A 110,337-nucleotide genomic window follows, 5' to 3' on the forward strand; every position below is an offset into this window, starting at 1 on the left:
CGCCTCGGTGTGGCAGTTAGACCGTGGTGATGCTATCGCAGGCAAGCCAGCTCCCACACAAGCCAGGTTCCACAGGTGATCTTCAATGCGGGGGTTAGAAGGGTACGTCGCCCAGGATGGTCGCCCGGTGCATCACCCGCCGCTGTGGCCGGTAGTCATCCACCGCGTAGTGCTGGGTCACGCGGTTGTCCCAGAACGCCACGTCATTTTCCTGCCAGCGCCAGCGAATGGTGAATTCCGGACGGATCGCGTGGGCGAACAACAGTTTCAGGATTGCCTCGCTTTCGGCCGGTTCCAGTTCGTTGATCTTGGTGGTGAACCCATCACTGACAAACAGCGACTTGCGCCCACTCACCGGATGCGTGCGCACCACCGGGTGCGACAGCGGCGGGTTCTTCTTGCGGGTTTCTTCCCAGCGCGCCAGGTCTTCGGCGGTGTTGCCAAAGCGCTCCAGCGGGAAGGACTTGGTGAAGTCATGGGTAGCGGTCAGCCCGTCGAGCAAACGCTTCAACGGCTCCGACAACGCCTCATACGCCGCAATGCCACTGGCCCACAACGTGTCGCCACCAAACGCGGGCAGCAGCTTGGCGCTCAGCACTGCACCGAGTGCGGGCGTTGGCAGGAAGGTCACGTCGGTGTGCCACACGGCGTTGTCACGCACGTCGGTGACGGCGGTGTCGAGGATCAGCACTTCGGGCTGTTCCGGCACGTTGGGGTAGATCGGGTGGATGTGCAAATCACCAAAATTCGCCGCGAACCGCGCCTGCTGTTGGGGGGGGATTGCCTGGCCACGGAAGAACAGCACCGAGTGGGTGAGCAACGCCTGTTCGATGGCGTCGCGTTGTTCGATATTCAGTGGCTGGGTGATGTCGACGCCGCTGATCAGGGCGCCCAAAGCGGTGCTGATGGGGGTAACGGTCAGGCTGCTCATGCTGTTCTCACTCAATGTGCCTGGCCATGCCACGGCACTAATTTACGCTGCAGGGCACGCAGGCCCATTTCCATGGCGAAGGCGATCAGGGCGATGACGAGGATGCCCAACACCACCACGTCGGTGACCAGGAACTGCGCCGCCGACTGCACCATGAAGCCCAGGCCACTGGTGGCGGCGATCAATTCGGCGGCGACCAGTGTCGACCAACCCACACCCAGGCCGATGCGCACGCCAGTCAGGATGTCGGGCAGGGCGCTCGGCAAGATCACGTGGCGGATCAACTGGGCACGGGTGGCGCCTAACGACTGCGCCGCGCGCAGCTTGGCCGGGTCGACGGTGCGCACGCCGGTCGCGGTGGCGATGGCGATGGGCGCAAAGATCGCCAGGTAAATCAGCAGCACCTTGGACAGTTCGCCAATGCCGCACCAGATCACGATCAGCGGCAGATAGGCCAAGGGCGGAATCGGACGGTAAAACTCGATCAGCGGGTCGAGAATGCCCCGGGCAATACGGTTGGAACCGATGGCGATCCCTACCGGCACGGCGGTCAGCACGGCAAAGCCCAGGCCCAGGCCGATACGGCTGAGGCTGGCGCCCAAATGCTGCCACAAGGTGGAGTCCATGTAGCCGGTAGTTGCCAGTAGCCAGCCTTTTTGCAGCACGGCCGACGGTGGCGGCAGGAACAGCGGTTCAATCAACCCGGTGGCGGTCACGGCCCACCAGAGGGCCAGCAGCGCGACCAGGGTCAGTACGCTGATCCAGCGCGTGCTCAGGCTGCGACGCACCGGAATCACCGCGTGTACCACCGGCTTGGCGACGGCGGCGGGGAGTTCGTAGCTGCTCATGCGGACACCTGCCGTTGGGAGAACACTTTGCCCAGCACGTGTTCGCGGGTTTCGATAAAGCGCGGGTCGGACTTGATTGCCCGTGCCGATTCACCAGCCGCATACCGCTGGCCGAAGTCCAGGCTCAGGCGTTCGACGATCTGGCCCGGGTTGGGCGCCAGCAGGATCAAATCAGTGGCGAGGAATACCGCTTCTTCAATGTCGTGGGTAATCAGGAACACCGGCTTGGCCGTGCGTCGCCATACCTGCAGCAGCAACTCTTGCATCTGCTCGCGGGTGAAGGCGTCGAGGGCGCCGAAGGGTTCGTCCATCAGCAATACGCGAGGGTCGGCAGCCAAGGCACGGGCCAGGCCGACGCGCTGCTTCTGGCCGCCGGAGAGTTGCCAGATGCGGCGGTTGTCGAAACCGGCCAGGTCGACCAGGGCCAACATTTCCCGGGCACGCACTTCACGTTGCGCCTTGGGTACGCCGGCCAGTTCGAGGCCGAAGGCGACGTTGGCCAGCACGTCCTGCCAGGGCAGCAGGGCGTCGTCCTGGAACACCACGCCGCGTTCGGCGCTGGGGCCCTTGACCGGTACGCCGTCGAGGGTAATGCGCCCGGCGGACGGTTCGACAAAGCCGGCAATCAGGTTCAACAGCGAAGTCTTGCCACTGCCGGACGGGCCGAGGGCCACCAGCAATTGCTGGGGCCCCAGGTCGATTGAGATGTCAGACAGTACCGGTTCTGTGGCGCCTGGGTACTGTGCGCTGATGCGCTCCAGTTGTAGCAAGGCCATCGCGATGAACTCCTGATCAGTTGGTAATGAACTTGGCGCTGACGTACGGGGCGTAGTCCGGCAGTACCGCGTCGACCTTGCCTTGTTCCTTGAGGAACGCGGCGGTGTCGGTCACGGCCTTGGTGGTCGGCGCGCCCAGCAGGGTCACTTGGTCAGCAGCCAGCGGGTAGACGTTGCCTTGCAGCAGCAATGGGATGTCGCTGGCCTTGGCGCCGGACAGCTTCACCAGCTTGTCGACGTTGCCTTTGTCAGCGAGCCAGGCTTGTGGGTCTTTGCGGTAGGCGGCGTAGGCATCCAGGGTGACTTTGGCGAAGGCCGTGACGATTTCCGGGTGCTTCTCGGCAAAGTCCTTACGCACGATCCACGCGTCGAAGGTCGGCGCACCGAACTTGGCCAGCTCGCCGGAGGTGATCAGCACTTTGCCGTTTTCCTTGGCCACGCCCAGGGCCGGATCCCACACGTAGGTCGCGTCGATGTCACCGCGCTTCCAGGCGGCGATGATGGCCGGTGGTGCGAGGTTGAGGATGGTGACTTTCGACGGGTCGATGTTCCAGTGCTTCAGTGCGGCTAGCAGGCTGTAGTGGCCGGTGGACACGAACGGCACGGCGACTTTCTTGCCAACCAGGTCCTGTGGGCTATTGATACCCGAACCGTTACGCGCCACCAGGGCTTCGGCTCCGCCGATCTGGGTGGCAACAAGGAAGGTTTCTACCGGCACTTTGCGAGTGACGGCGGCGGTCAGCGGGCTGGAACCGAGGTAGCCGATCTGCACGTCGCCGGAAGCGATGGCGGCGATGATGTCGGCGCCATTATCGAATTTGCGCCAGTTGATCTTGGCATTGGTGGCTTTTTCATAGGCGCCATCGGCCTGGGCGACTTTGGCCGGGTCCACGGTGGTCTGGTAAGCGATGGTCACATCCGCCGCCTGGGCAAACAGGCTGGCACCGGCCAGGGACAATGCGGCCAAAAGGCGCAGAGGGGTTAACAGTTTCAAGGGGAAGCTCCTCAATCAGGCGGCCGAGGATCGGCGTGTGAGGAGACTAAATGATCTAAGAATCCGAAAATAAATAACATTTTCGAATTAGCTTATGAGAGGAAACGCTGTCGGATTAAAACGAATAACCCCGTAGGAGCCCGGCTTGCTGGCGATGGCGTATTCAAAAATCGCTATCGCCGGCAAGCCGGGCTCCTACAAGGGTGGTGAGGCCATGGAAATGCTAGTTGCTGATGGCGAGGATGCTCGCCTGGTACGACCCGACAAACACATCAAAATCGCCCACTTCGTTCTGCTCCAGCTCCGCCTGTTGCGCCAGCGACGTGCGTGCCAGCTCTTCGAAGCGTGCCTGCTCTTCGGCCGGCAGCGGTTCCTTGCGGAAGTGCTCGGCGTGCAGTTGGCTCTGGTGCAGGGAGAACTGCGCAAAACTCTCTTTACGCTCAGCCATCGCCGCCAACACCTGGGCCGACGGGGTCAGGGACGGGTCCTTGACCTTCGCCAGCTGGGCGTCCAGCGCCTGGCTGTGTTCGGTGATGCCGTGGCTTTCATCGAGCAGGGCAGCCAGCGGTGCGATTTTTTCCAACAGTTCGGCGGCCCATTCCTTCATGTCCACTGGCTGGCCATCGCGCTGCAATTGCAGGCCTGGGCGGCGACCTTCCTTGACCACGCTGAGGAAGTTGGAGGTGGCATTGCCGCACTCGTTGTTGGCGAACAGCGGGCTGTCGTTCAACGCGCAATACAGCAGGAAGGCGTCGAGGAAACGCGACTCCGGCAGGTCGATGCCCATCGGCAGGAACGGGTTGATGTCCAGGCAGCGCACTTCGATGTACTGGATGCCGCGAGCCATCAGCGCCTGGATCGGGCGCTCGCCGGTGTAGGTCACACGCTTGGGGCGAATGTTGGAGTAGTACTCGTTTTCGATCTGCAGGATGTTGGTGTTGAGCTGTACCCACTCACCATCCTTGTGGGTGCCGACTTCGACGTACGGCGCGTAGGGCGTTGCCACCGCTTCACGCAGGCTGTCGGTGTAGCTGTTCAAATCGTTGTAGCACGGCGTGAGGCCGGCCTGGGCGTTGCTCTGGTAGCCCAGGTCGCTCATGCGCAGGCTGGTGGCGTACGGCAGGTACAGGGTGTCGGCGTCCAGTACTTCAAGCTGGTGCGAGCGACCCCGTAGGAAACCGGCGTCCAGGGCCGGCGAGGCACCGAACAGGTACATCAGCAGCCAGCTGTAGCGGCGGAAATTACGGATCAGCGCGATATAGGCGGTGGACTGGTAGTCGCGGTCGGTGCCGACAAACCCTTCGGTTTCCTTGAGCAGTGGCCACAGCTCTTCAGGTAACGAAAAGTTGTAATGGATCCCGGCGATGCACTGCATGGTCTTGCCGTAACGCAGGGCCAGGCCTTTGCGATACACGTACTTGAGCTGTCCGATATTGGACGTACCGTAGTAGGCAATCGGAATGTCTTCCTCGGCCGGCAACGGGCACGGCATCGAGGGGCTCCACAGGTATTCGCTGCCCAGCTTGGTGTAGGCAAAGCGGTGGATCTTGTCCAGGCTGCTCAGGGTATCGGCCGGGTTCGGCAGGGCGGGAGTGATGAACTCCAGCAGCGATTCCGAGTAGTCGGTGGTGATCTGTTCGTGGGTCAACGCGGCGCCCAGGGCTTCAGGGTGCGGTGTTTGCGCCAGGCGGCCTTCACCGGTAACGCGTAGGCATTCGCGCTCGATGCCGTGCAAGCACTGCTCTAGCAGGGAGAGGTGTTCGCGCTTGCCGAGCAGAGCCAGGCGGCGGTTGAGAAGTTCGCTCAAGTTGGATTCCTTCACGCGTCAGTCGCCCCAATATGGGGGTGGGCAGGACGGTCTACAAGGGTGAAGTTGAAACTGGCGTTATCGCCTGGTTTTCGAGCCGATTTAACTGGCCCTGAAAGTGCCGACTTCAGTCCCTGAATCTGGCTATAGCGCAGGAAGAAACTTCCGACGCCGCTTTCGCAGCGCCGAAATTAACTCAAATCGAGGGCAGGGAGCTATAGGACAGCGAAGGTGCCTTGTGCTTTTGCGACCAGTTTTTCGTCCTGGTACACATCCGCTTCCACCACCAACGTGCGGCGGCCGGCATGAATCACGCGGCTGGTGCACAGCACGTCACCGTCTTCGACGGCGCGGATGTAGTTGATTTTGCATTCGATTGTCGCGCTCTGCTGGTCAAAGCCATGGGAGCTGGAACAGGCCAGCCCCATCGTGATGTCCACCAGGCTGAAAATCGCCCCGCCGTGGAGCTTGCCTGCGCGGTTGCGCAGGTGCGGCTCCAGGGTCAGGGCCACCTCGGCAACGCCTTGTTCGAGGCGTTGCAGGCGGCAGCCGATCAGTTCGCTGAACGCGCTCTGGGTCAAACCGGCAGGGATTTCCATCAGCGTTTCTTCAACTGTTTGGCGTTGGCGAACAGCGAGGCCATGGCATTGTTGCTGGGCGCTGCGGCGGTGGTTTCCTTGCGCGGCGCAGTGTTCTGCGACTGACGCGGTGTGGAACCGGGGCGTGCGCCACGGGCACCGTCGATTTTCTCACCCGGGGTGTCGCTCATGCGCATCGACAGGCCGACACGTTTGCGCGGGATGTCGACTTCCATGACCTTGACCTTGACCACGTCACCGGCCTTCACCGCTTCGCGCGGGTCTTTGATGAATTTCTCCGAAAGCGCAGAGATATGCACCAAACCGTCCTGATGCACGCCGATGTCCACAAAGGCGCCGAAGTTGGTCACGTTGGTCACCACGCCTTCGAGGATCATGCCAAGTTGCAGGTCCTTGAGGTCTTCGACGCCGTCCTGGAACTCGGCGGTCTTGAACTCGGGACGCGGGTCGCGGCCAGGTTTTTCCAGCTCTTGCAGAATGTCGGTGATGGTCGGTACGCCGAAGGTTTCGTCGGTGTACTTCTTTGGGTCCAGGCGCTTGAGGAACGCGGCGTCGCCGATCAGCGAGCGGATGTCGCGGTCGGTCTCGGCAGCGATGCGTTGCACCAGCGGGTAGGCTTCCGGGTGGACTGCCGAGGCGTCCAGCGGGTTGTCGCCGTTCATCACGCGCAGGAAACCGGCAGCTTGCTCGAAGGTTTTTTCGCCCAGGCGTGCGACCTTTTTCAGCGCGGCGCGGGTTTTGAACGCACCGTTTTCATCGCGGTGGGTGACGATGTTCTGCGCCAGGGTGGTGTTGAGGCCGGAAATGCGTGCCAGCAGCGCCACGGAGGCGGTGTTTACGTCCACGCCGACTTTGTTCACACAGTCTTCCACCACGGCGTCCAGGCCGCGCGCCAGTTTCAGCTGCGACACGTCGTGCTGGTACTGGCCGACGCCGATGGATTTCGGGTCGATTTTCACCAGCTCGGCCAGCGGGTCCTGCAGGCGGCGGGCGATGGACACTGCGCCACGGATCGACACGTCCAGGTCCGGGAATTCCTTGGAGGCCAGTTCCGACGCCGAGTACACCGAAGCGCCAGCTTCGGAGACCATGACTTTGGTCATCTTCATGGCTGGATATTTTTTGATCAGTTCGGCGGCCAGCTTGTCGGTCTCGCGGCTGGCGGTGCCGTTGCCGATGGCGATCAGGTCCACGGCGTGCTTGGCGCACAGGGCGGCCAGGATGGCGAGGGTCTGGTCCCATTTGTTGTGCGGCACGTGCGGGTACACGGTGGCGTGGTCCAGCAGCTTGCCGGTGGAGTCGACCACCGCGACCTTGCAACCGGTACGCAGGCCCGGGTCGAGGCCCAGGGTGGCGCGCGGGCCGGCCGGTGCGGCCAGCAGCAAGTCGTGCAGGTTGTGGGCGAACACGTTGATCGCCTCGGTTTCGGCGCCGTCGCGCAGCTCGCCCAGCAGGTCGGTTTCGAGGTGGGTGTAGAGCTTGACCTTCCAGGTCCAGCGCACGACTTCGCCGAGCCACTTGTCCGCAGGACGATTCTGATTCTGGATGCCGAATTGTTGACCGATCATGCCTTCGCACGGGTGCATGGTGCCCGGCAGCTCGTCGCCGACTTTGAGTGCGGAGCTGAGAATGCCTTCGTTGCGGCCGCGGAAAATGGCGAGTGCACGGTGGGAAGGCATGCTTTTCAGCGGTTCGTCGTGTTCGAAATAGTCGCGGAACTTGGCGCCTTCTTCCTCTTTGCCGGCGATGACGCGGGCGCTGAGGGTGGCCTCCTGCTTGAGGTAGGTGCGCAGTTTTTCCAGCAGGCTGGCGTCTTCGGCGAAGCGCTCCATGAGGATGTACTTGGCGCCCTCGAGGGCGGCCTTGACGTCGGCGACGCCTTTTTCGGCATCGATGAAGCGAGCGGCTTCGGTGTCCGGGCTTAGCGATGGGTCGTTGAACAGGCCGTCGGCCAGCTCGCCCAGGCCGGCTTCCAGGGCGATCTGGCCCTTGGTGCGGCGCTTCTGTTTGTAGGGCAGGTAGAGGTCTTCGAGGCGGGTCTTGGTGTCGGCGAGCTTGATGTCGCGCTCAAGTTGTGGGGTCAACTTGCCCTGTTCCTCGATGCTGGCGAGGATGCTGATGCGCCGTTCGTCGAGTTCTCGCAGGTAGCGCAGGCGCTCTTCCAGGTGACGCAGTTGGGTGTCGTCGAGGCTGCCGGTCACTTCTTTACGGTAACGGGCGATGAAAGGCACCGTGGAGCCTTCATCCAGTAGAGCGACGGCCGCTTCGACCTGTTGTGGGCGTACACCGAGTTCCTCGGCGATGCGGCTGTTGATGCTGTCCATAAAACCACCTGAAATTCTGAAAAGCAGCTCGCAGGCCCGGAAAACAAGGCCTTGGGAGGCTGGTTGAGCGGCCCGACTGGCGCCGCTGCCTGGGTCAAGAGGCAGCCTATTGACCCTCGAAATCGAAAAAATCACGACAAGCGGGTGAAAAAAAGCCCGGCAGTAAACGGTAACGATCTGACGTTGCCCTGCACGAAGGCGCCGCATTATAACCAGCGTTCTGCTCTTGGGGGGTACTGCGCCAGAGGTTGTAGGGCGCGGGTTCGCTGGCGGTGGAGGAAAAATCTGCTAACAATGCACACGGTGCGTATAACGGCAGCTACGCCATAATGCGCGCCGAGATAAGAGGAGCATCTAATGAGCAGCACTGCACAAACTGCTGAAGGCGAAAAAATTCTCATCGTTGATGACGATCCGGGGCTGAGCAGCCTGCTGGAGCGTTTCTTCAACTCCAAGGGCTACCGTGCCCGCGCGGTGCCGAACACCGAGCAGATGGACCGCCTGTTGGGCCGTGAGGTGTTCAACCTGGTCGTGCTCGACCTGATGCTGCCCGGCGAAGACGGCCTTACCGCCTGCAAACGCTTACGTGGCGCGAACAACCAGATTCCGATCATCATGCTCACCGCCAAGGGCGATGAGCTGAGCCGCATCAAGGGCCTCGAACTGGGCGCCGATGACTACCTGGCCAAGCCGTTCAACCCTGACGAGTTGATGGCACGGGTCAAGGCGGTATTGCGTCGCCAGGCTCCGCCTGTACCAGGCGCACCGGGCAGCGAAGACGAGAGCGTCACCTTTGGCGACTACGAACTGTCGCTGGCCACCCGTGAGCTCAAGCGTGGCGATGAAGTGCACATGCTGACCACCGGCGAATTCGCGGTGCTCAAGGCACTGGTGATGAACGCTCGCCAGCCGCTGACCCGTGACAAGCTGATGAACCTGGCCCGTGGCCGTGAGTGGGACGCGCTGGAACGCTCCATCGACGTGCAGATCTCCCGTCTGCGCCGGATGATCGAGCCGGACCCGTCCAAACCGCGGTATATCCAGACGGTGTGGGGCGTGGGTTATGTGTTTGTGCCGGATGGCACTGCGACCAAGTGACCCATGATTTGCGGCGGCAGGCATCCCGGTGTTCAGTTTCTTGAATATCGACAGGGTGCCCGGCCTCCGCAATTCTGCGAGCGCCGCTCGTTCCTGCAAGGTGTCTAGCTGTCTCCTATGAAAACCCCGTTGTGGTTCCCACAAAGTTTCTTCTCGCGCACCCTTTGGCTGGTGCTGATCGTCGTTCTGTTTTCCAAGGCACTGACGCTGGTTTATCTGTTGATGAACGAAGACGTGCTGGTGGACCGACAATACAGCCACGGTGTGGCCCTGACCCTGCGCGCCTACTGGGCCGCCGACCCCGAGAACCGCGAGAAGATCGCCAAGGCCGCCACGCTCGTGCGCGTGGCGGGCGCTGGCGTGCCGGAGGGCGAGCAGCACTGGCCCTACAGTGAGATCTACCAGCGTCAGATGCAGGCCGAACTGGGTGAGGACACCGAGGTGCGGCTGCGCATGCACGTGTCCCCGGCCCTGTGGGTTCGGGCGCCGAGCCTGGGCCAGGATTGGTTGAAAGTACCGTTGTACCCGCATCCGCTGCGGGGGCAGAAGATCTGGAACGTGTTGGGCTGGTTCCTGGCGATCGGGTTGCTTTCAACCGCATCCGCGTGGATTTTCGTGCGTCAGCTCAACCAGCCACTCAAGCGCCTGGTGTTTGCCGCCCGCCAGTTGGGGCAGGGGCGAAGCGTGCGATTGCCGGTCAGCGATACGCCCAGCGAGATGACCGAGGTGTACAGCGCCTTCAACCAGATGGCGGAGGACGTCGAACAGGCCGGGCGTGAGCGCGAGCTGATGCTTGCGGGGGTGTCCCATGACCTGCGCACGCCGCTGACGCGTCTGCGGCTTTCACTTGAGCTGATGGGCAACCACAACGACCTGACGGATGACATGGTGCGTGATATCGAGGACATGGACGCGATTCTCGACCAATTCCTGGCGTTTATCCGTGATGGCCGTGACGAGGTAGTCGAGGAAGTCGACCTGACGGACCTGGTGCGCGAGGTGGTCGCGCCTTACAACCAGAATGGCGAGCAGGTGCGTATGCGCCTGGAGCCTATCCAGCCGTTCGCCTTGCGCCGTGTATCGATGAAGCGTCTGCTGAACAACCTGATCGGTAACGCCCTGCATCATGCCGGTTCGGACGTGGAGGTGGCGGCCTACGTGTCCGGCGACAGTACGGCACCTTACGTGGTGCTCAGCGTGATGGACCGTGGCGCGGGTATCGACCCGGCTGAGCTGGAGGGCATCTTCAACCCGTTCACCCGTGGTGATCGTGCCCGGGGTGGCAAGGGCACCGGCTTGGGGTTGGCGATTGTGCGGCGAATTGCTTCGATGCACGGTGGCAACGTTGAGCTGCGCAACCGTGAAGAGGGCGGCCTGGAGGCGCGGGTGCGCTTGCCGCTAGGGCTGATGTTGCCCCGCGACGCGGTCTAGGCAACAACATAATCCGAATGTGGGAACGAGCTTGTATGGGAGCTGGCTTGCCTGCGATGGCATCACCGAGGTGTGCCTGACACACCGAGGTGTCTGCATCGCGGGCAAGCCCGGCTCCCACACAAGCCGGCTCCCACATTGGTTTTGCAGTGTTTCAAAAGCTGTGTTTTATCAGCCCTTGCCTTTGGTCCGGGTCATGTTCGGCCCACCATTCTTCTCAAGATGCTGAATGATGATCCCCGCCACATCCTTGCCGGTGGTGGTCTCGATCCCTTCCAGGCCTGGTGATGAGTTCACTTCCATCACCAGCGGCCCATGGTTGGAACGCAAGATATCCACACCCGCCACGCTCAGCCCCATCACCTTGGCCGCACGCAATGCGGTCATGCGCTCTTCCGGGGTGATCTTGATCAGGCTGGCGCTGCCGCCTCGATGCAGGTTGGAGCGGAACTCACCGGGTTTGGCCTGGCGCTTCATCGCAGCAATGACCTTGTCACCCACCACGAAGCAGCGAATGTCGGCACCACCGGCCTCTTTTATGTATTCCTGCACCATGATGTTCTGCTTGAGGCCCATGAAGGCCTCGATCACCGACTCTGCGGCGGTGGCGGTTTCGCAGAGCACCACGCCGATACCCTGGGTGCCTTCCAGCACCTTGATCACCAGCGGCGCGCCGTTGACCATTTCGATCAGGTCGGGAATATCGTCCGGGGAGTGGGCAAAGCCGGTGACCGGCAGGCCGATACCCCGGCGTGACAGCAGTTGCAGCGAACGCAGCTTGTCCCGCGAGCGCGCAATGGCCACCGATTCATTGAGGGGGAACACCCCCATCATTTCAAACTGGCGCAGCACCGCGCAGCCGTAGAACGTCACCGATGCGCCGATGCGCGGGATCACCGCATCGAAGCCTTCCAGCGGTTTGCCCCGGTAGTGGATCTGCGGCTTGTGGCTGGCAATGTTCATATAGGCACGCAACGTGTCGATCACCACCATTTCGTGGCCACGTTCGGTGCCGGCCTCAACCAGGCGGCGGGTGGAATACAGACGCGGGTTTCGCGACAGCACAGCAATCTTCATGCAGCACCTGGGGCAGAAAGTGTAGAGACCGGGAACACCGGCTTGTCTTGAACGTACTTGACGCCGGGGTTGACCACCAACTGGCCGTCAATCAACGCCTTGGAGCCCAGCAACAGGCGGTAGCGCATGGCCTTGCGGCAGGCCAGGGTGAACTCCACCCGCCAGACCCGATCGCCCAACGCCAGGGTGGTGCTGATCACGTAGCGCACCTGCGCGTGACCGTTGGAACTCTTGATGGTTTTCATCGTCACCAGCGGCGCTTCGCAGCGGCGGTGACGCAGTTGCACCACGCTGCCCAGGTGCGCGGTAAAGCGCACCCACTTTTCACCCTCGCGCTCAAACGGCTCGATGTCGGTGGCATGCAGGCTGGAAGTGCTGGCGCCGGTGTCGATCTTCGCGCGCAGGCCCGCCACTCCCAAATCGGGGAGTGCCACCCACTCACGCAGACCCACAACGGTCAAATGGTCAAATGTCTTCAAAATGGGTAACCGGCAATTCAGAAATGTTTCGTAGTCGTCGAGGACAGTAACGTCCAACTGCGCATGGATTGTGACAATCCCCAAACCTTATCGAGGGTTTGGCGCCGATTTCGCGGTATTCACGCAGAATATTCGGCAAATGGCGACAGATATCTCTCAGGCTGCAGTAATCAGTAGCTGTTAGGGAAAGGCACGCAAAAATCGCGTTCCTTGGCGTATCTTAGGTGAGCCTTGAGGTTTATGCGTCGAAGGGTTCCAACGGTAAAGTTGCGACATTTTTCAGAGCGAGGAATTCAAGTGGCTCAAAAGCAGGAAGAGGAAGAAAAGGTCCGGCTGGACAAGTGGTTGTGGGCAGCGCGCTTCTATAAGACCCGTGCCCTCGCCAAGGCCGCCATCGAGAGCGGCAAGGTGCACCATCGTGGCGAGCGCTGCAAGCCGGGCAAGGAACCGCGCGTCGGCGACGAGTTCCAGATTCGTACCGGTTTTGATGAAAAGACCATCGTGGTTCAAGCGCTTTCCATCGTCCGGCGTGGCGCGCCTGAAGCGCAGGTCTTGTATGCCGAGACCGAAGCCAGCATTGCCAAGCGCGAGAATGCGGCGGCTATGCGCAAGGCCGGCGCCATGGGCTTGAGCACCGACGGCAAGCCGAGCAAGAAACAACGCCGCGATCTGTTCAAGTTCCGTGGCAGCGGCAACGACGATTGAGGGCGCCGGCAATCGCCTGGCGCGTCACTTGGCTTGGAACAAACCCGGATTGTTCATAAACTGCGTCATCTTCGCGTCACTATTATTCAACTCAGATACCCAGACCTATGACTGATCTACCGGATACCGACTTCACCCAACGCTTCATCTTCGACGAGACCGACGCCCGTGGCGAACTGGTGTCGCTGGAGCGCAGCTATGCCGAAGTCCTCGCCAAGCACCCCTATCCGGAGCCGGTCGCGCAACTGCTCGGTGAGCTGATGGCGGCAGCGGCGCTGCTGGTGGGCACCATGAAATTCGATGGTTTGCTGATCCTGCAGGCACGCTCCGAAGGCCCGGTGCCGATGCTGATGATCGAGTGCTCCAGCGAGCGCGAAATCCGCGGCCTCGCCCGTTACGAAGCTGATCAGATTGCCCCGGACGCCACCCTGTCGGACCTGATGGCCAACGGCGTGCTGGCGATCACCGTCGACCCGACCGAAGGCCAGCGCTACCAGGGCATCGTCGACCTGGACGGTGAAACCCTGTCAGACTGCTTCACCAACTATTTCGTGATGTCCCAGCAGGTCGGCACCAAGTTCTGGCTCAACGCCGACGGCAAGCGTGCGCGTGGCCTGCTGTTGCAGCAATTGCCTGCAGACCGCATCAAGGATGACGACGAGCGCACCGACAGCTGGCGCAAGCTGACTGCCCTGGCCGGCACCCTGACCGCTGAAGAGCTGTTGGGCCTGGACAACGAAACCATCCTGCATCGCCTGTACCACGAAGAGGCTGTGCGACTGTTTGACGCACAGAGCTTGCGCTTCCATTGCAGCTGCTCCCGCGAGCGTTCGGCCAATGCCCTGGTGAGCCTGGGCCTGGAAGATGCGCAGAATCTGGTGGTGGAACACGGTGGCAATATCGAGATCGACTGCCAGTTCTGCAACCAGCGCTACCTGTTCGATGCGGCTGATGTAGCCCAATTGTTCGCCGGAGCCGGCATCGACACCCCTTCCGACACCCGCCACTAAAACGTTTAAGCACAGGTAAATCACCTGACAAACGCCGGATTAGCGCAGTTCTGACGGGAGGGCCCTACTCTTTTTGGGCTTTTCTGGCATAATCCGGCCCACTTTTTTCGCGGTAGTAGTGCGCAACTTTCTACTACAAAACGTTTGGAGCACTCGGCCATAGGCCGACGGGGAACCTCATGACGCAAGCCAATAACGCCGTATACACCGATCTGAGTGTTGACGATCTGGTCAAAGAAGCCCTGCAGCGCGGTGAAGGCGTGCTTGCCGATACTGGCGCGCTGGTCGTAGAAACCGGTCACCGTACCGGTCGTTCGCCAGTCGACCGTTTCATCGTTGAAGAGCCTACTACCCAGGACGCTATCGCCTGGGGCCCGATCAACCGCAAGTTCCCGGCCGACAAGTTCGATGCCCTGTGGGCTCGTGTCGAGGCCTTCAACAACGCGCAAGAGCATTTCGTTTCCCACGTTCACGTTGGTGCTGCGCACGACCACTACCTGGCCGTGAAAATGACCACCCAGACTGCCTGGCAGAACCTGTTCGGTCGTTGCCTGTTCATCAACCCGGCCCAGTACAACCCGGCCGGTCGTGAAGAGTGGCAAGTGCTCAACGTGGCCAACTTCGAGTGCGTGCCAGAGCGTGACGGCACCAACTCCGACGGTTGCGTGATCCTCAACTTCGCACAGAAGAAAGTGCTGATCGCCGGCATGCGTTACGCCGGTGAGATGAAAAAAGCCATGTTCTCGGTGCAGAACTTCCTGCTGCCGGCTTCCGACGTGCTGCCAATGCACTGCGCCGCCAACATCGGCGAAGCAGGCGACGTGACCCTGTTCTTCGGTCTGTCGGGCACCGGTAAAACCACCCTGTCGGCCGACGAAAGCCGTTACCTGATCGGTGACGACGAACACGGCTGGGGCGAAGGCGTAGTGTTCAACATCGAAGGCGGTTGCTATGCCAAGTGCATCGACCTGTCCGAGAAGAACGAGCCGGTGATCTGGAAAGCCATCAAGCACGGCGCCGTGTTGGAAAACGTGGTGATCGACGATGCCAAGCACGCCGACTACACCAACGTCAGCCTGACCCAGAACAGCCGCGCCGCCTACCCGCTGGAGCACGTGGCCAAGCGTTCCGAGAAGAACCTGGGCGGCGAGCCAAACGCGGTGATCTTCCTGACTTGCGACCTGACTGGCGTACTGCCACCGGTGTCCATCCTCAGCGAAGAACAAGCGGCCTACCACTTCCTGTCCGGCTATACCGCGCTGGTGGGCTCGACCGAAATGGGTTCCGGCGGCGGCATCAAGTCGACCTTCTCCACCTGCTTCGGCGCACCGTTTTTCCCGCGCCCGGCTGGCGAATACGCTGAGCTGCTGATCAAGCGCATCCGTGGCTTCGGCTCCAAGGTCTACCTGGTCAACACCGGCTGGACCGGCGGCGGCTACGGCGTCGGCAAGCGCTTCAACATCCCGACCACTCGCGGCGTGATCGCAGCGATCCAGAGCGGCGCGTTGGTGGGTGCTGAAACCGAACACCTCGACACCATCAACCTCGACGTGCCATTGGCCGTACCGGGCGTTGAGACTGGCCTGTTGAACCCACGTAACACCTGGGCTGACAAGGCTGCCTACGACGAAGCGGCGAAGGCACTGGCTGGCTTGTTCATCGAGAACTTCAAGAAGTTTGAAGTAAGCGATGCGATCAAGGCTGCGGGTCCTAAGTTGTAAGATTCGAGCGTTGTGAAAAAGCCGCCCTCAGGGGCGGCTTTTTTGTGCGCGATAGGTCAGTCGACCCTGTGCAAAACAACGGCACCGACCAGTACCAGTGCAACGCCTAGCACCTGTACAGCCGACAACCGCTCCTTGAAAAACACGAACCCCAGAATCGCCGCAATCCCGCCCGACAACGTACTGATCACCGTCACCACCGACACCGACCCTGCCATCGCCCCCCAGGAAAACGCCGAGAAGCCGCCGAGGTTCATCACGCTCGCCCCGGTCAGTGTTGCGCAGTTTTTCAGCGGCGGGATTTTCAACCCGTCCTTGATCTTCAGTACCATCAACACCAATACGCATAACCCCACCAAATACCCGAGCCACAGCATGGTAATCGGCCCCAGCGCCGGCAGTGTGTAGCGGCCTTGCAGCCAGAAACTGGTGCCATACAGCACAACGGCAAGCATGGCGTAAGCGATGGACAGGCGGGGGTTGTTGTGGGGAACGCCGTTGTCTTTGTGGATGCTGGAGAGGAACACGCCGATCACGCACACGGCGATGCAACCCAGCTGCGTCAGGCTGATGTGCTCGCCGCTGGCCCAGGACAGCAGGGTGGTGACCACGCCGTAGGAGGTCACCAGCGGTGCGACGATGGCGGCTTTACCGAGTGCAAAAGCCTTGGATAACGCGAGGGCGCCGGAAACGGTGAGCAGGGCGGCGGCGATGCCCAGAAGCCAGACGCTCAGCGGCGCGTCGAGGGATTTGAGCAGGAAGGTCGGGAGAATGGCCAGCAGCAGGGTCATGATCAGAAAGCCCAAGGCTTGGCCGAAATACACCGCGCGTTTTACGCCGACAGCGCGGGCATTGAGGCCCACGAGAAAATCCGTACCGCCCCAGAGCAGGGCGGCCAGCAGGCCCATTGTTACGTCCATGTAAGGTCCTTTCCGAAGGCGCAATTTCCTGTAGGAGCCCGGCTTGCCGGCGATGAGGCCCTCGGGACCGCCATCGCCGGCAAGCCGGCTCCTACCGTTAACTCAGGTTTTCGAGAGTTTGCGTGTCCCAGCTGTGGGTCTTGATGGCCAGGTAGAGCATGCCGATGGTCAGCGGCACTTTTTCGCCGCGCCCTTTGGCCCGACGTTTGAGAAACACATCAAACACCGGCGGGTTGAAGTAACGATAAGTGTCGAAGTCGCCCAGGTCGAGTACAAATTCCTGCTCCAGCGTATCCATCAATTGCTTGGCCTCACTGCCATCACAACCCAGGTCGACGTTGATCGAGGTTTGCAGGCTGATGGTCTTGTGTTTTGGCAGGCCGATTTCTTCGTGCAGCAGTTGCAGGAGTTGCTGCATGGCGGCGTCTTCGGGGAAGTTAGGCGCGAGGTTCATGGTGGGGGCACGCAGGAGTGGGTGAGGGGGATGGTTGCGGTGGCGGCGATATTTGTTTTGGCTGGCTAGCAACACGATACCCGTTACAAGAGCAATGGCAGGCAAGCTGTCCATCGCCGATCCCTTTAACCATAGGGTGTCGCAGAATAAGAGTGTCGGACCGGTTACCACAAGGACCAGCCCAAACCATTTTCTGAGTGGAGGCCGTTTGATTGTTTTTTCGATCGACGCGGCAACGGCCAAGAGCAGTATCAGGCCGATCCAGTAGATGGATTCGGTCATCGCATCAGCCACCCAAGATTTGCCAATGCATGTGGATTGCTAAGCAAGATGATCAGGCGCCGCTCTGTGAAGGTGACGCCGTTGTGGCTGATAGGTTGCGTCCTTTCGATGTTCACAGATTCTTGTCGGCGTTGTTGAAAGGCCGCTAGTTTCGGTCAGGCGAAGGTGAGTTTTGTAGAGGGCGTGCAGGGCGTTTTAAGCAGTTTGGGAAACGTACGGCGCAGTACTGAGTGGTTTCTTACGGATGCTTCCGATTTTTGGTTATGACGGAGGTTCTTTGGGGGCAAGTGGTCGTTTTTACTCAGAACCTGAGGAGCCAGAAGTTGCTGTTGGAGGTGATAAAAACTACGTCACACTTTGTACAAAAAATCCGCCAGAGGCCTGATTTCAGCGTATGTTTCACCGCAAAATCTTGTAGGGCGATTCCGCCCACTACTTAAAGGGAGTTAAGCATGGGTTTGCTTCGTGTCGCCTCGGCGATGTCATTGTGCGCAGTGGCGTTTTCCATCCAGGCCGAACAGTTGCCGATTGAGGTCCTGAGTGCGGTGGTCAAGGACCAGAAAATCGCCGATGCCGAAGTGCTGCTGCAACGCAACGGTGCGCAGAACGTGGTGGGGCGCACCAACGCCCAGGGCCAGGTCACATTGACCAGCGAAGCCGCTGACGACTCCACCAACCTGCTGATCATCAAGAAGCCCGGCTACTCCAACCTGGTGGTGAAATGCCCGTGCAAGGGCATGACTTACGCCATCAGCCCGGTGATGGAGAACCTCGACGGCCTGCGCGTGGTACTGACCTGGGGCAAGACCCCGGAAGACCTCGACTCCCACATGATCTTCCCGGGCAACAACATCTACTTCGAAAACAAAAACGGCACCGATGCCGAACTGGATGTGGATGACACCGACAGCTACGGCCCGGAAACCATCACCCTGCAGAAAAAACACTATGGCGAAAGCTACGTGTACGCCGTGCATGACTACACCAACGGTGGTAATCCAAGCTCGCGTCAGCTCTCCAATAGTGAAGCCAAAGTGTTCGTGTACATGGGCCAGTCGCTGGTGCGTACCTACTATGTACCGCAGAACCGTAGCGGCAACCTGTGGACCGTGTTCCGCATGACCGGCAGCGGTGACTTCCAAGACATCAACACCTTCAGCGGTGTGACAGTGGATGCCAAGGACGTACTCAACGAAGTGAAACCGTTGCTGGATGACAGCGTCGCGGTCACGGCCGTAGCCGTCAGCTCTTCTGCACAAACCGATGCGAAACGTCTGAACGTACAAGGTGAAGCGGCCTACCAAGCGGGTAACCTCGACCAGGCCATCGACCTGTTCCGCCAGGCCATCGACCTGGACAATGGCTTCGGCAAGGCCTACGGCAATCTGGGCCTGGCGTACCAGAAGGCTGGCAACACTGCCGAGTCGATCTGGGCCAACCGCAAGGCCATTGCCCTGGCGACCGGTGCGAATGCCGCGACCGTGCGTGCAGGGTCTTACTACAACATTGCGCGGATCTATGAGGCTGCGGGGCAGTTCCAGGATGCGTTGCGTCACTACCAGCTGGCTAAAGAGCAGAAGGCCAACCCGGTGTATGACACGGCGATTGAGCGCGTGAAAAACCGATGATTCAGCCCTGATACAAAAATAAAAATGTGGGAGGGGGCTTGCCCCCGATAGCGATCTGTCAGGCCAAGATTTATTGGCTGACACACTGCAATCGGGGGCAAGCCCCCTCCCACATTTGGATTTGTATCTTTTCTGCTCCTACCTCGGATTATTCCCACTTCGGCCCTAGGCCACCCCTCACCCTGTGTATCATCCTGTCTCTTTTTTCCATGCGACCTTTCTCGATTCGCTGAGATTCCCGGGCTATGTTTTTGAGCCAACTCAGCGGTCAATGGAGTGACAGCCTATGCACGACACCCTCCAGCAGGTCTTTGGTTATCCACAGTTTCGTTTGGGCCAGGAAGAAACCGTCAGCGCGGTACTGGCCGGTCGTTCGGCAGCTGCGATTTTCCCAACCGGGTCAGGTAAATCTTTGTGTTACCAGCTGTCGGCGGTGTTGCTGCCACACCTGACATTGGTGGTTTCACCCCTGTTGGCGTTGATGCAGGACCAGCTTGGTTTCTTGCAGCGCCACGGCATTTCGGCGGGCAGTATTGATTCGGCCCAGAGCCGCGATGAGGCCAATGACGTGATGGCCCGTGCGCGTTCAGGCGAGCTGAAAATCCTGATGATTTCCGTAGAACGCTTGAAGAACGAGCGCTTCCGTAACTTCCTGCAAAGCGTGCAGATCTCGTTACTGGTGGTGGACGAGGCGCACTGTATTTCCGAGTGGGGCCACAACTTCCGGCCGGACTATTTGAAGCTGCCGGACTACCAGCGCCAGTTCAATATCCCACAAGCCCTGCTGCTGACGGCTACGGCCACGCCTAAGGTGATTGCCGACATGCAGGCGAAGTTCGCCATTGCACCGGGCGATGTGGTCACTACGGGTTTCTACCGGCCCAACCTCAACCTGTTGGTGGAGCCGGTCAGCGGCGCGGACAAGCGTCGTCGCTTGGTGCAGTGGATGAGTGAGCGCGCTGACCAGCCAAGCATCGTCTATGTCACCTTGCAAAAAACCGCCGAGCAGATTGCCGAGCACCTGAACCGCAACGGCATCCAGGCCGAGGCGTATCACGCCGGCTTGCCCCACGATAAACGCGAGGGTATCCAGCAGCGCTTCATGGGCGGACGTTCCAATTGCATTGTCGCCACCATCGCGTTTGGCATGGGCATCGACAAAAGTGACATCCGCAATGTGGTGCACTTCGACCTGCCTAAATCCATCGAGAACTACAGCCAGGAGATCGGCCGTGCCGGGCGTGATGGGCAGCCGTCCGACTGCCTGGTGCTGGCCAACCGCGACAGCCTCAACGTGCTGGAAAACTTCGTGTACGGCGACACGCCAGAGCAGGAGGGGATCCGGCGGGTATTGGATGAGCTTCAGGCTGCACGGAGCGAGGGGCAATGGGAATTTCTGCTCAGGTCCTTGTCGGATCACAGCAACATCCGCGAGCTGCCGTTGAAGACACTGCTGGTGCAGTTGGAGCTCAAGGGGGTGATCGCACCACGCTACGCGTTCTACGCCGAATACCGCTTCAAGTACCTGATCGAGCCCGACGCCCTGCTGGCGCGGTTTTCCGGCGAGCGACAGCAGTTTGTCGCAGCGATTATCCAGGTGTGCAAGCGGGCGAGAACCTGGGCTACAGTGGATTTCGACGCGCTGTACCAACAGCACAACGCCGAGCGTGGCCGGGTGGTGAAAGCCCTGGATTACTTCCAGGAGCAGGGCCTGATCGAGCTGGAAAGCAAGCAGATGACCGAGGTCTACAGCCTGCTGGATACCGATTTTGATCCAGAGGTGTTGAGCGCCGAGTTATACACAGGCTTCAAGCAACATGAGGTGGGCGAGGTGGCGCGGATTCACGCCATGCTCGATCTGTTCGCCACCGAACATTGCCTGGGGAAACGACTGGCTCAGTATTTTGGCGATGAAAATGCGCCCCAGCGTTGTGGGCATTGCTCTGTGTGCCACGGCCATGTTGCACACCTGCCGCCACCGCCCGGTTTGCCGCCGCTTGTGGATAAAAACTTCATGGGGCTGTGCGGTGATTTTATCCACAGGCATCATGAGCACACGGGGCAATTGCCGGGCGCGGAACGTTTGACGCGGTTCCTTGGCGGTATCAGCGTGCCGCTATTCACCAAGCTGAAAGCGCGGGGCATTCCGGGTTTTGCTGCACTTGAAGACTACCCCTACGCCGAGGTGCGCGAGTGGGCCGAAGCCCATTTGAACGACCTTTGAACCCACCTTCACGAGATGCGCCCATGCCTGACTCCGTACCCCAACGTGCCGATTACCCTCACTTCCAGCCGATCATCACGCGCTGGCACGACAACGATGTGTATGGCCATGTGAATAACGTGACCTACTACAGCTTCTTCGACACGGCGGTGAACACCTACCTGATCGAACAGGGTGGGTTGGATATTCATGACGGTGAAGTGGTGGGGTTTGTGGTGAGTTCAGCGTGCGATTACTTCGCGTCGATTGCCTTTCCCGAGCGCATCGAAATCGGCCTGCGGGTGAGCAAGTTGGGCAACAGCTCAGTGCAGTACGAATTGGCGGTGTTCAAACAAGGTGAGGACGAGGCCTGTGCGGCGGGGCGCTTTGTGCACGTGTTCGTGGATCGGGGGACGAACCAGCCGGTGACGATTCCGGGAATGTTGCGCGAGGCGTTGCAGCGCTTGGTGATTCTTTGAACACAAATACCCACTGTAGGAGCTGGCTTGCCAGCGATCGCGATGGGTCAGGTCAATAAGTATTGCCTGACACTCTGCTATCGCCGGCAAGCCGGCTCCTACAAGGGATTGATCGTGTTCTTCAGCTCTTACCGGTGACGGTAGTGATGCTTGTTCTTGCGATGGCCATAGGCATGCCCGCGGCCACGGTGATCGTCGCGGTCATAGCGGCGGTTGTCGCGCCCACGGTAGCGACGGTCGTCGTCATCGCTCTTGTTGCCCATGTAGTTACCCAGCGCGCCACCTGCACCGCCGCCAGCGGCTGCGCCGATCAGGCTGCCAGTGTTGCCGCCCATGCTGCGGCCAACCACGTTGCCACCGGCTGCGCCCAGCGCACCACCAATGGCCGCTTCACCACGGCTGCGCTTGTCAGCGCCGACCGCACTGCCGCCCGCGCCACCCAGGGCTGCGCCGATGGCCGAACCTGTATTGCCGCCGATCTGCTGGCCGACAACGGAACCTAAAACCCCGCCCAATGCGCCGCCCACACCGGCTTCGGTGGTGCCACCGGCCATGGCTGCGCCACTGACCAGGCCAAGGGACAACAAGAGAATCGAGGAGAACTTCATAGAGAGACCTCAAGAGGATGACGGCGCGATCCTGAGGTTGTATCGAGACGCTGACAATCGAAATCCGACCGGTGGCAGCAGTTGTATACAATTTGCTAAGTTACTGTTTTGTATGGGGAACTTAAGTGATTTTTACAGGTCTTTAACTACTTCGGAACGGCCGCTTTTATGCAAAAGCGGCCTTTTTTGTGCCCGGAATTTGACCCGGCATCGTCCCCGCTGCCTGCATGGGAACACTCACTGTAGGAGCCGGCTTGCCGGCGATGGCGTCGGCACAATCAGCGCAAGGCTTAAGGGCCGCATCGCCGGCAAGCCGGCTCCTACAGAGGGCGGGGTTGTCAGGCCGAGCGGGCCATGATCAAGCCGTTATCGCTTGCCGCTTCCAGGCGAATCGCCACGAACTTCGATGTTGGCGTGTGGCTGCCATCGCCCGTGCTTTCCAGGGGCACCAGAGGGTTCACTTCCGGGTAATAAGCCGCCGCCTGCCCCGCAGGAATATCAAACGCAAGCAAGGTAAAGCCTTTCACACGACGCTCGCGGCCGTCCTCCCACAACGACACGATGTCGGCCTTCTGCCCCGGCTTGAAGCCCAGGCGGATGATGTCGGCTTCGTTGACGAACAGCACGTCACGCTGGCCTTTCACGCCACGGTAGCGGTCGTCCAAGCCATAGATGGTGGTGTTGTACTGATCGTGGGAGCGCATCGACTGCATGATCAGGTCCGGCACACGGCCAGTGGCGTGAGTGCGCTCGTGGATCAAGTCCTTGGGCAGGATATTCGGGCGGAAGTTGGCGCGGCCCGACGGCGTGTTCCAGCGGCGGGCGCCAGCTGCGTTGCCCAGGTAGAAGCCGCCTGGGTTTTTGATCTTCTCGTTGAAGTCCTTGAAGCCTGGGATGGTGTCGGCAATCAGGTCGCGAATACGCCCGTAGTCGGCTACCAGCCAATTCCAATCCACGGGCTTGCTGCCCAAGGTCGCCGCCGCGATGCCAGCCAGGATGGCAGGCTCCGACTTCATGAATTTCGACAGCGGCTGCAGTTGGCCGTTGGAGCCGTGAACCATGCTGAACGAGTCCTCTACCGTCACCGCTTGCGGGCCGTCGGCCTGGATGTCGATGTCGGTGCGGCCCAGGCATGGCAGGATCAGCGCGTCTTTGCCGTGCATCAGGTGGCTGCGGTTGAGCTTGGTGCTGATCTGCACGGTCAGGTCGCAATTGCGCAGGGCCTCGAAGGTGCGCGGGCTGTCGGGCGTGGCTTGGGCGAAGTTGCCGCCCAGGCCGATGAACACTTTGGAGCGGCCTTCGAGCATGGCGTGGATCGCTTCGACCACGTTGTGCCCATTTTCACGCGGTACCTGGAACTGGAAGCGACGCTCCAGAGAATCGAGGAACGCCACTGGAGGGCGCTCGTTGATGCCCATGGTGCGGTCGCCCTGCACGTTGCTGTGGCCACGCACGGGGCACAGGCCCGCGCCGGGGCGGCCGATGTTGCCGCGCAGCAGCATCAGGTTGGCGATTTCCTGGATGGTCGGCACCGAGTGGCGATGCTGAGTGATGCCCATGGCCCAGCACATGATCACGTTCTTGCCTTTGGCGTACATGCGCGCCGCTTGCTCGATCTCCACCAGCGTCAGGCCGGACTGCTCGACGATTTCATCCCAGGAGGTGTCGTCGATCTTGCCCAGGTAATCCAGCACGTTGGCGGTGTGTTCGTTGAGGAAGTCGTGGTCGAACACGGCTTCCTTGCCTTCGGCCTGGGCCTGGCGCTCCCACAGCAGCAGGAACTTGGCCATGCCGCGCAGGATGGCCATGTCGCCGCCGAGTGCCGGGCGGAAGTAGGCGGTGTTGGTCGGCTTGTCGCCGTTGGTGAGCATTTCCAGCGGGTGCTGCGGGTGCTGGAAGCGTTCCAGGCCGCGCTCTTTCAACGGGTTGATGCACACCACCTGAGCGCCGCGTTTCACCGCTTCGCGCAGCGGTTCGAGCATGCGCGGGTGGTTGGTGCCAGGGTTCTGGCCCCACACGAAGATCGCATCGGCATGTTCGAAGTCATCAAAGGTCACGGTGCCTTTGCCGACGCCCACGCTTTGCGCCAGGGCCACACCGCTGGCTTCGTGGCACATGTTCGAGCAATCCGGGAAGTTGTTGGTGCCATACGCGCGCACGAACAGCTGATACAGGTACGCCGCCTCGTTGCTGGCGCGGCCCGAGGTGTAGAACTCGGCCATGTCCGGGCTGGGCAGGGCGTTGAGGTGCTTGCCTATCAGGTCGAACGCGGCTTCCCAGCTGATGGGCCGGTAGCGGTCGGTTTCGGCGTCGTAGCGCATCGGCTCGGTCAGGCGGCCCTGGTATTCCAGCCAGTAGTCGCTTTGCTCCAACAGCGCGGTGACGCTGTGCTTGGCGAAGAACGCCGCGTCGACGCGACGCTTGGTGGCTTCCCAGTTCACGGCCTTGGCGCCGTTCTCGCAGAACTTGACCATGCCGCTTTCCGGCGAGTCGCCCCACGCACAGCCCGGGCAGTCGAAACCGCCGTTCTGGTTGGTCTTGAGCATCATGCGCAGGTTTTTCAGCGCGTTGTCGCTGGTCAACCAGGCCTGCGCCACGCTGATCAGTGCGCCCCAGCCACCGGCTGGGCCTTTATAGGGCTTGTAGCGCGGGGTTGGGGTTTGGTCGGCTTGGTGATGCATGCTCATGGTTGGTACTCCATCGCTGGGCTATAGACCCGCGGCGCGCTTTTCTGCGGCAGGTGGATGAGGTTGAGGTTGTGCCGGCGGGCCCATTGCAGGGCCAGGCCGGTAGGCGATGACAGGCTGACCAGGGTCTGGATGCCCGCGCGCAGGACTTTCTGGATCAACTCCAGGCTGCAACGGCTGGTGACGATTGCCAGGCCACCTTCGGTCGGAATCTTTTGGCGGATCAGTGCGCCGATCAATTTATCCAGGGCGTTATGCCGGCCGATGTCTTCACGGCCCAGCAGCAATTCGCCGTGGCCGTTCATGAACACCGCCGCGTGTACCGCGCCGCTGTATTGGCCCAAGGGTTGAAAGGCGCTGATGCGTTGGCGCAGGCCGTCGAGCCATTCGGCGGGCGGCAAGGGCGCGCCGGGCAGCACCTGAAGGTCCGGTAGCGCCTGTTCAACCGCTTCCACGCCGCACAGGCCACAGCCGCTGGTGCCGGCCAGTTGTCGGCGCTGCTGCTTGAGGTTCCAGAAAGCGCGGCTGGAGATTTGAACCTGGGCGTACTGGGCTGAACCCGATCCGCTGAGTTTCAGGTCATAAATGTCGCTAACGTCGGCGATAATGCCGCTGCCAATGCTGAAGCCGACGATGAAGTCTTCAAGGTCGGTCGGGGTGACCAGCATCACGGCCTGGCTGATGTCGTTGTAGGCAATCGCCAAGGCCACTTCTTCCGCCAATGCAGTGCTGGCGACTTCTGTGTGCTCGAGATTGCAATACTGATAGCTCTGGCTGGCAGCAGGCGCGGGCGTTTCAGAGGCAGGCGCCGCGCAGACGGGGCGCTTGGCGTTCATGGGGCAGTACCACCGACGGATTGGTCAGTGTTTAGACTAGGCGCGACAAAGCGTTGCGTCTAATTGCCAGTACTGATCTGCCGATAGATGACGTCGATCAAGACTCGTTTTGCGATTTCTGAAACAGCGCAAAACAGGCTTCGGCCAGTGCTGATCGAGGGGCGCTGCGGCGCATGATCAATCCCAGGCGGGCCAGGGTGTGGGCGTCTTCAATCGGTTGCAGGCGCAAGTGTTCGGTGAGTGCATCCAGGCCTCCCTCCAGCGGCATCACTGCGCAACACAGCCCGCCGTGCACAGCCTGTAACAACTGATGGACGGCATCGGTTTGCAGCAGCGGTTGTGGGTTGAGCCCCCGGCTGTGGAAGTTGTGGTCGATGGACTGGCGAAAGTGCATGCCGCTGGTGAGCATGCCCAGCGGCAGCTCGATCAGCGCCTCCCAGCTCAACGGCGTGTCACCGAAGCTGAAGAAGCGCTGGTCATACAGCAGGCCCATGCGGGTTTCGCCCAACGCCAGCGAGTCGAAACGTTCATTGTCCAAGCGTTCCAGGTAGGACACGCCCAGGTCCAGTCGATTGCTGGCCAGTTGTTCAAGGATTTGCTCGGAGCTCAGTGCCGACAGCTCGAAACGCAGGCTGGGGTGTTCCTTGTGCAACTGCTGCATCAAGGCCAGGGGGTCGAAGCTCGACAGCGGCACCACCCCTAATCGCAATGTGCCCACCAGGTTGCCACGGCAGGCTGCGGCTTCGGCCTGCAAACCGTCATAGGCCGCCAGCACCGTGCGGGCCCACGCCAGCACCCGCTCGCCCGGCGCGGTAAACCCTTCGAAGCGCTGGCCCCGGTTGACCAGAGGAAGGTCCAGTTCCTCTTCCAGGTTGCGCAAGCGCATCGACAGCGTCGGCTGGGTGATATGGCAACGCGCTGCCGCCTGGCCGAAGTGACGGGTTTCGTCGAGGGCGATGAGGAATTTCAGCTGTTTGATGTCCATCTTCGCTCCGTGGGCTTGCTCCAATAGCGAGGGGATTCTAACGCGTGTAGGAGTCGTCTGGTCATTGGTCGGGCTGGAACCAGGTTCTGTAGGACTGGTCTAGTCTTTGGCATCTGGAACCTAAACCCCAAGGAGAGCAAACATGAGTATTTTCAGCTTTGTGAAAGAGGCTGGCGAAAAGCTGGTCAAGCTGTTGACGCCAGGCAACGCCGATGCCAGCGAAGACCTTAAAAAGCACATTGAGGATGTGGGGCTGGGCAACCCGAACGTGCATGCCACCGTCGACGGTGACAAGGTGACGATCAGCGGTGTAGTGGCCAGCCAGGAAGAGAAAGAAAAAATCATCCTGGCGGCAGGCAATATTGCCGGGGTGGCCAGTGTCGAGGACCAGATCACCGTATCCGGTCCGGCGGTTGCCGCCGCCCGTTTCGTCGTGGTGAAAAAGGGCGACACCCTGAGCGCAATTTCGCTGGCGGTGTATGGCAACGCCAACCAGTACAACAAGATCTTCGAGGCTAACAAGCCGTTGCTGTCCCACCCGGACAAGATTTACCCAGGGCAGACACTGCGTATTCCTGAGTAATACACGCTACGAAATGTGGGAGTTGCTTTCTGTGGGAGCCGGGCTTGCCCGCGATAGCATCGCTGCGGTGTCACTGATACACCGAGGCGTCTGCATCGCGGGCAAGCCCGGCTCCCACAGAGGTCTTCTCCCACATTTGATTCAGAGGCCGGCAATGAGGTCTCGGTAGTCCTCGACGGCTGCAAACTCCGCCGTGTCCTTTGGCCCTTTCTTGCTGTCCGGCTCTTTCACCGCCAGTAGATGCCCCACGCCAAACACCTGGGCACTGCGCAGGATCGGCAAGGTGTCATCAATAAACAGGCTACGCGTCGGGTCGAAGCCGATATCGGCCTGCAGCGCGTCCCAAAACTGCGGGTTTTCCTTGGCGAAACCGTAGTCGTGGGAGCTGATCAACCTTTCGAAATACGGCGCCAATTCGATGCGTTCCAACTTCAATGACAGCGAATCGCGATGAGCGTTGGTGATCAGGATCACCCGCTTGCCAGCCTGCTTGATCGCCGCCAGGAAGGTATCGGCGTCCGGGCGCAGGGCAATGAGGTGTGCGGTTTCCAGCTTCAGTTCGCGCACCGGAATCTTCAATTCGCGGGTCCAGAAGTCCAGGCAATACCATTGCAACTGTCCGGCGTTACGCTCGAACAGCGGCTGCAACTCCATCTCGGCCATCGTACGGCTCACGCCATGCAACTCGGCGTAGCGTTGTGGCAGGTGTTCCATCCAGAAGTGGTTGTCGAAGTGCAGGTCGAGCAGGGTGCCGTCCATGTCCAGCAGGACGGTGTCGATGGCGTGCCAGGGCAGAGAGGGCATGGGCGGTTCTCATGTAAGTAAAGATATCCGACACAGACAATCGGAAAAGCCACGGTATAGTAACCCGATCACGCCAAGGAGCCGCTTATGCGCCAGAAACCCACCGTCCTCGCCCGCGAAATAGTCGCCAGTAGCCGTTTGTTCCGCGTGGAGGAAGTGCAATTGCGCTTTTCCAATGGCGTTGAACGAACCTACGAACGCCTGGTGGGCCGCGGTGCCGGTTATGGCGCAGTGATGATCGTGGCAATGATCGACGCCGATCACGCGTTGCTGGTGGAAGAATACTGCGGCGGTACGGATGAATATGAGTTGTCCCTGCCCAAGGGCCTGATCGAGCCCGGCGAGGATGTGCTGGCGGCGGCGAACCGTGAGCTCAAGGAAGAGGCAGGCTACGGCGCACGTCAGCTGGAACACCTCACCGAGCTTTCGCTGTCACCTGGCTACATGAGCCAGAAAATCCAGGTGGTGCTGGCCACCGACCTCTATGAAGAACGCCTTGAAGGTGACGAGCCCGAGCCGATGCGGGTCGACCGCGTCAACCTGCGGGAGCTGTCGCAACTGGCGCAAAACGAGCAATTCAGCGAAGGCCGCGCCCTGGCCGCGCTGTATCTGGTACGAGACCTGTTGACCCAGCGTGGAGCGTTTATCGCATGAGCGAACTGTTTTTAGGCCACCCTTTTATTGCCCCTGTGATCGAGCTGGCGCGTCAGGCGGGTGAAGCGATCCTGCCCTATTGGCGGGCCGACGTGGCCGTCACGTCCAAGTCTGATGACTCGCCGGTGACGGCAGCAGACCTGGCCGCTCACCACTTGATCCTCGCTGGGCTCACCGCGCTGGACCCGAGCATTCCCGTACTGTCTGAAGAAGACGCCGATATCGACCAAAGCGTGCGCGCCGGTTGGCAGCGCTGGTGGTTGGTGGACCCGCTGGATGGCACCAAGGAATTCATTTCCGGCAGCGAAGAGTTCACCGTCAACGTCGCCCTGATCGAGCAAGGCCGCGTGGTATTTGGCGTGGTGTCGATGCCCACCAGCGGCCGCTGCTACTTTGGCGGTGCGGGCCTTGGGGCATGGCGTTCCGATGTAAATGAGGCGCCCAAGCAGATTCAGGTGCGCCAGACGCCAGCCGCCGGAGAGGCATTTACCGTGGTTGCCAGTCGTCGGCACACCAGCCCTGAGCAGGAGCGTTTGCTGGATGGTTTGAGCGAAGGCCTGGGTGAGCTGAAACTGGCGAATATCGGCAGCTCGCTGAAATTCTGCCTGCTGGCCGAAGGCAGTGCCGATTGCTACCCACGGTTGGCGCCAACGTCGCAGTGGGACACCGCAGCAGCCCAGGGCGTGCTGGAAGGGGCGGGCGGCGAAGTGCTGGAGTTGAGTGGCGAGCCATTCAGCTACCCGGCGCGGGAGTCGTTGTTGAACCCGTTCTTTTTGGCATTGCCGGCGAAGGCGGCTTGGCGGGAGCGGTTGCTGACCCTGGCCCGTTCGTAGACCCCTGTAGGAGCCCGGCTTGCCGGCGATGGCGCCGGCAAGATCGCTGCATGACTTGAATGCCTCATCGCCGGCAAGCCGGCTCCTACAATGGATTGTGTTGTGGCGCTTAGCGGTGCAGGACGTACTGGCCGGTAAACGCTACGGCATGCTCCTCGCTGCCCTCATTCACAATCCACGTCTCCAGCGTCAGCCGTGCACGGCCATAGCGCTTGTAGGTCGCCACAAAGCGTTTCCACACCTTCTCCTCTGGCGCCTGGCACACCACCGTCGCGTCCCGGGTCACGGGCAGCGGATAGCTGATCTGCCCTTCCTGAATCACGATATGCCCGTCTTCAACCCCTTCCTCCCGCAATTGCAGGTGCAACCAACCCCACCCCGCCAGCACGGCACCGCAATAGAGGCTGCCGCCAAACATGGTGCTCTTGTGGTTGATGTTGGCTTGCAAGGGCAGGTGCAGCTGCAATTGGCCGTGTTGCCAGTCGAGCACCTTGAGGCCCATTTCCCGGGTAAGGGGAATGTCGTGGTGAAGGATGGATTCCAGGTAACGGCTGTCGCGGCTCATGGGGGCCTCGTGGCGAGTGGGGTGAGTCATTCGTCGTCGGCGCCATGGTTGGCACTGTCGGCGAAATTAAGGCCGTGCTTGCGCAGTTTGTCGTGCAGGGTCTTGCGTGGCATGCCCAACGCTTCGGCAAGGCTGCGCATGGAGCTGTGAGGGCGGGTCAGTTCGGCGGCGATCAGGCTTTTTTCGAACTGCTCGACTTGCTCGCTAAGGCCACCTTTGGTGGAGGTCAGTACGCCAGCGGACGGGTTGTCCGGTGTCGCATCCAGGGCCAGCTCCAGGCCGAGGGCAAACCGTTCGGCGGCGTTTTGCAGTTCCCGCACATTACCCGGCCAGCTGTGGCGCAGCAGCAGTGCACGCTGGCCCGGCTGCAACTCGTGCAGCGGCAGGCCGTGGCGGCTGCTGGCTTCGTCGGCAAAGTGCTGGAACAGCATCAACGCATCTTCGCCCCGCTCGCGCAGCGGCGGAATGCGCAGCGGCGCAACGTTGAGACGGTAATACAAGTCGGCCCGAAAGCGCCCCTGGTCGGCAGACTGGCGCAGGTCTTCCTTGGTGGCGGCGATGATGCGGATATCCAGCGGGATCAGCTGGTTGCCGCCCAGGCGCTCCACTACGCGTTCCTGCAACAGGCGCAGCAACTTGACCTGCACATCCAGGCTCATGCTTTCGATTTCATCGAGAAACAACGTGCCGCCGTTGGCAAACTCGAACTTGCCGATACGGCGCTTTTGCGCACCGGTAAAGGCGCCAGGCTCGTGACCGAACAGCTCGCTTTCCACCACGGACTCGGCCAGGGCACCGGCGTTGATCGCCACAAACGGCCCGCTGCGCCGGCTCGACAGGTCGTGCAGTGCACGCGCCACTACCTCTTTGCCTGCGCCGGTTTCGCCAAGGATCAATACATCGGCCTTGGTCGCCGCCAGCGCGCCGATCTGCTCGCGCAGGCGCAGCATTTGCGGGGAATGCCCAACCAGGCGCGTGCTCAGTTGCTGACGGTCGCTGAGGGCCAGGCGCAGACTGCGGTTATCCAGCACCAGGCGGCGCAGGGCCAGGGCGCGGCGCACGCTGTCGAGCAAGGCATCGCTGGCGAAGGGTTTTTCCAGGAAGTCATACGCGCCGGCGCGCATGGCCTGTACCGCCAGCGGCACATCACCGTGGCCGGTAATCAGCAGCACCGGCAGCTCCGGGTCCTGGCCGTGCAGTTCGGCCAGCAGCTCCAGGCCGTCCATGCCGGGCATACGGATGTCGCTGACCACCACGCCCGGCCAATCGCGGGACAGGCGCGCGGTGAGGCCGCTGGCTTCGCCCAGGGTCAGGACTTTCAGCCCAGCCAGGTCCAGGGTCTGGCACAGGGCCTGACGCAGGTGTGGATCGTCGTCGATCAACACCACCTGGATCCCGTTATCGATACTCATACACTGCGGTCCTCGGACGGTTGCAGACTGACGCCCGGCGAACCGGCACGCAATTTCAAGGTTAACAGCGCGCCGCCTTCCTTGTGGTTGGCGAACAACAGCTCGCCGCCGAAGGCGCGCATCAACGTGTCACAGATCGCCAGGCCCAACCCCAGGCCCTGGGTGCGGGTCTTGGTGGTGTAGAACGGCTCGCTGGCACGCCCTAAGGCTTCCATGCAAAAGCCCGGGCCATTGTCGCGAATGTACAGGTTGACGCCCTGTTCGGTGGTTTGGGCACTCAACCAGAGTTTACGCGGCGGGCCTTTTTCGGTGAGGGCGTCGAGGGCGTTGGCCAGCAGGTTGCCCAGTACCTGGCGCAAACGGGTTTCACCGGCCTGTACCCACAGGGTTGCTTCCGGCAGGTCACGGATCAGCTCGACTTCCATTGACCGCCGCCGCTTGGCCAACAGTGCCAGCGCATCGTCCAGCGCCGGTTGCAGGGCCACACTCTCGGGCGCATGGCGGTCACGGCGGGCGAAGGCGCGCAGGTGGGCGATGATCGAGGCCATACGCCCGGTCAGTTCGCTGATCAGTTTGAGATTGCCTCGGGCATCGCTGGTGCGTTCGTGGTCGAGCAGGATTTCGGCGTTTTCCGCATAGCTGCGGATCGCCGCCAGGGGCTGGTTGAGCTCATGGCTGATACTCGCCGACATGGTGCCCAGCGCCGACAGCTTGCCGGCCTGCACCAGGTCGTCCTGGGCGCGCACCAGTTCCTGCTGGGCGTGTTCGCGCTCCAGCACTTCCTGTTTGAGGCGCCGGTTGAGGCCCTCCAAGTCGCTGGTACGCTCGACCACACGCATTTCCAGCTCGCGGCGCGCCTTGGCTTCAAAGGCGATGCGTTCCAGGTAGTGCCGACGGCGCTGCATCATCAAGCCCAGCAGCAACATCAGCACCAGCAGGGTGGCGCCGCCGACGGCAACCACCGTGCGCACCGGGCGGCTGATCAGCGAACGAGGGGCGAGGATTTCGACGTTCCAGCCGGTTTCCGCGATGGCCGTGGACTGGCGCAACCAGGCGGTGTTGCTCAGGGCCAGTGGTTGCGGATCACGGGTAGGGTAGGGCTGGATCGCGATGATGGCCTGGCGCTCTTCGGTGGTCAGCGGCCGGGTGGCGCGGAATCGCCATTGAGGGCGCGACGTGAGGATCACCACGCCGTTGTGGTCGGTCACCAGCAGTTGTTCCGGCGTATTGCCCCACAGGCTTTCGGTGTGATCCAGGTCAACCTTGACCACCAGCACGCCGATGATCGTGTCGCCGTCGCGCACGGCGGCGGCGAAGAAGTAACCGCGCTTGGCCGAGGTGGTACCCAGGCCGAAAAACCGCCCCAGGCGGCCGGCCATGGCTTCGCTGAAGTAGGGCCGGAACGAGAAGTTGCGCCCGACAAAGCTGTCCTGTTTGTCCCAGTTGGAGGCGGCAAGGGTCTTGCCGGTGGTGTCCATCAGGTACATCACTTCCACCCCGGCCTGGGCGGCGACGTCCTTGAGCAGCAGGTTGGCGTTGACCAGGTTGGTGCTCACCTGAGGCGCATCCAGCGCAGTGCGCAGGGCGGGCAGGTCGCCGAGGATCTGCGGCAGCACTTCATAGCGGTGCAGGGTACCGAGCAGGTTGGCGACGTACAGGTCGAGGGTCTGGCGGTTCTGCCCGGCCAGTTCGTTGCGGTAATACCGCTCGGCCAGGTGCTCCAGCGGCCACAGCAGCGGCGCCAGGCACAGCGCCAACAGGGCGAGGCTGCGCCAGCGGGGTCTACGTGGAAGGGATGGAGTCATGAGTCATGCGCCTGTGGGTACAGGCGCATTATGCCTAGTGCTGCTGTGCAAGACACTCGCGTAATGCGTCTTGCCACTGCGGTTGGCTGACCTGCCACTGCTGTTGCAGGCGGCTGCAATCGAGGCGTGAGTTTAGCGGGCGCTTGGCCGGCGTCGGGTAGGCGCTGGACGGAATGGCTTCCAGTTCGGCGCAGGCTTTGCCTTGGGCTTTCAGATGCTCGCCGATGGCTTGGGCAAAGCCAAACCAGGAGGTCTCACCCTGGGCCGTCAAATGGTAGATGCCCCAGTCGCCGGGTTGGCCGGCCTGCCAGCGTTCAATCAATGCGCGGGTGCTGTCAGCGATACTCCCGGCCCAGGTCGGCGCACCGATCTGGTCAGCCACGATGCGCATCTGCGGTTTCTCTTGCAGCAGACGTTGCATGGTCAGCAGGAAGTTCTTGCCGTGGCTGGAGTACACCCAGCTGGTGCGCAGGATCAGGTATTCGCCGCCCACCGCAGCAATCGCCTGCTCGCCCGCCAGCTTGCTCTGGCCGTAGACACCCAAGGGGTTGGGCGTGTCGGCTTCGGTGTAGGGCGCCGGTTTGCTGCCGTCGAACACGTAGTCGGTGGAGTAGTGGATCAACGGAATGCCCAGGGCCTTGGCCTCTTCGGCCAAAACACACGGCGCGATGGCGTTGATGGCGAACGCGGCATCTGGTTCGCTCTCGGCCAGGTCCACGGCGGTGTGTGCTGCCGCGTTGATGATCAGGCCAGGGCGTTGGGCGCGTACGTGCTGGCGGATCTGCTCGGCGTCTGCCAGGTCCAACTGGTCGCGCCCCAGCACGATGAGTTCACCGAGGCCCTGGAGCCGCTGTTGCAGCTCGCGGGAAACTTGGCCGTGCTGGCCGGTGATGAGAATTCTCATGGGAACAGGTCGGCGTCTTTCAGGCTTTTACCGTTCTGGTCCTTGGCGGACAAGGTCGGTGTGCCGTTCAGTTGCCAATCGATATTGAGGTCGGGGTCGTCCCAACGAATGCAGCGTTCGGCCGTCGGGGTGTAGTAGTCGGTGGTTTTGTAGAGGAATTCAGCGTAGTCGCTAAGCACCACAAAGCCATGGGCAAACCCCGGTGGAATCCACAGTTGCCGATTGTTCTCGGCAGACAACCGCACGCTGGCCCATTGGCCAAAGTGAGGTGAACTGCGGCGAATATCCACTGCTACGTCCAAAACTTCACCCGCTGTTACACGCACCAGTTTCCCCTGGGCGTGTTCAACCTGGTAGTGCAGGCCACGCAGCACACCCTTTTGTGAGCGTGAATGGTTGTCCTGCACGAATTGCTGCTGCAGCCCTGTGGCTTGGGCGAACGCCCGGGCGTTAAAACTCTCGTAGAAAAAGCCGCGTTCATCGCCAAAAACCTTCGGCTCGATGATCAATACACCGGGCAACTCAGTGGCGGTCACATTCATATGGTTTCCCCTGCGAGTGTGAACAGGTATTGACCATAGCCGGTTTTGCCAAAGTACTTGGCACGCTCCAGCAGGTGGTCACGGTCGATCCAGCCATTTTCGTAGGCGATTTCTTCGAGACAGGCGACTTTCAGGCCCTGGCGATGCTCGATGGTCTGCACATAGGTCGATGCTTCGAGCAGGCTGTCGTGGGTGCCGGTGTCGAGCCAGGCAAAGCCACGGCCGAAGCGTTCTACGTGCAGATCGCCACGCTTGAGGTAGGCGTTGTTGACGTCGGTGATCTCCAACTCGCCACGGGGCGAAGGCTTGACTGCCTTGGCGATCTTGATCACATCGTTGTCGTAGAAGTACAGGCCGGTCACGGCATACGGCGACTTGGGCTTGGCCGGTTTCTCTTCGATGGACAGGGCGCGGCCTTCCTTGTCGAAGTCGATCACGCCGAAGCGTTCCGGGTCCTTGACCCAGTAGCCGAACACGGTAGCGCCGGACGGGCGTTCGGCGGCGGTACGCAACTGGTCGCCGAAGTGCTGGCCGTGGAAGATGTTGTCACCGAGGATCAGGCATACCGGGTCATCGCCAATGAATTCCTCGCCGATCAGGAAGGCCTGGGCCAAGCCATCCGGCGTCGGCTGCTCGGCGTAGGTGAAGCGCACGCCGAACTGGCTGCCATCGCCCAGCAGGTTGCGGTACTGGGGCAAGTCCAGCGGGGTGGAAATCACCAGAATGTCCTTGATGCCGGCCAGCATCAACACCGAGATCGGGTAATAGATCATCGGTTTGTCGTACACCGGCAACAGTTGCTTGGACACGCCCAGGGTAATGGGGTGCAAACGGGTGCCGGAGCCACCGGCCAATACGATTCCTTTCATCATGCAATCAGATCCTTCATGTCGGTGTTGCCCAATCGTTCGCCTTGATAACTGCCGTCCTGGACCCTGCGGCACCATTCCAGGTTATCGAGGTACCACTGCACGGTCTTGCGCAGCCCGGTGTCGAAGGTTTCTTGCGGGACCCAGCCCAGCTCGCGTTCGATCTTGCTGGCGTCGATCGCATAGCGCTGGTCGTGGCCCGGGCGGTCCTTGACGAAGGTGATCAGGTCGGTGAATTTTTCCACGCCGGCCGGGCGCTGGGGCGCCAGTTCTTCGAGCAAGCCACAGATGCCGCGTACCACGTCGATGTTCTTTTGCTCGTTATGCCCGCCGATGTTGTAGGTCTCGCCTACCACACCGTCGGTGACGACCTTGAGCAGCGCGCGCGCGTGGTCCTCGACGAACAGCCAGTCGCGCACCTGCAAACCGTCGCCGTACACCGGCAGCGGCTTGCCCGCGAGGGCGTTGAGGATCACCAGCGGGATCAGCTTCTCGGGGAAATGGAACGGCCCGTAGTTGTTCGAGCAATTGGTCAACAGCACCGGCAAGCCGTAAGTGCGCTGCCAGGCGCGGACCAGGTGGTCGGACGCTGCCTTGCTGGCTGAGTAAGGCGAGCTTGGGGCGTAGGGCGTGGTCTCGGTGAACAGGTCGTCCACGCCATGCAGGTCGCCATACACTTCGTCGGTGGAAATATGGTGGAAGCGGAACGCACGTCTGGCGGGCTCGTCGAGTTTCTGCCAATAGGCACGGGTGGCTTCCAGCAGGCTGTAGGTACCGACGATGTTGGTCTGGATGAAGTCCGATGGGCCGTCAATGGAACGGTCCACATGGGACTCGGCCGCCAGGTGCATGATCGCGTGGGGCTCAAAGCGCGCCAGTACGGCGCTGACGGTGGCCTGGTCGATGATGTCGGCCTGCACAAATTCGTAGCGGCTGTTGGACGCGATGCTGGTCAGCGACTCGAGGTTGCCAGCGTAGGTGAGCTTGTCCAGGTTGAGCACTTCGTGCTCGGTGTGTTGGATCAGGTGACGGATCAGGGCGGAGCCGATGAAGCCGGCGCCACCGGTGATGAGAATGCGCATGTCGAGGGCCTTTTCCTTAGACGGACACTTGGCGAATGAAGCATAGCTTGAGTTGTGAATCGGGCCGGTGCAAGCGCGATATACGGGGAGGGGTTGCTTAACCCCCCATAACAGTGGCGATATAGACGCCTAAAAAAACAGAGGTCGTCACAATGCTGCTCGCCACGTTGATCCATCGCGCCAGTTTGCCTTGCCCGCAAGTGGGCCCTGATCAGGCAGCCCAGCTGCTGTTGCAGCATTACGACCTCGCTGGCACGTTGCAGTCCTTGGGCAGCCAGCAGGACCTCAATTACAAGATCGACAGCACCCGTGGTCGATTTGTTCTGAAAATCTGCCGGGGCGACTATGCCGCCGTGGAGCTTGAGGCCCAGCATGCGGCCCTTGAATACCTGCAGGGCCAATTGCGTGTCCCAAAGGTGATTGCGGCTAAGACAGGTGAAGCGTTACTGACCGAGAGCATTGGCGGCCAAACCGTTCACTTGCGGCTGCTCGACTATATCGATGGCGAGCCATTGACCCACCTCCCGCACCTGGGCCGCGATGTGATCGCAGGCTTTGGCGAACTGTGCGGGCGGATGAGCCTGGCGTTGGCCGATTTCACGCACCCCGGCCTGGAACGTACCCTGCAATGGGACCCGCGCCACGCCCTGGAACTGATCACCCACCTGCTGGCGACCCTGCAAGACTTGCCCCATCGTGCCGCGCTGGAACAGGTGGCCGAACACGTGGACGCCGCCATCCGGCCGTTGGCCCCGCGCCTGCCCTGGCAAGCGGTGCACATGGATATCACCGACGACAATGTGGTGTGGCAGCGCGACGCCCAGCGGCGTTGGCAGGTCCAGGGCGTGATTGATTTTGGCGACCTGGTGCACACCTGGCGTATTGCCGACCTGTCGGTGACCTGCGCGGCGCTGCTGCACCATGCCGAGGGCGATCCGTTTGCCATTTTGCCGGCGATCCAGGCCTGTCACGCGGTCACGCCGTTGCTGCGCGAAGAGTTGCAAGCGCTGTGGCCGTTGATTGTCGCCCGCGCGGCGGTGCTGGTGTTGAGCAGCGAGCAACAGCAACGGCTGGACCCGGACAACACGTATCTACTGAAAAACGCCGAGCACGAGTGGGAAATCTTCCACGTTGCGACGTCGGTGCCGTTTGAACTGATGGAGGCGGCAATCCTGCGTTGCGTTGGCGAGACGTTGCCAACGATAGCCAACCAGGATTTCGCACCGTTGCTGCCAGGCCTGGTCGGGCGTGAGTTTGCGTTGATCGACCTGGGCGTGCTCAGCCCGCATTTTGAGGCGGGTAATTGGGAGCAACCGGGCATCGACCGGCATTTATTGGATGAAGCCGCGAGGGTGCACGGGCTTGCGGCCAGCCGTTATGGGCAATACCGCTTGTCGCGCACTTGCCCGGACAGTGCCGTTGAGCCGCAGACATTGCCTTTGCACGTGGAACTGCATCTTTCCCACGGCACCGTGTTGGAAGCCCCGTTCGCCGGGACGCTTCACTTGGGGGCTGACGGTTTGCTGTGCTTGCACGGCGCCCAGGCGAGCCTGCGCCTGTGGGGAGGAAAAACCACGCTGGCTCAAGGCTCGACATTGGTGAAGGGGCAGGTACTGGGTGAGGTCCAGGCTCCGCTGATCGTCCAGTTGTGCCTTGGCGACCTTGAGCCGCCCTTGTTCTGCACACCGTCCCGGGCCGCGGCGTGGCAGGCGCTGTGCCCCTCGCCGGCCGAGCTGCTGGGGTTGGCCTGTGATGCCGAGCCCGAACTCGACCCTGAGGCTCTGTTGGCGAGGCGCGACGCCAGCTTCGCCCGCTCGCAGAAACACTATTACGTCGACCCGCCGCGCATCGAGCGCGGGTGGCGCAATCACTTGATCGACATGCAGGGCCGGTCCTATCTGGACATGCTCAACAACGTGGCGGTGCTGGGGCATGGCCATCCGCGCATGGCGGCAGTGGCGGCGCGGCAATGGTCGCTGCTCAATACCAACTCGCGTTTTCACTATGCAGCGATTGCCGAGTTTTCCGAACGCTTGCTGGCGCTGGCGCCGGAGGGCATGGACCGAGTGTTCCTGGTCAACAGCGGCACCGAGGCCAACGATCTGGCGATCCGCCTGGCCTGGGCCTACAGCGGCGGTCGCGACATGCTCAGCGTGCTGGAGGCGTATCACGGCTGGTCGGTGGCGGCGGATGCGGTGTCCACCTCGATTGCCGACAACCCCCAGGCCCTGAGCAGCCGCCCGGAGTGGGTGCACCCTGTGACGGCGCCGAATACCTATCGTGGTGAGTTCCGTGGGCAGGACAGCGCCCCGGATTACGTGCGAAGCGTGGAACACAACCTGGCGAAAATCGCCGCGAGCAAACGCCAATTGGCCGGTTTCATCTGTGAGCCGGTGTATGGCAATGCCGGTGGCATCTCCTTGCCACCCGGTTACTTGCAGCAGGTGTACGGGTTGGTGCGCGCTAAGGGCGGTGTGTGCATTGCCGATGAGGTGCAGGTGGGTTACGGCCGCATGGGGCACTTTTTCTGGGGCTTCGAGGAGCAGGGCGTGGTGCCCGACATCATCACCATGGCCAAAGGCATGGGCAACGGCCAGCCGTTGGGCGCGGTGATTACCCGGCGCGAAATCGCCGAGGCGCTGGAGGCCGAAGGGTATTTCTTCTCGTCGTCAGGCGGTAGTCCAGTCAGTTGCCGGATTGGCATGGCGGTGCTGGATGTCATGGAAGAAGAAAAGCTGTGGGAAAACGCCCAGGTGGTCGGTGGGCATTTCAAGGCGCGCCTGGAAGCACTGATCGATCGTCACCCCTTGGTGGGGGCGGTCCACGGTTCCGGCTTCTACTTGGGCCTGGAGCTGGTGCGTAATCGACAAACCCTGGAACCAGCGACTGAAGAAACCGCGCTGCTGTGCGATCGCCTGCGCGAGCTGGGGATCTTCATGCAGCCGACGGGCGACTACCTGAACATCCTCAAGATCAAGCCGCCGATGGTCACGACCCAACGCAGCGTGGATTTCTTTGTCGACATGCTGTCGAAGGTGCTGGATGAGCAGTTGTAGATAGTCGATTGTTATCGGCTATTTAATGTCATATTTCGCCTTTATTATTTTTTGTCGCTTCTAAAGCCGATTTATATCCGTTATAAAGTCGGCATTTACCCCATTTGGAGTCTTGAACGCCATGACCACCCTGCACAGCACGCCCCGCGCCGATGGCTTTCATATGCCTGCCGAGTGGGCGCCACAGACCCAAACCTGGATGATCTGGCCCGAGCGCCCAGACAACTGGCGCCTGGGCGGCAAGCCGGCGCAGGCGGCGCATGTCGCGGTGGCCAAGGCGATTGCGCGTTTTGAGCCGGTGACCGTGGCAGTCTCTGCTGGCCAGTACGAAAACGCTCGCGCACGCCTGGATGTGCCCAATATCCGTGTGGTGGAAATGTCCAATGATGACGCCTGGGTGCGCGATACCGGCCCGACGTTCGTCATCAATAACAGTGGCGAAGTGCGCGGCGTGAACTGGGATTTCAACGCCTGGGGCGGTTTTGAGGGTGGCTTGTATGCACCGTGGAACCGTGACTCCCAGGTAGGCGGCAAGATTCTCGAGATCGAGCGCGCACCGCGTTATCGCACCGAAGGTTTTGTGCTGGAAGGTGGTTCGATCCACGTCGACGGCGAAGGTACGGTGATCACCACCGAAGAGTGCCTGTTGAACCACAACCGCAACCCGCACCTGAACCGTGGGGAAATCGAGGCGGTGCTCAGCGCCAACCTGGCGGTGGATAAGGTCATCTGGCTGCCGGATGGCCTGTTCAACGACGAAACCGACGGCCATGTGGATAACTTCTGCTGCTACGTGCGCCCCGGCGAAGTGCTGCTGGCCTGGACCGATGACCCGCAAGACCCGAACTACGCTCGCTGCCACGCCGCCATGGACGTGCTGCAAAGCAGCACTGACGCCAAGGGCCGCTCGTTCACAGTGCACAAGATGCCGATTCCGGGGCCGCTGTATGCCACCGAAGAAGAATGCGCGGGCGTGGACCCGGTGGACGGCAGCCAGGAGCGTAACCCGACCGTGCGCCTGGCCGGTTCCTACGTCAACTTCCTGATCGTCAACGGCGGCATCATCGCCCCGAGCTTCGACGACCCGCTGGACAGCCAGGCCAAGGAAATCCTGCAGAACCTGTTCCCGCAGCACGAAGTGGTGATGGTGCCGGGCCGTGAACTGTTACTGGGTGGCGGCAATATCCATTGCCTGACCCAACAACAGCCAGCCCCGCACAAAAACTGAGTGCAGTTGTAACAACGCCTGACCGGCGATCGGGTGCTACTCGGTTTCAGCGCCTACAGCAAGCCCGCGGCCTAGCAAGGTCGCGGGCTTTTTTGTGTCCGAATGCCCATAAACACGGGACATTGGCATAGCTCTTGTATCGGTGTTGCGACAGTGACCCAAGGTGATGACTGCGCAGTTCTGTCACAAACCTTGAGTAAGTTAGCCGCTCACGCAGTAGGAGAGAGCGCTGAAATGAATGCCGATATCAACCTGATGTACACGCGCACGTTCCACCCACTGCGGGTCAACGGTGACGCAATCCACGCGCTGGCGCTCTGGTTGAAGGCAAATGGCTCGCGGCAGATCAGGCAACAGCCTGACCTGCGCAGTGTGATGAGCGAACGTTACCCGGTGGGGTTGTTCAGCGAAGATGAAGTGCACGCCTTGTGCGAATTGATGGCGCCTTTGTAGGAGCCGGCTTGCTGGCGATGTTGGCAGTTAAATCACTGCAAGGCTTCAGGCCGCCATCGCCGGCAAGCCGGCTCCTACGAGGGAGTGGTGTGCGTTAGAAGCTGTAGGTGCCCGTTACGACGAGGCTGCGCGGTTCACCCGGTTGGATCTGCGCCACGCTGGTCGCCGAGGCGTAGTAGTTTTTGTCGGCGATGTTGTTCAGCGCCGCGCGCACATCCCATTCCTTCTGGCGCAAGCCGACCAACGCATCCCATCGGCCATAACCCGGCAACACCACGGTGTTGAGGTTGTCGGCATAACGATCGCCCACCAGGGTCAGGCCGGTTTCGGCGTACCAGCCCATTTCCGGTTTCCAGGTGAGGAACAGGCTGCCATTGCGCTTGGCCACATCGCTGACGCGCTTGCCTTCAAAGCCGTTGTTGTCCTTCTCGACCTTGGCATCTTGCAGGCCGATGCCGCCGCGCACATACCAGTTGCCGACGATCTTGCCTGTGGCCGTCAGCTCCACGCCGCGTGAGCGCTGCAGGCCGGTGAGCAGGGTGATGGTGCGGTTCAGCGGGTCGGCGGTGCGTCGGTTGTAGAGTTCCAATTCGTACACGGCCAGGGTGGTACTCAGGCGATCGTCGAGCCAGTCGCTCTTGACCCCGATTTCCTTTTGTTTGGTCAGCTCGGGGCTCAGGTCGTTGACGCTGCCGGCCGCGTTTGGAGTGATACCGATCAAGCCGCCGCCTGCTGGCGAGAAGGTCTTGCTCCACGAGGCATAGAACGAGTGATGCTCCACCGGCGTCCATACCACGCCGACACGCGGGCTGGTGCTGTGGCTCTCGACGGCTTGCTGGGTGTTGAGAATCTTGTTGGTGGTGTCCACTTCGAAGTGGTCGTAACGCAAGCCACCGAGCAATTGCCACTGGTCATTGAGGCGCAGCTGGTCCTGCACATACAGCGCGCGGCTTTCGACTTGGGTGTGGTTGTTGCTGGAGACGCTCATGCGTCCGGTATGGCGCAGGTTGCGGTTGGGGTGGTTGAGGTCCAGGCTCGGCACGGCCTGCCGACCGGGGCCGCTGGTAGCCGCGGTGTAGAGTTTTGGGTCACGGCGCTGGCTGCCCAGCTCAAGGCCGGTGAGCAGGCGATGCTCCAGGCCGTAAGTGTCGAAGCCGCCTTCCAGTTCAAGGTTGTTGAACACGTTGCGGGTGTTCAGGTCCTGCTGCCAGTGTTGGCGCGTGACCTGGTTGGTCGCGGCGGAGTAGCCGGTCTGGTAGGTGTTATCGAAATCGCTGTTGAGCTTGAACACGCCCAGGGTATGGCGCAGTTGCCAGTTGTTGTTCAGCTCGTAGGCGAGTTTGGAACGCAGGGACTGGGATTTGTCGTCGATGTAGTCGTGGTTATCGAAGTAGGTGGTGCTACGGCTCACATCCGCCGGCCGGCCGTTGACCCCAGGGATGCCTCGGTCGGGTGTGCGGTTGTAGCGGCTGTATTCGTATTGCACCAGCCAGTTCAGGTCGGGCGTGAGCTGCCAACTCATGGACGGCGCGAACAACTGGCGGTTGCCACTGACGCCATCGCGGAAGCTGTTGTTGTCCTGGTTGCCCATGTTCAGGCGCAGGCTGATGTTTTCGGTGGGGTCGGTGCTGAGGTCGGCGTACAGGCTGCGCAAATCATCGCTGCCGCCCTGGGCTTCGATGCTCGATTTGTGCCCGGCTTGGGGCAGCTTGCTCACACGGTTGACGATCCCTCCCTGGCCGCCTCGCCCGTAAAGCACTGCCGCTGGCCCCTTGAGCACTTCGATGCGCTCGATGTTGTGCAGGTCGCGCACGTATTGGCTGTCGTCTCGAATGCCGTCGAGATAGAAGTCATTGCTGGCGTCAAAACCGCGGATGCGCAGGCTGTCGAAACGCGTGTCGGCGCCGCTGCTCACGTTGGGGATGCCGCTCAGTGCCTGGCCCAGGTCATTGGTGCCGTAGGAACGCAGGCTTTCGGTTTTCACCGAGTCGATCGCCTGGGGGACATAACGCACCGAGGTGGCGGTGCGGGTGGCGGTGTTGGTTTCCCTGACGCGTGGGTCGTCTTCGTCAGCTTCTGCGCTGACTGAGGTTTCAGGCAAAACCGTGGCCGCACAGGCAAAACCGGCAGACAGCAAAACAGAAAGCCCAAGGGTGATGGGCGTCAGGCGATAGGCAGGCATGAAGGCATGTATCCAGAAAGTTTGGGAGGGAAAAATGCGCGCGAATGGTAATGCTTTGCATTTGCGCGCGTTATCCATTACCAAAGATGTCGTCTGGAAATGTGTTACCGCATGTGTTTTTTGGGGGTATTTGGAAGGATTACGGACTTTTCGCGACCTGCCGTAGGACGTTGCTTAGAATTATTTCGCCTAAATACAGACGATTCACGAAATTGACACATAGTTCAACGCGCGCATAGGATTGCGCCCAACGCCTGTGGCTAACCGCCATGACTCATCCAATAAAAAAAGGCCCGCGGCAGTTCAGTCGTCCGCGGGCCTTCTTTTTTCTGGAAAAAGTCGACACCAGAAAAGCAACACGGAGCCTGGTGTCACAGCGCGTACTCAACCAGTAATAAGGAATACAAGAAAATGTTGAAGCAACGGATGGGTCTGATCGCTCTGGGGATTTTGAGCGCCACTCAGGCAATGGCCAACGACCAGGAGCAATCCAAGGGTTTTGTTGAAGACAGCCACCTGAACATCGCAGCACGCAATGCCTACATCAGCCGTGACTACAAAAACGGCAAGCAAGACAAAGCCGAATGGGGCCAGGGTTTCATCGGCAAGTTCGAGTCCGGCTTCACCCAAGGCACCGTCGGTGTGGGTGTGGACGCCATCGGCCAATACGCTATCCGCCTGGACGGTGGTAAAGGTCGCAGCGGCGCGGGCGGCATCAACTTCTTCAAGCAGGGCGACAGCGGCGAAGCAGCCCGTGACCTGTCCAAAGGCGGCGCTGCCGTGAAGTTCCGCGTCTCCAACACTGTGCTCAAGTACGGTGATCAGTTCCCGGCCGTACCGGTGCTGGAATACGACAACTCCCGCCTGCTGTCCGAGACCTACACCGGTACTTCGATCGTTTCCAAAGAGATCGCCGGTCTGCAACTGGACGCCGGTCACTTCACCAAGGAAGCCCAGAAAGCGGCTGAAGGCACCGACAGCGGCCGCCTGAAAAGCATCGACTACATCGGTGGTAGCTACAAATTCACCGAAAGCCTGTCGGCTGCCCTGTACGCTTCCGACATGGAAGACGTGCTGAAGAAGCAATACGTCAACGTCAACTACGTGCTGGCCCTGCCAGAGAAGCAATCGCTGACCTTTGACTTCAACGGCTACAAAACCAAGCTGGACAAGAGCTTCGCCCAGCTGACCCAAGGTGACGCTGACGCCCGCGACAACAAGATCTGGAGCCTGGGCGCTACCTGGGCTGTCGGCCCGCACAGCTTCACCGTGGCCCACCAGCGCAGCACCGGTGACACCGGTTACCTGTACGGCGGCTACCGCAACAACACCAAGGACAGCGGCATCGGCGACGGTGGCAACACCATCCTGCTGGCCAACTCCTACTGGTCTGACTTCAACGGCAAGGACGAGCGCTCCTGGCAAGCCGGCTACGGCCTGGACTTCAGCGCCTTCGGCGTGCCTGGCCTGACCTACAACATCGCCTACGTGCGTGGCACCAACATTGATGACGGTTCCAACCGCGGCAGTGGCACCGAGCGTGAAATCTTCAACCAGTTCAAATACGTCGTTCAGAGCGGCCCGGCCAAAGACCTGAGCCTGCGTGCTCGAGCCTCGTGGTTGCGCGTCTCCAACAACGCCAGCAACTACAACGTAGGTGGTAACGAACTGCGTCTGTTCGCTGACTACCCGATCAACGTGTTCTGATTGATCGCATGTAGCGCCTGATCCAAGGCGATAAAAACCCCGACTGGTTCGGGGTTTTTTTATGCCTGGCTTTTGCACAGGAAAACAGCCAGGCGAGGGCGCGAAAAAAGCGGGAATGTGTGTGCGAAGCAAGCAGCGCCCAAGCGCTGCCCGCCCTTCACTTCAGTTTTGCGGACGCTGTTTGGTGGCGTCCAGCTCGGCCTTTTTGGCCGTGCTGATTTCGGTGATCTTTGCCGACTTCTCGATCGCCATGTTGAACGTGGCTTCCATCTTGGCAATCGCCGAATCGGCATTGTTGGTGCTGCCGGTCCCGCTGGTGGCCGGTGGCTTGCTGCCGCCGCCGCAGGAAGGAGGAACGCACGACATTGGAGCTCCTTGCATCGTCAGGATGCGCGTTGAGGGTTTGAGGGGAACACCAGGCGATGCTACTTAGCCAGTATCGCGGGCGGGTGTGAAATCTTGTGGAAGTGGCGTGAACACTTGTTACACCGCATCACTAATGAAGTACTCCGCGCCACCTTTATCCCTCAATGGCGCACGCCTAAATTGGCTCCACTGCCGGCCCATCATCCCGATGCCCGACCACTGGAGCCTCTGCCATGCCCTTTGTCAGCCTGCGCATCACCCGTGATGGCGTTACCCCGGAGCAAAAAGCCCAGGTCATCGCCGAATTCACCGAAACCCTCGAACGCGTCCTGCACAAACGCCCGGACCTGACCCACATCGTCATTGAAGAAGTCGACACCGATAACTGGGGCTACGCCGGCATCACCACCACCGAATACCGCAAATCCCAAGCCTCTTCTGGAGAAGCATCATGAGCAAAGTCGTCATCATTACCGGCGCCTCCCAAGGTATCGGCGCCGCTGTGGTCCAGGCCTATCGCGCCCTCGATTACCGCGTGGTCGCCACCTCGCGTTCGATCCAGCCGTCCACCGACCCGAACATTCTTACCGTGGCCGGCGACATCGCTGACCCCGCCACCGCCCAGCGCGTGGTCCGTGAAGCCCTGGCCACCTTCGGGCGTATCGACAGCCTGATCAACAACGCCGGCATCTTCATCGCCAAGCCGTTCACCGCCTACACGCCTGAGGACTACGCCAACGTCCTCGCGGTGAACCTCAACGGCTTCTTCTATATCACCCAGCTCGCCATCGCCGAGATGGAAAAGAACCGCGCCGGCCATGTGGTCAACGTCACCACCAGCCTCGCCGACCACGCCATCGACGGCGTGCCCTCGGTGCTTGCCAACCTCACCAAAGGCGGGTTGAACTCGGCAACCAAATCACTGGCGATTGAATACGCCAAGCGCGGCATCCGCGTGAACGCCGTAAGCCCGGGCATCATCAAGACGCCCATGCACGGCGAGGAAACCCACGCCGCGCTGGGGCAACTGCACCCTGTGGGGCATATGGGGGAGGTGAGTGATATCGCCCAGGCGATCATCTACCTGGAGACCGCCGCGTTCGTCACCGGCGAGATTCTCCACGTGGACGGCGGGCAAAGCGCCGGTCATTGATCCACACGCCCGGCCTAACCCGGCCGGGCGTTGTCCTCCCGTGGCGAGCGGCCAAAGAAGGCCTTGTAGGCACGACTGAAAGCCGCCTCCGATTCATAACCCACCGCGAAACCCACCTCACCGATTCGACTGTCGTGCTGCGACAACAGGGTCTTCGCCAGGGTCAGCCGCCACTCATTCTGATAGCGCAACGGCGAACGCCCGATCAATGAACTGAAGCGCTCACAGAAATTGGAGCGCGACATGCCTGCCAGATCAGCCAGCGCATCAATGCGCCACTGCTGCCCCGGTGTCTCATGAATGGCCCTCAGTGCGCGGGCGATACGCGCATCCGACAACCCACCCAGCCATCCCGACGCGGCACCCTGATGCACCCAGGTGCGCAAGATGCGGATCACCACCAGGTCGATCAGGCGCGAAATCATCAACGCACCGCCCGGTTGCGTGTCGTGGGCCTCAAGCAACATGAAATGCAAAATCCCTTCCGACCACGGCGCGGCGTCGGCGTGTCGAAGATGAATCAACCGGGGCAGGGCGAACAGCATCGCCTGGAAACTGCTCGCGTCGAACCAGAACCGACAGATCACCACCGTCGCCGGCCCGTCGACCGCCGTGATCGTGATGCCCGTGGGGTCATGGGGCAGCAGAATGATATCGCCCTGCTCAAGCATCGTGGTGGGCTGACCGGCGCCCTCCAGAAGCAACCGACCTTGCTGAAGCACGCCGATGTGCGCGCTCTTCTCATCCAGTTCAAGGCATTGCGCTTCCACCAGTGCCGCGGAATACACCCGATCGCCCGTCAGACGGATCTGCGCCAGCACTTGGGACAGCAGATCCCCTTTGGCCAGCCCCTCTAACTGCATTTCCGGATGAATGATCAAGTTTTCGAGGGGATTCGTCATGTTGGTCCGACTACGCCTTCACTAAGCTGAGCCCAAGATCATAGCGCGCTGGGCCAAGCAGAACGCAACCGCCACACATCAGCCGTTTATGCCTATCGTCCAATTAAACGAGAACCCCACCATGTTCGGAATCTCCGCCCTCGGCTGGCTACACACCCTCGGCAGCCTGCCGGCCATTCCACTGGCCGCCTACATGTTCATCCGCCACGGCCGCATCGTCCCCCGCTCGACGCCAGGTGTGCTCTACCTGGCATCCATGCTGATCGGTGGTTTCACCGTGTTCCTGGTCGCGAAGCAACCGGTCAGCAACGCGATTGGCGTCATCACCATTGCACTGCTGCTGGCGGGGTATGGCGTGGGATATGTCAGCTGGCTGGGTAGGGCGCGGGCGTATCTGGAAACGATCTTCCTGAGCCTGACCGCGTTTTTCCTGATGGTGCCGACGGTCTCCGAGACGTTGCGCAGAGTGCCGGATGGGCATCCGTTTGTGACGGATTTGCAGTCGCCGGTGTTGATTGGGGCGCAGGGGGGGATTGCGTTGGCGCTGGTGGTGGGGGTGGCTGCGCAGATGGTTTACCTGCGCAGGCAAGGCGGGCAGTTTGCCTGACCTTCAAAAAGCGCCCCAGTCTTCACAGGCTGGGGCGCTTTTTTGTGGGAGCCGGGCTTGCCCGCGATAGCGTCGGTTCAGTCACTGCATCAACAACCTATTACATGGACGTTTCAGGCGACTCCAATACCTTCACCCCATAATCAATTACGCCCTTACGCGTGGACGTTTTGTGGACGTTCACCCAAACCCCAGAAACAACAAAGCCCCTGCATTTCTGCAGGGGCTTCGTCTTATATGGTGCCGGCACCAGGAGTCGAACCCGGGACCTACTGATTACAAGTCCATGCAGAGCACCAGTATCCGTTAGGGCTCGCCGTAGAGCCCAGGTTTTTCAAGGATATACGGGATATAAGGGGCGCATTTTCCTGCTGGGTGTGGACATTTTGTGGACGTTTTTTATTCTTCATCCAGGTCTTCAGGCCGGACTCTGATGACGGTTGCGCATTCGCCGTCGAGACGCACTGAAACGCCGTTTGCATCGTAGCTTCCCACTATCGTTCCGTAGGGCTCCTCCCAAGGCTTGCCCTGTTGGAGCTTCTCCCGGGGGACGCTGACACGCTTCCCCACTCTGAGCTTGCTGATATCCATAAATCCTCCTTGCTTGTACTGATTGACTGCATCGTAGCAGGGGAGGCTTTTGGCGAGATGCAGGCTTATGAACAGGCCGTAATCAAGTAAAGGGCATACCTGATGACATGGAAGCCCTGGTTGTCACCGCCGCTGGGTTTGATCATTACGCCATGAGTGGGCAGCGCCGGGTGGCTAAAAGTAAGCCTGATAGAGGATTTTTCATATTTTTGCCCTGTGGTAGTCGGTGGAGCATCACTGTTCTTTATGCGTCGAAAGCGGCATCTCTATGAGGCACTACCTCACTTCATTTCAAAACCTCTCCTGTCGTGCAATCGGAATTGATCTATCGAGTCTCCCGTACCACGTGGCTCGGAGCTTTGATTTCTCGCCTTCTTCTGTTGCGCAGAAAAAGCATGCAGAGCCCGTCGGTGGGAGGGGGAAAAGTGCGTTTCCTGGCTGGATTTTTATCCGCGCAAGCTTGCTGCACCAGACCATTGGCATTTCGTCGGGCAGCAGTAGGCGAAAAATCAGTTCAAATATACTGTATATAAATACAGTAATTGATTTGGGTGTCGGCTATGGGTTTGAACAGTCTTTCTGAGGGAAGCACGACAGCATGGCGGGTGCTACTGAGTGATGAGGCAGCGTTGCTCATGCACCCAGGGGCACATCATAAAAAGCTGGTGGAGGGTGCCTACGCGCTCCACAGGGCGATGTTGATTGACCGAGATGAGCTTAGTGATCTGCTTGAACAGGCGGACGGAGCTTTAGCCTATGCCGTGGAAGCGCTGTTGGATGAAGAGAGTGCTGAATAGGTGAGCCTTCTATGCATATGTTGATTACACCGATGCGTTGCATGGGGGTCGCGCTAACCCCTCAAGAACGAAAGCGTTATGTGGCAATCAGGGGGGACGTGCGAGTCGGCCCCGAGCTGCGCGAGGAGCTCGGACGTAGCTCAAACGTGGCCAGGGTCTTAATCGGGGCGCAGGTTGAACCTGAGCCGCTTCCACGGTTGCTGGACGCAACATTGTCCGGCATGGCGCCCACCGGTTTTGTATTGAGTGGTATCGAGCAGGTCGAGGGCTGCGCTTACGCACAGTCTTGGTGGTGTCGTCTGGCATAGTTTCAGAAGCAGGGGCCGAGTGGCCCCTGCAAGTGGAACATTAGAACTGCTGGAAAAGCTTGAACAGGCGAAGCGACCAATACGCAGCCTGCAGCGCTCGAATCAGTTCTTCAGGTAAGTAGCGTGAAATGAAAAGCTTCATCTACGGTTTTCCTCATCGAAAAACTCTGCGCCGCCCTCAAGTCAGATGCAGCATCAGCGCGCTTGACGATTGACAGATTGGTCTACCGAGGCGAGCCTTCTCTAAGGTCTCTCAGGAAGAATCGCCATGTCTCAGAACTACAACGGACTTGAATTTGATACCGAGCTGCTGGCTCAGTGGGCGGCTTTTTTTGATTTGGCTGAGTGGGAATGGGAAAGAGGGATTGCTCCCGTAGGAAATTGGAAGCCGGATTACAGGGTTCGCTTTCCGTGCAGTCATTCCGAATGTTTCGATAGCCACACGCTTTACGTATCCGTTTTGCCAGTCAATGTGATCGGTAATCTCAAGGGGCACCCAGCGCTAGATTGGTATTACCGTGTTGAAGATTCTCGTGGTAAGCGTTTAGCTGATGCCGGAGCGCTTTTCGGAAATTCACCGCAAGCCACCGAGTGGCAAATGACACATGGAGCGGGTGGAGGAATGGAAGATATCCATAACTGGGTACATGGTGCTAATGAGCTTTGGATAAAGGCAGGAATACTAATTCGAGGTTTGTAGCTACTGCTTGAGGGAGTGCGTTGTCATGAAGACGTTATGTAGGTTCAATTCCGTTTGCTGCAGGACGACTTCCTATCGTTGTAAATTTTAGCCAGCGAGCCATGATCCCAATAGCTGGTGCGACCTCCCGCGTACAGTCTCTAAAAGGAGTTTTCTGAATGATCCGAGTAATGGTCTCGTTGGACCTTGTGAATGCTGAGTCTCGACGTGATGAGTTTTACAGGATGCTTGCTGCCAAGGGTTGGACCAAATTGGCTCGCGTAGATACTGTATGGGTATTCAATAAGATGGGGCATTCCCAGCAGGACGAGCGTGATGCAATGGCAGATATCGCCAAGCTGCTGACTGAGGCAGCAATCGAGTTCAAACCCACACGGATTAACTATGTCGCTCAGATCGGAAACAACATAGCCATTGAACGAGTTGTTGAAAAAAGGGCTAGCGATTACGCAGCCTATAACGCGTAGATTTCAGTTGGCGTCTGTTCAGGCGGGCGCCATCGCTGTGAGCATTAGAGGCCTGAAGGCAACCTTGCCGTTCGCTCACTCTCCCTCAAACCCCGCCCAGCCCACTCAACCAATTGCGCAAAAACGGCATCTCCGGCGTCAGAAAAACTTTGCAAGACTGAATGTACCGCGCTCAATGCACTACGTCCCATCATCTAGCTCTCGCTGCCGTTCTCTGCTTGCTAGTGAGTGGTCTAGATGACCAATTTGCGGTACGCCCTTGCTCGCCAGTTGGTATCCCTGTCTATGCGGGGTTTATCCGGTGTTTCGACCGATACGCTGAGCTAATGTCTTTATTTGAGGCCGCGCCGACCCCCGAACCTACGGATGCACTCGGCATCTTGGTGTGAGTGGTCGGGAATTGTATTTTTCCGAATAAATTTTTCCTCTTTGCTGCATAGAGCCCGCTGGAAAACTTATATGGCGGGATTTAGGTGAACAGAGCACCAAAAAAGCCATCTGGGTTGTGATGATCGGTTCTTTCAAGGACGGGAGTTTCGAGTTTTTTTCACAAAAGTGAATTTTTTTTGCGGTCATAGGGAGGTATTATTTACTCCCTAGGTAGGTTAATATGTCTCCCGGTAGGAGACATTTATACCTCCCGTAGGAGGGCATGAGCGTCCTCCAAATAACATTTAATCAAACTACATAGAAATTCCAATTCAAATACATTCGACATAGACACAGTAGACAAATTCAACCGGCTGACACAGTCGTCTCCCCCCCCGTCGTTGTCAACCTGACAAACAGCCAGCATAATCGCCCGTGTCAGCGAATTTGGTATTTCACCTGAGCTGGATATTGGAGATTTGGACATGGCGGTTTCGACGACAAAAACGAAAGTGAATAAAACCGTACCAACAACGGGTGAAAATAAAGCGATAGAAAAAAAATGGGGGAAAACCTTGACTGCAGCGGGGTGGACCGCGATCCCGAACGTTTTATTCGAGTGTTCGCAGCAACTGGGCCTGAAGCACTTGGACGTCGTCATCATGCTGCACCTTGCTGGTTACTGGTGGAATGCGGGTAACGATCCTTTCCCGAGCAAGCAGAGTCTTTCTACGAAAGTGGGTGTGACGCCTCGTACCATCCAAAGGTCAATCGCTCTTCTTGAAAAGAAAGGTTACATCCAGCGCATTGAGCGGAAATCGAATCTGGGTGGCAATCTTACGAATAGCTATTCCTTCTCCGGAATCATTGCCGCAGCAGAGCCTTTTGCTAAAGCGATGGTGGATGCTCGTGAAACAAAAAAAGCAGTCGGGGATGGTCGTCCAGGGCGGAATAAAGCCGCTGCGCTGGCGGCGCAGGAACTAGTCAAGTAAAGCAATTATCTGATGGGCGATTCGTTCATCGAGAGGGGGGAACGATGAATAGAAATGCCGCGCAGTACGGTGACGAAAGCTTAGCGAATGCTTTCCGTGAGCTGATGGAGGTAGTTGTAACCATGAGAAACACAGGCGTAGACCTGAAAAAAGTGCCTCATGCGCCGGAGTTTACCTACCTCTTGACTCCTAAACAGTTCGATCGCGTCAAACGTATTTGCCGAGAAAGAAAATGGCCTGAGCCCAATCGCCGCGGCATTTTAATAGACCTCCAAGCTGTAGCTCACCCACTGGAGTCACGGGTAAACAAGGACAACTGTACGGCAGAAGAGGCGCTACAAATTTTAATGAACGCATATTGCGCTCACAGCGAGGTTGGGCTGAATAAGCCAAAGCATGCTCAAGGGATACTGTTCAATACGGGAAGAAAGGTGAGCGTAGGGGAGGGGAAATATTACGCTTTAGCCGTCGTGAAAATCGTTCAGGAGGGGTCTGTAAAATACTTGGCCCCGGTCACTGCTTATCACGCAACCGAGGCCAAGATCAGGAAAATTAGGTGACTACGAGGAAGGACGGCCTTGAAAGTAAGTCTCCCGTACTGAAACGGAACAACCCAAACACCTTCAATTTCCCTTCATATGACCCTGGCTAGCCTGGGCCTTCGCAGCTCCGCCGACAAATTTTCTGCTGTCGCGTAGTCACCAACAATGTTAAGCAACTGCTAAGCAGAATGCAATCATTAACCTCCCAGGCAGTCGCATGCGCCTCCCTCTTTGCCATAAAATGATAGCGTTTTCACATTCATTCGACCTTTTTCCATTGCCTTACAGTTGTGCTTTCAGCCACTAAGGTCGCGCTATCAACCCCCGCCCAACCCACTCCGCCACCTGCGTAACAACGGCATTTCCGGCACCAAAAGCCTCTGCAAGGTTGGCCGCATCCAGTCCGAGGCAAAGCCCATCATCTTCAGCCGTTCGCTGCCGCTCAACCATCTGATCCCATCCGTCCGGTTCAGCGACGAAAGTGGTACAGCCCATAGTGATCTGCGACCCGGCTTTGTTCGCCAGTAAAGTATTGGCAGCCCAGGCATCCGCGGGCCGTGGCCAGGGCTGCGATTGAGACGCTGGAGATATTGCGTCCACTGGCGCGGCGTCAGCCAGGAGCTGGATGGGGGGCATTCGTCGATAACCGGCGACCAGGAATATTCGGCGACGCTGCTGGGGGACTCCGAAATATTGAGCATTAAGCACTCGCCAAAATCCCACATACCCGCAGTCCGCAAGGGCCCGGATGACTGTCTCAAAGTCGCGGCTATCGTTGACAGCGAGCAGGTTAACGACGTTCTCAAGGACCACCCAGCGAGGTTGTGTTTCCTTGAGGATTCGTATGACTTCCCAAAACAACCCGCTGCGCTCGCCTTGCAGTCCTCTGGGTGCATGGCTGCCGGCGATACTGATGTCCTGGCAGGGGAAACCTGCGGTGATGACGTCGACTGCTGACAGGTTGTGAGCCCCACACTCGCGCACGTCTTCAAATTGGCGTGCATGGGGAAATCGGTCGGCAAGCACAGCCCGGTTGATGGGGTTGAGTTCGACTTGCCAAGAGGTACGGTATCCGGCGTTTTCAAATCCGACATCAAAGCCTCCGATGCCTGCGAACAGGCTGCCTATGGTGGGTTGCTGCATTCAGTAACTCGTTGTTCTGGATGCTCGCGGCACGCTGGCAGGTGGCTCTGGGCCTTCAAAGGATGGGTAATTATTTATAACAAAGAGAAGCCCGCGTTGGCGGGCTCAGACTCGCTTTTTGGCCGTGTCATAAATTTCGCTGTCACGACGAGCTCCGACAGCGATGATCAGAACCTGAATAGCTTTCCCATCAACCCGGTAGACGATTCGGGTGTCGCCAGTTCGGATCCTACGACAGCCAGCGAGACTACCGCTTAGAGGCTTTCCACTTTTGTCGGGCTCCCCGTTTTCAATTCTTTCTTCGATGACATCGAGTATCCGGTTCGCAGCGGCGGATCCGAGTTTATCGAAGTCGTCTTCTGTATCAGGGTGGTATGTGACGCCCCAAACCATCGCAAATCCTTAGTCTTTTTTGGCGTACCTAGCCCGCATGTCAGCGTGAGAGATAGCCTTTTGTGGGTCGAAATTTGCCAGCCGATCACGCGCCGTCGCCTCAATGCGAAGGTCTTCCAGCTCATCAAGCATCTCTTGATACGCTTCAACGTTCACAATGACTGCGGCTGGTTCGTTGTCTTTGAACACAACCAGGCGATCAGTGGCGCGGCTCGATACTTCCTTGAGCTTCGCACTGAACCCCCTAACCATTGCGGTAACCGATACGGCCTGTTCAGCTCGTTCAAGCAACGCTGCCATGATTTCCACTCCAAAATACACAAAAACGCTAGATGAGCATAGTTTTATACGTAAAATCGTACGCTCCAGACAACGCAAAGTATTACTCATATTTGAGCATTTGTTAAGCATCTGCTAAGCATTTTTCGTTTCGTAGATCGAATGGTCGTTCCAAACGGTGTTTTCAATTAGTGGCTAACGCTCCTCCAGCCCGATCTGTAATCGGATGAACGTTGGTTTTTCGCGGATCGCCGTTTGCTTTCAGATGGTTCAACGTTCGGCAGCGCGGGCATTTGATCTGTATTTCGAACGAGCCGTTAGCTACGGCGAGCTTTCGGCCGCACTGGCCGCATCGTAGGTCTTGCATTCATTCACTCAGTGATGGGGTTAAGTTTTACGGCCTGCGCCGTGGCAGACGCTGCATGTGTTGTGAATTCGGCCGCGTTATCCGGCGGCGGTGTCGGGCCGTGTTTGTGCGCGGCGATGGCGGCGTTCATCTTCTGCACCAGGTCAATCAGGTCGCACAGCACCTGCAAGACGTTGACGCCTTCGGAGCCGAGCCACGTTTTGCCGGCCACGAGGCGTTGGCCGATGACCGATACACTTTCGCGCAGGCCCTGGATCCGTTCCCGCATGTCACCGCCCACGGTCGCGTTGTGCTTTTGCCCCACCACCAGGTTCAAATCCCGCCCAGTGGCCATGTGCAGGTCATCGACCGCTGCCAGGCTGGCCGAGCCTCCGGACAGCAGCTTCAACGCGCCCAACGCCTCAACCGTCTTTATCCCCCCTACCGATTCGGTACTGTGGTCATCTACCTCCACGGTGCTGACCTGATACCGTTCTACATTCTCCAGTGCCTGCACCTGGCGTTCGCTCGCCCGATCTGTAATGGTCGCGTCAGTCACCCGCAACCAGTTGCCCTCGGCGTCGGCCCGCTGTTGCACCGCCTCACTGTGCTGCCACAACTGATCGCCCTTCGGCACCTGGGGCAAGCTCAAGCCATGGGGCAAAATCTGCAAAATAAACGGCTTGTTCGGCAGCCCGTAAGCAAAGCTGACCACTACGACGGTGCCTTCTTGGGGAAACCCATAGAAGCCCATCTCGGCACCGCCGCCCGGCACTGGCAGGGCAACGCCCAGTAGAGGGGGCAAATCAGCAGCCACTTCACCGTCCGGCCCCAGCACCTCAAGGTCCACCGCATAGCGCGGGCGAAAGTCGTCACACAGCCCAGCACTGGCAGGCGGATCCGCCACGGACAGCACCCTTGCAAAGCGCGGCAGGTGATAAGCGCCGGCCAGTTCCGGGAAGCGGCGTTCGACGATTCGGGTTACGGCTTCTTCCACTTGAGTACCATTTGCGTACCGGTCAGCGTCACGGCGGTGATGCGCTGGCCTTGGTTGATCATCGCGCCAGGGCGCAGGCCGGGCAGGGCGGCAATCTCGGCGCTTTGGTTGCCTTGGTAGCTGTCGAACAGCTCGACGGGCAGTTGCAGTGCCGGGCGTGCGCCCCAGTAGCTGTCGGCCCAACGGCCGACGAATACTTCGCCGTCACCTTGTTGGTGCCAGAGGAAGTCGGGGATGTTGAACACCTGGGCCAGGCTGTCCATGGCTTGAACGCCGCCACCCAGGGAATAGAAGTAGGGCACGCGAATACGCGCATACGGCGCATCCGGCACCCGAAAGCGCACACCGGCCACGCGGCTGACTTCGGCCAGAACGGCGCGAAGGTCCACATGCCGCAATGCCATGGGCAATGGGTAGTTGAGCACCGCCGCCACCTCCCGGCAGAACAGAACCTGTTCCTGACCGTTGACCTTCGTGCAGCGCTCTACGTATCCGACAAAGTGCCGGTGAAGCGGCATGTCGTTGTAGCCCAAATCGAGTGTCACCAGCCCGCGCAGGGCATTGGGGGATTTGACCGTGAACGTGGCGCGGCCCGGCGTGCGCAGCTCAAGCCTTACATCGTGCTGAACCAGATCGAAGGGCTTGCCGTCGATTCTTACCATGATATGTGGCTTCAAACCGCGGGCCCCACATAGTCGTCCACCCGCTTGAGGATCCGCTCAAAGCCGGTCAAGCCGGGTGTATCCTCTTCTTCCGAAGGTGCGGCCACACTGTCTCCCGGGCCGACTTGTTCCTGCACGTTGCCCGCAGGGCGTCGCGTCTCGACCCGTTCCGGGTTCGACAACTTCTCTGTCAGGGTGAATTGCACCCGCCATGCCGCCAGGTTGTCATCCTCCCGTGCCGTCACGGTGTCGCTGAAAATCACCTGCCGTACGCCGAACGCCTCGGCCGTGTCGTTCACTACCCGATACAGCCTGAGCTGCCCGCCGCCTGCCGTGGCCTCCGCCAGGCGCATGATGTCCACCAGGTGCTGGCGATCACGATAAGGAATCAGCAACGAGACCGTCAGCGCTTTGGGCTTGAAGCCCTTGTGCGCGCTGTCGGTGTAGCTGGTCTGCCCCGACAGGTCGCCGCTCTCGATTCGCAGGTTGGCCGTGACCTTCAGCGACTTGCCGTTGATCTTCTGACCATCGAGCAGCAGCGTCATAGGCCCACCAACTCCTGCACAAAGCTCAACCCGTCCTTCGGCCCGACCAACAGCAGGCCAGCGCACAACACCCACTCATGGCCCGGTGCAGTGCCTGTCAGCAACTGCCGGCGCAATTGGGGGCCATCCCCGGGTCCGATCAATCGGGTGACCATAGCGGTGTCCGGAGTGGGGTTAGCCAATTGGTCCTGCAAGTCTTTCAACTGACTATCGCGGGCTATCGATTGCGCCGCTTTGCGCGCAGCAAGGGCAGACAAATCCCCTAGCGGCGAGCCGTCCGCCGTATAGCTTTCCAGCGCCGCCAGTTGCCCCGACAGCGAGCGCTTCGCCGCCTGGGTGAGGGTGCAACGCTCCAATGGTAGCGCTCCCCAACCGGGCACGGCGGCAGCGGTAGGCAACTCCCACTTTTCAGCCTCAAGGCGTGACAAATAACGTGCACGCTTCTCGGTGCGCTGTAATTCCGGTACCGGTATTAAGGCGTTGAAGCGTGCCAGTGCATCCGCCAGATGGTCATAGCGAGTGGCCAAAAACAGCACCGCCAAGGCGTGACTGCCAGCCCCCTCCAGCAGCTTGTCAGCCAGCAACTGCACTAGGTTCGGTGCAGATAGAAACCGCTGATAACCACGGCCCTGACCCACACCGCTCTGAAACGGCGTAATCACCATGCATGCAGGCGCTTGGCCCATTTGCCCGGCCATCGCCGCACGCCCGGCCGCAACAGCGGCTTTTGCTGCGGGCCCCACGGGCCCTGGGTCAGTGGTAGCCAGCCCATCCAGCGTTGCCAGGCGCTTGGCCGTGCTCATCAATTCAGCGCCGGCCAAGTCTTTGGCGGGCGCCAGATCGTCCATCCACTGGGTGGCTTGAGCAGGCCAACGCATGGCCACCGGCGCCCAGGTCATTCTGGCGCACTCCACTCAATCGCCTGCATGGCGAGCATGTCCTTATTTGTGAGGGTTTTCGCCAACTCACGTTTGAGGGCGTCGGCCTTCTGCAGCGCGGATTGTTTGTGCTTCAACAAATGCAGGCCTACCGCGTACAGTTGCTCGGCCGTATGCGGGCGATAGGTTTTGGGCTCGCCCTCGGCGTAGCACGGGTAGGGCGCGTCCAGCGCGCTCAAGATCAAACCCGTCAGGTTCAACTGGTCTTCCAGCACGCTGTCGTAGCGCAATGGCTGATCCAGCACATCCGAAATAAAACCCGATTCAATCACCCCAGCGCAGGTGCTGTTGATCATCTCCAGCTTCTGCGCGTACAGCCGGGCCAGCACTGTGTCCAGGTCATCCACCCAGCGGCCGTCTTTCCACACCTGCCCGGGCTGAGGGCGCAGCACGGTATAGCCATTGGGGATCGGCCCTACGCCAGTTAGCGTCAGGGGCTCGCGGGTGCTGGTGTTGTAGACGATCAGCCCGTTGAAGTAGTCCAGCTGTTGCCAGCGCTTGCCATTCCAGTACTGGATTTTGTTCTGGGGCGCCTCGGGTGGGGCGACCTCCACGCAGCCGCCCGGCAGCAAATAAACGCCGGGCTCCAGGGGCGATTCATCGGCCAGCACTGGGCCGACGTAGAGGCCCAGATGATTGGTTTGGTACACCGTTTTGGTCAGCATGTCGGCCCTCAATACTTGATGCAAATCAGCAGCGCCTGGTTCACCGGCCGCGCCTCGTTGCCACCGGATGCAGCGATGGTCACGCTGTGGGTATGCGCAGGTTGCTGGCCGGTGGTCGCGTCATGGGTATGGCTGCCGCCGTTGGCGACGGTGACGGTGTGGGTGTGCGCACCGGCTGCGGAGGTCGCGGCCCCGTGGTGCGCGCCTACGGAGTAGTGCCCGCCACCCTGGCCGGTGGCGATATTCACGGAGATGGGCCAAGTCAGATGGGTGTGCTCGCCTTGTACGTCATTGGATGCGGTGTGGGTATGTTCGCCACTCGCTGCCACTATCACGCTGTGGTTGTGAGCGCCCTGAGCGTCAACGCTGGCCGCATGATCATGCGCAGCGTTTTGGCTCAGTTGATCACTGCCCAACCCTCGCCCCGAATCCAGCCCACGTCCTTCATCCAGGCCACGGATAAACACCCCTCGACTGTCGCCAATATTGAAGGTGGTGCTGCCATCGCCTGCGCCGTAGCGCGTGCCGATCACGGCAAACAGCTTTGCATACAGCGTGCGCGAAACATTGGCGCCGTTGCGTTTCAGCCAGCCCGGGGGCGCATTGGTCAAGTCGAAGCTCGCAACCATGCCCACCAGCGAATCGCTGATTTGCTGATTCAGCTTACCCAGCGCCGCCGTGGACGCGATGATCTGGCTGCTGTTGGTGTCTGGGTCGTCGCTGATGGCATTGGGTAAATTACCCAGGCCCACGTCGGCCTTGGTGGTGGCCCGGGCGCGCAAGTCTTTGTAATCACCGTTGCGCGCAGCGAAGTGCTGCACCAGCGGCCCGTGGATCGGCTCAACCGTTCGTAGATCCGTCAGCGTTGTTGAGTTAGGCAGGTGCGCCACGGGAATGACGTAATGCTGGATACCGGCAATGTCTCGGTAATCGGTGAAGTTTTCTCCCCACACCACCAGCCAGTGCACGCCCACGCTGTTTTCTTGGCGCACCAGCGCCACATCCAGGTAGGCATGGCTGGGCAATTCGGGTGGGGTGACAGGCAACGCCTCGGCCAGCGCGATGCGCATGCCCTCGACCACGACCAAACCAGGTTTCAGTTGATAGTCATCGTTGGTTTTTACCAACTGCAGGCTGTCACCCAGAAAGCATGCACGACCAAACACATCCCGATTCGATAACCGTTCACGCTCATCAATGTCTTGCAGGCGCACGGTGAAGTCGTGTTGCCAGGTGCTGGCATCGATGCTCACATCCGTCAGTGCCTGCGCCCCATCGAACACCAGCAGCATGTTGCGCGTAACGTTGTTGCCGATTTGATGCGGTGGAGTGTTTTTGCGCTTTTGCTGCACCGGCACATGCGCGACCGCCAGCAGCACCTCCTCACCGCTTTCCAGGCCGATCCAGTTCCAGTCGAAGTCGCCGATGTCGCTGCCCATCATCAGGCTGTACACGACTTGGTTCGGGTTCACGAACCCCTTCTGTGTGTAAATTTGAATGTGGACGATTTGCTCGGGCGGCGGTTTCGGCGCATCTCGATCCACCGGTTTCGACGGGTCCAGACCCGGCACCAAAGCCAATACGAATCGGCTCACCAGGAGCACTTCGTGAGCGGCTTGTTTCTCGGCGATCAGACGTTCGCCGGCGCGGGTTATGCTCGCGGTCATGGCGGCTCCTAGAGCGTGGCGACCAGCGTTTGCTGGTCGTCGTTAAAGTCGGCCAGCGCCATCAGCAGCGTGACGGGAGTGATCGTCTCGAAGTCGTAGCGGCGGCAGGTGCGGCCGTATTGCTGCACGATCACGCGCAGCAGCTCGGGGTTGTCCGAGAGCTGCGAGTCACTGAGCTTGAGTACCACCACGTCCCAATCCCGTTCGGGCAGGCGTTCTTCGATCTCCACGTAACCGACGCCCAGGCGGTTGAGGATCCGCATCAGCCCCGCTGTAGAACCGGCGTCGACCGAGTTGATGAAGGCGAATTTCACGCGCAGGCGGTACAGGCTTTCCGGTTCGCCGCGATAGCGGCTGATGTCGCGCTGCCAGGCAATCAGGTCGAGGATGGTCAGGTGGCAGTGTTCCGGGTCCATTTGCAGCAAAGGCCATCGCACCCAGCCTTCGACGGTTTCCCACCAGCGTTGGGCGATGGATTTGAGCTTGGCCAGCTCGCCGGCATTCAGCCAAAAGGGCAGGGTGAGCTTAAGCATCGAGCAATACCTCCAGCGCTTCGATCCGTGGGATGTTCAGCTCAGAGAGGATGTCGGTATTGCTGAACCGTAGCGATTCGATGCGCGGGAATTGCGCGTGCAGCTCTTCGCCCAATCGGCTGAATGAAAACCGTGACTGTGGATAAGTCAGCGTTGGCTGATAGTCGGCCGTCGTGCTTTCCCTGAAGGCGGCACGAATGAATTGTTCGGCCTGTGTGACGAGTTGACGGCGTTGTTCCTGGGTCAGGTTGGCACGCGGCCACACCTTTACCTCGATTGTGTGCAAGGTCTCGGGCATCACGTAGACCATCAGGTCGTCACCATGGCCATGGTTGCCATCGTCACGGATGTGGGCGTTGATCTTTGCCAGGTACTCATCCGCCGGCACCCCGGCGTCGAACAGCACGTAAGCATTGGCGCTGCCGGGCCCGCGCGGGGCGCCGTGCTCAAAATACACACCGTCGGGGTGCACACCGGGAAAGGTGGTGATCATGGCGCGGTACACGGCGTCGGTGTGGTACTGGTTCACCGCTGAAAACTGGTTTCGCACCCGCAGGCGCAGTTGGTCGTTGGGCTCGGCGTCGGCGCCTGGCTGGGTCAGCCAATCTTCAGCGTTCACCACCTGAACAATGCCGGGCACTGGCACCGGCAGAATCGCGTAGTAACCCGGCGCCAGGTTGTAGCCGCTGCCGGCTTCGACAGCCTCTACGGGAACGGCCAGTTGCGATTCGCCGTCGGCAAAGGTTTCGGGCAGGGTGGTGATCAGTTCGTAGACATGTCCGTTGATGGCAGCCGATTGCACCCGCGTCCCTGCTGGCACCTCAAGCGTCCCGGCCGCAGCGGCGCGGGTAAACAGCAGCACGCCCAGGGCTTTGGTCGAAGGTTTGCGTTCAACGTTTACCGCCCAGGCCAGACTATCCAGCCAGGCATCCACGGCGGTTTGCACAAAAAAGTTGGGCAGTACGGTGTCGATGATGAACTGCAGCAGCCACATCACGGGCTGGGTCACCAGCGCCGAAACAATGCGCCAGAACGGTGAATAGGCGCTGGTGTTGCTGATCTTGCTGCCCTGCTCGGCGGCCTCTTTTTCCCAGGCCTTTTTCAGCTCGGCTTCGGTGGTGGGAATGCCAGCGTCCCGCAGCGCTTGTTTAAAGTCCGCACTCATACCGTCACCTTCACATCGCCAAACTTAACGGTGGTCGCGGTGATCAGGTACTCGCCCGGCGCTTGCCGCAGGATCCGCGCGGTACCAGGCACTAGGCGCACGTCGTCTTCCACGCGTAATTCCAGCTGTTGCAAGCAGTCCCGCTGGCGCAGCGGGTCGCGCTCGGCGACCAGCGCCACCAATAAGCCGCTCTCGCGAATCATGTGCGCGATGTCCTGGGCGATGCTGGCGCGGTCATCGATCAGCAGCGGTTGGTTGGACGGGTCCAGTACCAGGTCATTGTCGGCAATCAACAGGTCGATGTAATCGCTCATCCTGCCATCCCCAGTAGCCCTTCCAGCTCATGGGCGGTCATCGGCTTGTTGGTGTGGATCTCGATTTTTTCGACATGAGTGCCTCGGTTCTGCGTGGCGGTGTTCTGGATGTTGGTGAGCAAGCCGCCCGGCGGCACCGCGTTGGCGCGGCTGGGCGAGAGGGAAGGGATTGCCGCGTTAATCGTTTGCTGGGCGCGCTGTGAGGCCTCCAGGCTGTCGAGGTTCGGCCCGGGCGGCAGCTCGCCCAGCCGCGCCTGGATGTCTACGCCGGGGAGGGTGTTGAGCATCGCGATAAGGCCGTTGATGGCGTTGTGAAAGATCGCCACGATTCCGTCCCACGCGGCTTTTGCTACGCCCGACCAGCCGCCCATGGCATCGAACCAGCCCGACAGTGCCGCCAACTGGTCGTTGACCCACTGGAACGCAGCAGTGTTCATCAGGGCCGTGGTCCACTCATCCCAGAAGTAAACGGCGGCTACGATCACCGCCACCAGCGCAACGATCCCCAGCACGATCCACGTCACGGGGTTGGCCCATAGCGCGGCATTGGTCAGCCAGATCGCCGCCTGCCACAGCGTCATCGCCCCTTTGACCAGACCAAACCACAGTACCAGCGCAGCCAGGCCCGCCACGTACAGCGTCACCAGCAGGATCTGCATCAGGTATGCGCCGACGCTGCGCCATGCCACCAGGTTCAGCAGCTTCCACAGCGCGATTAGCGGGACGGCCACGGTGCGCCATACGCCAAAGGTGAAGGTCATCAGCGCGACGAGCGCCGTCAAGCCAAGGACGGTGAGCGCGGTCAAACCAATCACCCGCGTCAGGTTGGGAAACAACGTGGTCCAACGCACCACCAACGAGCCGCCCTCGGCCAGCCGTTCAATGATCGGATTGAGCGTGGGCAACAGCTTCTGGCCGAAGGCGATGCGCACGGCCAGGATGGCGTGTTCAAAGCGCTCCCACGGATCGGCAATGATCCTGGCCATTTTCTCGGCCTGTTCCATGCCTTCGACCTTGCCCAACTGGTCGATGCTGTTAGCCAAGTCGCCAGTCTTGGGCAGCAATTGAGTAATCAGCCCCATGGCTTGCTTGCCGCCGAAGGCCTTACTGATCAGATCGGATTCAGCCGCATCCAACTCGCCATACTTGGCGTTGATCTTGGCCAGGATGTCGATCATCGGCAGCAAGCGGCCCTGGCTGTCGGTGAACGACAATCCCAGCTTGGCCTGCGCGCCGTAGGCCCCGGCGAGAAAGGCGCGGTACTTGGTCCCCGCCTCGCCGCCGCTCATGGTCGCCTGCAGCGTGCCGAGGATGGCGATCTGTTCCGCTGCCTGGATCCCGGCCGATGTAGCGCTGGCGCCAAGGGCGGTAAACGCATTGCTCATGCCCTGGCCGGTGGTCTTGAACATCTGCACGGCGGTGGCGGTTTGCCCGGCCAGTTGCTCGACCCAGGCGGCCTTGCCCATGGCGTCGGCGTGTGTCTGAAAGATCCCGTACATCGTGCCGACGTAACCGGTTACGGTATCCGCGTCGGCTTTGGTGGCCTTGGCCAGCACGTTGGACGCGTTGGTAAACACCGCCAGCTGGTTGCCGGTAAGCCCTGCGATTGCGCTCTGAATGTCGTAAGCCGAACGCACAAACCCGGTGGCGCTCTCGCCATAGGCGATGCTGAACTGCAGCGACTTCTGGTTGAGCAGATCCAACGCATCCGCCGCCACCCCAAGGCTTTCCACTTCACCCAGGGCCGCGTTCTGACCCAGCGCTGGGGCCATGGCGGCCTTGAGTGCGTGCGCCGCGCCGATCATGCCGGCCATGCCCACGCCCAACTGCACCAGGCCTTTTTGGCCCTGCATCGCCAAATCACTGAAGCCGGTTTTGACCTTGCCCAGCGGCTGGCTCACGCGGTCTACCAGGCGCAGGATGAAGTCGAGCTTGCTGGTGGCGGAAGCGCTCATTCAGTTACCAACGCTGTTCGAAAGTTGCGGGGAAACATTAGTTATTCCAACCAAAAATCAACCTTTCAACGCCCTGGAAATCCCGTTCGCGACGGCGATTTCCATGCGTTTCCAATACTCACTTTCCAGCCACATCGCCGTGCCCAGGTTGTCCGCTGTGGGCTCGGCGCCAGGTAGCCAGCGCTCGTTCAGGGCCAGCAGCTGGCCCAGGCTGTCGTCGTTTAAGCGGTCAGCACGGCCGAGGGCTTTTTTACGACCACTTCGACGTCTGGCGCGTACTCATCCAGCAGCGTGCCGGCCAGTTGCATGGTTAACACTGGGTTACGCAGCAGCGGGCGTAAGGCGTCGAGGTGGGAGGGCTGCACGGTGGTGGTCAGCAGGTTATTGGACGGTGCCACCTTGTTATTGGGGGTGACGGCGTTGAAGTACTTGGTCACGTCCTGGGGGGCCAGGGTGAAAGTGAAGTCCTGCTCGCCGATAACCAGGGTGATGTCGCGACGGTCGCTCATGGGGCGGTCCTGTGGTTGAGGTTGGAAAAATAGGTGTCGAGGCACTGCTCCAGGCGTTTTTCGAAGCGGTGTTCCAGCTTGTCCAACGCTTTGTCGAAGGCCTCCAGGCGGCCGTTGTGGGTCGCCATTTCGATACGCAGTTCCAGGTTCTCGCGGCGTGCGGCATTGACCTGGCGGAACAGGTAGATCTGAAAGCCGGCGACCCAGGTGAGTACCAACTCGGTCAGCAGCAACATGGCGCTGATGTGCAACGGGGACATTTCCATCATGGTTGGCCCCAGCTGCCGTGCCCACCGAGGCGCACGGCTTGCCACATGACCCAGGCGAGCGAACGGCGAGTGCCTTCCTCCAGCAACGCCTCGTAGAAAATCTGGTCGGCTTCGCGTTTGGTGAAGCGGTGGGTCAAGTGGGTGTAGATAAAATCGTGGAGGGCCGAAGGTCGACGGGTGGAGGGTTTCTGCGCGTCCACCACCGGGCGCACGACTCTGGGGAAGCTGCCCAAATCGGTGAGCGCGCCGGCAGGCATTTGAATTTCGCGCCCGTCGAGGGTGATGTACACCAATGGGCTGGTCAGTTCCCAGCGGTAATGCCCCGGCCGGTGGCGCAAGAGCAGGTCGGTTTTAAACGGCATATCAGCGCAGGCCCTCGATCTCGCTGGCGTCCAGGTACGGCACGCCGTTGATACGGATAAAGTCCGGGCTGGTCACGTCGAATGGCACCTTGTGAATACTCTTCTGGCCGCCCTTGGGATCGATGTCCAACAGGCTGGAAATTTTCAGCCGGCAGCCGAAGGCTTCCACGCGCAGTTCATCGGTGGCGGTTTTGGCGAAGAACAGCGCGTCGAACGGCTCCAGCTTGCGGAACGAGCCGGCGCGATTCGCTGCCTGGATCAGCAGCCCCAGGTTGGCGCTGTCCAGCTCGAACTCGCCGCTGGCCGCCACGTCGCCATCCACATACCCGTCGGGCACGCCCTTGGTTTGCGCCACGGCGCTGTTGTCGGTGATGTCCAACGTGGCTTTCTCGATATGCACCTGCAGATCGCCCAGGCTCACGTCGAAGTTCATGCCGCTGATTCGGGCCATGGGTTATTCCTCGTCGTCCAGGGACAGGTCCAGGGCGATGTTCGCCGTGAGGTCCTTGGGGCAGTTGTAAGGGCGGATGCGTAGGTAGGCCTCGATGGTGGTGCGGTTCTTCCACACCAGGGCGATGTCGCCGTCTTTGGGCGGCTGGATATCGCCGGGGAACAGTTGGCCGGCAAAGGTCACGGCGCGGGACATCTCTCGCAGTGGGCGCATCAAGCGCAGGCGGGTGTAGGCCATGCTGTTGGGCGTGCTGTTGACCTTGCGATCGGCGACCATCTGGATCAGCAGGATCCTCACACGACGCGCCGCCTTGTCGACGATGCGCAGGTTTTCCACCTCGGCGAAGTCGCTGCCCGGGGCGTCCAGCAGGTTGGCGTCTCCCCAGAACATGCCGGGGTAGTCGGGGTAACTCTGCGGGACCGACAAGCGCATTTTGTCCAACTCGGCCAACGTGGCAGTGGTCAGCGGCTCGCCGTCTTTATCCACCGGCGTGGCGCCCAGGCCGACAAGCGCGCCGGTGGCGACACGCATAGGGCTGTCGGCGATGCTCACGGCGGCATTCGCCAGGCGGCCAGCCAGCACGCCCAGGTCATTGCCGTGCAGTTGCGGTACCACCACAACACGCGGCGCGGCTACATCACGCAGGAGGGCGCGTTGTTCGTCGCGGTAGGTCGACCAATCCAGCGCGGGCGTGATGCCGGCACTCGCAGCCAGCACGAATACGCGGCGGCCGTAGCGGCTGATCAGGTTCATAGCGGCGGTGTGCATGGCGTCGATATCGGCGCTGGCGGCTACCGGTTTGGTGATGACGACGGCTTCTACCGAGATGCCCGCGCTTTGGGCCAGATCCAGCGCGTCCTTCCAGTCGCCATCGGCAGCCAGCGGCGCGGCGGCACAGGCCCAGCGGTCGCCGCCGTTGTTTCGGGCGGCGGTGATCTGGGTTTTCAGGTCGCTGGCGGCCACGCCCAGCTCAGTGTCCAGGTCGCTTTGGGTGTTCAGTGCCAGCAGCTTACCGACGTTCTTGGTCGCCGGGCCGATAAACAGAAAGTGGCGTTCAATCGCAGTGACAGGGCCTTGGCCCAAGTTGAGATTGTTAACGCTGACTTGACCTTGAGCCATGGGGCGGCCTCGTTACGTGGGCGATTGAAGGGTTTGCTGCAGCACGGTGCGCACGATCTCGCGGATGTCCTGCGGGTCGGCGCCGAGGGTGTCGCGGGCGGGCATATCGATCTTCCAACTGCGGCGTTTGCTGATCACCGTGGTGGTTAGCCCCAGCTGGTGTTCGCGGGCGATGCGTTCGTTGCGCCGCTGGCGCCAACCGAGAGTGGCGGCGTCGGGCGACAGCTTGGTCACCTGCAGGCGTGTGCTGAGGCGGCGCAGCATCTTGCGGCGGCTCTTTTGTTTGCGCGGGGCGAAGGGCGATCCATCCAGATTGCGCTGGGTGCCGATACGCCGGGTGTTGCGCGTGCGCAGGCGCTTGCTCGCGTTGTTCAACAGGCGCCGACGTTTCCCGGCCGGCAGGGCCAGCAACTGCAAGCGCTGTTCGGCTTCGATCAGCCCGCGAATGTCAAAACTAAGCGTCGGTGCGGTCATGGCTGACGGCTCCTTGCTCGGCGATCCATAGGTCATAGGGCACAAACGCCCAGCGTTTGTTGAAGGCGTGGATCTCGCCGTCGGCGGCTTCGGCCAGGTGCAGCGGTTCTATAAAGTCCAGTTGCATCTCGACGTCCGCGACATCCGGCGTGAGCTGATCAATCTCAATTACCGGCGCGGCCAGTTGATCGTCTTCGCGATGAGGGTCATGGGTTTCCAGCCATGAACCGAGCAACGCCATCAGCCGTGCTGGGCTGTCGGCAAAGCGGGCGATCACGATGACGGCGCGGTAGCGCATGTCGCCCAGGTGCAAACCCTGTTCGGTAGGTTTCCAGGTCAGGCTGAGGGTGACCTGTTCGGCCCAACTGTCGAACTGCTCGGACGGCACAAGGAATCGGTCCACCAGGTCACGGGTGAGGGCGCGCAGCTTGTCCATCAGATCAGCTCCGCGGTGACACGGCTGCGGCCCTGGATCAGCCGCACGGCTTGCTGGCTGAAACTCAGAAAGCGCTCGGCGGTTTCCGGGGCTTCCTTGGCCAGGTTCTCGGCCGACTCGCGGCGCACCACGGTGACAAACTGGCTGAGCAGGTAGGCCTTGGCGCGGCAGTACACGGCGCGTTTGTAGCTGGCGGCCATGAAGGTGCGTTCCGGCAGGATCATCGGGTCGGCGCTGGCGACGTGAGTGACTCCATTGTTCTGCCACTGCGCTTTACGCCGGGCCAGGTCGTGGTTCACTTCGCCCATGGCCAGGGCGATGCCGTCTACCAGCAGCTCCAGCAGGTATTCGGCGGGCAGTCGATAGCCGCGCTGAAATTCGGCCACGTCCAGGTCGGGCCAAAAGCCGTCGTTGGCGATCGGCTGTTCGATCAGGGTGGTGGGTCGACCGGAAAAGCTCATGGGCGTCGCTCGAATAAACGCGGGGGTGGCTGCTTGTGGTCATTGGTACAAAACCATGGCCTCGGCAGGCCCCCGCTGGGGGGGTAAGTCGGTTCAGGTGGCGTCTTGTCGGCGCAGTGCTTTGGTGGCGTCCTCAAAGCGAGTCTTCACGCCAATGCCGGGGTACAACGCAGTGGCCCGTTCGAAGTGCGCGATGGCCTGGGCCCATTGCTTCTGGTCCATCGCCAAGATGCCCAGCAACTTGTGGTAGCGCGCTGGAATGCGTTCGAACAGCTGCCATTCACCGTCCACTCGGGGCAGCAATTGCGACAGGTAAGGCTCGGGGCTGCGCTTGGCTTCGTGTTCGGCTTCGGCCCAGTCGATCATCGCGTCGGCAACAAAGGTGGGGATGTCGCGTCGGAAACGCTCGGGCATTACCTGGCCTTGGCGCATGGCGAAGTCGGCCAGCTCCAGGCCCGCTTCGAATTGCTCGGTGTCGAACAGCCACACCATCACCTGCATCAGCACCGGGTTAGGGTGGTTGAGGCCGGAGTCGCGGTAGCGCTGTACGTAGTCCAGGTATTTGGGCAACAGCTCGTCGCGCTTGAGTCGCTGGCGTTCGCCCAGGTTGTTCAGGTCGGAGAGGCGTGCGCAGTCTTCGGCCAGGGCGGTGGTCATCAGCGCCAGGTGTTTCTGGGCGTTGGCAGGGCCGGCCAGGGCGGTGGTCGGGGTGTACACCTCGACGCTGGCGGCCGGGCCTTGCTCCAGCACGCGCTGTTTGTGCTTGAGGGCCAGACTCATTCTTCTGGCTCCCCGGGCGGCGGCGGCTCGACAAATTCCACATTGCCTGCCTCGATGCCCGCGAACTTGCCCAACTGCTCGACCACGTAGCCCTCGTTACGGCTGTTGTAGTCCTCCGCGCGGGAGCGCTTGGGGTTTTCGATCAGGTAACGGCGCCAGGAGCTGTCCTGAAAGTAGATCGACAGGTTGTCGAACGAAGTCACCACCACACCCTTGGCTGGAAAGTGCGGGCAGGTGTAGGAGGGCAGGCCGCCGTAGGTGTCGATCACCTGGGCCATCTCGACCTTGGTTTTTTCGCTGGGGGTGTGGCCGTGCTTGGCGTACAGCTTGCCCTTGTCGTGGGCCAGCAGGTCGCGGCCGATGATCGCCACCAGGTCGTCGCCGTCGCGGAACTCTTCATCGATCATCAGCGACACGTCGTGCACCAGACTGTCGAGGTTGGCGTAATCGCCGCCCATGCCGATCTGGATTTTGCCCTTGGTCGCACCTTCCACCAGGATCTGTTGGGCGGCTTGTTCGCGTACGATTTGCAACCAGCCCTTGTTCACGTCTTGCAGCAGTGGGAAGGCTTCGCGGTCGGTGTCGGCAGCCGCCTTGACCCCGTGCCAGCCGACCATGATGCGATCCAGGGCGATCTGCCGGCGCACGGCAGCCGTGTAGCGTTGGGCGAAGTCTTTGAACTTGGCCCAGGCGTCGATGGTGGAGAACTTAAGGGTCACGTCGCTGTGGGTGTCGTACAGCTCGTAGCCTTCACCGTCGAGGCCCAGCACATTGCGCGGCTCGCGGTCTTTTTTGTCGGTGTCGGTGCGCCCGGTGACGGTGCCGTTGACGCCCATCATCACCTTCTCGCCCTTGATCTCGTTCACGCCGATGACGTTGATGCGCTGCAAAAACGCCGAGGTCAGGGTGATTTGATCGTTAAGGGTTTGCGCCAGGCTGGGTTCGACGTTGAACTCTTCGCGGGCCGTGTCGACGCCATAGGTCTGCGCGATGCGAACTTGCAGCGCGTGGTAGCGCTGGCGTGCGATGGGGCTGAGCTGGCTCATCAGTAGACGGGCTCCAGTTCTTCGGTGACAGGGCCGGTGGTGCTCGGAATGGTTTTGCCGTTGGCGTGATTGAGCGCGGTGTTGAAGGTGTCGTGGAGTTTTTCCAACGAGGCTTTCAGGCTGTTGAAGTCGGCGCTGGTCACTTCGGGTTTGGATGCTTCAACCGGGGCCGGTGCCCGTTGTTCCAGGCGAGCGGCCAGGCTGTCGAGTTTGTCCACGGCGGCGGCGAAGGCTTCGGCGGTTTTTGGGTCCATGGGAGGCGTCTCGGGTTTAGGGGTGTGTTTGCCGCTTAACTGGTTGAACAAGCGGGTGACAAAGTTGAGGGCCGTTTCTTCGCCCAGGTCTGGCGGCAGCAGTTCGCCCAGCGGCTCCACAGAGGCGAAGTAGTTGCCGGTGTCGGCACGGCGGGAAAAGTGCAGGGGCTGGGTGCCCAGGCTGGCCGGGTCGTCAGTGATCGCCAGGCCACGCAGGTAAGGCTTGCCGGTGTCAGCGAACTCGGGCTGGATCTCGATGCTGGTGAACAGCTTTTGCGCTTCTTTGTTGAGCTGCAGCAGCCGGTCATTGGGGGCGAGTTTGGCGAACAACGCGACTTTGCCGCCGTCCACGTCTTCGGTTTTCACTTCCACCACGCTGCCGAAATTGCCCATGTAGCGGATGTGTTCGAACCAGATCACGGCGGTGTACACGGCCGGGTCGTAGGTGTTGGCCATGTCGCGCAGGTCCTGGGGATCGATGGTGCGACCGTCGGCGGTTTTGCCACTGGTGGCGACACGTTTCCAGTCAGAAACAAGGGTGCGGGGCATGGGGTTGAACGCTCGGTTGCAGTGGCGATGAGCGTCACGATAGGCAGCCGGAATCGCCCGAACAAACGGTTAGACTGCGGGTAATTCCTATATCGAGCGGGTAGGAATGCTGAGGATTTTAGGCGCGGGTTTAGCGGGTTTTGCCTGCATAGACTGCGGTGTATGCCTTACTCGAATGAAGTCAAAGATGCGGCCAAACGCCTCTATCTGCGCCGCTGTAAACCGCGTGAAATTCAGGCCGAACTCAAGTTGGCCAACGTTCGGATTGTTTATTACTGGATCGCCAAAGGCAGCTGGGACGAGCTGCTGACGGACGAGGAACCGCTGACGGCGGTGAGCCGGCGCATCACCTTGATACTGGAACGACCGGGCACGCTGACCAAGGCGGATCTGGATGAGCTGGATCGGCTGACCACGTTGCGTGAGCGGCTGCTGAAACAGTGTGGCAAACCCGCTGCGCCAGTGGCGCCAAAGCAGGACCACGGCGAGCGACCCAAGCGCAAAACCAAGACGTTGAAGAACGACATCTCTGCATTGACCGAAGTCGACTTCGTGGAGAAGTTCACCAGCAAGCTCTTCGGCTACCAGAGAGAACTGTTCGCCGCCAAACAGAACCCGCTAACCCGCCGCATACGCAACATCCTCAAGTGCCGCCAGTCTGGGCTGACCTACTACTTTGCCGGCGAAGCGTTTATGGACGCGGTGCTGACCGGCGATAACCAGATGTTCCTGTCGGCCAGCCGGGCGCAGTCCGAGCTGTTCCGGGGCTATATCGTTGGCTTCGCGAAAGATTGGTTCGGTCTTGAGCTGACCGGCAACCCGATTATCCTGAGCAATGGCGCCGAGCTGCGTTTCTTGAGCACGAACAGCAGCACCGCCCAGGGCCCGCACGGCCATGTGTACATCGACGAATACTTCTGGATTCGTGACTTCGACAAGCTGAGTAGCCTGGCCGGGGCGATGGCCACCCACAAGAAATGGCGCAAGACGTTCTTCTCCACGCCGAGCGCCGTCAGCCACCAGGCCTACCCGTTCTGGACCGGTGACACCTTCCGGCGCGGCAAGCACAAGAAGGCCAGCCTACCGTTCCCCAGCGAGCCCGAACTACGCCAGGGCGCGCTGTGCCCGGACGGGCAGTGGCGCAAGATCATCAACATCCATGACGCCATCGCAGGCGGCTGCGACTTGTTCGACCTGGAACAACTGCGCCTGGAGAACTCCGATGAGGTGTTCGAGCAGCTCTACCTGTGCCAATTCATCGACAGTAGCCAGAGCGCGTTCAACCTGGCGGATCTGGAGCGCTGCTACTCGGACCTGACCCTATGGAAAGACTTCACCCCCAAAGCCGAGCGCCCCTTTGGCAACGCTCCGGTGTGGATCGGCTACGACCCCAGCCGCACCCGCGACGACGCCACCTGCGTGGTGGTGTCGCCGCCGCTGGAACTGGGTGGCAAATTCCGCATCCTGGAGAAGCATTCCTGGCGCGGCCACTCGTTTACCTACCAGGCCGGCCAGGTCAAAAAACTGTGTGAGCGCTTCAATGTGCAGCACATCGGTATCGACATCACAGGCGTCGGTTACGGCGTGTTCGATCTGGTGCGGGACTTCTTCCCGCGTGCCACGCCGATCCATTACAGCCTGGAAACCAAGAACACGTTGGTACTCAAAGCCCAGGACACCATCCAGGGCCGTCGCATCGAATGGGACGCCAGCTGGAACGACATTGCCGCCGCCTTCCTGACCATCAAACGCGGCGCCACCACCAGCGGCCAGATCACCTACAGCGCCTCACGCACTGACGCCACCGGCCACGCCGATATCGCCTGGGCGGTGATGCATGCCCTGACCCACGAACCCCTCAACGTCCACAAGAAGCGGCGCAGCCGCTGGTCCACCCTCGAAGGCAGCCATGAACGATCACGCGCCACCGGCCATCCCCCGCAAGGTAAAAACATTCAGCTTCGGCGCGCCCGAGTCGGTACTGACCGGCCACCTGGGCGAATACATGGGCGTGTTCGCCAGCGACGACGGTCAGCTCTACACCCCGCCCGTGTCCCGCACCGGCCTGGCCAAACTGCTACGCGCCAACGCCCACCACGGCACCATCCCGCGCTTCAAACGCAACCTGCTACTGCGTGACTTCATCCCCTCGGCCGGTTGCAGCGCGCAGACCATGGGGCGCGCTGCGCTGGATTTTATGGTGTTTGGCGAGGGGTACTTTCAGCGTAAAACCAACGTGCTGGGGCAAGTGCTGGAACTGGAACACCTGCCGGCGTTGAACATGCGCAGGAAGGTCGGTGGCGGGTTTGTGATGCTGTTACCCGGTGGCAAGCAGATCGACTTTCACGAGGACCAAGTGGAACACGTGATGGACTACGACGTGGAACAGAACATCTACGGCGTACCGGATTATCTGGGCGGGATGCATGCGCTGCTGCTCAACGAGTCGGCCACGTTGTTTCGGCGCCGCTACTACAACAACGGGGCGCATGCAGGGTTCATCTTCTACACCAACGACCCGAACCTGTCGGAGGCGGATGAAGAACGCATGCAGGCGCAGATTGGGGCGAGCAAGGGTGTGGGGAATTTTCGGTCGTTGTTTGTGAATATTCCGGGGGGCGGGGATAAGGCGATTCAGATCATCCCTGTGGGGGATATCGCGACCAAGGATGAGTTTGAGCGGATCAAGAACATCACGCGCAACGACGTGATTGCGGCGTGGCGGATGAACCCCGCGCTGGCGGGGTGCATGCCCGAGAATGCCGCAGGGTTTGGGGATGTGGAGAAGATTGATCGGGTGTACATGAATAACGAGATACGACCGATCAGGCAGTTGTTTTTGCAGGTGAATGGGCGGTTGCGTAGGGATCGGCGAGTGGGTTGGGAAGAGAACTAAAGATTGCGGGTACTCTGTAATGTTGGTGAATGCTCAAATGCAGAGAAGTGCGGCATGAGAGAGTTTTGTGGCGAAGAAATTCACGTCACACCACTTCCAAAGTGCAAGGGCGGTGCTAAACCCACCAATAGCTAAAGGAGCTATATGGTCAGTAAACCATGGGGTGACGAAAGCGCCACGAGCTATGACGAACACTTTCAGCGGCCAAGTGAGTAATCCGCTTGGTGTATAAGCGAGGCGGCCGTAACCTGCAAATTGCTTCCAGTTCCCCTCCTTATAAATTGCGTATGACGCATACAGGGTCACAGCCGTTCGGGCTGAATGGGTTATTTGGTGCAGCTCACATGCCTCTTCGGGATTTTTACTCTGATCTGCTTGGACGTCACGACGTGCAGTGGCTTCAACACTAAGAGAGCTGATTTGCATTTCCAACGTAGGGTCGTGGTTTGCTAAGAAATGCTCTTTCACGATCCTGCCAAGGGCTCGACGCTTTAACTTTCTAGCGGCCCAAACGAGCGCCTCGTCGTAGATCTCGTTCATCGGCTCATCGAAGTACAAGCCAAAACGTGGTACTCGTTGGTAGCACCGAATCCAGAAGTAAATGTTCACTACTGCAAGCACCAGCCAGGCGCTGTTGGTATGTTGACGGAGCTGCACCTCATTGCCCATCAGTTTGAACTGCGTCAGATCTGCGCCGAAGTACCACAGCGCTAGCACCAGTGCGGAGTACGTCAGCAGAAAGCCACGCGCCTTTTTAAAATCGCCTTCATCATCCATCGCCAACACCACACCCCAAAGATTGAAGAGATGCTAGCAGCTCTGACTGCGCGATGGCATCGGGCCATTCCAACTCGTAGGCGCCCGATGCAGTGCACCGGGCGCGAACCACTTACTGCGGATGTGGCCCGCCAGGCTGAATAGCCAAGTGCAGGTCATCGAGAACCGCTTTGCCCATTTCACACAGATAATGCGCGGCAAACGCGAGCCTCGCGTTTCTGGGGTCCATGGCTACTTCAAGCGAGAGGGTGGTGGCGCAGTCGAGGACGTGCGCGGCGTATTCAAGGGCTTCACGCAGTGGAACCCCGGCATTTACACGGAACAGCTTCAAATGGTGTTTGCCCTCGCCGCAGTCTGCGAAGGTTTGGACGCCAATGGTGGTTGCTGAGGATGGGGTGCTCATTGCTGACCTCCGGATTGCGGAAGGTTCTGAGCGGGCATTGCGGTTTGAATCGAGTTTTTTCCGTACGACATAGCTTGCTCCTTGGTACTACCCAAAAGAGCTGCCGTTCACGATTCCAAGCGTGAGGGTGGCAGCTGTACGCAGGTTGGAATCCGAGAAGAAGCGACTCGGCAGGCACAAGGCCTCCCACGTACAGCCGCCAAAAAGCACAAAAATCGGGCACAAAAAAACGCCTTCTGATTGTTTGACGACGCTGTAGCGTCTTCTTTCTCGGGATTCCACGCCCGGTCGCTGGTGAGCAGCGACGCGGAAAGATTAACTGGGTAATTTTCCAGTTGCAAACTCGCTGTTAAGCGGTGGGACATGCAGGCGCGCACTTTTCACCTCCTGTTCCCTGGGGCTTTCTTACGCTAGTCGGGACAAGCCTGTCTCCTATGTAGGTGCGATCAACGATGTGATCAGGGAAATATGCCACTAGCGATGAAATATGGCATATTGCCACTTGGCGCCTAGGAGAAAATTCGTAATGGACATCGGACACCTTAAGACAAAAATCATTGGTGCGATTCAGCGTGGCAGCACTGGTGAGGATGTGTTGGCAAGCCTGAAGATCGACGACACTCGTCTGATTGACGCAGAGTCTGAATTATGGGATTACAAACTAACTGTAGGATCAAGTAAGCTTGAGCTTGCTGAGTTTGTCAGGGATGTCATTTCATTTTATAATAGTTATGGTGGTTATCTAATAGTAGGCGTTGCTGATGGTGGTGAAATACAAGGTTGCGAAGATTTAAATTTGCAGCAGTGTAGTCAAGCTTTGAGAAATTACTCGGGAATAGATATTTCTATTGCTATTACTAAATTTACAGTTGGTGATAGGTCTGTTTTAGTAGTGTTAATTCCTCAGCGACCAGATGCTGATGTTCCTCTGGCAATATCAAAAAATGGTCCGGATTTGACAGATAGAAAACCGTTGTTTCGTCCTGGTAATATTTTTTTCAGGACGTTAGATAACTCACAGCTTATACGTGACTCGGGTGATCTTCGGTTTTTAATGAGTGCTCGGCAGCATCCTTCGATGCAGTTTGAATTGAAGAGGATATATATAGCTTATACTACGAATAATTTACCAGATCGTAGTGCTATCTTTCAGAAATTTATCGGTAGGGAGTCAACAAAAGAGGCCTTATGGTCATGGTTGGCAGATCCCATGTCCCGATATCGTGTTTTAGCTGGCCCCGGCGGCGTCGGAAAAACATCTGCTGCTTACAGCTTTTGTGAAAATGTATGTTCTGAGACCCCCCTTGGTTTGGAGCAAGTAGTTTGGCTAAGCGCCAAGCTTGAGCAGTTCTCTCCAGCGATCAACAAGCCAGTAGTTTTACCCTATAAGCGGGATTCCAGGCAGTCGGGCGAAGCTTATTCTTCATATGAGACGCTACTTGATGCGATCTCTTTTCATTTTTCTGTACCCGATGATGAATGGGATGGTATTGATCATAACTCCAAAATTCGCATTCTGTCGGAAGGCCTAATAGTAACCCCATCTTTAATAGTGGTGGATGATTTAGACTCTTTGCCTCCAGATGATCAGCGTAAAGCAATTGAGCTTGGAATGGCTTTAGGGAACTCTAAGTCTAGGTTTTTGTTCACCACGCGAAAGAATTATTTGGCGCCTCTTTCTTCTACTACAGAAATTAAAGGTATGTTGGCTGATGAATTTGCGACTTATGTAGATTATCTCGAAGGTGCTTATAAGCGGACGCTGAATAACTCTGAGCGAAAAACTTTACATCGCGACACTGAAGGTTCTCCCCTTTTTACAGAATCGATTTTTCGGCTATTGAAAGTTGGGGTCTCATTTGGTGACGCTATTGGGCGCTGGAAGGGTAAGGATGGTGAGGCAGTTAGGGCTGCATCATTCCGTCGAGAATTTGAGCAGTTGAGCTGGAATTCTAAGCGAATTCTATATTCGATTTCTATGTTTGAGACGGTCTCAATAGCTGAAATTAAAAACATGACCGAGTGTGAGACTTCAGAAGTTGAAGGCGCAATCGTAGAGCTCGATAGATTATTTTTACTACAAACTAAACAAATTGGTGACCAAAATCGGTTTGGGGTTTCTTCAAGTTTGCGTAGACTTCTAGATGAATTGAAGTCTGACATTCAGGGATATAGCGAGATAAATCGGAGAGCTGGTAACCTCCGCATAGAGAGTAAAGAGGATGGCGCAAGCCGAGGTCGTAATAAGCACGTTGCAAGCGCAATTCAGCAAGCAATGGCTCAGCTTAGTGGCGGGGATTCTGAAGGAGCCCTTAATACTGTACAGGCTGCCTTGAAAGATAACGGCAACAGTCCAGACCTATGGATGGTATGTGCTCGCTGTCTTGCTGAGGTTAATCCGAATGATATAGTGAAAGTGCGTTATGCTTTTCAGCGCTCCTACGATTTAGGTAAAAGAGAGCCCCAACTGTTTCTGAAGTGGATACAGTTTGAAGTGGATTTCGGAAATTCAAATGCTGCTGTGGATGTAGGCGTCAAGGGGCGTACATTTTTTTCGACGAAAGACTGGATTTGGCATAAATGTGTAGCGATCGCGCATGCTAAACGAGGTGGTGAGAGAGAGACGAGAAGGGAGTACCGTGATTCAGTTACTGATCTCTTTGCGGCCGCTAAACGTTTGAAAGGAGTTTTACGAAGCTGTCCTTCAGCTGCGAGAGCTACCATTGCTCCTATAGCACAAGATGTTCATGATCTCCTTTGGAACATTCATCAGGCTAAGGGCGAAAGCTTCACATATTTAGACCGTTTTAAGGCCGCAAAATTTGCTGTGGATGCGGGTGATAAAAGAGAAGTTTGCTTGAGTCGGGTAGTGGACGCTATTGAGGAAGCTTTGCTCCTTCCTAAAGGACGCGGGTTGGGTCTTGCGGTAGACTGGGTAGAGGATGTGGAGCCGGCTATGGACCTTCGTCGGTCTGATAGATTACGGGCAAGGCTAGACATAATAAAGAAACGCATTAAAACGGCTGCGGTCTAACAGTAGGTAGTGCAAGGTATTTATATCAGCCCGTATAATTATCAAATGCTGTTTAATTATGTCCGGCGGGGGGCGCATGCGAGTATATTGCAAGGTATGTGGTGGAAAGGGGAAAATTGCCTCCCGTGACGAACTCTCCATTGAGTTCGCCCGCCTCTACTGCCAATGCAGCTCCCCCCACTGCGGCCATACCTGGGTCGCCAACCTGACCTTCTCCCACACCCTGAGCCCCTCCGCCCAGGCGGTCGACCGTTTGCTGTTCGACCGCCTGCGCAGTTTGTCCAAGGTCCAGCAGCGCGACCTGTTTGATCAACTCGGCGTGGTCTCCTCCACGTAGCTGCGCAACATTGCTTCGGCTTGTTCAAAACAGCTGAGCTGGGCCACGCCGTAGTCGATCAGGGCGAGTCTGGCGCGTTGGGTCAGTTGCAGGTCGGCGGTGAGCAGGGCAACCACCAGAGCGAAGCTGTCGCCGCATTCCTCAAATTGGTCGCGCATTTTCATGATGCAGACGGGGGCATTCAACACAACGATTTCTCCTTTTTCGGTGTAGTTGGCCGGTAGTTTAAGCGCCGGATTTTTCCCCGCCAGTGGGCGTTTTCCCTGCATTTGTAAGTAGGTAATATCCCCAACCGTCCTACGAAAAACCGTTCCAATATCAGCGCTTTTGCCTCTGTTGTGGATGAACCCAGCTGTGTTCTGCTGAAAAGTTTTGAATCGAATTTGTGCATGTCGATGGCTCTAGTTCGGGAGTTTCAGCGAGCCGTGGTGCACTGGATAACTTGGTGCCCAGCGGTCGCCGAGTTCTGGCGCTGTTTCATTCGTTTACAAAAACAAGGGCGCCGAAGCGCCCCTGTTTCTCCCAGGCGTGTGCTTCAGGGGGCGCTGAGGTGGAAGCTCAAGGCGTCGAGGGTGACGACGCCATAGACGCGCTGGCCGTCTGACCCTTCGAACGCGACGACCACTTGTTTACCGGGCAATGGGATACGGACCACACCGTAACCGCCGTTGAACTCCAACAACCGGGTGGCGCCCAGCAGGTAGGCGTCAGAGCGCAGGCCCAGTTGCTGGCGGGCTTGTTTGAGTTGGTCTTCTGGCACGAATACCAGCTCGCCATCGATGCGCAGGCAGCGGGTGCCGGTGCGTTGCTGGGTGGGGAAGTGCGCGATGCGGCGCTTATCCATGGTGGTGTCCTCGGGCCGTGGTAGCCTTGTGCCCGCTGCTGCGCAGGTGCTGTGCTTGCATGATGTGGCTCCTTGTTGTGGTGGCAGGTGTCGGGGAGGTGCGAACTCCTCGGCACCGTCTTTTCAGGCTTGCTGTAAGGCAGTGGCCGTATACACGGACCGCCATTGGCAGCGCACCTCAAATAAACCCAGGTCGTGGCCCTCGACGTTGTGCAGGTGCACGACGGTAACGAAGGTCGGTCGGCTGTCGGGGTGGGCGCGCCAGTGGTCGAGGGTTGCGAACTCGGCCATTTCTTCCGGGGTGCCTTTTTCGCGGTACCAGTTGGGCAGGTAGACGCGGCCCATCAGGCCGTTCGCGCTGTAGTGCAGGATCATGGCGTGCGGCCCTCTGCGTTGGTGAAGTAGTCCATGCGCAGCAGGCTAAGGCAGTCTTCAAAAAGTTTGAGGTCCAGGCCGCGCAGGTCGGTGAGGTTGAGCCGGTAGTGGTGGGGATGAATCAGGCTCATCAAGAACAAGCCCGCGATGAGGCTTTGGCCGGTGCTGGCTTCGACGACGTGGATCAGGTTGTCGAAAGCCCGGATGCCTTCGGTTTTGATCTCCCTGGAACGTTGCGGGCACAGCGCTGCATTGCGCTGATTCGCCGCTCTGCGGCCCACGTATTCCTGGGGCTGGGTACGCCAGACCTCCATCAGCTCCTTCCACACGGATTCGCCTTGGTCGATGCGTTGGTGCACTTCCACTTCCGGCATGTAGTCCATTTCCAGCACGCGCAGGCAGTCTTCAAACTCGCTGAGCCCTAGGTCGTGTAGGTGTTTGAGGTTGAAGCGGAAAGTCGCGCCGTCGTACAGACCCAGCAGAAAGTGGCCGACGGTGTTACCCGCGGGGGTGCGGCTGAGGGCGATGGGGATCAGCCGATTCAACGCCTGGGTGCCGCTGCGGATGATGGCCGGTCGGCGGCGTTGGTAGGCCCAGACCTGGGCGAGTGCGTTGATGAGTGAGTCGTTCATGTGTTGCTCCTTGTGGGGGGTTAAGCCTGGCGAACCAGGTAGAGGGTGAAGTGCTCGGGCAGGTCGAGTTTCTGCACGGCCTTGATCTGTTCGCGGGTGCAGTCGTCGGCCAGAAAGTGGCGGGCGCCGGCGCCGGTGCTGGCTTGCTGTTGTATGCGGTCGATCAGGTAGGGGGGTGGTGCAGGCGTTGCCGATGATGATTGCGGCGTCGATGCCTTCGGCTTTCAGCTCGGCTTGGCGGGCGCGTAGGCGGTGGGTTTTGCCGGATGCCTGGGGGCCGGTGAAGACATGTAACGGCATGGTGAAACTCCCTTTTTAGTGGGCAGGGGATGGCTCGCACAGGGATTTCTGCGCGTGGGTTGGGTGTGGGTGGAATGTTTGAACTACTGCCGGGTTTACGGGGCGGGAGGCCTTGGTTTTGCTGGGGGCGAGTGGCCGAAAAAGTAGTTCGGTGCGAATGGAATGCGCTGAACTATGGGCATCGGGGAAATAGGCTGTAGGCCTTATGGTTAAAGGCGTGTGGCGGTTTTGCCCAGTGTGGTCGTGAACGGAATATGGGTGGAAGGAAAGGTAGTGCGCAGTCTTCCAGTGACATTCCAGTGAGTCATTTTTGTAAGTGACTGTATTCATTTAGAAATACCTCAATAGTTCAAACATTCCAGACGCCAAATCGTCCGCTCGCAGGGCCTTGGTCAAATCGCAGGCAAGGCTTCGCCATGGGCGTAAACGCCCAGGTATTCAGGTGTGGCTAGGGGGTCTTGAAGATCCAGCAGTTGATGGTGCGACGTTCGAGTTTGGAGTAGGCCTTGCGGGTCTCGACGAAGGTGTAGGTGGTGCTTTGCGGCAGGGCGCGTTGCAGTTGGGCGCGGGTGAGGACTTCCTGGCCGGCTTTGCGACAAGCCTCTTGGAAGTGCTCGATGTTGATGGCCACGACGCCGCGTTCGTTGGAGTGGTTGAGGGTTTGGTGTTTTTCTTCGCGAGTGCCGTCGCTGTCGGTGATGGTGACCACGCGTTCGTTGAGGTAGTGGTAGATCTGCCAGAAGGCTGCGGCGTCGGCGTTCTCGCTGCCGAGTCGGCGCTGGCGGGCGATGGCGCGTTGTTCCAGGTGCTTGGCCAGGTGTTCGGTGTCGGCGTCGGTCCAGGCAGGGAACAGGGCCTGGGTGGCGTGGGCGGCGGCCAGGATTTGGGCGTGGCACAACACGATGCGCGCCTCATTGATGGTTGCCACGCTTTGCAGGCGTTGTTCGCAGTGGGGGAATGCTTCGAAGTAGTGGGCAAGCCACTGTTGTTCGCAGGCCAGGCAGCGGCGCAGGTAGCCGCCCAGTGCCTTGGCCTTCATGTTTTTGAGGCGATCGGCGCGGGGCTTGAGGGCCAGCGAGTGGTGGTCCTTGGTGGCGTGCAGTTCGACGATACGCGAGAGGATGGCGCGGGAGCCTTCGACGCTTTGGTTTTGCGAGATGCCGATGGCGCCCCGGAAGTGGGTGGCGCGGGTCTCGTTGCCGGTGCTTTTGACGCCGGTGACGCGCAGCGTGGCGTGATAGTCGAACAGCCTCTTGAATTCGTCCCAGTTGAATTGCACGACGATTTTGCGGCCCTGGCTGTCGGTTTGTTCTTTGTCGGATTCGATCAGAATCACAGGGAGGTTGCTGACTTCCCCGAAGCTGCGCGCCAGGCCGACCAGGCTGGCCCCGGCGCCGCCGGGCTGGATGCCTTCGAAGTTCTCGCGGCCGGTGAGCCGCCACAGGAAGCGCAGCAGCGACGATTTGCCTGCCCCCGGTTTGCCGGTGAACTCCAGGAAGGGAAACGACACTTGCTGCTCGCCGATCTGCTGGATGAAGTAGGTGGCCGTCCACCACGACAATAGCGCCAGGCCGTTAAGCCCGTTGACGGCCAGGAAGTCCTCGAACCATTCAGGGTCGAAGTCTTGGCCGCGCTCGATCTTGAAGTTGCCCAGGGAGGTCTTGATGCCGTTGCCGGCGATGTCGATGAAGCCGTGGTCGTTCACCGGCAGTTCTTTGCCTTGATGAAAACCGAAGGTGGGGTAGCAATAGAGGCCGGTGGTTTCGTCATATCCCACGAAGGGCAGGCTGCGCACGGTACGCACCGGGCGGTGTTCGTCGTTGAGCCATTTGTCGCGCAGGCTGGCCAGCACGGGCTCGCCGCCTTCGAAGTTGCCCCCGGGGGTTTGCTCCAGCAGTGAGCGGGCGAAGCTCCTGGGGTCGGCGATGGCGTTGGGGGCCAGCGGCGCTTTGCAACTGCGGGTTTTGTCGGGGAAGCGGAAGTCGAAGAAGTAGCGCTGCTCGTTGGTGATGATGTCCTTTTCCAGGTATTCCAGGTTGGGGATGCAGTTGGCGACCTGCCGAATTTTCACGTGCTTGGCGAAGGTCTCGCGGTTGCCTTCGACTTTGTCTTCACCCAGGTCGTCGTGCAGGTCGCGCTGGGCCACCTTGGCGGAGTAGAGGCGGTTGCGGAACTCCATCAGGTAGAAGCCTTTCGGGCGGCGCAAGTAGAGCAGGTAGGCGAGTTTGCCGGTGCTGTCGGCGGTGAACAGGCGGCCTTGGTATTCGGCCTCGGCCATGAAGGCGGCGTCGAGTTGGCCGTCGCGGTAGACGTCGTCCCAGTCGCGGGTGCCGGCGAGGGCGACCCAGGCGATTTCGTTTTGCTCGCGCAGTTGGCGCAGGTATTTGGTGGTCATGATGTGCCCGGCCGGGTCGTCGTCCAGGGCGATGACCCAGGTGATGGATTTGCCTTTGTTGGCCTCCACCAAGTCCCAGGGGAAGTTGTTGGCCGAGATGGAGGCGATGGCTTTGTAGCCCGCCAGGTGCAGCGCGATGGCGTGGAAGATGCCTTCGACGATGTAGATGCGGTCGCTTTTGTTGATGGCCATGCCTGGAGGCAGCCAGCCGTTGCCCAGGTAGGTCATTCCCTTTTTGATGCCGGCTTTTACGCCGTCGTTGGCGGTAACGGCGGTGGCGTCGATCAGGCGCTCCCAGTGGCCGTTGCAAAGGGGGAAGCGGACGGTGTCTGCCCATTGTTCGTTTTTGAGTTTGCGCCGGCCTTGCGTGTACCACCCCTTCATTTGATTGATGTCGAACCCGCGGTTGCGCTGCAGGTAGGCGTCGGCCGTGGCGTGGGGGTTGGCCTCGGTTTTGGGGAAGCGCTGGCTGAGGTTTTCGAAGAGGTGGCGGTAGCGCTCGCGGGTTTTTTCCTCGTACTGGCAGTTGTTGAGGCGGTTGCATTTGAGCTGGTAGGGCTGGGCGAGGGCGATGTAGAGGGTACGTTCGCCGCATTTGGGGCAGGCACCTTTTTGCAGGTATTTGGCGTCGGTGGTTTGGAAGTTGAGGTCGCGGTCTTGTTTGAGGGCGTCGACGACTTCTTTTAGGTAGAGGTCGTCGTAGGCTTTTTGGTTGAGTTGTTTGCGGAGGGCCATTAGCGCGCTCCGTTCTTTTTGATGATGTGGGGCAGGACGCGCTGCGCTTGTTCAGCGGCTTCGATGGCGATGTGGACCATGTTGATCAGCACTGCCGATTTGGAACCCGGTTTTTTGGGCCGGATCAGGTAGTGACCTTGCTCGATCTCTTTTCTGATAGCCGTGTCGGATTGTCCTGAACGTCGCGCGTATTCGCCGACTGTTACGTATGGCGTGTCGATGTTTATTTGCATTCTGTTAACCTCCCACTCGCAAATATAGGGGAAATAAAGTACCTATATAGGAACTCAATCATGGTTCCTAAATAGGAACCTGTCAAGAGGAGGGGAGCAATGGATTTGTCAGTGAAGCTCAAAGCCATTCGACGGCTGGAAGGTTTGACGCAGCAGGAGTTCTGCACGCTGGTGGACATCAGCATCAGCAGTTACAAAAAGTATGAAACCGATCTGTTTGAGATGGGGTACGGGGTGCTGTGTAAGGTGCTTTCGAATCCGCGGTTCACCAAGTACACCCTTTGGTTGATGACTGGTCACACTGCTGTGGAGTGTGGGCAAGTTAGTGCGGTGTAGGTATGGCGATCCAGAAGCTCGAGGACGGGCGATACAAGGTCGACATTAGGCCATTGGGACGTGAGGGGGCGAGGGTCAGGAAGGTATTTCGCACCAAGAACGAAGCGATGGCGTATGAAAATACGGTCATGGGGCAAGGAGCGACTGGGGAGTTCCAGAAGAAGAAAAAGCGTGATGAGCGGCGTTTATCGACGTTGGTCACTCTTTGGTTTGACCTTCATGGCCAAACGCTCAAGCGGGGTGAGGAGCGCAGGCGAGCGCTGGAAAGCATGGCCGAGCGAATGGGCGATCCACTTGCCTGTGAATTCAATACTGCCCATTTCAGCACCTACCGTGCCGAGCGCCTGGCCGGGAAGTTTGCCCGGGAGACGATCGGCAGTGGCCGTAAAAAGGGCGAGGAAGCAAAGCCGGTGGGCGCCAACACGCTGAATCATGAACTGGCCTATTTGCGGGCAGTGTTCAATGAGTTGCATCGGCTGGGCGAGTGGGAGGGGGGGAATCCTGTCGATAAGGTGCGGGCCCTGAAATTCGATGAAACGGAAATGGCGTACCTGGAGACTGAGCAGATTTTTCCGTTGTTGGCGAATTTGGATAATCGCTCTGTGGCTGCTGGGGTGGTTGCCAGGATCTGCCTGGCGACGGGGGCTCGGTGGTCTGAGGCCGAGGGGCTAACCAGCCGGCAGGTGAAAGGGGGGCGAATTCACTTTGTCCGCACTAAGTCATCGAAGAGTCGCACCGTGCCGATTTCCGAAAAACTGCAAAAGCAGATCAAGGCGGCGTTGCCGTTTGGGGATTGCTACAAGAAGTTTGGCGAAGCGGTTGAGGCGGTGAAGTTGGAGCTTCCTGCGGGTCAGTTAACCCATGTGCTGCGGCATACCTTCGCGAGTCATTACATGATGAATGGGGGGGACATCCTCACGCTGCAGCGGGTGCTGGGTCATGCCTCGCTGGCGATGACGATGAAGTACGCGCATTTCAGTCCTGGGCATTTGGCTGAGGTGGTGAGGCTGAATCCGTTGGCCGCTGTTCAGGCTGCCAAGCAGGGCGCGTGTGCAGTGTCGAAGCGTTCGCCGGTCGGCGCTGATGCTGATCACTTTAGCGAGTCGGTAGGTGAGCCTGAGGTTGACGGCGTAGCGCTGTCGGAGTTGGCAGCCGCATCGTAAATGTCGAGATCGGGTCTGAGGCAAGCAGGCCGCAAGTTTTAAGTGTGGGCACTTTTTGGGCATTTCGGCCAAAACGACGCCCAAAATTTCTCGCGTTTTCCAAACCCCAGAAACCACAAAGCCCCGCATTGCGGGGCTTCGAGATATGGTGCCGGCACCAGGAGTCGAACCCGGGACCTACTGATTACAAGTCAGTTGCTCTACCAACTGAGCTATACCGGCGTGTTAGGGCGACGATTATAGCGATTGGCAAGCTTCTGTAAACCCCTGAATTCTGACTATTTTTACAAAACCCACGCTTTTCTCCCTCGCGCTCCTTTTTCCTACAGGCAAGGTTAGGATGCCTACCGCGCCTCAGAGCCTTCAGCGCCAGCGCGCAACCCATCCAAATCAAAAGGAAGCCTCACGTGAAACGGACGCTATGCTTGTCTCTCCTCCTGCTAACCGCCGCCCTCAGCGCGTGCTCCTCTAATAAGCCTGCCAACGACCCCGCCCTGGTGGGCACATGGAAAGGCCTGCGCACGCAAACGGACAAATGCCAGTTCCTCTCGTGGACCAACAACCTGCGTTCCGACGGACGTTTCACCATCACCTTCTTCCGCGATGCGCAGCAGACCCAGGTGATCCAGACCGAGCAGGGCAGTTGGTCGGCGGCCAATGGCAAGAATGAGTTACGCACCGACGGTGTGCGCACGCCGGATCTGTACACCTATAAGCTGGTGGACCCGGACACGGTGCATTACGTGAGTGTGTCGGCGAGCCCGAGTGGGGACTGCCAGGAAGACTATGCGTTTACCGAACACCGCATTCGCGGCTGACTCACCTTCGCGCTAAAACCGGGCACCGCTGTGCCCGGTTGGCGCGCTTCTCAGTTTCCATCCCCGCAGTTATCCGCAAATTTCTTGTAGGCCAGTACCTGGGTCTGGCCTTTCGAGTCCAGGTAGGTCATGCGTGCATCCACCACACCGCAACCTGTGCCCACGGTTTCGGTGGTGGACAGTACGCGCTGTATATCGGGCTTTGGCTTCATGTCGGCGTGTGCGTTTACGGCAAAAGCCAGCAGGCTGACGGCGATCAAGGTGTTCCAGTTCATGGTGGGTATCCTCCGGGTTCAATAAGGGTGTGGGCTTATTGAACGCCTGGGAGGTATCTGGCCTGTGTCCGGCGGCGCGGGTTTTGCTTCGTTGTGTATAGGGGCCAGGCCTTCATACACAGAGATACACGGGCCGTGGCTTTGCCGGTGATTTTGAGTCGACCGCTCAGCCGGTTTTCCCTTGAATCCGGGTGAGGTTTCCGTATTCTGTTGCGCGATATAAATCGTAGGTTTAATCGCGGTTTCGTGTAGGCAAATTTTCGAGACAGTGTGGGGCTGCCGAATATTTGTTGATGGATATGTCAGTTTTGCGCCGTTGTTGTCCGTTCGGGCAGCAATCTCCGCGAAAAAATAACGCAAGTTCATGTTCTAACAGCGAATGCCTTTTTCTTCGCAAAACTGTCATAAAAATGGCGTCATGCCGTTCGTCGGATTAAATTGAACTAAAAGCATCAAAATACTGACACCATCAATGTGATATCACAGAATGCGCCCCACACCACATAACTAGAAGAATTCAAGGTCAGCACATTGCTGACCTTTTTATCGCCTTTAAAGCGCAAACCAGGTGGGGAGGGGCAGTGAGTGAGTCGGGCAGATGACATTTCAAAACTATTCAACAAGCTGGGTGCCAACCCGAATGGTTACCGCGAGATCAACGTTGTCCACGAGTACCTCGAGGACGATGTAGAGGTCCTGGAAAGCCCGGAAGTCGTTGAAGCGCCTGCGGTTGTGCAAATGCCCCCGGTCATGGAAGCGCCGTCCGCCCCCTTGCTGCGGTTGCTCGAAGAGCTGAACCACGGCGAAGCCGAACACCTGCACCCGCCTGAAGTGGTGGAGGGCCTGGACGGCGAAGTGTACTCGGAGCTTTCCAGCCCGGCCGTTGTGGTGGTGGTCTCGGTAAAAGGCGGCGTTGGCCGCAGCACCCTGACGGCAGCCATTGCCAGTGGCTTGCAGCGCCAGGGCCGCCCAGCGCTGGCCCTGGACCTCGACCCTCAAGACGCTCTGCGCCATCACTTGTGCCTGGGCCTGAACATGCCCGGTGTCGGTGCCACCAGCCTGCTCAATGAAGGTTGGGAAGCGCTGCCCGAGCGTGGTTTTGCCGGCTGCCGCCTGGTGGCATTTGGTAGCACTGACCACACCCAACAGCAGAGCCTGAACCGCTGGCTCGGCCAGGACGCCGAGTGGCTGAGCAAACGTTTGGACAGCCTCAAATTGAACGGCCAGGACACGGTGATCATCGATGTCCCGGCCGGCAACTCGCTGTACCTGAGCCAAGCCCTGTCGGTGGCTGACGTCGTGTTGGTCGCCGTACAGCCCGACGTGGCGTCGTTCAGCACCCTGGCCCAGATTGACACTTTGCTCGCGCCCGCTTTCGAGCGCGTAACCCCGCCACAACGCTTCTATGTGATCAACCAGTTGGACGCCGCGCACCGCTTCAGCCTGGACATGGTCGAGGTGTTCAAGACGCGCCTGGGCGATGCCCTGCTGGGCACCGTGCACCGTGACCCCTCGTTCAGCGAAGCCCAGGCCTACGGGCGTGACCCCCTCGACCCTACCGTCAACAGTATCGGCTGCCAGGACGTCCACGCCCTGTGCCGCGCCTTGCTCGAACGCATCGACTCGGACCTTCCATGACCGACACTACGTCCTCCACGCCCTTCGTCGAAGGGCGCGCTGAACAGCGCCTAAATGGCGCTATTGCGCGCTTCAATCGCTGGCCGGCGGCGCTGCGTACGGTACTGGTTGTCACCAGTGGCGTGCTCGGCGCCCTGCTGTTGATGAGCATCATCGCCGCACCGCTGGACCTCTACAGCCAGTTCCTGTTTGCCGGCGTGTGCTTCCTGGCGGTGCTGGTGTTGCGCAAGATCCCGGGGCGCCTGGCGATTCTTGCGCTGGTAGTGCTGTCGCTGGTGGCGTCGCTGCGCTACATCTTCTGGCGGCTTACCTCCACGCTCGGGTTTGAAACCTGGGTCGACATGTTCTTCGGCTATGGCCTGGTGGCGGCCGAGTTCTACGCCATGGTCGTGCTGATCTTCGGCTACGTACAAACCGCCTGGCCGCTGCGCCGCCAGCCGGTGTGGCTCAAGACCGAACCGGAAGAATGGCCGACGGTCGACGTGTTCATTCCCACCTATAACGAAGCCCTGAGCATCGTCAAACTGACCATCTTCGCCGCCCAGGCGATGGACTGGCCAAAAGACAAGCTGCGCGTCCACGTGCTGGACGACGGTCGCCGCGACGACTTCCGCGACTTCTGCCGCAAGATCGGCGTGAACTACATTCGCCGCGACAACAACTTCCACGCCAAGGCCGGTAACCTCAACGAAGCGTTGAAGGTCACCGACGGCGAATACGTTGCCCTGTTCGACGCCGACCACGTGCCGACGCGCTCCTTCCTGCAGGTGAGCCTGGGCTGGTTCCTGAAAGACCCGAAGCTGGCGATGCTGCAAACGCCGCACTTCTTCTTCTCGCCGGACCCGTTCGAGAAGAACCTCGACACCTTCCGCGCCGTGCCCAACGAGGGTGAGCTGTTCTACGGCCTGGTGCAGGACGGCAACGACCTGTGGAACGCCACCTTCTTCTGCGGTTCCTGCGCGGTGATCCGCCGTAAGCCCCTGCTGGAAATCGGCGGCGTGGCCGTCGAGACCGTGACCGAAGACGCCCACACGGCGCTCAAGCTCAACCGCCTGGGCTACAACACCGCCTACCTGGCCATCCCGCAAGCCGCGGGCCTGGCCACCGAAAGCCTGTCACGCCACATCAACCAGCGAATCCGCTGGGCACGGGGCATGGCGCAGATTTTCCGCACCGACAACCCGCTGCTGGGCAAAGGCCTCAAGTGGGGCCAGCGCATCTGCTACGCCAACGCCATGCTGCACTTCTTCTATGGCTTGCCGCGCCTGGTGTTTCTCACGGCGCCGCTGGCTTACCTGGTGTTCGGCGCCGAGATCTTCCACGCGTCGGCGCTGATGATCGTGGCCTACGTGCTGCCGCACTTGGTGCACTCCAGCCTGACCAACTCACGGATCCAGGGGCGTTTCCGTCACTCCTTCTGGAACGAGGTGTACGAGACGGTACTGGCCTGGTACATCCTGCCGCCGGTGCTGGTGGCGCTGGTCAATCCCAAGGCCGGTGGTTTCAACGTCACCGACAAGGGCGGCATCATCGACAAGCAGTTCTTCGACTGGAAACTCGCACGCCCCTACCTGGTGTTGCTGGTGGTGAACCTGGTGGGCCTGGGCTTTGGTGTGCATCAACTGGTGTACGGCGCGGAAAACACCGCCGTCACCGTCGCCATCAACATGACCTGGACCCTCTACAACCTGATCATCACCAGCGCCGCGGTGGCCGTGGCCTCCGAGACGCGCCAAGTGCGTTCCGAGCCGCGTGTGAGTGCGAAGCTGCCGGTGAGTGTGATCTGTTCCGACGGTCGCGTGCTTCACGGGATCACCCAAGACTTCTCGCAGAACGGCTTCGGCCTGATCCTCGATGATGGCCACTCTATTGTCCAAGGTGAACGGGTGCAGTTGGTGTTGTCGCGCAACGGCCAGGACAACCTGTTCCAGGCGCGAGTGGCGTTCAGCAAGGGCGCCCAGATTGGTGCGCAGTTCGAGTCATTGACCCTGCGCGAGCAAAGCGAACTGGTGCGCCTGACGTTCTCACGTGCCGACACCTGGGCCGCCAGCTGGGGTGCCGGCCAACCCGATACGCCGCTGGCCGCCTTGCGCGAAGTCGGCGGTATCGGCATCGGCGGTCTGTTCACGTTGTGCCGTGCCACCCTGCATGAATTACGTATGGCCCTGCGCCGCACTCCCTCACAACCGCTTGATACGTTGATGGACAAGCCATGACCTTCACACCTCTTTTTGCGCGCGCTCATTCGCGTGCCGCACTCGCGTTGATGATCGCCTCGCTGTTGGGCCTGAGCCCACTGCTGCAGGCGGCCGACAAAGCCGCGATTGCCCCCGTTGCCGCGCAAGGTGCCGAGAACGGTTATAGCCTCACGCTCAAGCAATTGGGCCGTCGCGACACCATGAACCTGCAGGGTGTGGAGTCGTCCGACAGCGTCAACTTCGACATCCGTGCCGACCAGGTCGTGACAGGCGCTCAACTGCTGCTCAACTACAGCTACTCGCCGGCGTTGCTGGCTGACCTGTCGCAGATCAATGTGCTGGTCAACGACGAAGTCGCCGCCAGCCTGCCGTTGCCCAAAGAAGGTGCCGGCACGGCGCAACAGGCCGTGGTACAGATTCCGCCGCACCTGATCACCGAGTTCAACCGCCTGCGGTTGCAGTTCATCGGTCACTACAGCATGTCCTGCGAGGACCCGCTGCACAGCAGCCTGTGGGCGAAAATCAGCAACACCAGCGAACTGAAAGTGCAGGTCTCGCCGATCCTGTTGAAAGATGATCTGTCGGTGTTGCCGCTGCCGTTCTTCGACAAGCGCGATGCCCGCCAGGTCAACCTGCCGTTCGTGTTCGCCACCGCACCGGATAACGCCACCCTGGAAGCGGCGGCCACGTTGTCTTCGTGGTTCGGCGCCATGGCCAGCTACCGTGGCGCTACGTTCCCCACGGCCTACGGCACGATCCCGGCCAAGGGCAATGCCATTGTGCTGGTGCTCAGCCCCAACGCAGTCGACGTCAATGGCGTGAAAGTGGCGCAAGCCACCGGGCCGACCCTGAACCTGATCGCCAACCCAAACGACCCTCAGGGCAAATTGCTGATCGTGTCGGGCCGCGACGGCGCCGAACTCAAGCGCGCAGCGACCGCTGTGGCGCTGGGCAACCCGGTGCTGGCCGGCAGCAGCGTGGTGATCGACAAACTCGAAAGCCTGGCACCGCGCCGTCCTTATGACGCGCCGAACTGGGTGCCCAGTGATCGCCCGGTGCGTCTGGGTGAACTGGTCGAGCTGAAAAAACTCAGCGTCTCGGGCTACAACCCGGGCGCCATCAACGTGGATTTCCGCCTGCCGCCCGACCTGTTCAACTGGCGTGAAGAGGGTGTGCCGCTGCACCTCAAATACCGCTACACGCCGCAGCAGGTGTCGACCAATTCCTCGCTGCTGGTGGGCCTGGATGACCAGTTCATGAAGTCCATGCCACTGCCGTCGATCACCAACCTGGCGGACGGCAAGACCCTGTTGAGCATGATGCAGAAGGACAACACGCTGCCGCGTGAAGCCACTGTGCTGCTGCCGATCAGCTCCGCGTCGCCGATGTCCAAGCTGCAACTGCGCTTTATGTACGACTACATCAAGGAAGGCGAATGCCGGGACATCATCGTCGACAACATGCGCGGCACGATCGACCCGGATTCGAGCCTCGACATCAGCGGCTACCAGCACTTCATCGCCATGCCCAACCTGGGTGTGTTCAATGACGCAGGCTTCCCGTTCACCCGCCTGGCAGACCTGTCCGAGTCGGCCGTGGTGTTGCCTGACACCTTTGGCACCGAGGAGCTGAGCGCGTACCTGACCATCCTGGGTCGCTTCGGCGAGTCCACCGGTTACCCGGCGACGGCCGTCAAAGTGGTGCAAGCCAAGGACGTGCAAAGTGTTGCCGATAAAGACCTGCTGGTGATCGCCACCGGTGCCGACCAGCCGTTGTTCAAGCAGTGGCAGCAATACCTGCCGGCGACCGCCGACGGCCCGCAGCAGCATTTCAAACTGTCTGACCTGCCGCGCTACGTCAGCACGTGGATCAGCCCGGACGCCGCAGCCAACAAGCATGCGGCCAACGCGGCCATCAGCTTCAACAGCTTGAGCACCAGCACCTGGTTTGCCGGTTTCGAATCGCCGCTCAAGGCCGGTCGCAGCGTGGTGCTGATCTCCAGCACCAAGCCCGAAGGCCTGCAAGCCGCAACCGCCGTACTGATTGGCGGTGACCAATACAAAGACACCATCCAGGGCAGCCTGGCGGTGGTGCAAGGCACACAGGTCGACTCACTGGTGGCCGACCAGCAGTACTACGTCGGCAAACTGGGCCTGTTCAAGTCGGTGCAATGGCAACTGTCGCAAAACCTGGGTTGGATGCTGTTGTTCACCTTCCTTGGCATGGCGATTGTCTCCTGCCTGATTTACCTGTCCCTGCGTGCCCGTGCAAAACGGCGGTTGGCATGATGCGTCCAGCCGCTTGGGTTGTGGTGGGCGCCGCGATGTGTGCGGGGGCTGCCCAGGCCCAGACGTGTGACGCGCAATGGCCGCTGTGGCAGAACTACGCCACGCGCTTTGTGCAGGAAGACGGGCGGGTGCTGAACTCGTCCCTGAACCCCAGCGAGAGCAATTCCGAGGGTCAGTCCTACGCCATGTTCTTTGCCCTGGTGGGCAACGACCGTGCGCGGTTCGACAAGCTGTGGACCTGGACCAAGTCCAACATGGCCGGCAACGACATCAATCGCAATTTGTTCGCTTGGCTGTGGGGCAAGAACAAGGACGGCGATTGGGGTGTGATCGACGCCAACTCCGCCAGCGATGCCGACCTGTGGATCGCCTATTCGTTGCTCGAAGCGGCGCGCATCTGGAACGTGCCGCAATACCGCGCCGATGCGCAGTTGGTGTTGGCCAATGTGGAAAAGACCCTGATCGTACGCGTACCGGGCCTGGGCAAGATGCTGTTGCCGGGGCCGGTGGGCTATGCCTATCCGGGCGGTTTGTGGCGCTTCAACCCCAGCTATCAAGTGTTGGCGCAACTGCGTCGCTTCAATAAAGAGCGCCCGAACGGCGGCTGGAATGAAGTCGCCGACAGCAACGCGAAGATGCTGGCCGACCCGCACAGCAACCCCCATGGCTTTGCCGCCAACTGGGTGGGCTACCGCGCTACCAGCGCCACTACTGGCGTGTTTGTGGTCGATCCGTACTCTGACGACCTGGGCAGTTACGACGCGATCCGCGCCTACCTGTGGGCCGGCATGACCGCCAAGAGCGACCCGCTCGCCGCGCCGATGCTCAAGGCCCTGGGTGGCCTGTCGCGAGCGACGGCGGCGTCGGCCAATGGCCTGCCGCCGGAGAAGGTCCATGTGCTCACCGGTGAAGTCGAGAAAAACAATGGCTACTCGCCGCTGGGGTTCTCGGCGTCGGCCATGGTGTTCTTCCAGGCACGCGGCGAGACCGCCCTGGCGCAGCTGCAAAAGCAGAAGCTCGACGACGTGCTGGGCAAGGCCATGGCGCCGTCCGCGCCCGATACCGCGCAGCCGGTTTATTACGACTACATGCTGAGCCTGTTCGGCAAAGGTTTTGCCGATCAAAAGTACCGTTTCGAACAAGACGGTACGGTCAAATTATTCTGGGAGGGCGCATGCGCCGCCACACGCTAGCCCTTGCGATTTTGGCCACCCTGGCGTCCAGCGCCAGCCTGGCTGCAACCAGCGACCCACAAGCCTTGCTGATCGAGCAGGGCAACTACTGGCAGTCGAAGAAGAACCCCGAGCGTGCCCTGGAAAGCTGGCAGAAACTGCTCAGCCTGAGCCCCGAGCAGCCGGACGCGCTGTACGGTATCGGCCTGGTCCAGGTGCAACAGCAACATCCGGAAGAGGCACAGAAATACCTGGCCCGCCTGCGTGCGATTTCGCCACTGCCGCGCCAAGCCTTACAGCTTGAACAAGACATTGCCGTCAACATTCCCGCCAACGCCAAGCTGCTGGAACAAGCCCGTGAACTGGGTGAACCGGTGGAAGAGCGCGAGCAGGCGGTGGCGCTGTACCGCCAGATTTTCCAGGGGCGCCAGCCTCAAGGCTTGATTGCGCGTGAGTATTACAACGCCTTGGCGTTCACGCCCAAAGGCACCGCCGAAGGTATCGCCGGCCTGCAACGCGTCACGCGTGAGCGCTCGAATGACTCGATCGCCGCGCTGTTCCTGGCCCGGCACTTGGCGCGTAACCCGTCTTCGCGCGTCGAAGGCATTCGTGCGATGGAGCGCCTATCGACCGACAACGACGTGGGCGGCGCCGCCGATGAAGGCTGGCGTTTTGCGCTGGTCTGGCTCGGTGCGCCGAACCGTGAGCAGGTGCCATTGTTCCAGCAGTTCCTGGCCAAGCATCCGGACGACACTGAGATCCGTGCCCTGATGAACAAAGGCATTGCCCAAGGCAAGGGCGATGGCGGCTGGCAGCGTGATCCCAAGCTGGTCAAGGCGTTCAAGGCCCTCGACGAAGGCGACCTGAAAACCGCCGAACCGTTGCTGGCAGCGCGCCTGGCTGAAAAATCCAATGACGTCGATGCCCTCGGCGGCATGGGCGTGGTGCGCCAACAGCAGCAGCGTTTCAGCGAGGCAGAGAACTACCTCGGCCAAGCCACGCGCCTGCCCGGTGGTGGCGCCTGGCAAAAAGCCTTGAATGACGTGCGCTACTGGAGCCTGCTGAACCAGGCCCGTGACGCACAGAACGCCGGCCGCAGCAGCCAGGCCCGTGACCTGGCCGCCCAGGCCGAACGCCTGAACCCCGGCAAGACCGACGCCACCATGGCCCTGGCCGGTTTCCAGGCGCAAGACAACCAGCTCGACGCCTCCGAAGCCAGCTACCGCAAAGTACTGGCGCGCAACCCCAACGACCCGGATGCCCTGAGTGGCCTGATCGGCGTGTTGTCGCAATCCGGCCGGCCCGATGAAGCCTTGAAGCTGATCGACTCGCTGTCCGCGGCCGACCGTGGCAAGTTCTCTTCGAGTGCGAAGATCAAGGCCCTGCGCGCCACTCAGATGGGCAAGGTGGCCGACCAGCGCGGCGACTTGAAAGCCGCCCAGGCGGCTTACCAGCAAGCCCTCGACGCCGACCCGGAAAACCCCTGGACACGTTTCGCCCTGGCGCGCGTGTACCTGCGCGACGGGCAAATCCGCAACGCCCGTGCCCTGATCGATGGCCTGCTCAAAAGCCAGCCCAGCCAGCCGGATGCGCTGTACACCAGCACCTTGCTCTCGGTTGAGCTGGATGAGTGGAAAGCGGCGGACGCGACCCTGTCGCGCATTCCTGCGGCCCAGCGCACGCCGGACATGAATGAGCTGGCGAGTGACATCGCCCTGCACAAACAGACTGAGATCGCCATCGAGAGCGCCCGCCGTGGCCAGCGCCCCGAAGCCTTGGCGCTGCTCGGTCGCAGCGCTTCCCTGGCCGGCAAGAAGCCCGAGCGCCTGGCGGTGCTGGCTTCGGCTTACGTCGAGGTGGGCGCCCCGGAAGAAGGCTTGCAGATCATGCAAGGCGTGCTGGAAAAGACCTCGAACCCGACACCCGACCAGAAGCTGCTCTACGCGGGCGTGCTGCTCAAGGCCAACCACTACACCGAAGCGGGCGACATCCTGCGCGACCTGCAGGGCCAGCCGTTGACCGACGCCGGGCGCCAGCGCTACGAAGACCTGATCTTCCAGTACCGAGTCAAGCAGGCCGATGCGCTGCGCGAGAAAAATGACTTGGTGGCTGCCTACGACATGCTCTCGCCGGCGCTGGTGCAGCGTCCTCACGACACTTCGGCGATCAGTGTGCTGGCGCGCATGTACGCCGATGGTGGCGATGGCAAGAAAGCCATGGCGCTGTACGAACCGCTGGTGCAGCAGAACCCCAACAACGCTCGCCTGCAACTGGGCCTTGCCGGCATTGCCTTGAAGGGCGGTAATCGCAGCCTGGCCGAATCGGCCACCGACAAGGCCCTGCGCCTGGACCCGACCAGTGCCGAAACGCTGACCGCTGCCGGGCAGATCTATCAGGGGCTGGGCCGTAATGCCGAGGCGGCCGAGTTGCTGCGCCGCGCCCTGGCCATCGAGAGCGCCCAGCGCGTCCAGGCGCGTTCGGCGCTGGCTGATGCCCAAGGCGTGGCCTACAACCCCTTCGTCGGCTTGCCGGGCCAGCGTCGGCAGATCACTGACCTGGCCGTGGATCGCGGCGCCGTGCCGCCGCCCATCGATGCGCCGGCCAGTACGGTACCGGCACCGGTGGCTGTGCCGGGCGCTGCCGTCCCTGCCAACGGTTTTGTAGCGTCGAACAAATTGAGCGACCCGTTTGTTCCGCCGACTCGAATTGCCGCGCTGGACAACCCGACCTTGAGCCCGGCACGCCGTGCCCTCGATGGCCTGTTGCGTGATCGCAGTGGCTACCTGGTGCAGGGCTTGAGCGTGCGCAGTAACAACGGTGAAAGTGGCCTGAGCAAAATCACCGAAGTGGACACGCCATTCGAAGCGCGCATGCCAGTGGGTGACTTGAATGTGGCGTTGCGTGCGACGCCGGTGAGCTTGAGTTCGGGTGCGGTCAAAGCTATTTCGGCTGCGCGTTTTGGCGCGGGTGCTGGCGAGGACAAAGCCAAGCGAGAAAACGGCGTCGGCCTGGCTGTTGCCGTTGAAGACCCGGCGCAAGGCGTCAAGGCTGATATCGGTGTGAGCCCGTTGGGCTTTACCTACAACACCGTGGTGGGTGGCGTGAGTGTGAATCGACCGTTCACCGAAGGCGGCAACCTGCGCTATGGCGTTAACGTTTCGCGGCGCCCGGTGACAGACAGCGTGACCTCGTTTGCCGGTTCGACCGCGAGGATTACTGACGCTGATGGCCAGGTCCACGAGAAGAAGTGGGGCGGCGTCACCGCCAACGGCGGACGTGCCGAGCTGAGCTACGACGACCAGGAAGTGGGTGCCTACGGCTACGCGTCGTTGCACCAGTTGCTGGGCAATAACGTCGAAGACAACACCCGTATGGAGTTGGGCAGCGGCGTCTACTGGTACCTGCGCAACACACCGACCGACACCCTCACCCTGGGCGTCAGCGGTATGGCCATGGGCTTCAAGGACAACCAGGGTTTCTACACCTATGGGCAGGGCGGCTACTTCAGCCCGCAACGCTTCTTCTCCCTGGCCGTGCCGGTTCGCTGGGCACAGAGCTTCGACCGTTTCAGCTACGAGTTGAAAAGTTCGGTGGGCGTGCAGCATATCGCGCAAGATGGCGCCGATTACTTCCCGACCGAAAGCCGCTTGCAAGACAATGCAGCCACCAAAAAATACGACAGCAGCAGCAAGACCGGCATCGGCTACAGCCTCAACGCGGCCGCCGAATACCGCCTCAGCTCGCGCTTTTACCTGGGTGGCGAAGTCGGTGTCGACAACGCCCAGGATTATCGCCAGTACGTCGGCAACGCGTACCTGCGCTACCTGTTTGAAGACCTGAGTGGGCCTATGCCGCTGCCGGTCAGCCCTTACCGTTCCCCGTATTCGAATTGATTGATAGGAGTCATCCATGCCTGTTTCCGCGATTGCCGGCCTGACCCTGCTGGTACTGGGCGAAAGCCACTTGAGCTTTCCCGATCACCTGCTTGACCCGCTGCAAGCCAACCTGACGGCGCAAGGCGCCAAGGTCCACACCATCGGCGCCTGTGGCGCCGGTGCGGCCGACTGGATCGTGCCGAAGAAAGTCGACTGCGGCGCCGAGAACCTGCCGGGCGCCAAGCCGCAAGTGTTCGGCAAGAACGCCATGAGCACCACGCCGGTCAAGGACCTGATCGCCAAGGACAAGCCCGATCTCGTCGTGATCATCATTGGCGACACCATGGCGTCCTACCCGGACCCGCAATTCCCGAAAGTCTGGGCGTGGAAAAGCGTGACATCCCTGACCAAGGCCATCAGCGAAACCGGCACCAAGTGCGTGTGGGTCGGCCCGGCCTGGGGCAAGGTCGGCACCATGTACAAGAAGGATGACGCGCGCACCAAGCTGATGTCGTCGTTCCTGGCCACCAACGTTGCGCCGTGCACCTACATCGACTCGCTGACCTTCTCCAAGCCGGGCGAGTGGATCACCACTGACGGCCAGCACTTCACCATCGACGGCTACCAGAAGTGGGCCAAGGCCATCGGCGGCGCGCTGTCGGCATTGCCGGCTGACGCTGTAAAGGGAGCCAAGTGATGAAGCGTCTTTCTCTGGGCCTGGCGACCTTGCTCGCCAGCGTCAGCGCCTACAGCGCCGACATCCCGCTGTACCCCACCGGGCCGGAAAAAGACTCGGCGTTCCTGCGTTTTGCCAACGGCACCAGCAGCGAGTTGAAGCTGGTGGCCGACGGGTCCAAGGCCAGCCTGGTGCTGGGCGGCGACAAGCTCGTCTCCGACTACCTGCCCGTGTCGGGCGGCAACGCGCCGATCAAGGGTGTGTTGAGCCAGGGCAGCAAAACCGCTGATCTGGCGGTCACTGTGGCCCCGGGCGAGTTCGCCACGGTGATCGCGGTGGCCGATGCCAAAGGCGGTATTCGCCAGTTGGTGATCCACGAGCAACCGGACGACTTCAACGCGTTGAAGGCCTCGCTGGCCTTCGTCAACGCCGATGCCGCGTGCGCCGATGCCAGCCTGGAAGCCGTGGCGCAAAAGGCCGAACTGTTCAAGAAAGCCGCCGAAGGTTCGGTGCAACGTCGCATGATCAACCCGGTGGAACTGTCGGTGCAGCTCAAGTGCGCGGGTACGCCAACCGGCCAGCCATTGACGTTCACCCTCAAGGCCGGCGAGCGCTACAGCGTGCTGGCATTGCCATCCGCTGCCGGTACCAGGTTGTTGTTCGCGCCTGACACGCTCGCTAACTGATCGGGCCCGAACCCACCATGGTCTTTGCCTCACTCGAATTCCTCACGCTGTTCCTGCCGGCCTTCCTGTTGATTTATGCCCTGGCTCGTCCGAGCTGGCGCAACGTCATCCTGTTGATCGGCAGCTGGTTGTTCTACGGCTGGTTGAGCCCGTTGTTCCTGTTCCTGCACATGGTGTTGACCGTGGTGGCGTGGGTCGGCGGCTTGCTGGTGGACCGCTCCCGTGAGGACGGCAAAGGCCGGGTGCGCCTGTTGATCGCGTTGATCGTGTTCAACACGGCGGTGCTGTGTTGGTACAAGTACGCCAACATCGTCGCGGGCACCGTGAGCGAGGTGATCACCTGGTACGGCTACATGCCGCTTGATTGGCAACGCGTGGCCTTGCCGGCCGGCTTGTCATTTATCGTGCTACAGGCCATTTCCTACCTGGTGGACGTGCACCGTCATACGGTGCCGGTGGAGCGTAGCTTCATCAATTACGCCACCTACATTTCGATGTTCGGGCACTCGATTGCGGGCCCGATCATCCGTTACGACTGGGTTCGCCGCGAGCTGAACCAGCGTTATTTCAACTGGCCGAACTTTGCCCTCGGCGCACGGCGCTTCATGATCGGCATGGGCATGAAAGTGCTGGTGGCCGACACCTTGTCGCCCTTGGTCGACATCGCCTTTCACTTGGAAAACCCCAGCCTGGTGGACGCCTGGATCGGTTGCCTGGCGTACTCGCTGCAACTGTTCTTCGACTTCGCCGGCTACAGCGCCATGGCCATCGGCCTGGGCCTGATGCTGGGTTTCCACTTCCCGGAAAACTTCAACCGGCCGTACCTGGCCAGCAGCATCCAGGACTTCTGGCGGCGCTGGCACCTGTCGTTGTCCAGCTGGTTGCGCGACTACCTGTACATCGCCCTGGGCGGTAACCGTGACGGCGTGTGGCGCACCTATCGCAACCTGTTCCTGACCATGGCGATTGCCGGGTTGTGGCACGGCGGCGACAGCTGGAACTACCTGCTGTGGGGTTCGGCCCACGGCGTGGCGCTGTGTGTTGACCGTGCGTGGTCACGGTCGAGCCTGCCGAGCATTCCGCCGGTGTTGTCGCACATCCTCACGCTGCTGTTTGTGTGCCTGGCCTGGACCCTATTCCGCGCACCGGACTTCCACTCGGCGCTGACCATGTACGCCGGCCAGTTCGGCCTGCACGGCATGGGCCTGGGTGATGCGATGGCCGTGGCCATGCGCCCGGCCCATGGCATGGCCGCGTTGCTCGGCCTGGTGTGCATCATTGCGCCGATCTGGCAGGTGCGCTGCGAGCAGCGCTTTGGCACGCAGCCGTGGTTTGTGGTGGCGGCCTCGCTGTGGCCGGTGGCCGGGTTTGTGTTGTCGTTCGCGCTGATTGCCAGCCGCGACGCCGTACCGTTTCTGTACTTTCAGTTCTAAGGACGCCCGACCATGCCTGCTCCTACCGCGCCGACGCCACCGAGTGAAGTGGCCGTTCGTACCAGCCCGCTGGCGGCCTGGGTGCTGGTGCCTTTCCTGGCGGCCGGGCTGTTGTCCTGCGCCTGGCTGATGGTCAAAGGGCCGATCAGTTTTTTGCCGGTCAAGGTCGACAGCGACATGCTGCTGCACGGTGATGTAACCCATCGCTTTGCCAAGGAGCTGGCCAAGGCGCCGATGGCGATCCAGGCCGCCAACCTTGAGCGTGGCGGCAGTTGGCTGGCGTTTGGCGACACCGGGCCGCGTGTACGCCAGGGGTGCCCGGGCTGGCTGTTTATCAGCGATGAACTGCGCATCAACCGCCACGCTGGCGCCAACGAGCAGACCAAGGCCCAGGCCGTGATCGACTTGCAGAAGCAACTGGCCAACAGAGGCATCGACCTGCAAGTGCTGGTGGTGCCGGACAAGAGCCGCATCGCCGCCGCCGAGCGTTGTGGCCTGTATCGCCCGGCCGTGCTCGACAGCCGGATTGAGGATTTCACCGGTGTATTGCAGGCCGCTGGCGTGTCGGCGCTGGACCTGACCGACACCTTGAAACCCTTGGGCGCCGAGGCGTATCTGCGCACCGACACCCACTGGAGCGAGATCGGCTCCAACGCCGGTGCGAAGGCCCTGGCGCAGCGCATCCAGCAGCGCGGCATCCAGGCCACGCCGGAGCAGGCGTTCGACATCACCCAGGCACCGCTCGCGGTGCGTCCCGGTGACTTGGTGCGCCTGGCCGGCCTGGATTGGCTGCCGCCGAAGTTGCAACCGCCAGGGGAGTCAGTCGCAGCGAGCAGCGCCCATGAAACCGGCGGTGCCACCAGCAATGCCGACGATCTGTTTGGCGATGCCGGCCTGCCGAATGTGGCACTGATCGGCACGTCGTTCTCGCGCAACTCCAACTTTGTCGGCTTCCTGCAAAAGGCCCTGAATGCGCCGGTGGGTAATTTCAGCAAGGACGGTGGTGAATTTTCTGGCGCGGCCAAGGCGTACTTCGACAGCCCGGCTTTCAAGCAAACACCGCCTAAGTTGTTGATTTGGGAGATTCCTGAGCGGGATCTGCAAACGCCTTACGATCCGATCAACGTAAGTCATTAATTTGACGATTTGCCGCCTGTCTAAAAAATAGGCGGCCATATACCAAAATAATGACACTTTGACGGCTCTGTAACAGAATGCTTGCACAGAGACGCACACAAAAAGACCTGCGGTAAGCCCTCGTTTTTCTTGCCGACCCCTCACGTCTTTAAGATGCGCCGTGTGGAGTTCAGGCCATGAGCCTTACTGATCGAATTTTCTGTCTGCTAGGCAAGGATGTCGCCCGAGATCCCCAAGGATTGAATGCGCGCCTGCATTTCTTTGGCAGCATTCCCGTCGACGACGGCACCCCGTTTCCCCCTCCCAGTGCCAATGAACACGCCCTGCCGGTGCAGGTGATGGCGCAGCGCCCGAAAGTCGTGGCATTGGTGTCGATCAATGGCGGCGTCGGCCGCAGCACCCTGGCGGCGGCCCTGAGCAGCGGCTTGCAGCGCCAGGGCGAATCGGTGGTCGCGCTGGACCTGGACCCGCAAAACGCCTTGCGTCATCACTTCGGCGTGAGCGCCGCGTTGCCGGGGATCGGTCGCACAAGTCTGCAACACGGCCAGTGGCGCCCACTTCAACAAGCCGGGTTTGCCGGCTGCCAAGTGATTGCCTTTGGTGATACCACCGAGCAACAACAGGAAAACCTGCACCGCTGGCTCAAGCAGGAAACCGGTTGGCTGGCGCGGCACGTCGCGGACCTTGGCTTGAGCGAGCGGCAAACGCTGATCATCGATACGCAGGCCGGCAATAACGTGTATTTCCATCAAGCGCTGAGCATCGCCGATGTGGTGCTGGTCGTGGCCCAGGCGGATGCCGCTTCACTGGGTACCCTCGACCAGATGGAGGTATTGCTCGCGCCGTATCTGGCACACGCCAAGGCGCCGCGTGTTCATTACGTGATCAACCAGCTGGATGAGGACAATGCCTTCAGCCTGGACATGCTCGAAGCCTTTAAGCAGCGCTTGGGCAATGCCCCGATGGAAGTGCATCACGACGCGGCGATCAGCGAAGCCCTGGCGTTTGGCACCGACCCGTTGGACAGCCCGGCGATCAGCCTGGCGTGTGACGATATCAACGACCTGTGCCGTGTGTTGAAGGCGCCAAAAAAAACCGCATGAAGTGCGGTTTATGCGCTTAACACCAGACGCTTATGCACAATCGGTTGGTTGGGGCTGTCACGAAACAGCCATTTTGTGGAGCCGTTCTCAACACGCTGCAACTGCCTGTTTTGCGTGCATTTTATTTTATGAACAAAAAATGACCAGTAGGGCTTTTGGGCTGTAGCGCTTATAACTACAGCCTCCGTAAAGAATTCATCAACAGAGTTATCCACAGGGCGCGGCGCGAAGAATTTGCCCCTTAATCGCGCTCGGCCAGCACCATCAGGTTGCGTGGGGTCAGGGCCGGTTCGCAGAAGGTGCCTATCTCAACCTTATAGCCCGCTTCCTTCAGAAAAAGTGCCCGATCCAGCACCAGCCACATCTCCAGCGGGCGCCGAAACAGCCCGCGTACCAATTCCAGGTTGCGCACCTGTGCCAGGCGCTGCCAGCCGTGGGCTTCCAGCGCATCCCAATCCTGCTTGCCTGTGGATAACCCCTTGAGGGTTGCCAGGGCCTGGCAGTACTCGGCGAACGGCTTGCCCAGCCAGCTGGCGGGCAGCGAGGGCGTGGGCAGGTAGTCGTCACACCCGCGCAGCTGGCGTTGCAGGTGGTCGAACCCCAGGCGTCGGGCCATCGAGATATCGCGCTGTTGGCGCACCCGTGCACCTGCGGTGACGGTTTCGCTCAGCGGCAGGCCCAGGTCATCCACCGACAACTGCAAGGCCGAAGCACGCCCCGCAGCGGACAGCGCTTGATAGCGCTCCGCGCCGATGCGGTTGTAGCAGCAAGGCGCCACTGCCAGTTGTTTGCAGCCGGCGGCGCTGGCCAATTGCAACAGCCGCACGTGCAAATCGCCGCAGGCGTGCAGGGCGACGGGGGTGTGCTCGGGGCTTATCGCCACGTTCGCCATGACGTCTTGCAGGGTGTGGGTCGCGGGCAAGTGATGGTGATCACTCAAGGCCTGGCCTGCAGCAATCAGCGCCGGGTCGTATTCCAGGCAGGTCAGTTGCTGGCCGGGCTGCAGCAGGCGACGGCCGAGGTGGCCTTTGCCGGCACACCAGTCCAGCCAGTGTTGGGGCGTGTCAGTAAAGGTCAGGGCGCCGCCGAACGCTTCGATCTGCTGCCACTTGCGTCCGGGAACGTCGACGTTCAAGCGAGGGTGAGCGGGTGCCAGGGGTTGGGTCGGTAACTTATCCACAGCACTGAGCTGGCGTGCTCTAGCGGCCAGCTGTGGAAAAGGTACCGGCGCGGGCAGGTCATGGGGATGGTTGTGGCTGGTTTCGGCGTCCTCCAACGAGCGTTGACGCAGCCAACTCGCAAGCTCGGGATGCTCGGTTTCCCAGGGTAAGTGCAGATGCGTAAAGGGCCGTGGTCGCCACAGCCCTTGGTGCTCGATCAGAAACGCATCCAGCGCCTGGAAGCGTGCCTCAACGTCCTTGGCAGGCATCGACGCGCAGCCAGCGTTCCAGCAGTTTGAAGCCACGTACCAGGATGTAGGCCATCAACAGGTAGAACAGGCCGGCTGCGAAGAAGATCTCAACCGGCAAGTAGGTGCGGGCAATGATGGTCCGCGCCATGCCGGTCAATTCCAGCAACGTCACGGTACTGGCCAGGGCGCTGGCCTTGAGCATCAGGATCACTTCGTTGCTGTAGGCCGGCAGGCCGATGCGCGAGGCGCGGGGCAGGATGATGTAGAACAGCGTCTTGGGCTTGGACATGCCTAGGGCGCGCGCCGCTTCGATCTCTCCCGGCGGAATGGCCTGGATGGCGCCGCGCAGGATCTCGGCGATATAGGCGGCGGTGTGCAGGGTCATGGTGGCGGTGGCGCACCAGAACGGATCGCGCAGGTAGGGCCACATGAAGCTCTCGCGCACGGTGTCGAACTGCGCCAGGCCGTAGTAGACCAGGAACAGTTGCACCAGCAGCGGCGTGCCACGGAAGAAGAAGATGTAGGCGTAGGGCAGGGCGCTCACGTACCAACGGCGCGAAGAGCGGGCGATGCCCAACGGAATCGCCAGCAACAGGCCGGCGATCACGGCAATGGCCACCAATTCCAGGGTCAGGGTTGCGCCTTGGGCCAGTTTGGGCAGCCACTTGATGATCACGGCCCAGTTCAGGCCCAGGTCAAAATGCGACAGCCAGCTGTAGTCACCGCTCATTGGGCGCTCCTTGCAAAGCCGCGGGCGGCGCGTTTTTCGAGGAAGTGCATGCCGGTCATGGCCAGCACGGTGAGGCCCAGGTACATGAAGGCCGCCACCATGAAGAAGGTGAACGGTTGCTTGGTGACGGTCACGCCGATCTGCGCATGGCGCATGATTTCTTCAAGGCCGATCACCGAGACCAGCGCGGTGTCTTTCATCAGGATCATGAACAGGTTGCCCAGGCCCGGCAGGGCGATGCGCCACATTTGCGGCATGATCAACCGGGTGAAAATGCGAAACTTCGACAACCCCAATGCCACGCCCGCTTCGCGGTGGCCCTTGGGAATGGCGAGGATTGCGCCACGGAACACTTCCGTGGCGTAGGCACCAAAGCACAGGCCCAGGGCGATGACCCCGGCGGCAAAGGCACTGAGGGAAAGGTCGGGGTTGCCGAAGAACTCACCGAGGGCGCGCATCAGGTTGACGGTGCCGAAGTAGATCAGCAGCACCCACAGCAATTCAGGAATGCCGCGAACGATCGTAGAGTAGGCACCGCCCAGCCATTGCAGTGGCTTGTACGGGGAAGTCTTGGCCAAGGCGCCGGCAAGGCCCAGCACCAGCCCCAGGCACAGGGCCGTGAGCGCCAGTTTGACGGTCATCAGCGCGCCAGCGGCAAGCGCCGGGCCGAATCCGTAGAGGTCGAAATTCATGGTGTTTTCATATCGCAAGGCATTGCTAAAAGCCGACGCGCTCAGGTGAGCGCGTCGGGCAAGTCGCTCAGATCATTCGATGCTGAACGGGAAGTACTTGTCGTTGATCTTTTTGTAGGTGCCGTCTGCCTTGATCTCTGCCAGGGCTTTGTTCAGGCGCTCGCGCAGCGGGTCGCCCTTGCGTACGGCGATACCGATCTTGTCGCTTTCTACAACCGGGTCGCCTTTGAACTCATAGGCCGAACCGTCTTTGCTCTTGAGCCATTCGTACTGCACGTACTTGTCGGCGAGGATGCCATCGAGGCGGCCGGACGTCAGGTCGAGGTAGGCGTTTTCCTGGGTGTCATACAGCTTGGCGGTGGTGTCCGGCAGCTTGTCTTCCAGGTAGGTGCCGGCCAGCGTCGCGCGCTGGGCGCCGATGGTCTTGCCCTTCAGGTAAGCGGCGTCGGTCTTGAAGTCTGCGGTGGCTTTGGGCGCGATGAATTGCAGCTTGTTGGAGTAGTACGGGTCGGTGAAGTCGACGGCCTGCTTGCGCTCATCGGTGATGGACAGCGAGGACACCAGGAAGTCGAACTTCTTGGCGTTCAGGGCCGGGATGATGCCGTCCCAGTCGGACACATACACTTCGCACTTCTCGACTTTCATCTTGGCGCACAGGGCGTCGCCGATGTCTTTGTCGAAGCCGACGACGTTGCCGCTGGCGTCTTTATTGTTGAACGGCGGGTAGGCCGCTTCGATCCCCATTTTCAAGGTTTCTGCCATGGCCGTGGCGCTGAACGCCATCGAGACGGCCGCGGCCAGAAGGAATTTTTTATAGTTCTGCATGCATGTTGCTCCGTTAGCGGTTGCTGGACATGAATTGTTTGCAGCGCGCCGAAAGCGGGTTTTCAAACACCTGCTGTGGCGATCCTTGCTCTTCGACCAGGCCCTGGTGCAGGAACACCACCTCGCTGGAAACCTGGCGGGCAAAGCCCATCTCATGGGTGACCAGCAGCATGGTGCGGCCTTCTTCGGCCAGCGCGCGGATCACATTAAGTACTTCCTGGACCATTTCCGGGTCAAGGGCGGAAGTGGGCTCGTCAAACAGGATGACCTTGGGCTGCATCGCCAGGGTGCGTGCGATGGCCGCCCGTTGTTGCTGGCCGCCGGACAATTGCGCGGGGTAGGCGTGGCGCTTGTCGGCGATGCCGACCTTGGCCAGCAGGGCTTCGGCGACTTCAATGGCTTCGGCCTTGCTCTGGCCGAGCACACGGCGAGGGGCCTCGATGATGTTGTCGAGGATGCTCATGTGCGGCCACAGGTTAAAGTTTTGAAACACAAAACCGATTTCGCTGCGCAGGCGGTTGATCTGTTTGCCGTCGGCGGCCATCAACTCGCCGTTCTTGGCGGCCTTGAGCTTGAGTTCTTCGCCGGCCACCAGGATCTGGCCCTGGTGCGGGTTTTCCAGCAGGTTGATGCAGCGCAGGAAGGTGGACTTGCCGGAACCGGAGGAACCCAGGATCGAGATCACGTCGCCGTCGCGAGCGGTCAGCGAGATACCTTTAAGTACCTCCAGCTCACCATAGCGTTTATGCAAGTTGCGGATTTCAAGCGCGGGCGTGGCCTCAGCCATGTGGGGTCCTCAATGTGTTCGTTGCGTTCTTCGCTGTTGGGCCGCCTTCCTGGCGAGGCGCCAAGCTAGCATAGCGTTTGGATGACAGCCAACAGCGCTGCGGACGGTAAGCGGGTGGTCTGCGGCAGGGTGTCGCATCGGCACAGCAGCGTGTCGCGCCATCAACAACCAAACAGCCGTTTGAACCCGAAAACCCGCAGGTTTCGCGTAAAAAAGGGCGCGATGGTGCCAGCTTTGGACGGGTGTTGGAAGGGTTAACCGGGCAAACGGTACGTATCAGCCCTTTTATGGGGCGTCACGTACTTTTTGTGTGTGTTTTTGGTGCGCTCGTTCGTCTTTAAAGTGGGTCGCACGGTAACGCTATAGCGGAATGCCATTGTTCTCAATGACTTGCGATTGCTGTTGAAGTGCGCTGCAGCCCGCGTCAATCGCGGCTCTGTAACATTTTGGCGCAAATCTTGCGTAAAAAATAAAGAACGCCCTGTTGGATTCTTTTCACGAGAAAGACTGCAGGCCGGGCGGACCGTTTTCGCAATTCCTCGCAAAGGTGTGTCAATGAGTAGTACGCAAAGCTCCAATGACCTCGAACAGGGGCTCAAACCGCGTCACGTCACCATGCTGTCGATTGCCGGCGTTATTGGTGCCGGTTTGTTTGTCGGCTCCGGCCACGCGATTGCTGCCGCCGGGCCCGCCGTACTGCTGGCGTACGCCGCAGCGGGCACCCTGGTGGTGCTGGTGATGCGCATGCTGGCCGAAATGGCCGTGGCGTCTCCCGACACCGGTTCGTTCTCTACTTATGCCGACCGCGCGATCGGTCACTGGGCCGGTTTCACCATAGGCTGGCTGTACTGGTGGTTCTGGGTGTTGGTGATTCCATTGGAAGCCAACGCCGCTGCAACCATCCTGCATGCCTGGTTTCCTGATGTGGCCATCTGGGTGTTTACCCTGGTCATTACCTTGTTGCTGACGGCCACCAACCTGTTCAGCGTGAAGAACTACGGCGAGTTCGAGTTCTGGTTTGCACTGATCAAGGTCGTGGCAATCGTAGGCTTCGTGATTCTCGGCCTGGCCGCGATTTTCGGCTTCCTGCCAACCAGCCAGGTCAGCGGCGTTTCGCACCTGTTCGACACCCAAGGCTTCATGCCAAACGGCATGGGCGCGGTATTGGCCGCCATCCTGACCACCATGTTCTCCTTCATGGGCACCGAGATTGTGACCATCGCGGCCGCCGAGTCGAAGAACCCGGGCCAGCAAATCACCAAGGCCACCAACTCGGTGATCTGGCGGATTGGTTTGTTCTACCTGCTGTCGATCTTCATCGTGGTGTCCCTGGTGCCATGGAACGATCCGACCCTGGCAGCCGTGGGTTCCTACCAGACTGTGCTGGAACGCATGGGCATCCCGAATGCCAAGTTGATTGTCGACCTGGTGGTCCTGGTGGCCGTGACCAGCTGCCTTAACTCGGCGTTGTACACCGCCTCGCGCATGCTGTTCTCTTTGGGTCGTCGCGGTGACGCCCCGGCCGTCGCCAAGCGCACCAACAAGAGCGGCACGCCTTACTGGGCGGTTCTGCTGTCGACCGGTGCAGCGTTCCTGGCGGTATTCGCCAACTACGTGGCGCCTGCTGCAGTGTTTGAATTCCTGCTGGCCAGCTCCGGCGCCATCGCGCTGCTGGTGTACCTGGTGATCGCGGTCTCGCAACTGCGCATGCGCCAGAAGCGCACGGCGGCCGGTGAGAAGATTGTCTTCAAAATGTGGCTGTTCCCAGGCCTGACCTACGCGGTGATGGTGTTCATCGTGGGCACGCTGACCATCATGCTGTTCCAGGAAGCGCACCGGGTCGAGATCATCGCGACCGGGATTTTGAGCGTGTTGGTGGTGGCGGCGGGGCTGATTGTGGCGAGCCGTCGCAAGGCCCAGCGCGTGGGTGCTGCGGTACTTAATTGACACCTCACTGTAGGAGCCGGCTTGCCGGCGATGGCGTCCTCAAGGGCCCTATCGCCGGCAAGTCCGGCTCCTACAGGGTTAGGGTTGTGTCAGGGCCTGGGAGGCTGCGACGTAGTCCGCCTGGAACTGCGGCGACTCAATCCATGCCAGCGCCGCGGCTTCATCCTCGGTGTCGGTGGCCCACTGCCGGTACTCGATCAACGCCGCCAGAATGAAATCGGTGGCCTCCTCTTCGCCCTCCTGCTCCAACACCACGGCCAGCAACGGGTGGGACAAGAATGCGGCGCACAGTGCCTGCTGGCTGATCTCGCTGGCGGTGCGCATCTCTACGAACAACTCGGTCAAATCCACCGACTCAAGGTCAATGCGGCTGTCATCGCCGGCAAAGGCATCCGGCTTGGTCGCGACGGCGCGTTGGGTGCGGTTCTGCTTGGCCTTGGCCTTTGCCCGGTGGGCGCGTTTTTGCTGCTTGTTCGGCGAGGCCATGGGCTCAACGTCCTGAGTCTGGATCTGGGTGGT

General features: G+C 60.2%; 110 protein-coding genes and 1 tRNA gene. 42 read left to right on the forward strand and 69 right to left on the reverse strand.

The genetic code is table 11. The features are described 5' to 3' along the window. Window positions 1–94 precede the first annotated feature (94 nt). The 7 genes from tauD to AC07OV_RS00525 all read right to left on the reverse strand — a co-directional run bounded on the left by tauD (window position 95) and on the right by AC07OV_RS00525 (window position 8,279). Entirely contained in the window at window positions 95–931 is an 837-nt protein-coding gene (gene tauD, locus AC07OV_RS00495) for a taurine dioxygenase (RefSeq protein WP_495091236.1), read from the reverse strand. An 11-nt stretch (window positions 932–942) separates the two neighbouring features. Next, entirely contained in the window at window positions 943–1,779 is an 837-nt protein-coding gene (gene tauC / locus AC07OV_RS00500) for a taurine ABC transporter permease TauC (RefSeq protein WP_495091237.1), read from the reverse strand. Continuing rightward, window positions 1,776–2,555 carry a taurine ABC transporter ATP-binding subunit gene (gene tauB / locus AC07OV_RS00505; RefSeq protein ID WP_176997358.1) on the reverse strand — a complete coding sequence of 260 codons (780 nt, stop codon included), beginning with the start codon at window positions 2,553–2,555 and terminating at the stop codon, window positions 1,776–1,778. The genes tauC and tauB overlap by 4 nt, the downstream gene beginning before the upstream one ends. A gap of 16 nt (window positions 2,556–2,571) precedes the next feature. After that, window positions 2,572–3,549, reverse strand: a complete 978-nt coding sequence (tauA, locus tag AC07OV_RS00510; RefSeq protein ID WP_176997357.1) for a taurine ABC transporter substrate-binding protein — start codon at window positions 3,547–3,549, stop codon at window positions 2,572–2,574. A gap of 223 nt (window positions 3,550–3,772) precedes the next feature. After that, the gene (gene gshA / locus AC07OV_RS00515; protein ID WP_495091238.1) at window positions 3,773–5,356 is read right to left on the reverse strand and encodes a glutamate--cysteine ligase; all 1,584 of its coding nucleotides are present in this window, start codon (window positions 5,354–5,356) and stop codon (window positions 3,773–3,775) included. Window positions 5,357–5,571: 215 nt separating this feature from the next. Next, entirely contained in the window at window positions 5,572–5,955 is a 384-nt protein-coding gene (locus tag AC07OV_RS00520) for a PaaI family thioesterase (RefSeq protein WP_176997355.1), read from the reverse strand. After that, window positions 5,955–8,279 carry a Tex family protein gene (locus AC07OV_RS00525; RefSeq protein ID WP_176997354.1) on the reverse strand — a complete coding sequence of 775 codons (2,325 nt, stop codon included), beginning with the start codon at window positions 8,277–8,279 and terminating at the stop codon, window positions 5,955–5,957. The genes AC07OV_RS00520 and AC07OV_RS00525 overlap by 1 nt, the downstream gene beginning before the upstream one ends. Before the next feature lie 357 nt (window positions 8,280–8,636). Between AC07OV_RS00525 and ompR the strand changes: the two genes are divergently transcribed. Beyond that, the gene (ompR, locus tag AC07OV_RS00530) at window positions 8,637–9,377 is read left to right on the forward strand and encodes an osmolarity response regulator transcription factor OmpR (protein WP_015373500.1); all 741 of its coding nucleotides are present in this window, start codon (window positions 8,637–8,639) and stop codon (window positions 9,375–9,377) included. Window positions 9,378–9,494: 117 nt separating this feature from the next. Then, entirely contained in the window at window positions 9,495–10,808 is a 1,314-nt protein-coding gene (locus AC07OV_RS00535; protein WP_176997353.1) for an ATP-binding protein, read from the forward strand. Between the two features lie 171 nt (window positions 10,809–10,979). Here the strand turns inward: AC07OV_RS00535 and rimK are convergent, their stop codons facing one another. Beyond that, window positions 10,980–11,885: a 30S ribosomal protein S6--L-glutamate ligase gene (gene rimK / locus AC07OV_RS00540; protein WP_003187674.1), complete on the reverse strand. Its 906-nt coding sequence runs from the start codon at window positions 11,883–11,885 to the stop codon at window positions 10,980–10,982. Next, a complete protein-coding gene (rimB, locus tag AC07OV_RS00545) occupies window positions 11,882–12,364 on the reverse strand; it encodes a retropepsin-like aspartic endopeptidase RimB (RefSeq protein WP_495091239.1) in 483 nt (160 codons plus the stop codon). The genes rimK and rimB overlap by 4 nt, the downstream gene beginning before the upstream one ends. Before the next feature lie 297 nt (window positions 12,365–12,661). Here rimB and AC07OV_RS00550 point away from each other — a divergent pair, with 297 nt between their 5' ends. The 3 genes from AC07OV_RS00550 to AC07OV_RS00560 all read left to right on the forward strand — a co-directional run bounded on the left by AC07OV_RS00550 (window position 12,662) and on the right by AC07OV_RS00560 (window position 15,800). Further along, window positions 12,662–13,069 carry an RNA-binding S4 domain-containing protein gene (locus AC07OV_RS00550; RefSeq protein ID WP_495091240.1) on the forward strand — a complete coding sequence of 136 codons (408 nt, stop codon included), beginning with the start codon at window positions 12,662–12,664 and terminating at the stop codon, window positions 13,067–13,069. A 107-nt stretch (window positions 13,070–13,176) separates the two neighbouring features. Next, a complete protein-coding gene (gene hslO / locus AC07OV_RS00555) occupies window positions 13,177–14,079 on the forward strand; it encodes an Hsp33 family molecular chaperone HslO (protein ID WP_176997351.1) in 903 nt (300 codons plus the stop codon). A gap of 179 nt (window positions 14,080–14,258) precedes the next feature. After that, window positions 14,259–15,800: a phosphoenolpyruvate carboxykinase gene (locus tag AC07OV_RS00560; RefSeq protein ID WP_178918909.1), complete on the forward strand. Its 1,542-nt coding sequence runs from the start codon at window positions 14,259–14,261 to the stop codon at window positions 15,798–15,800. A 56-nt stretch (window positions 15,801–15,856) separates the two neighbouring features. Here AC07OV_RS00560 and AC07OV_RS00565 read toward each other — a convergent pair whose 3' ends face one another. Continuing rightward, window positions 15,857–16,720 carry an EamA family transporter gene (locus AC07OV_RS00565; protein ID WP_495091241.1) on the reverse strand — a complete coding sequence of 288 codons (864 nt, stop codon included), beginning with the start codon at window positions 16,718–16,720 and terminating at the stop codon, window positions 15,857–15,859. A 97-nt stretch (window positions 16,721–16,817) separates the two neighbouring features. Then, window positions 16,818–17,174, reverse strand: coding sequence for a DUF1493 family protein (locus AC07OV_RS00570; protein WP_494996090.1), 357 nt, complete (start codon window positions 17,172–17,174; stop codon window positions 16,818–16,820). Window positions 17,175–17,908: 734 nt separating this feature from the next. On the opposite strand from AC07OV_RS00570, the gene AC07OV_RS00575 reads away from it, so the two are divergent. From AC07OV_RS00575 to AC07OV_RS00585, 3 genes are all read left to right on the forward strand, one after another. After that, on the forward strand, window positions 17,909–19,084 hold the full coding sequence (locus tag AC07OV_RS00575; protein ID WP_494996091.1) for a tetratricopeptide repeat protein: 1,176 nt from the start codon (window positions 17,909–17,911) through the stop codon (window positions 19,082–19,084). A gap of 286 nt (window positions 19,085–19,370) precedes the next feature. Continuing rightward, window positions 19,371–21,308, forward strand: a complete 1,938-nt coding sequence (locus tag AC07OV_RS00580) for a RecQ family ATP-dependent DNA helicase (RefSeq protein WP_495091242.1) — start codon at window positions 19,371–19,373, stop codon at window positions 21,306–21,308. Between the two features lie 23 nt (window positions 21,309–21,331). Then, entirely contained in the window at window positions 21,332–21,766 is a 435-nt protein-coding gene (locus AC07OV_RS00585; protein ID WP_494996093.1) for an acyl-CoA thioesterase, read from the forward strand. Between the two features lie 128 nt (window positions 21,767–21,894). On the opposite strand, the gene AC07OV_RS00590 is transcribed toward AC07OV_RS00585, so the two are convergent. From AC07OV_RS00590 to AC07OV_RS00605, 4 genes are all read right to left on the reverse strand, one after another. Next, window positions 21,895–22,374: a glycine zipper domain-containing protein gene (locus AC07OV_RS00590; protein ID WP_012721700.1), complete on the reverse strand. Its 480-nt coding sequence runs from the start codon at window positions 22,372–22,374 to the stop codon at window positions 21,895–21,897. A gap of 338 nt (window positions 22,375–22,712) precedes the next feature. Then, window positions 22,713–25,061, reverse strand: coding sequence for an FdhF/YdeP family oxidoreductase (locus AC07OV_RS00595; protein ID WP_495091243.1), 2,349 nt, complete (start codon window positions 25,059–25,061; stop codon window positions 22,713–22,715). Beyond that, a complete protein-coding gene (gene fdhD, locus AC07OV_RS00600; protein ID WP_495091244.1) occupies window positions 25,058–25,897 on the reverse strand; it encodes a formate dehydrogenase accessory sulfurtransferase FdhD in 840 nt (279 codons plus the stop codon). Before fdhD ends, AC07OV_RS00595 begins: the two co-directional genes overlap by 4 nt. A gap of 97 nt (window positions 25,898–25,994) precedes the next feature. Continuing rightward, on the reverse strand, window positions 25,995–26,882 hold the full coding sequence (locus AC07OV_RS00605) for a LysR family transcriptional regulator (RefSeq protein ID WP_178918502.1): 888 nt from the start codon (window positions 26,880–26,882) through the stop codon (window positions 25,995–25,997). A gap of 142 nt (window positions 26,883–27,024) precedes the next feature. On the opposite strand from AC07OV_RS00605, the gene lysM reads away from it, so the two are divergent. Continuing rightward, a complete protein-coding gene (gene lysM, locus AC07OV_RS00610; RefSeq protein WP_494996097.1) occupies window positions 27,025–27,465 on the forward strand; it encodes a peptidoglycan-binding protein LysM in 441 nt (146 codons plus the stop codon). A 141-nt stretch (window positions 27,466–27,606) separates the two neighbouring features. Here the strand turns inward: lysM and yrfG are convergent, their stop codons facing one another. After that, on the reverse strand, window positions 27,607–28,269 hold the full coding sequence (yrfG, locus tag AC07OV_RS00615; RefSeq protein ID WP_495091245.1) for a GMP/IMP nucleotidase: 663 nt from the start codon (window positions 28,267–28,269) through the stop codon (window positions 27,607–27,609). Window positions 28,270–28,356: 87 nt separating this feature from the next. On the opposite strand from yrfG, the gene nudE reads away from it, so the two are divergent. Further along, complete coding sequence (gene nudE / locus AC07OV_RS00620) at window positions 28,357–28,923, forward strand: ADP compounds hydrolase NudE (RefSeq protein ID WP_176997340.1); 567 nt, start codon at window positions 28,357–28,359, stop codon at window positions 28,921–28,923. Continuing rightward, window positions 28,920–29,756, forward strand: coding sequence for a 3'(2'),5'-bisphosphate nucleotidase CysQ (gene cysQ, locus AC07OV_RS00625; protein ID WP_494996099.1), 837 nt, complete (start codon window positions 28,920–28,922; stop codon window positions 29,754–29,756). The genes nudE and cysQ overlap by 4 nt, the downstream gene beginning before the upstream one ends. Window positions 29,757–29,865: 109 nt before the next feature. Here cysQ and AC07OV_RS00630 read toward each other — a convergent pair whose 3' ends face one another. From AC07OV_RS00630 to rfbB, 7 genes are read right to left on the reverse strand one after another with little or no spacing between them, the layout of a single operon-like run. Further along, window positions 29,866–30,321 (reverse strand): YiiD C-terminal domain-containing protein, encoded by a 456-nt coding sequence (locus AC07OV_RS00630; protein ID WP_176997338.1) that lies wholly within the window; start codon window positions 30,319–30,321, stop codon window positions 29,866–29,868. Between the two features lie 26 nt (window positions 30,322–30,347). Continuing rightward, window positions 30,348–31,733, reverse strand: a complete 1,386-nt coding sequence (locus AC07OV_RS00635; protein ID WP_176997337.1) for a sigma-54-dependent transcriptional regulator — start codon at window positions 31,731–31,733, stop codon at window positions 30,348–30,350. Continuing rightward, window positions 31,730–33,538: a sensor histidine kinase gene (locus AC07OV_RS00640; RefSeq protein WP_176997336.1), complete on the reverse strand. Its 1,809-nt coding sequence runs from the start codon at window positions 33,536–33,538 to the stop codon at window positions 31,730–31,732. Before AC07OV_RS00640 ends, AC07OV_RS00635 begins: the two co-directional genes overlap by 4 nt. Window positions 33,539–33,572: 34 nt before the next feature. Further along, entirely contained in the window at window positions 33,573–34,442 is an 870-nt protein-coding gene (gene rfbD / locus AC07OV_RS00645) for a dTDP-4-dehydrorhamnose reductase (protein WP_494996101.1), read from the reverse strand. Further along, window positions 34,439–34,984, reverse strand: coding sequence for a dTDP-4-dehydrorhamnose 3,5-epimerase (rfbC, locus tag AC07OV_RS00650; protein ID WP_176997334.1), 546 nt, complete (start codon window positions 34,982–34,984; stop codon window positions 34,439–34,441). The genes rfbD and rfbC overlap by 4 nt, the downstream gene beginning before the upstream one ends. Further along, the gene (rfbA, locus tag AC07OV_RS00655) at window positions 34,981–35,856 is read right to left on the reverse strand and encodes a glucose-1-phosphate thymidylyltransferase RfbA (RefSeq protein ID WP_259172798.1); all 876 of its coding nucleotides are present in this window, start codon (window positions 35,854–35,856) and stop codon (window positions 34,981–34,983) included. Before rfbA ends, rfbC begins: the two co-directional genes overlap by 4 nt. Then, on the reverse strand, window positions 35,853–36,935 hold the full coding sequence (rfbB, locus tag AC07OV_RS00660; RefSeq protein ID WP_495091246.1) for a dTDP-glucose 4,6-dehydratase: 1,083 nt from the start codon (window positions 36,933–36,935) through the stop codon (window positions 35,853–35,855). Before rfbB ends, rfbA begins: the two co-directional genes overlap by 4 nt. A gap of 152 nt (window positions 36,936–37,087) precedes the next feature. On the opposite strand from rfbB, the gene AC07OV_RS00665 reads away from it, so the two are divergent. The 3 genes from AC07OV_RS00665 to AC07OV_RS00675 all read left to right on the forward strand — a co-directional run bounded on the left by AC07OV_RS00665 (window position 37,088) and on the right by AC07OV_RS00675 (window position 41,672). Continuing rightward, window positions 37,088–39,991, forward strand: a complete 2,904-nt coding sequence (locus AC07OV_RS00665) for an aminotransferase (protein ID WP_495091247.1) — start codon at window positions 37,088–37,090, stop codon at window positions 39,989–39,991. A gap of 121 nt (window positions 39,992–40,112) precedes the next feature. Further along, window positions 40,113–41,219 (forward strand): agmatine deiminase, encoded by a 1,107-nt coding sequence (gene aguA / locus AC07OV_RS00670; protein ID WP_495091248.1) that lies wholly within the window; start codon window positions 40,113–40,115, stop codon window positions 41,217–41,219. A gap of 234 nt (window positions 41,220–41,453) precedes the next feature. Beyond that, entirely contained in the window at window positions 41,454–41,672 is a 219-nt protein-coding gene (locus AC07OV_RS00675; RefSeq protein WP_494996105.1) for a hypothetical protein, read from the forward strand. Window positions 41,673–41,766: 94 nt separating this feature from the next. Here AC07OV_RS00675 and AC07OV_RS00680 read toward each other — a convergent pair whose 3' ends face one another. After that, window positions 41,767–43,854 (reverse strand): TonB-dependent receptor, encoded by a 2,088-nt coding sequence (locus AC07OV_RS00680; protein WP_495091249.1) that lies wholly within the window; start codon window positions 43,852–43,854, stop codon window positions 41,767–41,769. 411 nt (window positions 43,855–44,265) lie between these two features. Here AC07OV_RS00680 and AC07OV_RS00685 point away from each other — a divergent pair, with 411 nt between their 5' ends. Further along, window positions 44,266–45,561, forward strand: coding sequence for an OprD family porin (locus tag AC07OV_RS00685; RefSeq protein ID WP_176997327.1), 1,296 nt, complete (start codon window positions 44,266–44,268; stop codon window positions 45,559–45,561). Window positions 45,562–45,723: 162 nt separating this feature from the next. On the opposite strand, the gene AC07OV_RS00690 is transcribed toward AC07OV_RS00685, so the two are convergent. Continuing rightward, window positions 45,724–45,927, reverse strand: a complete 204-nt coding sequence (locus AC07OV_RS00690; protein ID WP_176997040.1) for a hypothetical protein — start codon at window positions 45,925–45,927, stop codon at window positions 45,724–45,726. 233 nt (window positions 45,928–46,160) lie between these two features. Here AC07OV_RS00690 and AC07OV_RS00695 point away from each other — a divergent pair, with 233 nt between their 5' ends. Both AC07OV_RS00695 and AC07OV_RS00700 read left to right on the forward strand, forming a co-directional pair. Further along, window positions 46,161–46,382: a tautomerase family protein gene (locus AC07OV_RS00695; RefSeq protein ID WP_176997326.1), complete on the forward strand. Its 222-nt coding sequence runs from the start codon at window positions 46,161–46,163 to the stop codon at window positions 46,380–46,382. After that, on the forward strand, window positions 46,379–47,080 hold the full coding sequence (locus AC07OV_RS00700) for an SDR family NAD(P)-dependent oxidoreductase (protein WP_495091250.1): 702 nt from the start codon (window positions 46,379–46,381) through the stop codon (window positions 47,078–47,080). The genes AC07OV_RS00695 and AC07OV_RS00700 overlap by 4 nt, the downstream gene beginning before the upstream one ends. 14 nt (window positions 47,081–47,094) lie before the next feature. On the opposite strand, the gene AC07OV_RS00705 is transcribed toward AC07OV_RS00700, so the two are convergent. Continuing rightward, window positions 47,095–47,982, reverse strand: a complete 888-nt coding sequence (locus AC07OV_RS00705) for an AraC family transcriptional regulator (RefSeq protein ID WP_495091251.1) — start codon at window positions 47,980–47,982, stop codon at window positions 47,095–47,097. Between the two features lie 121 nt (window positions 47,983–48,103). Here AC07OV_RS00705 and AC07OV_RS00710 point away from each other — a divergent pair, with 121 nt between their 5' ends. Further along, a complete protein-coding gene (locus AC07OV_RS00710; protein ID WP_495091252.1) occupies window positions 48,104–48,589 on the forward strand; it encodes a hypothetical protein in 486 nt (161 codons plus the stop codon). 399 nt (window positions 48,590–48,988) lie between these two features. On the opposite strand, the gene AC07OV_RS00715 is transcribed toward AC07OV_RS00710, so the two are convergent. After that, entirely contained in the window at window positions 48,989–49,180 is a 192-nt protein-coding gene (locus tag AC07OV_RS00715; protein ID WP_495091253.1) for a hypothetical protein, read from the reverse strand. A gap of 560 nt (window positions 49,181–49,740) precedes the next feature. Between AC07OV_RS00715 and AC07OV_RS00720 the strand changes: the two genes are divergently transcribed. The 6 genes from AC07OV_RS00720 (at window position 49,741) to AC07OV_RS00745 (ending at window position 53,373) form a co-directional block, all read left to right on the forward strand. Continuing rightward, complete coding sequence (locus AC07OV_RS00720) at window positions 49,741–49,977, forward strand: hypothetical protein (protein WP_495091254.1); 237 nt, start codon at window positions 49,741–49,743, stop codon at window positions 49,975–49,977. 11 nt (window positions 49,978–49,988) lie between these two features. Further along, window positions 49,989–50,285, forward strand: coding sequence for a hypothetical protein (locus AC07OV_RS00725; RefSeq protein WP_495091255.1), 297 nt, complete (start codon window positions 49,989–49,991; stop codon window positions 50,283–50,285). 268 nt (window positions 50,286–50,553) lie between these two features. Then, entirely contained in the window at window positions 50,554–50,985 is a 432-nt protein-coding gene (locus tag AC07OV_RS00730; protein WP_495091256.1) for a hypothetical protein, read from the forward strand. Window positions 50,986–51,143: 158 nt separating this feature from the next. Continuing rightward, window positions 51,144–51,452: a hypothetical protein gene (locus tag AC07OV_RS00735; protein ID WP_495091257.1), complete on the forward strand. Its 309-nt coding sequence runs from the start codon at window positions 51,144–51,146 to the stop codon at window positions 51,450–51,452. Between the two features lie 854 nt (window positions 51,453–52,306). After that, on the forward strand, window positions 52,307–52,813 hold the full coding sequence (locus tag AC07OV_RS00740; protein WP_495091258.1) for a helix-turn-helix domain-containing protein: 507 nt from the start codon (window positions 52,307–52,309) through the stop codon (window positions 52,811–52,813). A gap of 44 nt (window positions 52,814–52,857) precedes the next feature. Further along, window positions 52,858–53,373 carry a hypothetical protein gene (locus AC07OV_RS00745; protein ID WP_495091259.1) on the forward strand — a complete coding sequence of 172 codons (516 nt, stop codon included), beginning with the start codon at window positions 52,858–52,860 and terminating at the stop codon, window positions 53,371–53,373. Between the two features lie 285 nt (window positions 53,374–53,658). Here the strand turns inward: AC07OV_RS00745 and AC07OV_RS00750 are convergent, their stop codons facing one another. The 26 genes from AC07OV_RS00750 to AC07OV_RS00875 form a co-directional block, all read right to left on the reverse strand. Beyond that, window positions 53,659–54,498, reverse strand: a complete 840-nt coding sequence (locus AC07OV_RS00750; protein ID WP_495091260.1) for a DNA cytosine methyltransferase — start codon at window positions 54,496–54,498, stop codon at window positions 53,659–53,661. A gap of 105 nt (window positions 54,499–54,603) precedes the next feature. Continuing rightward, window positions 54,604–54,891: a type II toxin-antitoxin system RelE family toxin gene (locus AC07OV_RS00755; protein WP_495091261.1), complete on the reverse strand. Its 288-nt coding sequence runs from the start codon at window positions 54,889–54,891 to the stop codon at window positions 54,604–54,606. Window positions 54,892–54,900: 9 nt separating this feature from the next. Further along, entirely contained in the window at window positions 54,901–55,191 is a 291-nt protein-coding gene (locus tag AC07OV_RS00760; RefSeq protein WP_495091262.1) for a type II toxin-antitoxin system Phd/YefM family antitoxin, read from the reverse strand. 163 nt (window positions 55,192–55,354) lie between these two features. Then, the gene (locus AC07OV_RS00765) at window positions 55,355–55,537 is read right to left on the reverse strand and encodes a Com family DNA-binding transcriptional regulator (RefSeq protein WP_495091263.1); all 183 of its coding nucleotides are present in this window, start codon (window positions 55,535–55,537) and stop codon (window positions 55,355–55,357) included. A 4-nt stretch (window positions 55,538–55,541) separates the two neighbouring features. Then, window positions 55,542–56,513 carry a hypothetical protein gene (locus tag AC07OV_RS00770; protein WP_495091264.1) on the reverse strand — a complete coding sequence of 324 codons (972 nt, stop codon included), beginning with the start codon at window positions 56,511–56,513 and terminating at the stop codon, window positions 55,542–55,544. Continuing rightward, on the reverse strand, window positions 56,498–57,175 hold the full coding sequence (locus AC07OV_RS00775) for a type 1 periplasmic-binding domain-containing protein (protein WP_495091265.1): 678 nt from the start codon (window positions 57,173–57,175) through the stop codon (window positions 56,498–56,500). The genes AC07OV_RS00770 and AC07OV_RS00775 overlap by 16 nt, the downstream gene beginning before the upstream one ends. An 11-nt stretch (window positions 57,176–57,186) precedes the next feature. Then, window positions 57,187–57,720, reverse strand: a complete 534-nt coding sequence (locus AC07OV_RS00780; RefSeq protein ID WP_495091266.1) for a baseplate complex protein — start codon at window positions 57,718–57,720, stop codon at window positions 57,187–57,189. Next, window positions 57,717–58,619 (reverse strand): hypothetical protein, encoded by a 903-nt coding sequence (locus tag AC07OV_RS00785; protein WP_495091267.1) that lies wholly within the window; start codon window positions 58,617–58,619, stop codon window positions 57,717–57,719. The genes AC07OV_RS00780 and AC07OV_RS00785 overlap by 4 nt, the downstream gene beginning before the upstream one ends. Continuing rightward, on the reverse strand, window positions 58,616–59,323 hold the full coding sequence (locus tag AC07OV_RS00790) for a DUF4376 domain-containing protein (protein WP_495091268.1): 708 nt from the start codon (window positions 59,321–59,323) through the stop codon (window positions 58,616–58,618). Before AC07OV_RS00790 ends, AC07OV_RS00785 begins: the two co-directional genes overlap by 4 nt. 8 nt (window positions 59,324–59,331) lie before the next feature. Further along, window positions 59,332–60,990 (reverse strand): phage tail-collar fiber domain-containing protein, encoded by a 1,659-nt coding sequence (locus tag AC07OV_RS00795; RefSeq protein WP_495091269.1) that lies wholly within the window; start codon window positions 60,988–60,990, stop codon window positions 59,332–59,334. Between the two features lie 8 nt (window positions 60,991–60,998). Next, a complete protein-coding gene (locus tag AC07OV_RS00800) occupies window positions 60,999–61,523 on the reverse strand; it encodes a phage tail protein (RefSeq protein WP_495091270.1) in 525 nt (174 codons plus the stop codon). Further along, window positions 61,516–62,688: a baseplate J/gp47 family protein gene (locus AC07OV_RS00805; RefSeq protein ID WP_495091271.1), complete on the reverse strand. Its 1,173-nt coding sequence runs from the start codon at window positions 62,686–62,688 to the stop codon at window positions 61,516–61,518. Before AC07OV_RS00805 ends, AC07OV_RS00800 begins: the two co-directional genes overlap by 8 nt. Continuing rightward, on the reverse strand, window positions 62,685–63,002 hold the full coding sequence (locus tag AC07OV_RS00810) for a DUF2590 family protein (protein ID WP_495091272.1): 318 nt from the start codon (window positions 63,000–63,002) through the stop codon (window positions 62,685–62,687). Before AC07OV_RS00810 ends, AC07OV_RS00805 begins: the two co-directional genes overlap by 4 nt. Then, window positions 62,999–64,957 carry a phage tail tape measure protein gene (locus AC07OV_RS00815; protein WP_495091273.1) on the reverse strand — a complete coding sequence of 653 codons (1,959 nt, stop codon included), beginning with the start codon at window positions 64,955–64,957 and terminating at the stop codon, window positions 62,999–63,001. The genes AC07OV_RS00810 and AC07OV_RS00815 overlap by 4 nt, the downstream gene beginning before the upstream one ends. 57 nt (window positions 64,958–65,014) lie before the next feature. Next, entirely contained in the window at window positions 65,015–65,158 is a 144-nt protein-coding gene (locus tag AC07OV_RS00820; protein ID WP_495091319.1) for a DUF6890 family protein, read from the reverse strand. Between the two features lie 20 nt (window positions 65,159–65,178). Next, complete coding sequence (locus AC07OV_RS00825) at window positions 65,179–65,466, reverse strand: putative phage tail assembly chaperone (protein ID WP_495091274.1); 288 nt, start codon at window positions 65,464–65,466, stop codon at window positions 65,179–65,181. After that, window positions 65,463–65,735 carry a hypothetical protein gene (locus AC07OV_RS00830; RefSeq protein ID WP_495091275.1) on the reverse strand — a complete coding sequence of 91 codons (273 nt, stop codon included), beginning with the start codon at window positions 65,733–65,735 and terminating at the stop codon, window positions 65,463–65,465. The genes AC07OV_RS00825 and AC07OV_RS00830 overlap by 4 nt, the downstream gene beginning before the upstream one ends. Continuing rightward, on the reverse strand, window positions 65,732–66,097 hold the full coding sequence (locus AC07OV_RS00835; protein WP_495091276.1) for a DUF1353 domain-containing protein: 366 nt from the start codon (window positions 66,095–66,097) through the stop codon (window positions 65,732–65,734). Before AC07OV_RS00835 ends, AC07OV_RS00830 begins: the two co-directional genes overlap by 4 nt. Window position 66,098: 1 nt before the next feature. Next, complete coding sequence (locus tag AC07OV_RS00840) at window positions 66,099–66,548, reverse strand: phage protein (protein ID WP_495091277.1); 450 nt, start codon at window positions 66,546–66,548, stop codon at window positions 66,099–66,101. A 3-nt stretch (window positions 66,549–66,551) separates the two neighbouring features. Next, on the reverse strand, window positions 66,552–67,667 hold the full coding sequence (locus AC07OV_RS00845) for a DUF2586 domain-containing protein (protein ID WP_495091278.1): 1,116 nt from the start codon (window positions 67,665–67,667) through the stop codon (window positions 66,552–66,554). A 12-nt stretch (window positions 67,668–67,679) separates the two neighbouring features. Beyond that, window positions 67,680–68,141, reverse strand: a complete 462-nt coding sequence (locus AC07OV_RS00850) for a phage virion morphogenesis protein (protein WP_495091279.1) — start codon at window positions 68,139–68,141, stop codon at window positions 67,680–67,682. Then, on the reverse strand, window positions 68,122–68,577 hold the full coding sequence (locus AC07OV_RS00855) for a phage tail protein (RefSeq protein ID WP_495091280.1): 456 nt from the start codon (window positions 68,575–68,577) through the stop codon (window positions 68,122–68,124). Before AC07OV_RS00855 ends, AC07OV_RS00850 begins: the two co-directional genes overlap by 20 nt. Next, entirely contained in the window at window positions 68,577–69,038 is a 462-nt protein-coding gene (locus tag AC07OV_RS00860; RefSeq protein WP_495091281.1) for a head completion/stabilization protein, read from the reverse strand. The genes AC07OV_RS00855 and AC07OV_RS00860 overlap by 1 nt, the downstream gene beginning before the upstream one ends. 93 nt (window positions 69,039–69,131) lie before the next feature. Next, window positions 69,132–69,818, reverse strand: coding sequence for a phage terminase small subunit (gpM, locus tag AC07OV_RS00865; RefSeq protein ID WP_495091282.1), 687 nt, complete (start codon window positions 69,816–69,818; stop codon window positions 69,132–69,134). Then, window positions 69,815–70,867, reverse strand: a complete 1,053-nt coding sequence (locus AC07OV_RS00870; RefSeq protein WP_495091320.1) for a phage major capsid protein, P2 family — start codon at window positions 70,865–70,867, stop codon at window positions 69,815–69,817. The genes gpM and AC07OV_RS00870 overlap by 4 nt, the downstream gene beginning before the upstream one ends. Beyond that, on the reverse strand, window positions 70,864–71,667 hold the full coding sequence (locus AC07OV_RS00875) for a GPO family capsid scaffolding protein (RefSeq protein WP_495091283.1): 804 nt from the start codon (window positions 71,665–71,667) through the stop codon (window positions 70,864–70,866). Before AC07OV_RS00875 ends, AC07OV_RS00870 begins: the two co-directional genes overlap by 4 nt. Window positions 71,668–71,829: 162 nt before the next feature. Here AC07OV_RS00875 and AC07OV_RS00880 point away from each other — a divergent pair, with 162 nt between their 5' ends. Together AC07OV_RS00880 and AC07OV_RS00885 are read left to right on the forward strand one after the other, a co-directional pair. Next, on the forward strand, window positions 71,830–73,806 hold the full coding sequence (locus tag AC07OV_RS00880) for a terminase large subunit domain-containing protein (protein WP_495091284.1): 1,977 nt from the start codon (window positions 71,830–71,832) through the stop codon (window positions 73,804–73,806). Continuing rightward, window positions 73,718–74,563 carry a phage portal protein gene (locus AC07OV_RS00885; protein ID WP_495091321.1) on the forward strand — a complete coding sequence of 282 codons (846 nt, stop codon included), beginning with the start codon at window positions 73,718–73,720 and terminating at the stop codon, window positions 74,561–74,563. Before AC07OV_RS00880 ends, AC07OV_RS00885 begins: the two co-directional genes overlap by 89 nt. A gap of 33 nt (window positions 74,564–74,596) precedes the next feature. Here AC07OV_RS00885 and AC07OV_RS00890 read toward each other — a convergent pair whose 3' ends face one another. Continuing rightward, entirely contained in the window at window positions 74,597–75,340 is a 744-nt protein-coding gene (locus AC07OV_RS00890; RefSeq protein WP_495091285.1) for a hypothetical protein, read from the reverse strand. A gap of 112 nt (window positions 75,341–75,452) precedes the next feature. Beyond that, window positions 75,453–75,743, reverse strand: a complete 291-nt coding sequence (locus AC07OV_RS00895) for a DUF3077 domain-containing protein (protein WP_495091286.1) — start codon at window positions 75,741–75,743, stop codon at window positions 75,453–75,455. 526 nt (window positions 75,744–76,269) lie between these two features. Between AC07OV_RS00895 and AC07OV_RS00900 the strand changes: the two genes are divergently transcribed. Together AC07OV_RS00900 and AC07OV_RS00905 are read left to right on the forward strand one after the other, a co-directional pair. Then, window positions 76,270–78,777, forward strand: coding sequence for an AlbA family DNA-binding domain-containing protein (locus AC07OV_RS00900; protein ID WP_495091287.1), 2,508 nt, complete (start codon window positions 76,270–76,272; stop codon window positions 78,775–78,777). A gap of 76 nt (window positions 78,778–78,853) precedes the next feature. Then, window positions 78,854–79,114, forward strand: coding sequence for an ogr/Delta-like zinc finger family protein (locus AC07OV_RS00905; protein WP_495091288.1), 261 nt, complete (start codon window positions 78,854–78,856; stop codon window positions 79,112–79,114). On the opposite strand, the gene AC07OV_RS00910 is transcribed toward AC07OV_RS00905, so the two are convergent. The 6 genes from AC07OV_RS00910 to AC07OV_RS00935 form a co-directional block, all read right to left on the reverse strand. Further along, the gene (locus AC07OV_RS00910) at window positions 79,087–79,302 is read right to left on the reverse strand and encodes a hypothetical protein (RefSeq protein WP_495091289.1); all 216 of its coding nucleotides are present in this window, start codon (window positions 79,300–79,302) and stop codon (window positions 79,087–79,089) included. The two genes, AC07OV_RS00905 and AC07OV_RS00910, sit on opposite strands and share 28 nt — an antisense overlap. A 347-nt stretch (window positions 79,303–79,649) precedes the next feature. Next, window positions 79,650–79,958, reverse strand: coding sequence for a hypothetical protein (locus tag AC07OV_RS00915; RefSeq protein ID WP_495091290.1), 309 nt, complete (start codon window positions 79,956–79,958; stop codon window positions 79,650–79,652). A gap of 123 nt (window positions 79,959–80,081) precedes the next feature. Next, on the reverse strand, window positions 80,082–80,333 hold the full coding sequence (locus tag AC07OV_RS00920; RefSeq protein ID WP_495091291.1) for a hypothetical protein: 252 nt from the start codon (window positions 80,331–80,333) through the stop codon (window positions 80,082–80,084). Then, window positions 80,330–80,965 (reverse strand): DUF7673 family protein, encoded by a 636-nt coding sequence (locus AC07OV_RS00925; RefSeq protein WP_495091292.1) that lies wholly within the window; start codon window positions 80,963–80,965, stop codon window positions 80,330–80,332. Before AC07OV_RS00925 ends, AC07OV_RS00920 begins: the two co-directional genes overlap by 4 nt. A 748-nt stretch (window positions 80,966–81,713) precedes the next feature. After that, a complete protein-coding gene (locus AC07OV_RS00930; RefSeq protein ID WP_495091293.1) occupies window positions 81,714–84,395 on the reverse strand; it encodes a toprim domain-containing protein in 2,682 nt (893 codons plus the stop codon). Then, complete coding sequence (locus AC07OV_RS00935; protein ID WP_495091294.1) at window positions 84,395–84,628, reverse strand: hypothetical protein; 234 nt, start codon at window positions 84,626–84,628, stop codon at window positions 84,395–84,397. Before AC07OV_RS00935 ends, AC07OV_RS00930 begins: the two co-directional genes overlap by 1 nt. A 99-nt stretch (window positions 84,629–84,727) precedes the next feature. Between AC07OV_RS00935 and AC07OV_RS00940 the strand changes: the two genes are divergently transcribed. After that, window positions 84,728–84,964 carry a helix-turn-helix domain-containing protein gene (locus AC07OV_RS00940; protein WP_093513510.1) on the forward strand — a complete coding sequence of 79 codons (237 nt, stop codon included), beginning with the start codon at window positions 84,728–84,730 and terminating at the stop codon, window positions 84,962–84,964. Between the two features lie 2 nt (window positions 84,965–84,966). Continuing rightward, window positions 84,967–86,127: a phage integrase gene (locus AC07OV_RS00945; RefSeq protein WP_495091295.1), complete on the forward strand. Its 1,161-nt coding sequence runs from the start codon at window positions 84,967–84,969 to the stop codon at window positions 86,125–86,127. 146 nt (window positions 86,128–86,273) lie between these two features. Here the strand turns inward: AC07OV_RS00945 and AC07OV_RS00950 are convergent. Continuing rightward, a tRNA-Thr gene (locus AC07OV_RS00950) sits at window positions 86,274–86,349 on the reverse strand. A gap of 185 nt (window positions 86,350–86,534) precedes the next feature. Between AC07OV_RS00950 and AC07OV_RS00955 the strand changes: the two genes are divergently transcribed. Beyond that, the gene (locus tag AC07OV_RS00955; RefSeq protein ID WP_494996140.1) at window positions 86,535–86,945 is read left to right on the forward strand and encodes a hypothetical protein; all 411 of its coding nucleotides are present in this window, start codon (window positions 86,535–86,537) and stop codon (window positions 86,943–86,945) included. Window positions 86,946–86,995: 50 nt separating this feature from the next. Here the strand turns inward: AC07OV_RS00955 and AC07OV_RS00960 are convergent, their stop codons facing one another. Further along, the gene (locus AC07OV_RS00960) at window positions 86,996–87,220 is read right to left on the reverse strand and encodes a DUF2790 domain-containing protein (RefSeq protein WP_176997318.1); all 225 of its coding nucleotides are present in this window, start codon (window positions 87,218–87,220) and stop codon (window positions 86,996–86,998) included. 654 nt (window positions 87,221–87,874) lie between these two features. On the opposite strand from AC07OV_RS00960, the gene bcsQ (AC07OV_RS00965) reads away from it, so the two are divergent. The 10 genes from bcsQ (AC07OV_RS00965) (at window position 87,875) to bcsQ (AC07OV_RS01010) (ending at window position 103,426) form a co-directional block, all read left to right on the forward strand. Further along, window positions 87,875–88,858: a cellulose biosynthesis protein BcsQ gene (bcsQ, locus tag AC07OV_RS00965; RefSeq protein WP_494996192.1), complete on the forward strand. Its 984-nt coding sequence runs from the start codon at window positions 87,875–87,877 to the stop codon at window positions 88,856–88,858. Next, the gene (gene bcsA, locus AC07OV_RS00970; protein WP_494996141.1) at window positions 88,855–91,074 is read left to right on the forward strand and encodes a UDP-forming cellulose synthase catalytic subunit; all 2,220 of its coding nucleotides are present in this window, start codon (window positions 88,855–88,857) and stop codon (window positions 91,072–91,074) included. The genes bcsQ (AC07OV_RS00965) and bcsA overlap by 4 nt, the downstream gene beginning before the upstream one ends. Then, window positions 91,071–93,344 carry a cellulose biosynthesis cyclic di-GMP-binding regulatory protein BcsB gene (bcsB, locus tag AC07OV_RS00975; protein WP_495091296.1) on the forward strand — a complete coding sequence of 758 codons (2,274 nt, stop codon included), beginning with the start codon at window positions 91,071–91,073 and terminating at the stop codon, window positions 93,342–93,344. Before bcsA ends, bcsB begins: the two co-directional genes overlap by 4 nt. Beyond that, the gene (bcsZ, locus tag AC07OV_RS00980; RefSeq protein WP_495091297.1) at window positions 93,341–94,537 is read left to right on the forward strand and encodes a cellulose synthase complex periplasmic endoglucanase BcsZ; all 1,197 of its coding nucleotides are present in this window, start codon (window positions 93,341–93,343) and stop codon (window positions 94,535–94,537) included. The genes bcsB and bcsZ overlap by 4 nt, the downstream gene beginning before the upstream one ends. Further along, window positions 94,519–98,409 (forward strand): cellulose biosynthesis protein BcsC, encoded by a 3,891-nt coding sequence (locus tag AC07OV_RS00985; protein ID WP_495091298.1) that lies wholly within the window; start codon window positions 94,519–94,521, stop codon window positions 98,407–98,409. The genes bcsZ and AC07OV_RS00985 overlap by 19 nt, the downstream gene beginning before the upstream one ends. A 16-nt stretch (window positions 98,410–98,425) precedes the next feature. Beyond that, complete coding sequence (locus tag AC07OV_RS00990) at window positions 98,426–99,088, forward strand: SGNH/GDSL hydrolase family protein (protein ID WP_176997313.1); 663 nt, start codon at window positions 98,426–98,428, stop codon at window positions 99,086–99,088. Further along, entirely contained in the window at window positions 99,088–99,753 is a 666-nt protein-coding gene (locus tag AC07OV_RS00995) for an alginate O-acetyltransferase AlgF (protein WP_494996145.1), read from the forward strand. Before AC07OV_RS00990 ends, AC07OV_RS00995 begins: the two co-directional genes overlap by 1 nt. 17 nt (window positions 99,754–99,770) lie before the next feature. Continuing rightward, on the forward strand, window positions 99,771–101,186 hold the full coding sequence (locus tag AC07OV_RS01000; RefSeq protein ID WP_176997311.1) for an MBOAT family O-acyltransferase: 1,416 nt from the start codon (window positions 99,771–99,773) through the stop codon (window positions 101,184–101,186). A 12-nt stretch (window positions 101,187–101,198) separates the two neighbouring features. Next, the gene (locus AC07OV_RS01005) at window positions 101,199–102,323 is read left to right on the forward strand and encodes an alginate O-acetyltransferase AlgX-related protein (protein WP_495091299.1); all 1,125 of its coding nucleotides are present in this window, start codon (window positions 101,199–101,201) and stop codon (window positions 102,321–102,323) included. Between the two features lie 176 nt (window positions 102,324–102,499). Further along, window positions 102,500–103,426: a cellulose biosynthesis protein BcsQ gene (gene bcsQ / locus AC07OV_RS01010; protein ID WP_494996148.1), complete on the forward strand. Its 927-nt coding sequence runs from the start codon at window positions 102,500–102,502 to the stop codon at window positions 103,424–103,426. A 241-nt stretch (window positions 103,427–103,667) separates the two neighbouring features. On the opposite strand, the gene AC07OV_RS01015 is transcribed toward bcsQ (AC07OV_RS01010), so the two are convergent. From AC07OV_RS01015 to AC07OV_RS01035, 5 genes are all read right to left on the reverse strand, one after another. Continuing rightward, window positions 103,668–104,855, reverse strand: a complete 1,188-nt coding sequence (locus AC07OV_RS01015) for a methyltransferase (RefSeq protein ID WP_495091300.1) — start codon at window positions 104,853–104,855, stop codon at window positions 103,668–103,670. Beyond that, window positions 104,836–105,525, reverse strand: a complete 690-nt coding sequence (locus AC07OV_RS01020) for an ABC transporter permease (protein ID WP_101273709.1) — start codon at window positions 105,523–105,525, stop codon at window positions 104,836–104,838. The genes AC07OV_RS01015 and AC07OV_RS01020 overlap by 20 nt, the downstream gene beginning before the upstream one ends. Window positions 105,526–105,563: 38 nt before the next feature. Next, on the reverse strand, window positions 105,564–106,259 hold the full coding sequence (locus AC07OV_RS01025) for an ABC transporter permease (protein ID WP_017254012.1): 696 nt from the start codon (window positions 106,257–106,259) through the stop codon (window positions 105,564–105,566). Window positions 106,260–106,331: 72 nt separating this feature from the next. Beyond that, window positions 106,332–107,084: an ABC transporter substrate-binding protein gene (locus tag AC07OV_RS01030; protein WP_060754625.1), complete on the reverse strand. Its 753-nt coding sequence runs from the start codon at window positions 107,082–107,084 to the stop codon at window positions 106,332–106,334. 13 nt (window positions 107,085–107,097) lie between these two features. Then, window positions 107,098–107,871, reverse strand: coding sequence for an ABC transporter ATP-binding protein (locus AC07OV_RS01035; protein WP_010213906.1), 774 nt, complete (start codon window positions 107,869–107,871; stop codon window positions 107,098–107,100). Between the two features lie 555 nt (window positions 107,872–108,426). Between AC07OV_RS01035 and gabP the strand changes: the two genes are divergently transcribed. After that, the gene (gene gabP / locus AC07OV_RS01040) at window positions 108,427–109,818 is read left to right on the forward strand and encodes a GABA permease (RefSeq protein ID WP_176997305.1); all 1,392 of its coding nucleotides are present in this window, start codon (window positions 108,427–108,429) and stop codon (window positions 109,816–109,818) included. Window positions 109,819–109,896: 78 nt separating this feature from the next. On the opposite strand, the gene AC07OV_RS01045 is transcribed toward gabP, so the two are convergent. Continuing rightward, a complete protein-coding gene (locus AC07OV_RS01045) occupies window positions 109,897–110,304 on the reverse strand; it encodes a hypothetical protein (protein WP_494996150.1) in 408 nt (135 codons plus the stop codon). Window positions 110,305–110,337: the final 33 nt, after the last annotated feature.

It is taken from the genome of Pseudomonas sp. GW821-FHT09A09 (assembly GCF_059418405.1).

What these genes read in the sequence shown, in the direction of transcription:
- AC07OV_RS00905 (WP_495091288.1), top strand. Translation starts at nt 78,854, where the DNA reads ATGCGAGTATATTGCAAGGTATGTGGTGGAAAGGGGAAAATTGCCTCC.
- rimK (WP_003187674.1), bottom strand. Translation starts at nt 11,885, where the DNA reads ATGAAGATTGCTGTGCTGTCGCGAAACCCGCGTCTGTATTCCACCCGC.
- AC07OV_RS00935 (WP_495091294.1), bottom strand. Translation starts at nt 84,628, where the DNA reads ATGCAAATAAACATCGACACGCCATACGTAACAGTCGGCGAATACGCG.
- AC07OV_RS01035 (WP_010213906.1), bottom strand. Translation starts at nt 107,871, where the DNA reads ATGGCTGAGGCCACGCCCGCGCTTGAAATCCGCAACTTGCATAAACGC.
- AC07OV_RS00765 (WP_495091263.1), bottom strand. Translation starts at nt 55,537, where the DNA reads ATGCAAGACCTACGATGCGGCCAGTGCGGCCGAAAGCTCGCCGTAGCT.
- AC07OV_RS00785 (WP_495091267.1), bottom strand. Translation starts at nt 58,619, where the DNA reads ATGACCTGGGCGCCGGTGGCCATGCGTTGGCCTGCTCAAGCCACCCAG.
- AC07OV_RS00695 (WP_176997326.1), top strand. Translation starts at nt 46,161, where the DNA reads ATGCCCTTTGTCAGCCTGCGCATCACCCGTGATGGCGTTACCCCGGAG.
- AC07OV_RS00810 (WP_495091272.1), bottom strand. Translation starts at nt 63,002, where the DNA reads ATGAGCGATTACATCGACCTGTTGATTGCCGACAATGACCTGGTACTG.
- AC07OV_RS00565 (WP_495091241.1), bottom strand. Translation starts at nt 16,720, where the DNA reads ATGGACGTAACAATGGGCCTGCTGGCCGCCCTGCTCTGGGGCGGTACG.
- lysM (WP_494996097.1), top strand. Translation starts at nt 27,025, where the DNA reads ATGAGTATTTTCAGCTTTGTGAAAGAGGCTGGCGAAAAGCTGGTCAAG.
- AC07OV_RS01045 (WP_494996150.1), bottom strand. Translation starts at nt 110,304, where the DNA reads ATGGCCTCGCCGAACAAGCAGCAAAAACGCGCCCACCGGGCAAAGGCC.
- AC07OV_RS00860 (WP_495091281.1), bottom strand. Translation starts at nt 69,038, where the DNA reads ATGAGCTTTTCCGGTCGACCCACCACCCTGATCGAACAGCCGATCGCC.
- AC07OV_RS00520 (WP_176997355.1), bottom strand. Translation starts at nt 5,955, where the DNA reads ATGGAAATCCCTGCCGGTTTGACCCAGAGCGCGTTCAGCGAACTGATC.
- AC07OV_RS00835 (WP_495091276.1), bottom strand. Translation starts at nt 66,097, where the DNA reads ATGCCGTTTAAAACCGACCTGCTCTTGCGCCACCGGCCGGGGCATTAC.
- AC07OV_RS00805 (WP_495091271.1), bottom strand. Translation starts at nt 62,688, where the DNA reads ATGAGTGCGGACTTTAAACAAGCGCTGCGGGACGCTGGCATTCCCACC.
- AC07OV_RS00730 (WP_495091256.1), top strand. Translation starts at nt 50,554, where the DNA reads ATGTCTCAGAACTACAACGGACTTGAATTTGATACCGAGCTGCTGGCT.
- AC07OV_RS00780 (WP_495091266.1), bottom strand. Translation starts at nt 57,720, where the DNA reads ATGACGCTGCTGCTCGATGGTCAGAAGATCAACGGCAAGTCGCTGAAG.
- fdhD (WP_495091244.1), bottom strand. Translation starts at nt 25,897, where the DNA reads ATGAACGCCAAGCGCCCCGTCTGCGCGGCGCCTGCCTCTGAAACGCCC.
- AC07OV_RS00735 (WP_495091257.1), top strand. Translation starts at nt 51,144, where the DNA reads ATGATCCGAGTAATGGTCTCGTTGGACCTTGTGAATGCTGAGTCTCGA.
- AC07OV_RS00675 (WP_494996105.1), top strand. Translation starts at nt 41,454, where the DNA reads ATGAATGCCGATATCAACCTGATGTACACGCGCACGTTCCACCCACTG.
- AC07OV_RS00665 (WP_495091247.1), top strand. Translation starts at nt 37,088, where the DNA reads ATGCTGCTCGCCACGTTGATCCATCGCGCCAGTTTGCCTTGCCCGCAA.
- AC07OV_RS00850 (WP_495091279.1), bottom strand. Translation starts at nt 68,141, where the DNA reads ATGACCGCACCGACGCTTAGTTTTGACATTCGCGGGCTGATCGAAGCC.
- yrfG (WP_495091245.1), bottom strand. Translation starts at nt 28,269, where the DNA reads ATGCCCTCTCTGCCCTGGCACGCCATCGACACCGTCCTGCTGGACATG.
- AC07OV_RS00945 (WP_495091295.1), top strand. Translation starts at nt 84,967, where the DNA reads ATGGCGATCCAGAAGCTCGAGGACGGGCGATACAAGGTCGACATTAGG.
- AC07OV_RS00745 (WP_495091259.1), top strand. Translation starts at nt 52,858, where the DNA reads ATGAATAGAAATGCCGCGCAGTACGGTGACGAAAGCTTAGCGAATGCT.
- AC07OV_RS01015 (WP_495091300.1), bottom strand. Translation starts at nt 104,855, where the DNA reads ATGCCTGCCAAGGACGTTGAGGCACGCTTCCAGGCGCTGGATGCGTTT.
- AC07OV_RS00845 (WP_495091278.1), bottom strand. Translation starts at nt 67,667, where the DNA reads ATGGCTCAAGGTCAAGTCAGCGTTAACAATCTCAACTTGGGCCAAGGC.
- AC07OV_RS00775 (WP_495091265.1), bottom strand. Translation starts at nt 57,175, where the DNA reads ATGGTAAGAATCGACGGCAAGCCCTTCGATCTGGTTCAGCACGATGTA.
- AC07OV_RS00685 (WP_176997327.1), top strand. Translation starts at nt 44,266, where the DNA reads ATGTTGAAGCAACGGATGGGTCTGATCGCTCTGGGGATTTTGAGCGCC.
- AC07OV_RS00925 (WP_495091292.1), bottom strand. Translation starts at nt 80,965, where the DNA reads ATGAACGACTCACTCATCAACGCACTCGCCCAGGTCTGGGCCTACCAA.
- nudE (WP_176997340.1), top strand. Translation starts at nt 28,357, where the DNA reads ATGCGCCAGAAACCCACCGTCCTCGCCCGCGAAATAGTCGCCAGTAGC.
- AC07OV_RS00700 (WP_495091250.1), top strand. Translation starts at nt 46,379, where the DNA reads ATGAGCAAAGTCGTCATCATTACCGGCGCCTCCCAAGGTATCGGCGCC.
- tauC (WP_495091237.1), bottom strand. Translation starts at nt 1,779, where the DNA reads ATGAGCAGCTACGAACTCCCCGCCGCCGTCGCCAAGCCGGTGGTACAC.
- AC07OV_RS00995 (WP_494996145.1), top strand. Translation starts at nt 99,088, where the DNA reads ATGAAGCGTCTTTCTCTGGGCCTGGCGACCTTGCTCGCCAGCGTCAGC.
- AC07OV_RS01000 (WP_176997311.1), top strand. Translation starts at nt 99,771, where the DNA reads ATGGTCTTTGCCTCACTCGAATTCCTCACGCTGTTCCTGCCGGCCTTC.
- tauD (WP_495091236.1), bottom strand. Translation starts at nt 931, where the DNA reads ATGAGCAGCCTGACCGTTACCCCCATCAGCACCGCTTTGGGCGCCCTG.
- AC07OV_RS00590 (WP_012721700.1), bottom strand. Translation starts at nt 22,374, where the DNA reads ATGAAGTTCTCCTCGATTCTCTTGTTGTCCCTTGGCCTGGTCAGTGGC.
- AC07OV_RS00640 (WP_176997336.1), bottom strand. Translation starts at nt 33,538, where the DNA reads ATGACTCCATCCCTTCCACGTAGACCCCGCTGGCGCAGCCTCGCCCTG.
- bcsA (WP_494996141.1), top strand. Translation starts at nt 88,855, where the DNA reads ATGACCGACACTACGTCCTCCACGCCCTTCGTCGAAGGGCGCGCTGAA.
- gpM (WP_495091282.1), bottom strand. Translation starts at nt 69,818, where the DNA reads ATGAGTCTGGCCCTCAAGCACAAACAGCGCGTGCTGGAGCAAGGCCCG.
- AC07OV_RS00855 (WP_495091280.1), bottom strand. Translation starts at nt 68,577, where the DNA reads ATGGACAAGCTGCGCGCCCTCACCCGTGACCTGGTGGACCGATTCCTT.
- AC07OV_RS00960 (WP_176997318.1), bottom strand. Translation starts at nt 87,220, where the DNA reads ATGAACTGGAACACCTTGATCGCCGTCAGCCTGCTGGCTTTTGCCGTA.
- AC07OV_RS00900 (WP_495091287.1), top strand. Translation starts at nt 76,270, where the DNA reads ATGGACATCGGACACCTTAAGACAAAAATCATTGGTGCGATTCAGCGT.
- AC07OV_RS00750 (WP_495091260.1), bottom strand. Translation starts at nt 54,498, where the DNA reads ATGCAGCAACCCACCATAGGCAGCCTGTTCGCAGGCATCGGAGGCTTT.
- tauB (WP_176997358.1), bottom strand. Translation starts at nt 2,555, where the DNA reads ATGGCCTTGCTACAACTGGAGCGCATCAGCGCACAGTACCCAGGCGCC.
- AC07OV_RS00635 (WP_176997337.1), bottom strand. Translation starts at nt 31,733, where the DNA reads ATGAGTATCGATAACGGGATCCAGGTGGTGTTGATCGACGACGATCCA.
- bcsB (WP_495091296.1), top strand. Translation starts at nt 91,071, where the DNA reads ATGACCTTCACACCTCTTTTTGCGCGCGCTCATTCGCGTGCCGCACTC.
- AC07OV_RS00710 (WP_495091252.1), top strand. Translation starts at nt 48,104, where the DNA reads ATGTTCGGAATCTCCGCCCTCGGCTGGCTACACACCCTCGGCAGCCTG.
- AC07OV_RS00990 (WP_176997313.1), top strand. Translation starts at nt 98,426, where the DNA reads ATGCCTGTTTCCGCGATTGCCGGCCTGACCCTGCTGGTACTGGGCGAA.
- AC07OV_RS00800 (WP_495091270.1), bottom strand. Translation starts at nt 61,523, where the DNA reads ATGCTTAAGCTCACCCTGCCCTTTTGGCTGAATGCCGGCGAGCTGGCC.
- AC07OV_RS00680 (WP_495091249.1), bottom strand. Translation starts at nt 43,854, where the DNA reads ATGCCTGCCTATCGCCTGACGCCCATCACCCTTGGGCTTTCTGTTTTG.
- AC07OV_RS00715 (WP_495091253.1), bottom strand. Translation starts at nt 49,180, where the DNA reads ATGGATATCAGCAAGCTCAGAGTGGGGAAGCGTGTCAGCGTCCCCCGG.
- AC07OV_RS00690 (WP_176997040.1), bottom strand. Translation starts at nt 45,927, where the DNA reads ATGTCGTGCGTTCCTCCTTCCTGCGGCGGCGGCAGCAAGCCACCGGCC.
- AC07OV_RS00605 (WP_178918502.1), bottom strand. Translation starts at nt 26,882, where the DNA reads ATGGACATCAAACAGCTGAAATTCCTCATCGCCCTCGACGAAACCCGT.
- AC07OV_RS00580 (WP_495091242.1), top strand. Translation starts at nt 19,371, where the DNA reads ATGCACGACACCCTCCAGCAGGTCTTTGGTTATCCACAGTTTCGTTTG.
- AC07OV_RS00725 (WP_495091255.1), top strand. Translation starts at nt 49,989, where the DNA reads ATGCATATGTTGATTACACCGATGCGTTGCATGGGGGTCGCGCTAACC.
- AC07OV_RS00840 (WP_495091277.1), bottom strand. Translation starts at nt 66,548, where the DNA reads ATGGCCCGAATCAGCGGCATGAACTTCGACGTGAGCCTGGGCGATCTG.
- AC07OV_RS01030 (WP_060754625.1), bottom strand. Translation starts at nt 107,084, where the DNA reads ATGCAGAACTATAAAAAATTCCTTCTGGCCGCGGCCGTCTCGATGGCG.
- rfbB (WP_495091246.1), bottom strand. Translation starts at nt 36,935, where the DNA reads ATGCGCATTCTCATCACCGGTGGCGCCGGCTTCATCGGCTCCGCCCTG.
- AC07OV_RS00930 (WP_495091293.1), bottom strand. Translation starts at nt 84,395, where the DNA reads ATGGCCCTCCGCAAACAACTCAACCAAAAAGCCTACGACGACCTCTAC.
- rfbC (WP_176997334.1), bottom strand. Translation starts at nt 34,984, where the DNA reads ATGAATGTGACCGCCACTGAGTTGCCCGGTGTATTGATCATCGAGCCG.
- AC07OV_RS00920 (WP_495091291.1), bottom strand. Translation starts at nt 80,333, where the DNA reads ATGATCCTGCACTACAGCGCGAACGGCCTGATGGGCCGCGTCTACCTG.
- AC07OV_RS00705 (WP_495091251.1), bottom strand. Translation starts at nt 47,982, where the DNA reads ATGACGAATCCCCTCGAAAACTTGATCATTCATCCGGAAATGCAGTTA.
- ompR (WP_015373500.1), top strand. Translation starts at nt 8,637, where the DNA reads ATGAGCAGCACTGCACAAACTGCTGAAGGCGAAAAAATTCTCATCGTT.
- cysQ (WP_494996099.1), top strand. Translation starts at nt 28,920, where the DNA reads ATGAGCGAACTGTTTTTAGGCCACCCTTTTATTGCCCCTGTGATCGAG.
- hslO (WP_176997351.1), top strand. Translation starts at nt 13,177, where the DNA reads ATGACTGATCTACCGGATACCGACTTCACCCAACGCTTCATCTTCGAC.
- AC07OV_RS00630 (WP_176997338.1), bottom strand. Translation starts at nt 30,321, where the DNA reads ATGAGCCGCGACAGCCGTTACCTGGAATCCATCCTTCACCACGACATT.
- AC07OV_RS00880 (WP_495091284.1), top strand. Translation starts at nt 71,830, where the DNA reads ATGCCTTACTCGAATGAAGTCAAAGATGCGGCCAAACGCCTCTATCTG.
- AC07OV_RS00875 (WP_495091283.1), bottom strand. Translation starts at nt 71,667, where the DNA reads ATGCCCCGCACCCTTGTTTCTGACTGGAAACGTGTCGCCACCAGTGGC.
- AC07OV_RS00985 (WP_495091298.1), top strand. Translation starts at nt 94,519, where the DNA reads ATGCGCCGCCACACGCTAGCCCTTGCGATTTTGGCCACCCTGGCGTCC.
- AC07OV_RS00585 (WP_494996093.1), top strand. Translation starts at nt 21,332, where the DNA reads ATGCCTGACTCCGTACCCCAACGTGCCGATTACCCTCACTTCCAGCCG.
- AC07OV_RS01005 (WP_495091299.1), top strand. Translation starts at nt 101,199, where the DNA reads ATGCCTGCTCCTACCGCGCCGACGCCACCGAGTGAAGTGGCCGTTCGT.
- AC07OV_RS00560 (WP_178918909.1), top strand. Translation starts at nt 14,259, where the DNA reads ATGACGCAAGCCAATAACGCCGTATACACCGATCTGAGTGTTGACGAT.
- AC07OV_RS00570 (WP_494996090.1), bottom strand. Translation starts at nt 17,174, where the DNA reads ATGAACCTCGCGCCTAACTTCCCCGAAGACGCCGCCATGCAGCAACTC.
- AC07OV_RS01025 (WP_017254012.1), bottom strand. Translation starts at nt 106,259, where the DNA reads ATGAATTTCGACCTCTACGGATTCGGCCCGGCGCTTGCCGCTGGCGCG.
- AC07OV_RS00815 (WP_495091273.1), bottom strand. Translation starts at nt 64,957, where the DNA reads ATGAGCGCTTCCGCCACCAGCAAGCTCGACTTCATCCTGCGCCTGGTA.
- rfbD (WP_494996101.1), bottom strand. Translation starts at nt 34,442, where the DNA reads ATGAGAATTCTCATCACCGGCCAGCACGGCCAAGTTTCCCGCGAGCTG.
- AC07OV_RS00595 (WP_495091243.1), bottom strand. Translation starts at nt 25,061, where the DNA reads ATGAGCATGCATCACCAAGCCGACCAAACCCCAACCCCGCGCTACAAG.
- AC07OV_RS00830 (WP_495091275.1), bottom strand. Translation starts at nt 65,735, where the DNA reads ATGATGGAAATGTCCCCGTTGCACATCAGCGCCATGTTGCTGCTGACC.
- AC07OV_RS00790 (WP_495091268.1), bottom strand. Translation starts at nt 59,323, where the DNA reads ATGCTGACCAAAACGGTGTACCAAACCAATCATCTGGGCCTCTACGTC.
- bcsQ (WP_494996148.1), top strand. Translation starts at nt 102,500, where the DNA reads ATGAGCCTTACTGATCGAATTTTCTGTCTGCTAGGCAAGGATGTCGCC.
- AC07OV_RS00890 (WP_495091285.1), bottom strand. Translation starts at nt 75,340, where the DNA reads ATGGATGATGAAGGCGATTTTAAAAAGGCGCGTGGCTTTCTGCTGACG.
- AC07OV_RS00795 (WP_495091269.1), bottom strand. Translation starts at nt 60,990, where the DNA reads ATGACCGCGAGCATAACCCGCGCCGGCGAACGTCTGATCGCCGAGAAA.
- AC07OV_RS00720 (WP_495091254.1), top strand. Translation starts at nt 49,741, where the DNA reads ATGGGTTTGAACAGTCTTTCTGAGGGAAGCACGACAGCATGGCGGGTG.
- AC07OV_RS00755 (WP_495091261.1), bottom strand. Translation starts at nt 54,891, where the DNA reads ATGGTTTGGGGCGTCACATACCACCCTGATACAGAAGACGACTTCGAT.
- rfbA (WP_259172798.1), bottom strand. Translation starts at nt 35,856, where the DNA reads ATGATGAAAGGAATCGTATTGGCCGGTGGCTCCGGCACCCGTTTGCAC.
- gabP (WP_176997305.1), top strand. Translation starts at nt 108,427, where the DNA reads ATGAGTAGTACGCAAAGCTCCAATGACCTCGAACAGGGGCTCAAACCG.
- AC07OV_RS00940 (WP_093513510.1), top strand. Translation starts at nt 84,728, where the DNA reads ATGGATTTGTCAGTGAAGCTCAAAGCCATTCGACGGCTGGAAGGTTTG.
- AC07OV_RS00760 (WP_495091262.1), bottom strand. Translation starts at nt 55,191, where the DNA reads ATGGCAGCGTTGCTTGAACGAGCTGAACAGGCCGTATCGGTTACCGCA.
- bcsZ (WP_495091297.1), top strand. Translation starts at nt 93,341, where the DNA reads ATGATGCGTCCAGCCGCTTGGGTTGTGGTGGGCGCCGCGATGTGTGCG.
- AC07OV_RS00895 (WP_495091286.1), bottom strand. Translation starts at nt 75,743, where the DNA reads ATGAGCACCCCATCCTCAGCAACCACCATTGGCGTCCAAACCTTCGCA.
- AC07OV_RS00525 (WP_176997354.1), bottom strand. Translation starts at nt 8,279, where the DNA reads ATGGACAGCATCAACAGCCGCATCGCCGAGGAACTCGGTGTACGCCCA.
- AC07OV_RS00535 (WP_176997353.1), top strand. Translation starts at nt 9,495, where the DNA reads ATGAAAACCCCGTTGTGGTTCCCACAAAGTTTCTTCTCGCGCACCCTT.
- AC07OV_RS00740 (WP_495091258.1), top strand. Translation starts at nt 52,307, where the DNA reads ATGGCGGTTTCGACGACAAAAACGAAAGTGAATAAAACCGTACCAACA.
- AC07OV_RS00575 (WP_494996091.1), top strand. Translation starts at nt 17,909, where the DNA reads ATGGGTTTGCTTCGTGTCGCCTCGGCGATGTCATTGTGCGCAGTGGCG.
- AC07OV_RS00825 (WP_495091274.1), bottom strand. Translation starts at nt 65,466, where the DNA reads ATGAGCGACCGTCGCGACATCACCCTGGTTATCGGCGAGCAGGACTTC.
- AC07OV_RS00915 (WP_495091290.1), bottom strand. Translation starts at nt 79,958, where the DNA reads ATGGATAAGCGCCGCATCGCGCACTTCCCCACCCAGCAACGCACCGGC.
- aguA (WP_495091248.1), top strand. Translation starts at nt 40,113, where the DNA reads ATGACCACCCTGCACAGCACGCCCCGCGCCGATGGCTTTCATATGCCT.